Here is a 115343-nt window from a genome sequence, read left to right as displayed (position 1 = left end):
GATCGTATTCCAACGTAGTCACGGACAAGACCTCTGTTGGTTCTAACGATTTGACAATTTCCATATTCGGTGTCATCGGATTCCCAACCTTCGTCACCCCGTCATACCGCTTGGGCAGCACTTTTGAACTTGTCGGTACGCCAACCAAATCTAAATCCAGTACATCAGTGAACTGGGTAGCAGCAACGGTTGTTGAAACAAGTCGATGTGAAACAGCGTTCGATTGTTCAACTGTTGGCGTGATTGAGGGAGTAAGAACTTCTTCGTTTGCAGCATCGGTGCATCCGGTTACCAGCAAAGCAGTGAAAATCATTAGAGAAATACGCATCCATATATCCTTACGCATCAGCAGGCTATTTCTCCTTTCGCAGGGCCATAATCAAACTTACAGCTTCTGCCCTCGTTGCACTGGCATGTGGAGCAAATAAATCGTTATCCCGCCCGCTGATAAGACCAGCTTTCGAAGCAGCAGCTACTTCTGCGCTCGCCCACTTAGGAATAGTTGCTGAATCTGCAAATGTTGGCGATGCATCGGGATCTACTTTCAGATGTAACGCTCTGACGATCATGACTGCGAGCTCCGCTCGACTTATCTTCCGATCAGCTCGAAACGTCCCGTCTTCGTAACCGCCAATAATTCCTGACCCGACTACCGATGCTAGATGCGGCTTTACCCATTCAGGTATTTCATCCCCGTCCGTAAAAGTAATAGCTTCCTTGCCAGGCTCGAGCTTCAAAGCCCGGTTAAGCAGCACCGTAAACTCGGCACGATTAATCTCATCGTCAGGGTGAAAAGAACCATCTTCATACCCATTTGCAATTTTCACTTGCACAGCCTGCTTGATAGCATCTCGAGCCCAGTGATGATCAACATCAGGCATGTGCCCGCTGAGTTTAACCTCCTGAACTGGCGGTGTGATGGGTATTGCAGGTTCTTGCTTGATGGTTAATTTATCGAAGGTCAAATCAATATCATATTCGTGATCATAGAGAAATGAATCGTTGACCTGCCAATAGATTTTCACCCATCCCGTAACTTTAGCCGTAAGGTCCTTCACTTCAAACTGAACGGTTCGCGTATTATTCTGCTCGTCTGTCGCCACAATTTCTGGAGACACCAGGCTTCCTGCGACGTTTAGCTTGAATTGCTTGATTTCATTACTCTGTTTCAGAGTAATCTGAACCAACGCTTTCCCATCCTTAATGAGTAATCGGCCTGGCTTCTCCACATAATCCTGCATGACAGATACTTGATCTGTATTGAACTTATGAAATTTGAACGCAAGGAGATAATTTCCATCCGAAATACCGTTAGGGTTTGCCTGTACAACATTGGATGCATTCATAGGATTCTCAGTTGCAGCAGGCTGAATAGCATGAGCTACTGGACTATGCACAGCGACCAACAACGTTAGAATAAACGCTGATGCTGATATAACATTGGTTAAACGTCTTTTCAACGTCTTCACTTCCTTTACTTACGTATGATTATTGGACCCTACGACGTTTAGATATTAGTAGCGCAGCAATACTCGCCCCTGATACAATCAGGACGCCAACTAACAGCTTCATTGGTGTGTCGTCTCCTGTCTGCGGATTAACAACAATCTTCTCTTGTTGCGCTACGCCAATCTTGCTAGAAACACTAGTACTGCTACTAACAAGCGCTTTACTCGTCGTATCTACTTTGGCGGCAGATTCCGTAAGTTTCAGCGTGTTGGTGTCAAACAGGAACCGAATCGTATAATCATGGTCATAATCGATATCCTTTACCGTAACATGGATTTTGGAAAGCAGCGGTTTGCTGATATCCTCAATGGCAAATTGAACGACTCGCGTATCTTCAACCTGATTACTCTTAATGACTTCCGCACTAGGAAAATCAGTTCCCTTCGCCGTTTTGAACACCGTAATCCACTTGCTATGATTCATTTGAATCTGTGCTGTTATTTCACCATTTTTCACTTTCAATATGGCTGGTTTTTCAAAGTAATCATTCGCCATAGACGCAGAATCATTCTCCGCTTTGGTAATCACATAATCAATGCTGTAGGTGCCATCCGACACATTCGACGCCGCCAAGGCGATGGATGAGATTGCGGATTGTATGATCCATATCAGCATCAGAACACAAACTGTTGTACTCACTCTCTTCTTCATACTCAGGTTCTTCCTCCTATTCAAACCCTAAACGTAAATGATTATCATTCTCAATTGAATGTCATTGCGTTGATAATAGCTCACATATTAGGTCATGTCAACTTTATTTTTTCCCAACATTTAGGATGACCCCCTCCATTCCGTCTTCGTATTATGTAAACTGTTGACTGGGGGATTATACCAAAAAAATGTATTGACAGTGATAACAGTTCTCAACTACCATTGTAATTGAGAACCATTATCACAGGAGGATCTACATAAATGAGAAAAACTTTCCTGCTCGTTCCGTTTGCTATCCTTACGTTGCTCGCAGGCTGTAATCCCCCACTAAATGAGGTCAATTCAACTTCAGCCGACGCCTCTCCAGTTGTATCCGTCAAGGATTTTGCTGGAAGAAATATCTCCTTTAAGCAAGTGCCACGCACGATTGCTGCGCTCAGCAATGGTGAATTAGATCTTGTATACGCGTTGGGAGGCGAAGTCGTAGGTAGACCTACCTCTACCACGCCTGCCTGGATAAAAGAAGCAGAGAAAGCCCAGCAAATCGGATCTGCACACGGTATTGATCTGGAGAAAATTGCATTGCTAAGCCCCGATGTAGTACTTGGAAACAATCCAATGAACCAAAAGGATATTCCATCTATAGAAGCCCTAGGTTCCAAATTGGTGCTCTCGTCTGCGAACTCCATCGATGATATAAAAAAACAGCTATCGCTGATTGGCGAGTTAATGCAGAAAGAACCAAAAGCAAAAGAACTCATCCAAGTCATTGAGCAGAAACTGCAGGCCTTTGGTACCAAAACAGATGCTCCCAAACCTAGGGTCTTGCTTGTTTATGGTGCACCTGGCACTTATATGGCAGCACTCAACAACTCACTCAGTGGCGATATTCTGACGAAGGCTGGCGGAATCAATATTGCAGCAGATTACCCCCGATTAGAGAGCTATCCGCAATACGCACAGTTGAATACGGAGAAAATCATCAAATCCAATCCACAGCTTATTTTGTTGATGAGTCATACTAATCCTGATCAAGTTAAAGAGGGATTCCTGAAGGAAATGTCGCAGAATGCCGCTTGGAGCTCTCTTGATGCTGTCCAAGACAATCAGGTTGAGGTGCTTCCTGCAGACCTCTTCGGCTCAAACCCAGGTACACGCGTTATCGAATCGCTGGATATGATGAACCTACTTCTGCGTAAGGTTACAAATCCATGAATGTAAACCAGCGTAGTTTTCGTCGTAAATGGGGACTTCTTCTCGCTCCTCTATTATTGCTTGCAGTAACTTTCTATGGATTGACCTACGGTTCAGTTCCCATCTCACTTAGAGACATCTGGGAGGTGTTTACTTCAAACGGTGAACCTCTCGCTTACAAAATAATTATGAATCTACGTCTTCCTCGTGTCCTCATCGGGTTGCTGGTTGGCGCCTGCTTAGCAGCATCCGGCGCCTTACTACAAGGCGTTATGAAAAATCCACTTGCCGATCCGGGTATCATCGGCGTTTCCGCAGGCGGAGGCTTAGCTGCCATTATGGCGATGATTGTGTTTCCGCAGTTGAGCTATCTGCTTCCTGTGCTCGCTTTTGCTGGCGCGCTCGCTGCTTCAGTATTCATTTATGCCATAGCGTGGAGTAAAGGCTCCTCCCCCATCAAGATTGTGCTGGCAGGCGTCGCGATTAACGCGTTAATAGGAGCCATTACCAATGGCTTCATGGTTATTTATAGCGATCGAGTTCAAGCTGTTCTTCCTTGGTTAGCCGGTGGGCTTAGCGGTAAAAGCTGGCATCACTTATCCTTCATGGCACCTTATGCCATCGTCGGATTAGTGTTATCTCTCTTCGCTATTAAGCCTGCCAACCTGCTGCTTCTAGGGGACGATGCTTCCAAACTACTTGGCCAGAAAGTAGAAGTGCAACGTTTCTTTCTGATACTGCTCTCTTCCCTTCTGGCAGGAGCAGCCGTTAGTGTGGCTGGCTTGGTCGGCTTTGTTGGGCTGGTTGTACCTCACGCTGTAAGACTGCTCGTCGGAGGCGACTATCGCTTTATGCTTCCCTTATCCATCGTAGGTGGCGCAGTCTTGGTAGTGTTCGCAGATACAGTTGCTCGAACAGTTTTTGACCCCATTGAGTTACCAGTCGGGATTCTGCTTGCCGTAATAGGAGCGCCATTCTTTCTATATTTATTAAAGAAACGGGGAATGACAGGTTGAATGCAATTGAAACGAAGAATATTCATTTGGCTTTCGGCCCCTTCGGACTGCAAGATCTGTCGGTCACCATCCCTTACGGTAAAATGACAGCTATCATTGGCCCTAATGGGTCTGGAAAGTCGACATTGTTGAAAGTGATCACCCGCTTACAGCATCCCGATAGCGGCAACGTTGAAATCTACGGTCATCCTCTTAAATCTTACAGTAATTTGCAGTTTGCCCAAACGGCAGCCATGCTTACCCAAGCGAAGGAACAGGTCCCCGAGCTTACCGTCAAAGAACTTGTTGCATATGGTCGCTCACCGCACAAACGGATGTTTGATCGGATGAATTCGGAAGATCACGATATCGTCAACTGGGCCTTAGAGATCACTGGTACGCAGCGAAATGAACATCGTATGTTTCATACGTTATCTGGAGGGGAGCAGCAGAAAGTACGGATTGCCATGGCTTTGGCCCAAAAAACAAAGATTCTACTGCTGGATGAACCGACAACTTTCTTGGATATCGCCCATCAGCTCGATGTTATGGAGATGCTGCAAAAGATTAATGAAACATACAAGCTTACGATTGTGATGGTACTTCATGATCTTCAGCAAGCAGCCGCTTACTGTCATTATATGATTGCTATGAAACTCGGCAAGGTTGTACATCGGGGTGAACCCAGGTCTTTGTTGTCCAGCCGTTTTTTACAAGACGTCTACGACATCCACGCCAAAGTTACATTTGAAGACGACTACCCTGTCATTATTCCTATAAAACCTAAACCACCATCCAAGGAGGAATTATCCATGATTATCGTAACCAACACTTCACAAATTACCAAAGGTGAGGCCCACAAATTAATTGAGCGCTTTGACAAAGTAGGAAAGGTCGAATATATGGCTGGCTTTCTTGGCCTTGAAGTCCATTTGACCGAAAATCTCAAGGAATATGACGAAGTAAGCGTCGTGACTCGTTGGCGTTCCAAAGAGGATTTCACAGGGTGGACAACAAGCGACGCTTTCCGGGAATCACATTCCCATCGAGAAAAGCCTGATTACATCCTATCGAACAAAATTTCCTTCCATGAGGTTAAAATCGTACGTCAACCCATTCAGTTAGACGATGCTTCTGTTACCGCAAGTTAGTTTCACTCATTCCATTTATTCCTTATTTTTACATATAAACAAACAAAACGTAGACCCACAGCTCTATGCTTGAGGGTCTACGTTTTGTTTGTAACGATATTTACTCACCCTACTTGTCTGACTGAAACCCGTACAACCGCCAAGGTTTGTGTCCGCCATAGTATCGTACAACCTTGTCCTTTTCTCCGACCGGACGTACACAGAAATCAGGAACCTCATTACTTGGATAAAGTACAGCCTCTTCACCTTTCTCCAACGCCAATGATAGTTCATCCTTAATAACCGTTTCTCCAGACACTCGCACCGCGCCGTCCACGCCAATGATGTCCCAACGAGTGTTTCCCTGCCAGCCCGTCTTAATTAGACAAGGTTCTCCTGCTAAACTCTTCACCCTTATCCACTGTGTAGCGGCATCCTTGCGGACTGCGCTGACTAAGAAGGCGCCTTCCCCACGCAAGTCATGGAAGGCTAGCTCTGTCCATGCTTCGGGCACAGCTGGAAACACCCGCAGTTTGCCGCCCCAGCTCTGGAGCAGCATATCCTGTATCGATTCCGCACCGGCTAGCGGCGTTTCGATCACCGGTCCCGCTTCCTTGTACATCGTATTCGGTTTGATGATGAGCAGCAGCGATTGCAGGAGTCGAAGCGCCTCATCCCCCTGTCCTAGAACAGCGGCAATAGACGCTGCTCCAGTCATACTGAAACCGCGCAGGTCGCCTTCTTTGGCCAGCCAATGTCGCAGAGAAGTTGCGATTAAGGCCCGCTCTTCCTCCGTTTCACCGCTAATCAGATGGAGCGGGAAAATCGCCAGCAAGTGACTAAAGTGACGATGCCCATAAGCAAGCGGCATGTCGCGACCAACCATAAAGCCAGTCTCATCGACCGGCAGCGGAACCAATCTGGTTAGAATGTCCTGCCACTTCGAACTTAGCGGATCGCTAACGTTCAGCCTGTTGCCTATCGCAAGCAGCGTCTCACAGCCCCAGCGCAACAAGGAAAGATCATAATGGCAATCCGGTACCGTTGTTCGCATGAACGAGCCATACTCCGGAGATATCGTCGGAGGCAGATGCAAGCAGCCGTCCTCTCCCTCCTCAAGCAGATGGATGTAATAATTCACACTCCGTTTGAGAATAGGAAATAACACTTCCTCCAACATCCCATCATCCATGGTATAGCGGTAGTGACGCCACACGTTATGACAGATCCACGTTAAATTGCCAACTTCGTCGTCTACACTCGCCTGCAAATCGAAGCTGCAGCTGCGTCCTAAACCAGCTGAATCGTGTTGGAAGGGTTCAGGCACATTACGAATCAGTTGCTGCCTATTTGCATGCAAGGACCGAATAAGTGATTCTCCCATCTCCAAACGATTGGCCGTATAAACCGGAGAATAACTCATCTGTACATTCATGTTGAACCAGACACCTGGCCATGGTGTCGATGTAAGCCAAGGACCTTGATTATCGATCAAAGGTTTGTCTACTCTTGTAGCGGACGCCAGTTTATACATCTGTATCCAGTAAAAGCTTTCCAAACGGCCATCCGGCAACGATACGAAGCTTTGCTGGTAATAACGGTGCCACCATGCTCGGTGAGCTTGCACCCACACTTCGAAATTCGTTGCCGAAGCCTGCGCTACCGCCTCCACTGCCTCAGCCTTTGCCGTTTCACAATGTCCCCTAGCAATGGACAGCCAGCAGATTCGGCGATTCGGCGAAACCTGCACGTCTTTCCAAGCAGTTACGCAGCCATCTTCGCCCGAATACCGCTGTGTACACACCCGAATGCCATCCTCATCTTCCGAATAAACGACTTCCGTCTGAGGCACATATTGATTTAAATTCACGCCGTCTGCGTTTTTCAGTACTGGATCGACGTCCGGGAAAGGATACCACGCAAAGCGTGCGCCACTTTCACCCTCTGTCGTCTCAATCTCTACGGCGATCACCGGATCGAGACTATGAACGATTGAGCGAAGCTTCACCTCTCCGCTTGTTGTCGTCAGCGTAGCTTGTAATTCGGCGTTCCACAGACTGATTCGCATCTGCGTGGGATGATAAATCTTCCCTTCCAGTTCCAGATCTAGTTCGCCAAGCTGAACACGAGGTGGGAATCCTGGCTTATCCATTCGGACTGCCGTCACATCCGTGCGCCCAGTTACCATACGAAGGACATGCCGCTTACTCGCATGCTCTTCACCGTAAACCATCGTGCCTAGCAAGCCATTGCCGAGGAAGGCTCCTTCATCCCAGCTAACCGGCTTGACGACCCATTCCATATCGTTGTCAGCCATATAACGTTCCCAATCGACAACTACTTGCACAGCCGAGTTGCTGCTTTCTTTCACGGCTAACTTCCTCCTTTAGCCTTTGACGGCTCCGATCAGTGCGCCCTTGACGAAATATTTTTGCAAAAACGGATATACGAACAAAATGGGAACCGTAGCGACGATAATCGTCGCATATTTCAAGGTGGCGGCAAGCATGGCAGCATCTTCGTCGGAAGCGCCTGAATTGCTACTAGCCTCTCCTTGGAGCAAAATTCCCCGCAACACGAGTTGCAACGGATAAAGCGAACGCTCCTGCAAGAAAATCATCGCATTAAACCAAGAATTCCAATGACCTACGCCGTAATACAACAGCATAACAGCGACAACGGGCATCGAGAGTGGAAGCACAATCCGAAATAGAATGACGAAGTCGTTTGCTCCATCTATTTTGGCCGATTCCTCTAGCGCATCTGGGATCGCTTCGAATGCCGTCTTCATCAGAATCAGATTAAACGTATTAATGGCAGTCGGAATAATAAGCGACCATAGGGAATCGATTAATCCCACACCTTTGACCGTCAAGTAAAGGGGGATCAACCCACCGCTAAAGAACATGGTGAAAATAATAAATAACATAAGCGGCTTGCGATAGAGCAAGCTCTTGCGCGAAAGAGCGTAAGCTCCGAACGCAGTGAGCGTAATGTTCAGCACTAGGCCCATCAATACGACAAACAGTGTATTGCCGTAACCTTTCACAATCATCGGATTGCGGAATACATTCGTATAAGCATCAAGCGAGAAACCGAGAGGACGCCATAACATGCCCTTGTAGCCCATTAGGCTTCCTGCGTCACTAACAGAAGCAAACAGCACATAAATAAGTGGATATACAGTAAGCAGCATCATTAAAATCAGCAGAAAAACATTAATCGTATCAAAACATATTTCTGAAAAGCTCCTCTTGTTTACCATCCTCATGCACACTCCTTTACCACAAGCTTGTATCGTTGAATTTGCGGCTCAACCAGTTGGAGGAAATGAGCAAGGCAAAGTTGATGACCGAGTTAAACAAGCCCACCGCTGAACTGTAACTATAATTGAAATCCTGCAGACCAACGCGGTACACATAGGAAGAAATGACATCTGCCGTTTCATAAGTACCCGGGTTATACAGCAAAATGATTTTCTCAAAACCGACATTCATCATTTTGCCAATGTCGAGAATAAGCAAAATAATGATGATGGGCATAATCCCTGGCAACGTGACGTGCGTCATCTGTTTCCAGCGGCCAGCGCCATCGATTCGAGCTGCCTCGTACTGTTCTTGATCAATTCCGGTTAAAGCCGCCAAGAAAATAATCGTTCCCCATCCGATATTTTGCCAGATCCCAGAAGACACATAGACAGAACGGAACAGACTTGGTTCTAGCAAGAACGTCGAGCGTTCCCCTCCGAAAAAGGCAATGATATCATTGATGACGCCATCGCTGGTTGTAAAATCTTTCAGTATACCGCAAATAACAATCAATGAAATAAAATGCGGCATGTAAGTTACGGTCTGTACCAATCTTTTAAACATAGCATGTCTTAATTCGTTCAGTAATAGGGCCAAAATAATAGGTGCCGGGAACCCGAACAACAACTGGTAGAAGCTGATCAGAACCGTATTCTTAATCGTTCGCCAGAAATAGGCTCCGTTGAAGAAATTAGCAAAATGCTCGAATCCGACCCAATCACTCCCCCAAATACCGATTCTTGGTGAGTAATCCTTGAAAGCGATCAGGGCGCCATACATTGGCGCATAATGGAAGACGACATAATACAGCAGAACAGGCAGCAACATCACATATAGCAGTTTGTTTTTACGTATATCCAGCAATAGCCCGAAACGGAATACTTTCCGTTTGTCTTCAACGGCTGAAACTGGCTTCGTTTTGGAAATCATGGTGTTCATCGCATCACCTTCTCCTGCCACGGCCATATTCTTGCGGAAGGAAAGGAACGGTTCGTTCCTCCTCCGCAAGATATGCCGTAAACTAATTATCGCTTATTGTAACGATCCAGCGCTTTTTGATAGATTTGAGTCACCTTGTCGATGCCCATTTCATTAATTCGTTTGACATAGTCATCGAATTTGTCGATTGGCTCTTTGCCCATAACAAACTTAACGAACATTTCTTCTTTATAACTCGTAATTGCTGTACTCAATTTAGCCAACTCTTTGCTTTCTTCCGTTGTCGGCGTCAAGAAAGGCGGCATTACGTGTTTGATAGCGTCTGTTTGTTCCCAAATCCCGACAGCATCGTCCTGCTCTTTGTACGTATTGAAACTCTTCCGGCTGTCGCCTAGGAATGGACCGTTCGGCTTGGTATATTGGGAAATCATTTGCTGCAGGCTCAATTTCGGATCTTTGGTGATTTTATCTGTAAACTTAGGCACGCCATTGTCTAACGTGTAGCTTTCGCCAACAATTCCGAAGTTGAAGAGCATGCTGCCCTTCTCGCCAAACGCATAATCCATCCATTTAACAGCAAGTTCCGCATGTTTGGAATCACCTGCAACTGCTTTACTTACGGCTGGGTTGTATTTAAAGTCACGTTGACCGATGAAAGCGCGTTCGCCTTTCTTCAACGTTGGGTATGGTGCAGGTACAAGCTGGAATTTTGGATTTTTCTTCTTACCCGTATCCATCCATTTGCCTACAGCGCTAAGTAAGCCGACTGTCGCACCGGATTCATCGCTTAGTAATCTCGTATCCTGTGATTTGGAATCCGTATTCAATGCGAAATCCTTATCTAGCAATCCTTCTGCATACCATTTGTGAAGCAACGTCAGTGCATCTTTGAATTGCGGATCAATCGGCCCGTATTTCACTTTACCTTGATTGTCAACATAGAAACGGTTAGCTGTTTGATAAGCGCCAATGAATGCATCTTGAATATTCAATTCATTGCTATACTGAGCGGTCAAAGCTGCGGATGCACCTTTTTTCTCTTTGAATGCTTTCAAAACGGTGTACCATTCATCAATTGTCGTTGGCACTGGGAGGTTCAGTTCATCCAGCCAATCTTTGCGAAGCATCGGTCCGCGGAATACCAAGCCATTGTCCGGACGAATCATTGGAAACGCATAGTAGGTGCCGTTGTCCGTTTTAATCATTTTGTCCAGCTCTTTATCCTGCTGAAGCAGTTTCTTTAAATTAGGCGCATTTTTATCGATCAAGTCGTTGAGAGGAAGAATCACCTTGTCAGCAATCGCTTTCTCTGGACCACCTGGATACGCAGCCGTTCCACCGCCGCCCCAATTGTATTCAATCACATCCGGCAGATTGTTCGAAGCGATTAGCAAGTTGAATTGTTCTTTTGATTGACCGTCTGCAGGATGCGTATACTTGACTTTAACACCGGTATCGATCTCCAACTGCTTGCCAAAAGGGGAATCGCCTATATTTGGAAACACCGTTGTCAAGTTCGGATTAATCTGCTCCCAAGAGGTTAGTGTTTCTTGCGTAGCAATTGGATATTTGCCTGCTGCGGCAGTTGGCGCTGTTGTTGAAGCACTTCCTGTTTCACTTGGAGACTTCGTTGCCTCTTTGGAACATGCGGCGAACATACTGGAAGCTACCACAACGCTTAGTGCCAGGCTAATGGATTTTCTTTTTGAACGACTGCTCATGTGAATCCCCCTCATATCGATTAGTGCGATTGTTTTCGTTGCAGCACTGTAGCTTCAGTATGGATGGTTAAGCACTCTTTTGAATATCGTCAAAACTGCAAATCCCTATTTAAAATCCATAGAAAGCAATCATCAGAATCCAAAATCACTGTGCAAAAAATGAAAAGTCGCGCAAGCAAGCTTGTACGACTCCAAAATACCCGGTACTGAATCACTTTAATTCTTTGTATTTCCCTGGCGTAATGCCTTCAAACTTCTTAAAAGTCCGATTGAACGTATTGATATCCGCATATCCAACCTTACGCGCAATCTCCATAATGGAGAGCGATTGTTCACTTAGCAGCTTTTTGGCCTCTTCCAACCGTGTTCGACTGATAAAATCAAGCAGTGCATCGCCGGTTTGCGCCTTAAATTGTTTGGATAAATAGGATGGCGTGATTCCGAACTTCTCTCCGATCATGGAAATGTTCAAATTATCTTCCGCATAGTTGGCTTTCACAAATGAACTTACAAGTTCTCCAAGTGGACTGTGCTCCTGTTTGCGCTCAGCTTGGATCGATTGGCAGACCTGCTCAAGAATCGAGAGAATCTCCCCTTTCATTTCTTTCATCGTTTCACATCCGAATAGTCGTTCAACAGGATGAAACTGTTCAGTTAAGGACGTTTTATTGCCTTGCGAGCCGATTTCATTCATCGTTTTCAACATCGTACTGGCTAGGTCAAACATGAGACACTTGCCGAGAGGTACGGATAAAACCGCATTGGAGGCGTTCGTTTCTATAATCTGCTCAATAATTGAGCTCGACTTCTCATAATCGCCTGTTTTAACAAAATTAATCAATTGCTGCTCTACATGCAAAGGATAATAGTAATTCCCGGCCTGATGAGCAGCCTCGGAACTCGGTAATTGGTCGTATCGGATGATTGCCCCGCCCCCTACTACAAGACGATAGGCCATTGCAGATAACGCTTCTTGATAAGCCCCGGCAATTCCGAACAACTCGGTATGAATCCCGCTGATCGACACCGTCAAATGGACATGGAAATGGTCAAGCAGAAACAATTTTACCTGATCAGCAACTTGCTGCAGCTCCTCTGGGTCCTGCCCCGTGCCGAAATTAAAAATACATGCCTGCATATCATCCATTTCCGTTACGAAGCCCCGATGCTGACTGCCGATCACTTCTTCCACCACATTCATCAGGATAAACTGCATCAACTTCACCTTCTGCGGATCTACCGTGACATCATCCTGGAATTTGCCAAAATGATCGATATGGAACAAGAGTACAGCAAAATGAGACGAGGACAGGCGTATATCATGCGCTGAGAGTGATTCATGGACAGGAATGTCCTGCTCCAGATTTCCCTTAAGCAGCCCTTGCAGAAAATGCGAGCGAATGGCATCGCGGTGCTGATGCAAACGGCGATCAACCTGCTCTTTCTCCGCGAATGTATTGTTCAGCGCATCTTGCAGGAAGCCATACTCATTCGTTCCCTCGGCAAATGAAATCCCTGCTTTTGTCGAGAAGCTACGAATGAGGAGATTAATCGGATTGTAATTTTTGCGAAGGAATAGGAAAGTGACCACCCCGCCTAGCAGAAGGCTGAGCAAAATACTAGCATACACGAGCCTTTTCATGTACTTCATCTTGTCATCAAAACGCTCGGCAGGAATCATCGACATGTATTTCCAGCCTGTCCTGCCTGAAGTGGTATAGGATACAGCGACCTGCTCCCCAGCTACATCTCCATAAAAGAGTCCATTTTCACCAGTAAACTTGTCATATGTCAGAAATTGCGGCCTTTGCTCTAGACCACTAGAAGCGACTAGTCTGTTTTCATTATCCAGCAACGCAACAGATGTCGCTTCGGATGGCGGAAGATTGGCAAGCAGTTTCGTATCTTTTATCACAAACAGGAGCACTGCTCCTGGCTGATCGCGATTCGCCAAAGAAACGGATTTGGCAAATAAAACAGCTTTGTACGAATTGTCAGCCTCTTTCATCGTCACTGGCATATAGGAATGGACATAGCGATTATCCAGAAACGACTTCCACGCATCATTGCCTTTCAGCGTTTGTCCGTCCAACATCTGAAACAATTGGCGGCTGTCTGTCCGATTACGTGTGGATATGACGGTATCGCTATTTTTATAATATAGATAAATTTGTTCTATGAACTCATTCGCCGTCTGATACACCCGCAAATCATTCGAAATGCTGACTAAATCGTAATAATCGTTATCCGTAAGCGGCTGTGCGGTGTTGATAAATGCATTCACTTGTTTATTCAGGGAAATTTCTAGACTTAACCGCTCAATGCCTCCCAAACTGTTGTCGATGGCCAATTCCATCTGCTTCAGTGCATTCGTGTTGGCACGATTGACTTCCGATTCGACCACATGCCAAGAAGCCGCATATAGAATTCCACTAATGATGATCGGGACGAGCAGCACGGAGATATAAGAAGTAAACCAAGTAAACATTACGCTGCGTTTATTAAATCGGATCCGATTAAACTTCATTAGCACTAACCCCTTATCGCCATTTGTAACTGCTTTCATATATTATAACGAAATTAGAGGAAACCGTCTCGGATTTAAGTCCATTATATCCAAAGCAACGGCTGCCTAATGGCCATATTCCGTCGCAGTTCATCTTCTTTCGGCTTGTGATCTAATTTGTGCCATAAAGTAAGCAGCCTTTCAGAATGATAAGACAAGCCTGCAAGCAGTAAGAATGACATAGCTACTGGCCATTGCGCATCATATTCGACATCTCGGCCATAAGGCCAAGATTTCTTATTTTCTATGTAGGGAAGCAAGAATGATATCCCTTTCTCAATACCTCTGCCATCTGACAGTTCAAATTCCCATAAGTTATCGTCGGGGGTGGTAAGAAGATGCGTAAGCGTAACGAAATTATCGAGTGTAAAAAGGGAATACGCATAGGGCTTCGTACGGGACAGCTCCCGCGGAAAGCTGCCATCTATGGCCATCTGTTCTACCAGTAGTTTGGTTTTGTATTGTTCTCTGCACCAATCCAGCATCGCCTGTTGGCCGGTCAACCGCGCGAATGCGGCCGCCTGCACATACCAACACACCCCATGATTGTTCGGTTCGTTTCTTTCTTCCACGCCTTGTGGGTGCTCATTCATCCATTGCAAGTAATCCGCGAACCATGCGGAAACACGCTGTAGAACGATCGAATCTGCTTGGGACATGTGACTGCCCTGTAGTATCTGAACAGCTGCAGCCACATCAATTAAATGCAGGGTATCAATAATACCGATCCCCCGCCCCTCACATACACCAGGCACTGCCTGCGCATAGAGCAAATGCGGGTTCATTCGTGTGTGCTCATTGACAAAAAATGCGTCTAGCAGCCGAACTGCATGGGAGGCATATTGTTGCTCACCTGTTATACGGTGTGCGGCAGTCAGACAAGCGACCCGAGATCGCATTCGGCGAAGTAGTATCCGATGTGCATGGAAGTTACCTGGATTACTCTCGCCATCACGGCGCACATAGGGCAGTCCATTCAACGTATCGGGATTTGGCCACCAATAATCACCATTCGAGTAGTAATCATGAGCATTGCCCGGGCTCTGCGGGGCTATTTCATCCGTTATTTGAACAGGAAGTGTTGTTAGGTAGGCATCCGCCTGTTGGATTATCGCAGTCAGATCGACATATAAGCTCCATTGATCTTTATTTAGAGGGTTAACATGATTCATATGGTTACTCTCCCTTCAATTATGCAAACATAGATACAAACAAATATGCAAACAAATGTGTAAACAAAGCACTAAATGCAGCAGGCCAGATCCCGAAAAAAACGGGATGCTAAGCCTGCTGCATAGTCGTGGGAAATGATGCTATCGATCCAATAACCGCATAATAATCGTTACTGCTTCCGCCCTCGTTGCCTCAGCTAATGGCTCGAACGTGTTTTGCTCACGTCCGGTTACTAGCCCTAAGGAAACAGCTTGCGAAATGGCTGGCAATGCCCAAGCTGGAATTTGGGAACTGTCGCTAAATGCGACTTGGGAAGAAGCTCCCCCTTGTTGGGAATAAGCCCTAATTAGCATAGCAACCATTTCTGTGCGGTTAATCGATTTATTGGGCCGCAAGGAATCGTCTTCATAACCTTGAAGAATACCCGCTTTCAGCGCTGCCCCCAATTCGCCGACAGCCCAAGCAGGAATATCTGCTCCATCGGCAAACTTCGTCGTTGACGTTTCAGCCTTCAAACCAAGAGCTCGAACCAGCATAGCTGCAAATTGGATTCTTGTCATAGGCTCGTCAGGTTTAAAACTGCCATCCCCGTAACCGTTCACGATGCCTTTGGCAGTGGCGCGAGAGATAACATCGGACGCCCAATGATTCGGCACATCGGCGAATGATCTCTGCGGCGGTACAGATGTGGACGGATCTGTCGGTACGACAGGTGGTTTGCTTGGATCCGGTGTCGGCTTCGGCGTTGGCGTTGGTACAGGAGCTGGAGTATAACCCGATGACGAATCCGATGAAGACGAACCACTTGCCGCTGGACGCTGTGCCCGTATCGTGTACGTTTTATGTACACCGGAAGGCATTGTCACATCCAGTAGAATCACACTGCCGCTAGCGGCAATGGCGAGCGGTCTGCTCTCGCTGCCACTGAGAACAGTTTGCTGCGCACCACCGTCTACGCTCACTTGAATTGCAGCCCCCTGACCGATTGAAGTTGGCGTCAATGTCAAGCTGTTAATTCCCGTTGGGACCGTCACCGTGTAGTAAGTGATTTCCGAACTGAATGCCGGTGTGATTGTCAGATTCGAGCCGATTTGAAGGCTGCTTAAGGCAGGCTTCTCCTCTTCAACCGGCACATTCCGTCCTGCAGTTGGCCCAACATCGGCCGATGTTAGCGGCCGTTGCGTCAGCACGCTCGCAGGCACATATTCATCTGCTCCGACGTCAACTGTATTCGTCCGTCTTTGGCCGTCCATATCATCTGCCGGCAGGTACGGGCCTTGTGCTGCATCGACCGCTGGGCTTAACGGTGATAACCGGATTAATCCGTCGATGCCGCGAACTAGCTTCAAGTCACCTTTGTACGTGGCGTTTACAACACTCGCAGTCGCTGACACAGCTGCAAGGCCATCGGCCATGTTGCCGACATAATTAGGTCTGCCATCAGTAATATCTTTTTCATTAAATATCGTTCCCGCATTGCTAAAGATCACGTTGTTATACACTTGCGTACCTGTTGGCTCAAACGTCCGTTTAGCCATTTTGATTGCCGAGGCTTTGCTAGCTAAATTAACGATCGTATTGTTAAAAATTTGTACATTATATTGCCGCCAATGCCCGCGCAGCAATTCCGTCTGTCTTACCTCTGACAAGCTCCGCAGCGGAGCAACTTCATTCACGCCGGTCCCCCAGTGGATCATTGGATTCGCGCTGCCATCCGGTCCCGCATCCTCCGTGCCGCCATCAACTGTAATGGCATCGTCGGTCAAGCCTTCCATGTAATTGTTATAGATTTGATGATCATTCCCATAAATACGGAAGCCACTAGTGCCTTCTTTTTTCCCGTCTGCAATAATAAAGTTACCATAGAAGCTGTTACGATGACCATGACGAGCCACCATGCCTCCGAAGGAATTTAGAATCGTGTTGTACCGAATCGTATTATCGCTGCTTTTCACCGACACAATCTCATCTTCGCCGTTCAAGCCATCGAACAGGTTGTATTGCACGGTCACATGGCCGGGCACCAGAGACAATCCTGAAAGTCCGAGACGAATAGCTTCCATCCCATTGGAGACCCGTGGACCCATATCGTGAAAATAATTGTACTCAATCACATCGTATTGCGAAACCATATCTTTGCCATCGTACGTAATTGCAGCGCCAAAGCCGGTTTTCGGTCCAATATCGTTGTAAGCAATCCGGTTATGACTGCCGTTGCCCTCTACTCGGATATAGTGCCGATCCGTCCCACCATCCGTTTGCAGCGTAGAGCCTGGTGTATGCGACGTTTCCCCAGTATAGACGGGGCCATTAGGCTCATAGGTACTGCCATAACGGCAGCTATTTTCTACGCCGATGACGCACCAGATGATCTGCTCATCTTTTTTGAACCTGTATTTCTGCCCCGTTTCATCTAAGGCAAACGTGTTACGCAGAATGGAGACATTGTTGGTGTCATACAGTTCTACACCAGGGTGCAACCCTGTCAAAGTGTCTAAAAAATTAGTGTCAACAATACCTCGACTTTTCAACGAATCTTCGCTATTCGCCGACCCGCCGCCGGAATGGAACGTAAGTCCTTCCACGCTGACGTAGCTGGCATTGTGAATATACATATAGCTGTCCCCAGCGATAATCGCCTTTCCTTGCTCCGCTGCTATCACCCGAATCGGTTGCGCAGCCGTTCCTTTCTTGTCTTTGATGATGAATGCCCCTTGCTGCTCATAGGTGCCATTTTGCAATTCAATTGTCGTTCCTGGCGTAGCTTGATCGAGTGCTGTCTGCAACTCGCTTGCTGTATGGACACGGACAACTTGAACTGGTGGCAGCGGTTCTACCGGTTTATCCCCCGCTTGCGGCGGACCAGTTGGCCCTGTCGGCTCAGTCACTTCTGGTGGTGTTCCCGTATACAGCTCAACTTCGGTAATACTATTCCAACTGCTTGAGCTCCCTGACGCAGTGTTGCCATACCCAACCAACCGTATGTAGCGATAAGCTGCTGGTTGATTCCATACATAAGGCTGTAAAATGCTGTCGCCTGCTCGCAGTGACCGGCTAAGTCGCTTGGGCAACAGAACCGTCGATTGCTGGAAATCCGCCTGATTCGACCCTATAATTTCAAAGGAAGACTGACGATCGACCGCATTCAAAAAAGCAATGTTCAAATACGATACTGTCTCCGGCTGCCCGAGATCAAATTGCAGCCACTCCCCTTGTCCGGAAGCTGACCAACGCACATCGTTATCCCAGATTCCGTCCACGACATTGGCCGGAATATTCGTTGTGTTCGGTTGGTACGAACTGGCGGTCACCGTAGTAGCGTTCATCGGAATGCGGCCGTTCGTTCCTTTAGCCGACAACCGATACGCTTGCAAGGCATATGTATTCATCGAGCTGCCGCTGGATGCGTTCACCTTCAGTTTGTTAATCCCAGGTGTCATGGCAATCTGGTTCATATCGCTAACTGGCTGGTTCGCCACTGCGTTGTTTGTCAGCGTAGCATCCACTGAAATACCTGCGTCCGCCTGCCAATCTAAACGGATCGTGTCCGCATCTGCAGGGACCGTCACCTCATAGGCGTCTAGCTTGGCTGGCAAGAAAGATGGCGTTATAGCCAGATGCTGATTACCCGCTAAAACGTCCAAAGCGGAAAGCTGAATGTCCGGCAATTTCTCTGCAAAAGTAAAATACGAACCATTGGCAAGCGTTGCATCCGCTGCATAGTAAGTCTCCCCATGCAGGTTAACTTGGGTTAAAGGCAGAGACACGGCATCGTTGAAATCACCGCTGCTGCTCGTTAACAACAGTCCGCCTGACGGAAGCAGCCCTTGCGGAAATGCGACCTGCACAGCGCCAACATGACCACTGTTCTGAGCCTTCCAAGTTCGCGACAAGCGCTTGAAGCCCGACCCGTATGGTGTCGAAGGAGCGGTGCTGCCGTTATCTCCCCAGAGTAAATACTGTTTATCGGCCATCGTTTGTTTGGTGCTTATGATAACTTGTGAAGATGCAGGACCTTCACTGCTTCGGCTCGTGTCCAGCGCCAACGCACCTTCCTCATCCTTAGCAATGCCTGCTACATTATTATTGAATGCCGCGTTAATCGTAGACGGCCACACCACTTGCGAAGATCCCCCTGCTGAGATGTAATCCTTCCCTTTCAACGGCGTCCCGAATTTGAGAGCCATGTATGTTTGTACTTGATTGTGCTGCGTCGCGGTCAGTGCATCGTTGAATACAATTAATTCGCCCAGTTGTCCGTCGTATCCAGAGCCTCCGCTGATTGCAGAACCTAGTGACATCGGATTGCTCCCGATTCCTTTCATAGGAAGACGTGATGCTGTTGAAGTCGCATACGATTGACCGTCGAGAGTAACGGATTGGTAGACGTTGCCTGTCACTGGCTGCGAATCGAATTGAAATCCCCAACTGTTATATTGACGAAGTGGGACGCTATACCCGGTTGTAAGACGTGGATTGCCGGAAGCGACATCCCCCGAATCCCAAAGAATTTGGGAGTTAGGACTAGAGTAAAAAGGAATGTACGCCCCGAATCTCCCTTTTCCTTGTAATGTTTCATAAAAAATTTGTGAAGACTTATTCGTTTCCGACAATCCGCCAGCCGTCACATACACATTTGCACGATCTACGACTTCATCTTGTGCGAACAGCCCGTCCCCATCTACTAAGATACTGCCAGTGCCTGCGCGAATAAATTGCACAGCAGGTTGGAAATTCAGGGAAGGATTTGATGCCACATATTTGGGCTTCGTCCGCGGACTAGAAGTTCCTACGGTCCCATCATTAATAAAATCATTCCCATTCGGACTGCTGTCCTTCCAAACGGTCACTTCTCCGCTCCCATTCACGGTCATACTGGCCGGATCGGCTTTTAACCATAATTTGAGCAAACTCTCATCTACGCCCCCTGGCGTTCCTGCCACTGCACTATCGGCATGGGCTTTGGAGAATCCTGCAGGCAGTCCCGCTAAAGTTAAAGCGCTTGCAAGCAGCAAGCTGATGATCCGTTTCGCATTTCCCTTCTTCAATTCAACATCACCTCTTCATAATGATTGCGCTCTTCAGCAACACCGCTGACTAGCGTACAAGCAATTACACTCATCATATGGAAACCCTTACAATTAGGAAATCGTCAAAACCCAAACTCATCATCAAAAACTGGAATGATACTGATCAATATGTAGAATGAACGTGCAAATTAGGGAATCGGTCCGTGCAAGACCATCCTCCGCCTATAAAGTGACGATAGCCTTCAAAGCTAATGCCATCCGCATCGAGTGATAGCTCGGTCGGGATCTAAACTTTCCTCTTCGTGCGGAGGGACATTCATCGGAGAGTTTATAGATTTGAAAATCACTTGCGCGCTACACTACCTATTTCAACTGGAAAATATACAGCTATTTACGTGAATTTCCCTCAAAAACTCGATCTAAATGGAAATGATGTAGTTATTTGTATAAAATCCATCTATCTGCCCCGGAAGCATAGAAGATCACCCATCTGCATGTGAAAAAAAGGCACGCCATCTTTGGCGCACCCTCTCTCAATCATTTTAGACCGAACATAGCTAGGATTAGTGATCGTGATCTTTGCATTTGCATTTGCAATGGCGATATGGATCAGGTATTGGCTTAAACTTAAGATTTAAATTGTCAGGACCAATTTCCTTAATCAGTTTCGTTATTTCTTTATTAATTTTTTTAACTTTCTCAGACTCATACGGAGGAACTGGTCTGTCACAGCATGGGCAAGCTGGTACTTTTTCACACGAAGGATATGTTCTGCCACTGCCACCAGCCAATGAACCAGATGCGCTTAGACTTACCGTTGCCATTGCACCGCTGAAATTGTTCTCCAGAATTAATTTGCTCTGATTAGCTACATTCCCCTGCGCTTCATTAATGAAGGGATTGCTCGACGGAACAAAACCGTTCATGAGATTCTGTGGATTGTCATTATGATCATTCCCAGGGTTGGAAGGATCGTTGATTGTGAAACTATTGGAGCTATTGCTTGTAAAACGGCCGAATAACACGTGTCCAGCTTCATGCGCCAACAAATAAGAATCAGCCGCATTATCTGTCAGAACAACTTGTCCAAAAACACCATAATCAGTCGTGCTATTAAAAAACGTAGTCTGTGGTCCACCATTTCCAACTGCACCTGAGGTTAGGGATGGCCCACTTAAATAAACGACATAGATCGCTGTCGCATTGTTGTTAACCGTCCGAGCTTGCATAATTAGCGATTGAACTCTCGCATCATTCACATTAGAAACCGTATTCGCAATAATCGTCACATCTGAAATGTAATACTCTCTCAAGGAAACAAAATTAATATTACCGCGGACACCAGGAAAAAAACCACTCCCCCATGCTTCGGTTGCACGAGTAAGATCCCCTTGCACTCTAGCTCGACGCATCTCAGGCGTATCGCTAGATCTTGCTCCTCTAGTAAAAATGCTAACTACGGAAACCGTTGCCATTTGCTATCTCCTCCTATAACTCTAGTAGTTCTTTCTACTATAGGAGATGCAAAATAATAGAGAATGGTGTGGACCATTTAAGCAGGGAAAATGTTTAATTTACTTATCAAGGTTTCTTATTTTGGGTTTTTTCATGTTAAAAAGCCTTACGATTAATCGTAAGGCTTTTCTACTATCAAGTACCGCAAAAGGTACGATAGGCACATGCTGTTAGATCAGCTGGACTGACATAATCAACCTGTTCAGGAGAATATGCGAAGGGGGTGGAAAGTACCTCGAGCAGCCGCTCCATCACCGTATAGTCTTCTTGGTTGACTGCAGATGCTAAAGCTTCCTCTACCCGATGGTTACGGGGAATGATTGCTGGGTTATGACTCCTCATTAATTGTTGCGAATCCGCTTTGGTTTCTTGCTGCCTACTTAATCTAGCCTGCCATCGTTCATACCACTGCCTGAAATCCAATTTGTCATACATCAACGTATCCTCAGGCTTATCCAACGTTAACGCCCGAAACGTATTCGTATAATCCGCTCGATACGTATGCATCAAATGGAGTAGCCCTTGAATCAGTGATTCATCCTCTGATTCTTCCTTCCATATCCCCAGTTTGGACCTCATACCGGCTAGCCAATTAGCATGATACTGCTTGGAAAAGTGTGCGATCGCATTCGCGATCAGTTGGGCACCCTGCTTTTCATCGTCATGCAGTAAGGGTAGGAGTGCTTCGGCAAATCTAGCGAGATTCCATGCAGCTATTTCCGGCTGTTTACCAAAGGCATAGCGGCCCTCCGTGTCTCTGGTGCTAAATACCGTCTCTGGATCATAGACATCCAAAAAGGCACAAGGACCATAATCAATGGTTTCTCCACTGACTGCTATGTTATCCGTATTCATCACGCCATGAACAAACCCCACAAGCTGCCATTTGGCAATTAATTGCGCTTGCCGCTGAATCACTTCTTCAAGTAACGCTAGATAGCGGTTCTCAGCACCCAAAGCCTCAGGAAAATGTCTTCGTATTGTGTAATCAGCTAACGCTCGAAGCTCATCTACCGTGCCAAATTCCGAAGCATATTGAAAAGTTGCAAAACGAATATGACTGGCGGCGATACGGGTTAGAATGGCTCCAGATTGTTCCGTTTCGCGAAGGAAAGTTTCACCTGTTGAAACGACAGTTAAACTTCGGGTAGTTGGAATTCCTAGCGCATACATAGCTTCACTAATGATATACTCGCGCAGCATCGGTCCAAGTCCCGCTCTTCCGTCCAAATAGCGAGAGTACGGCGTCTTACCTGATCCCTTCAGCTGAATATCCACTCGTTCTCCATAGGGAGTTAACTGCTCACCAAGGAGGTGTGCTCTTCCATCCCCTAACCTATTAAACTGTCCAAATTGATGACCAGCATAAGCTTGCGCAATGGACAGCCCGCCATCAGGTATCTGGTTTCCTGCGAATATCGCTAAGCTATCACGACTTCGCAACGCACCTTCATTCAAACCTAAGGATGCTGCCAATGGAGTATTCAATAGGATTAACTTCGGAGAGCTCACAGGAGTTGGATTGATCTTGGTATAAAAGAAATGAGGCAACCGCGAATAGCTGTTGTCGAAGTTCCATCCCGCATCGTTCTTTGCTTGTTTCTCTGACATCATATCTCCTTCTTATGCAGCTTTACTTCTACGATTTACAATGGGTAATGGCAGGCCGTCCAGTGCCCTTCCCTGATTGGCAATAAGGCAGGCTGCTCTTCTTTGCACTTAGCGGTTGCCGCTGGGCAGCGCGTATGGAATCTGCAGCCAGACGGTGGATTCGCAGGAGAAGGGATCTCCCCTTCGATCTCGATCCACGCTCTTTTTTGTGAGGGATCCGTCGATGGTATAGAAGAAAGTAATCCCTTCGTGTAGGGATGGGAAGGATGGAGAAACAACTCTTCACTAGGTGCAATTTCAACCAATTTCCCTAAATACATAACTCCGATACGATCAGATAGATGGCGTACAATGTTTAAGCCATGGGCGATAAATAAATAGGTTAATCCCAGTTTTTTCTGCAGATCCTGCATTAAATTTACGATCTGAGCCTGTACGGACACGTCCAATGCAGATACAGCCTCATCAGCAAGGATAAACTTAGGATTGAGTGCGATGGCTCTAGCAATACCAATGCGCTGTCGTTGCCCGCCCGAAAACTCGTGAGGGAACCGATCATACACAGAACGATTCAGCCCTACTAATTCCAATAAGTCCTCTACTTTGGCCCGTTTCTCTGCCTTACTTAACGATTCATGGATATCAAAAGGTTCGCCAATAATATCGCCAACCTTCCAACGCGGGTTCACCGAACCGTATGGATCTTGGAAAATGACCTGCATGTCTCGGCGTACGTCCTGCAGACCTTTGCTCGAAATTTTAGACAAATCTTCTCCTTCGAACAGAACCTCTCCCGCAGTTGCCTTCTCCAACTGCAGCAACACCCGACCTAAGGTAGACTTGCCGCTGCCAGACTCCCCAACTAAACCAAAAGTCTCGCCCTTCTTAATCGAAAAGGATACATCTTCAACCGCGCGAATATAAGACTTCGAACGACTGAATGTTCCTTTCCCTATGGGGTAAAATTTACTTAACCCTTTCACCTCGAAGAGCGTCTCGCTAGTTAAACCTTGTTCGCCAACAACATCAGAAGATCCGTGATCTATCTTTGTATCTAACCTCGTATCTATCTTCGAATCTATCTTTGTATCAACAGCGCCTGCAAATTGCTGCCAGTCTGCACGCTCAACTAATTCCTCTGAGTACCAACAAGCCGTAAGACGTTCATTCACTAACCGTAAAGAAGGACTATCCTTCACACAGCGTTCGGTCGCAAAAGGGCACCTTGGATGAAATCGGCAACCCGATGGCAGATCCGATAGATGGGGAATCGTCCCCTCGATAGAGAACAATCGGGATGAACGATTGCTATCCATCGTCGTAATGGATCGAAGTAACCCTCTCGTATACGGATGATGGGGCTTAGCGAACAATTGCCTGACACTTGCTTGCTCAACGATTTGTCCCGCATACATCACGATGATTTTGTCTGCCATCTCAGCAGCAATCCCCAAATCATGTGTAATAAGCAGGATGGACATATTGAATTCTTCTTTAAGCTCCTGCAGCAAATGAAGGATCTGCGCCTGAATCGTTACATCAAGCGCAGTTGTTGGTTCATCTGCAATAAGCAGTTGAGGACTGCAAGTTAGCGCCATGGCAATCATCGCTCGTTGCAGCATCCCGCCAGAAAGCTCGCCAGGATATTGGTTCATACGAATTTCTGGTTCTGGAATGCCGACCCGCTTTAATAAATAAACAGCTCGCTCCCAGGCTTGTTCCCGATTACCCTGTTTATGCTGGATAATGACTTCGGTAATTTGACTGCCTATGGTAAAAACCGGATCGAAAGCAGCCATGGGTTCTTGAAAGACCATAGCCATCTTTTTCCCTCGTAATGCCCGAAGATCTTTCTGTGACAACGTCGTTAAATCATCGCCATCGAGTACGATTTGACCACCAGATATATGACCATTTTCATAATCGATTAAGCGCATGACGGATTTCGATGTAACCGATTTACCACTGCCTGATTCTCCGACTAGACAGATAGTTTCACCTACGCCAATTGTCAAAGAAACGTCTTGAATGGCCGTGAACGACCCCTTGTTCGTTGTGAATTGTACACTTAAGTTGTCAATTTCAAGCAGTTGCTTCAACTTGCGCCGCCTCCTAGCTATGCCCTTCTTTGCTTTGGATCTAGCGAGTCACGTAGTTTATCTCCGATTAAATTAACGGATATGACGAATAACGTGATCGCGAGGCCTGGAAATGTACAGATCCACCAAGCCACTGTCAGGTAACCTCGTCCCTGCGAGAGAAGCGATCCCCAGTCAGGAATCTCTTTGAGCACACCTAATCCAAGGAAGCTTAGCCCGCTACTAACCAGAATGGATGCACCTAAACCGATCGTGGACATAACCAAGAGTGGCGACCAAGCATTCGTTAAGACATGGCGAAAAAATATACGGAATTTAGAAGCGCCTATTGACCTAGATGCAGTAATGAAGGAGCGATTCTTTATGCTCAGAATCTGACCTCGCATGACCCTTGCATATTGTGGAATGGAGGCAGCTGCAACTGCAAAAATCAGATTAAATAAATGAGGGCCAAGAGCAGCAGCGATGGCTAGTGCCAATAGAATGCCTGGAATCGTCATTAACACATCAATAATACGCATGAAGATCGTGTCAATAACGCCCCCAATGTATCCAGACAGCGCTCCAATACTTCCTCCAATGATGCCTCCTGCAAGTACAGAGGAGAAACCAATAATGAGAGAATCACGACTGCCATACACGACAAGACTGAACACATCTCTGCCAAAATAGTCCGTTCCAAACAAATGAGATGTACTTGGCGCATGCATAATTTGATCACCGAGCATCTCTGTAGGTGCATAAGGAGCAATCCATTGCGGGAAAAGCGCGCAGCCAATAATAAACAACGCCATGATTGCAGCTAGATAAACAAGAATCTCTGAAACATTCCAAGTGCCGGGTATCTTTGTAATTCGAAGAGGCCACTTATGCCTTAGCCCAATCGTTCTCGCAGAAAGAACATCTTTCATCGTCACCTTTCTCCTCTCCACCATGCTTACATATCCGAATTATTGAGTTCGACGAACCCGTGGGTCAATAAATACATACGAAATATCAACTAGTAAATTAACAATGACATATATGATTGCTGAGAAAAATACGACACCTTGCACAACAGGCAAGTCTTTGGACATAATAGCATCCGCGAGAATTCGGCCAATCCCTTGTCTGGAGAAGACAGTTTCAATGACTACGGTCCCCGCCATCAAATCCCCAATATGAATGCCAATAATCGTGATTGCCGGAATTAAAGCGTTGCGAAACGCATGTCGATACATCACTAATCGTTCAGATAATCCTTTGGCACGCAGTGTCACAATGAAGTGCTCATTGATGACTTCGAGCATCGAGTTTCGCACCATCCGAACGATAAATCCTGCTCCGACGAATCCGAGTGTGAGTGAAGGAAGGACAAGTGTGATAAATCCCTTTGATCCCATAGCTGGAAACCAGCCCAAAGATACGGAAAAGATAAGAATCAACAGGATTCCCGACCAGAACGTCGGCATGGATATTCCGAACAACCCGACTATACGAGCTACTACATCGATCCACCGATTGCGGTGTACGGCCGAAAGAACACCGAGCCCTACACCGATAATCGTGGAAATGAGTGTACTCGCTAAAGTAAGTGCCAAAGTTGCTGGGAGATGTTTAAGAATTTTGGACAACACTGGTTCACTGTTTAGTAATGATTTACCGAAATCTCCATGAATCATAGCCATGAAATAGTGTCCAAACTGGACATAGAAGGGTTCATTCAGGCCAAGTTGATGCCTTAAATTTGCAATTGCCTCCGGTGACATGGAAGAAGGATCAATCATGGAAAGCACAGGATCTCCCGGCAGCACATATAAAATACAGAAAACAAGGATTAAGGAACCAAGAATGACCAGCAATGAAACTAGTAGCCGTTCCGTTAATATCCTGCTCATATCAATTAGCTCCCTATAACATTATTTTTGAATAAACGTATCATTAAAGAGTGGGTAACCTAACGGGTCAAATTTTAACCCTTTCACGGTCTTCGAAGCGGCTACCGTATAAGGGAACACATAAATAGGAATGATGACTGCATTATCGATAATGGATTTCTGCACTTGCTTATACAGTTCTGCCCGCTTCTTATCATCGGGTTCGATAGCCCCTTCTTCCAACCATTTATCTACTTGTGGATCTGCAAGCCCTGGAAGACTTGGTCGTGCTTTAGGATCGCTTGTATGATAGAAAGCATACAGCGCATTGGGATCCGAGTTCACTTGACTGTTCCCATAGAAATCATAGTCACCTTTGGTATAAACAACATTGGCTGTATCCTTCGTAATTTCGACTTCAACAACAATTCCAACTTGTTTCAATTGCTGCTGAATAATGACGGCAATATCATTTCGTTTCTCACGGTTAGGTGATCCATCAACATAATGCAGAGTAAGCTTCTTGCCATCTTTTACACGAATGCCATCTGCTCCTTTGAGCCAGCCAAGTTCATCCAATAATTTGTTCGCTTTAGCCAGATCAGGCTTAACCCCATTTTCTAGGGAGGCATCATAACCGAATACTCCAGGAGATAAAGGTGACCAAGCGCGTGGATACGTACCCAAATAAAGTGTTTTGACAATTGCATCTACATCAATCGCTGCTTGAAGCGCTTGTCTGGCTTTGACCTCGCCCCAAGGCGCTTTGCGTTGATTAATAAATAACGTATACGGCAATCCATTCGTATTGACTTGGTGAACTTGAACGCTGGAATCCGACTTCAACGAAACAATATTTTGTGGGGGAATCGTCTCACCCGCAAGAACTTGCTTACTTTGAACACTTCCGATCCGAGTCGCTTCTTCCGGAACAATGCTAAAGGTAATTTGATCCAAGTAGGACTTCCCTTTGTTTTCAACAATCTCCGGCGCCCAGTTATAATCAGGGCTGCGCTTAACTTGAATGGACGCATTCTCTTCCCATTTCACAAATGAAAATGGACCTGATCCGACTGGATTTTTACCAAATTGATCTCCATATTTCTTGGCTGCTGTTGGTGAAACAATCCCCAGTAACGCTTGACTCAGGTTACCTAAGAACGCTCTGGAAGGTGTCTCTAAATTGATTTTCACAGTGAACTCATCAATGACTTCCGCAGATTTATAGGGTTTAAGCAACGCTACGGAATTGGCCGCTTTCGTTGCCGGATCGAGAATCCGATCATAATTGAATTTTACAGCTTCTGCATTAAATGGCGTCCCATCTTGGAACTTGACGTCTTTACGTAATTTGAACGTGTAACTAAGCCCATCAGGAGAAACTGTCCATTCCGTTGCCAACCACGGTTTAATCGAACCATCAGGTAATTGAACAACCAGACTATCATAAATGGTGCGAAGGACTCTTACTGCTACGGCAAGGCCGCTGCGATGCGGATCTAGGGAATCAGGAGACGTTGCCAACGCATAAGTAAGCTCTCCACCCACTACCGCCGTTTGTTTGGCCTCTTGCTTAGGACTCGCAGATTGCGAGGCATCCGAACTTCCATTGTCTTTTGAACCGCACCCTGTCAACACGAGGGCAATGGCTAAAGATAATGCACTAAACTTGATCCAACCTTTTGATCTATTCATTTGTAACGCTCCCCCTTGATTCGTAAATCAGATTAGTTATTCACTGTCTCTTTCACATAGCGATTGGCTGGAAAAGGTAGCCCCAAATTCCCTCTAAGCGTATCGGACTCATATTCCGTTCGATAAATGCCGCGTTCCTGTAGAATAGGAATGACCAGATCTACAAAATCGCTCAAACCATTTGGAACACCTGATCCAACTATAAATCCGTCTGCTGCACCGCTCTCGTACCATTCTTGAATGCGATCTGCAACTTGTACCGGAGTACCTATAAATAACGGTCTTGGTGTAGCGGATTGAAGAGCAACTTGACGAAGAGTGAGCCCTTCTTCCTGGGCATTTTGTTTAATGCGATCCGTCGTGCTTTGGAAGCTGTTTTTACCCAACTCACCTAAGTCTGGGAATGGGGCATCCAAGTCGTATTGTGTAAAGTCATGATGTTCGAAGAAACGGCCTAGATACGCAAGTGCTTCCCCAATTGTCACCAAATTGGCAACATCCTGATATTTCCGCTCAGCTTCTTCTTCTGTAACACCAATGATCGGACCAATACCAGGCATAACGACAATCTCATCGGGATTTCTACCGAAATGTGCAGCTCTTCCTTTTACATCTTCATAAAACCGCCTTGCATCCTCCACAGTCGGTTGACCTGTAAAGATCGCATCCGCCTCTCTGGCGGCTAAATTTTTCCCATCCTCCGATGATCCTGCTTGGAAAATAACTGGCCGTCCTTGCTTCGATCTTCCGATATTCAGTGGTCCCTGTATGGAGAAAAATTCGCCCTTATGATCTAAACGGTGGAGTTTATCGGGATCGAAGAATTGCCCTGATTGTTTATCCCTTGTAAATGCATCATCTTCCCATGAATCCCATAATCCTTTGGACACCTGTAGATATTCAGATGCAATTCGATATCGCTTAGGATGATCTGGATGATCCTCCAACTTCTTATTGTAGTTCAGTGCTGATCCCTCCAGCGGGGAAGTGACCACATTCCAACCTGCTCTGCCATCACTGATATGATCGAGTGAGGAGAATTGTCTCGACACCGTGAAGGGTTCGCTGTAAGACGTAGATAGCGTTCCTACCAGACCGATCTTGGAAGTTACGGAAGCGAGCGCGGAAAGAATAGTAATCGGCTCAAACCGATTCAAGAAATGGGGGATCGACTTCTCATTAATGAATAGTCCATCAGCGATAAATAGTAAGTCGAATTTACCAGCTTCCGCTTTCTGTGCTTGCTCTTTGTAATACTTGAAATTCACACTGGCATCAACAATCGCATCTGGATGTTTCCATGATGACATATTGCCACCAACTCCATGAATGATAGCCCCAAGTTTTAGTTGTTTTTGTTTTGGCATCCTAAATCCTCCCTTTTCAATCAACAATAATTCCTATTGGTTTAATTGGTTTTAGCTTTCTACTTACTGTATCACCGCCAAAAGGGACGGTCAATCGTAGATAAAGATGTTCTATTGATGAATAGAATTCTTCTATATAGTGGCTTTTTTCCAGTCAAACTCTTTCAATGCATCCAGAAATAAATTGGAAAAATCGAGGCTGGATTCTTTTAATGTAATGAGAATTGTACGTAAAGAGAGACCTCCCAATGCCTGAATATCAATGGGCACAAGCAGCCCTTCTTTTACTTCTTGACGTACACATAGCTCCGGCAGAAAGGAAATACCCAAGCCTTTAACCACAAGCTTCTTGGCTGTTTCCAGGTTATCGATTTGGTACTCGATTTGTGGAGGATGATCCAGTGTTGCAAAAAGCCGATGAATCTTCACCCAATCCAGTGACCCGCACTCAAAAAAGACTAGTGATTCGCGGCCTATATCCTGAATCGTCAAAGGTTTCTTACTTACAAAAGGATGGTTAGGATGGACGAAAAGGCGAATTGGATCCTCGTAAAAACCCAGAATATCGATATGGGGATGCGTCACATTTCGGACAAAGCCAATATCGATTTCTTTATTCAGAAGCATTTCCAGAATAACCTCGGTCGGTGCCGTCGTCACTTTAATTTGAAGATGAGTATGCTTATTCTTAATCCATGGAAGAATTTCGGGGATCATATAATTGGAAACAGATACGGTACAACCGACTCTGAGCTCATTATAATCCTTATTGACATGTTGAAGCTGTTGCTTCCCCTTTTTATAACTTTGGAGTATTTGCCCTGCGAAGGGAAGAAACTGCTTTCCTTTATCTGTCAGTGTGAAATTTCTACCCTCTCTCTCGAAGAGTAAAGTGTTCAAATCACGCTCCAACGATTGGATTCGGGCCGTTACGGAAGGCTGTGACAAGAACAAAGCATCCGCAGCTTTATTAAAACTGTTATAATGAATCACGTAGACGAAAGCTTCGATATTTTCAATATTCATATGATCATGACTTCCTCTCCGACTTCCCCCTCATCAAGAACTTCGAGAGTACGTTGTATGTAAAGCCTCTTCTTGATTTTGTAAGTAGGTAGATACACCCTCGAACGCTTCCTGTGCATCGACACCATCAAGTTGAAGGGCAATGGTTGATTGTTCGCGAAGTGACATACTCCAGGATACGATGCCTAATAGGCCTTTCGCATTCAACTTTTCCCCTTGTGCGCCTAAATAAATTTGACTCGTATATTGATTCGCCACGGTCACAAAATTCAGAACGCGATCCAGAGTCCAAGGTTGATCCAACGTAAATGTCCAATCTATTTTCATAAGAACTCCTCCTCTAAGCTAGTATTCAAAAAAAAGAGACACAATCATCCCCGTTAGTTAGGATGAAGCATCTCCAGTTATCTGGTTGATTCCGATAATTCCGATTAATTTACTTGTATTTAAATTATAGTAACTCAGACAACCTTTTGTCAACGGTTGACATCATAAATTTTCAAGTTTTCTTTGATGAACATGACGCTCATCCAAACAACTTCTGGTCCTTATGCTTAGCATACCCCACCTTCCTCTTCCATGCAGCTCCAAGAAGCGTTACACCTGTCAGGAGGAATACGAATTGAATGCCCAGCCATCCCCCCATAAACCCACCTAGTAAGGGGCCAACGACAATTCCGAATTGACTTGACGATTGGTTCAGGCTCACGGCTCTTCCGCGGAAATCCGCATCAGTATATTTAACGATAAGCACATTGAGCGCTGGAAACACAGCAGCAAAAAACAAGCCATAACTAAAGCGAAGAATGCCAAAGCCAATAAGGTTATGAACACCAAGCTGCAGCAGATTGCCAATTCCACCGCCTATCAACCCAATGAATAATACCTTCTCATAACCGATTCTCCCGCCAATGATTCCCCACCGAGGACCCATAATGACCGTGGCTACGCCCACTGCTGAGAAAACAATTCCCGAGCTCAGAGTCGCTTTATCGACACTTCCGCCGATTTGAACGACATAGAGTGTCAGCAGCGGCTCCATAATCATAACGGAAGTAGAGACTAGCAAAGTTAGCCCAAATATCCCCATCAGTTTGGTGTTACGAGCCGCAAGTTTAAGATCCTTGAAGACACTTATACGAGTTTCATCTTGTTGCCTATGAACTTCTTTCACACCCACAAGTACGATCAAAGCAGAAATCAACGTAATAACGCCCGATGCAACGAAGCATGCTCGCAGTCCCATCCAATGACTTAACACACCTCCGACAAGCGGTCCAATAATTCCTCCGGCTGCCGTTGATGTTGATATCACACCGAGCGCGTATCCGACGTGCTTCTCCGGTGTATTCGTGCCAACCAAAGCGATGGAAGCAGGACCAAAGCCTGCCATAAGTCCCTGAAATATTCGAACAAGAATGAAGGTGAACAAATCAACTACAAAATAATTGGCAAAATGAGCCAAGGCTAAGCCAATCCCTGAACGAATTAACATCGGTTTCTTCCCAAACTTATCCGCTAGCGATCCCCAAAATGGCGCACACAACCCACTAATCAAGAAACTAATAGAAATGGAAATACCTGACCACATTTCAAGCCTATTCTGAATACCTAAATCATTTTGCAAGAAGATTGGAAAAAAAGGTACAGATAGGGTATATGCGATATGGCTAATAAATAAACCCAGCCATAGAATATGTAGATTGCGTTTCCAATAGCGTTCCATTTGTCACCCCTTATGTAACTTCCAAGCATGAAAAGAACCTCACAGCAGATGCTGTAAGGAGATTGGGTAGCTATGCTTAACTCACTAGCCTAGTATGGAACGGACAACTTGGATGATGGCCGTCTTTTCCAACTCACGCGCTTGAGGGCGCTGTTCCTTCAAATAATCAAATAATGCTTTCCTCACGTCCTCATCGACCTCGGAAAGAGCCTTACCTTCGCCTTCCCACTCGGGGTGGGATTCCCAAAACTCATCGATCCAATCCCGGTTTAAATACGTAATTTGGTCGGGACGTTCAGAGAAGAACCCTAATTCCTCGCCCGCACCGTTGAAAAACACATAGGTTGGAATATGATTACGCCCATCTGCGTGCAGGTAAGCGGCAGCAATATCTTGATTGTCTGGGTCACGTGGTAAAATATGCAATTTCAATTTACCTGTCACATGTTCGATTTTGCCGAATAGCGGTAAATTCGCCACAACATCTCCACACCAGTCATGCGCAAGTACCAGAACATCTATGTGCTCGGTAAGCCCTTCAAAATAAGCCAATTCCTGCCCGGTCAATTCATAACGTGCGAAATTCTCATGCAACCTCTCCACATTTACTTTGGCGCCGCTAACGAATTGCTCATAAGTTAAGGCCTCTTGGAAGGCCTTCTCCCTTCTTTCCTTCGAAATCCCTTCTGCTTTCTGAATGCTCATTGTGACATCCCTCCAGAAATGGTTTTCATACCGTTAATCCCACCGGTGAATGGTTCCATACTGTACTTGGAATCTCTCGTCGCAAAACAGGTGCAACCTCGGTGGCAAATCGCTCAATCTGTTCGCGCTGCTCCGTTTCGGTCAAGCCATCTACACTGATACTGACCACTTGATGCCCGTAGGCTTCATAATAATTCAGGATCTTCTCGATGACTTGATCTGGACTGCCAATCAGGACGGGCCCATTCTTCACATTGTCCTCCAGATCTTTGAATGGCGAATTGTTGACCTGAGAGGCTGCTGTTGCATGGAACGCATCGTAATAGGGCCGAAAGCGCCCAATCGCTTCTTCCGTGGTGTTCGCCAAATACAAACTACCAAAACCAGAACCAACAATAGCTTGTTGCGGATCATGGCCATAATAAGCCAATCGTTCGCGATAGTGATCGATTAACGCCTTATATTTAGCCTGTGGATGGAACGTATTCGAAGAGAAAATCGGTTCCCCATATTTCGCAGCCAACTCCGTTGACAATGTACTTGAAGCGCTGCCATGCCATACGGGGATGGCAGGTTGAAAGGGTCTCGGCTGTGTCGTCACATTATCCAATGGTGAACGATAACGGCCCTGCCAAGTAACGTTTTCTTCATTCCACAAGCGTTTCAGGAGTGCATATCGCTCCGCAAGGGATTCCCACTGTTCCTCTTCCGTAATGCCGAAAAGCGGGTAGTGGCGAGGGTCATTCCCTTTGCCAATGATCAGCTCAATTCTTCCCCCTGAGAGATGATCGAGTGTCGCATAGTCCTCAGCAACACGTATCGGATCGAGGACACTGAGTACAGTAACCGTTGTTAACAATCGTATACGTGAGGTTCTAGCAGCAATTGCGGTTAGAACAACGGGTGGCGAAGACGAGATAAACGGTGCGCCATGCCGCTCCCCCACACCATAAGCATCAAAGCCCAGTTCTTCAGCAAGGACAGCTTGTTTCAGCACATTCTCGAATTTCTGGTAGGTTGTTAGGGTTTCTCCGCTTACCGCATTCGGTATATTCATCATTAGACTAAATAAGGCAAATTTCAAGGTCTACATTCCCTTCTCTTCAGCAGGATCAAAACAACGGCACCCTGTATTTATCCCCTTTTTCTGAATAGAGAATAGCTTCTGAGCTATATAAATCAACTTCCTTCAGAGGAGTTTGAATGTTCCCTAACGTGAGTTTATTCGTCTTCAGTGCTTGGAGCAACGAGGGGATGTGTTTATGATCCGTACCGATTAAATTCACATTTACCGTTTCTTGATTAAATAAAATATTGGTTTTATGATAATCACCCCAACGATCCACTTTATTTAAGCTTGTAAGTTTTAAAGAATCCAATAATACGCCCATTACATACTCACTCCTTTTTATAAAATAAAATAAAAAAATAGCATGGATTCAATAATCCATGCTTCCGGATGACCAGTCAGCTTTTTAATTCCGATTAATTCAATGTGTTTTATAAGTTTTAAAATATCACTGTTTTATCGTATTGTCAACAGGAAACCGTATTAGAATCGTAGTTCCCATCCCTAAATAACTATGAACATGAACGCCATACTTTGAACCATACTGAAGTTTAATTCGTTCGTCCACATTGCGGATGCCGTAACCTAGCGCTTCTTCTCCCAAATTAGATAATTGTTCGGTGGTGTGTTTATCCATTCCAATTCCATCATCAATAACCTTAAACTCAATGATATCGTTCGTTAGACTCCCTGTAATTCGCACATTTAAGTTATTATTTTTGTACCAAGCATGCTCTAGTGCGTTCTCAACAAACGGCTGAAGAATTAATTTGACGGTCTGCATGGGCAATAGAATGGGATCTACCTCATAGCTAAAACTTAGCTTCGCATCGTATTTTATTTTTTGAATCTCGATATATAAGTGAACTTGCTCTAATTCTTTGGCTATCGTAATTAATGATTTACCGTTATTTAGCGTCAACCGGTAGAACTGGCTCAATTGGATAATCATTTGATGCATGCGATCGGTTTGTCCTAACTTTCCGAGTGTACTAATTGCTGATAAAGTGTTATAGAGGAAATGGGGATTAATCTGAGCCTGCAGCGCGGATAATTCGGCCGAGGCACTTCTAAGCTTCGTCTCGTACACCTCTTGAATTAAATGATTAATGGTTCCAGCCATCTTGTTAAATGAATGTGAGATTTTGCCGAATTCATCTTTGTCGGTAACGTGAATTTGCTCTAAATAATGGCCCTGATGGAAGCTGTCCAGCGCATTCACGATCTTCGTGACCCTTCTCGAAAAATATTGCGAAATGAACGCCCCAAGAATAAGTAAAACAACCATGCTAATTAAGCAAGCCACGAGTGTAGCAACCTTTAACTTTCTCGCTTCCGCTTGCATTTCATGCATGGGCACATATAAAACCATCTTCCCTTGTATTTCCGGAAGCTCCTTTTCAACTTTCAAATAGGAATGATCATTCTGCAGGTTATCTAACGAGAGGGTTCCCTCGCCCGCCGGTTCGCTTTTGTAGACGATATTCCCTGTACGGTCAAGAATGAGCATCACACTCTTATTGCCCGGCTTCTCTATATTCGCCGTATCGAATAACTCATCAATCGGAATTTGAATACGGAGCACACCTAAGTTTTCAAGCGGAATTCTGGTGATGTTCAAAAGTGGACGAACGACAGAAAAGGTATGGTACTCTGAATCATCAAAAACCTGTCCCCACTGCGATTGATCCTGGGATAGGTTGAGCTGGTTATACCAAGGTTTGTCCTTAACTCTTGAACTATAATAGATGCTGTATTCTTTGGCACCTAAACCTAAAGGTCTGGTTGTGGAATAGACTTCAGGCAACGTTTCATTATTTATATATAGAGCAATTTGAATCGTATGTGTGGATAGCTGCAAGGCGGATGCTAGTTTGGGCTGCAAATACTTCGTATATTCCTCCCATCCCGTCAGCGGAGACTGTTTCGTATGAAGCAACTGTTGTGTTCTTGCATCCCAGAATAGGAAATCAGAAACCCTCTTAATATCGGCTATTCGAAATTCAAGGTTACTCCGCAGTTGTTCGATGACGAGTCCCGTGTTTTCTTCTGTTTGCTTGGTCAAACTATTCAGCGATACACGATAGGAGAAATTACCGATCGCCAAGATAGAAATTAAGACAAGGGTAGAAAAGGCGAAGATTAGTTTATTGCGGAAGCTCACATTTTACCCCTTCTTTCGATAGTCCCCTGGCGAGATATTAAACCTTTTTTTGAATAACCGATAGAAATGAGTCATATTCTTAAACCCTAATCGGTCCGCTGCCTCATAAATTTTCATTGTAGGGTCATCTAATAGCAATTTAACCTTATCTAACCTCTGATTCAACATATAGTCTGAAAAGTGAATTGAGGTTTCTTCCTTGAATAATTGTCCTAAGTGATTGGGCGAATACAAGAAGTGTTTAGCTAAATCTTTGAGTGTGATCCCTTCCTCTAAATGTTCAAGGATATACAACTCTACTTTTTCGATCAACTTTTTATTTCGTTTGGCCAATTTGTTCTGGAGCAATTCGGATATTTCAAACATCTTTTTCCGCAGCCAATCCCGAAGATCCTGCACTGTTTCAAATTGATAAATGATATCAAGATGGTGGAAATCCCACTGCAGCAGATCATAGACATCTTCATTCTTCTCGTGCAAGAAATCGTTCGCTTTACCTACAACATAGATCGTGAAATGGTAGACCGAATTTCGGCTCTCTAATTTTAGAATGAGGGTACCCAATTGCTCCATAATGTCGTAAATATCAACCAACTGGTAGTTCTGTATCGCGCCAAAAAGCTGTGATAGCAGCCCATCTGCGTCGCTTAGAATTTGTTGAGAGGATTCAAGATTCAACTGGGCTGTGGCATAAGGTAAAACTCTTCCTTTTCCATTGAACATTTTCTGTCCCAGTGCTTGCGTGGCCTCTTCAAATGATTTATAGATGACATCTATATCGATAACCGGGTTGCCCAATCCAATGGTAATGGTAAAGGAAGAATGCTGAGTAACGTCTTGAATCAGATTCTCCAGCCATTCCAGCGTTTCCCCGTAGGATTTCTCCGGAATGACTATGCCCAGTCTCTTGTTTTCAAGTTCCGCAAATAAATAATTGTCCTTCAGAAGCCTTGCTGTCAGATAGGATAAAGCATTTTTGATCCGCTGCTGATGCACTTCCGAGTCCAGCATCGTGAGACTTCGATCGACATCATCCAGCTCCAGAACTGCACTTCGCCAACACATGGCCTCTTGGTTTGGAAAGTGAGTTATCATGTCATTTCTAAAACTCTCATCGGAATTGCCATGGAGAAGCTGTTTCACGGCATTATTTTTGACAATATGTTCAGATGTACTCCATTGCGACTTTAATTGTTTAAAATCTCGTGCTTGTTCAATTCGTTGAACAGCGTTCCCTATGGCCTCCAGCAGCTCGTTATAATCAATTGGTTTAAGAATATATCCTTCCACGCCAAACTGGATAGCCTTCTTGGCATATTCAAAATCCTCATAACCACTAATGAGAATAAAAATAATCGAGGGTTTAATCAGTTTCGCTCGCCTAACCAATTCTAAGCCTGACATAATAGGCATCTTAATATCTGTAATTACAATATCTAGAGGGAGTTCATTTATATAATCCAACGCGGTAAACCCATCATTTGCCTCAGCTGCTAGCTTTAAATTCAGTTTATCCCATGGGATAAACGTGCGTATTCCAATAATTTCTAATGGTTGATCATCGACGATTAAGACATTCAGCATTTTACATCACCCTATCGAAATATCTCATCCAATTCAAATGGAGGATATACCAAGTATACCCTCCTATTTTGCCATTTGCACAAAAAAACTTACTTATCCTTTCATTTTCTTAAGGTTTTCCTGCCATTTGTCCGTCATGTATTTTAATACTTTATCATACCCAGCTGCTTCTGCATTGCTTTGCGCTTTATTGATAATTTGAAGCGCCTCGTCACTATTTTTCGCAAAAACAGCACGCGCATATGCCTCTTTCATTAGATCTTTCACTTGAACATAGATGATACCAAGGTCCGAATCTGGCAAAGGTTGAATGCCTTCGAATTCAGTTGTATCCGTTGAGCTTGCTTTCAGAATCTTGACAGCAGACGCACCATCAAATTGATCAGGCTTTTTATCTCCATAGCGTTCTTCGTTCAGATTGATTAGATTTTGACGTAAATTCGAGTTGGCAAAATAGTTGCCTCCACCAATCTTCAATTTATCTTTGTCAGCCTTTGGTATGGTCTTGGCTTTATCATTGGGAATCGGTACGCCATCTTTATCGACTTCATCCCACAGCAAACCTTTCGGTCCGAAGGTCAACAACTGTTGTCCTTCCAGTCCAGTAGCCCAATCCATGTAAGCGAATAGTTTCTCGGGATCTTTCGCTTTCTTCGTAATGACATTGACATTCCAACCCAATGTAGAGAAATTAGCCGGTTTGATTTTGGATGCGTTCAACCCTTTATCATGAATGGGGGGAATAACCATGTAGCCATTCTCATTATTTTTCTCAGCTAAAATACGATGCCCTTCCTCTACCTGAAAGATGTTATTCAATCCAACAACAGCCACTCGGCCTGTTTTTAGCTTTTCTTTAAGCTGATCACTTTTTTGGGTAAAAGCATCCTGTGTGATCAATTTCTCGTTAAACAATTTATTGCTCTCTACGACCGATTTCAACAATGCAGGATCTTTGAAAATGGATTGGAATTGATTTTTGTCAGGATAAGCTTTTAAGACGTCGAGGAAATAAATGTTCCTGTCTTCGCTATATCCGGAATAAATAAGATTACCTGCCTGAAGGACGCCTCCGCCAGAAAGCTCCCCAGTTTCCATTGGAATGACATTCGGATAGGCTTCTTTCACTTTCCTCAAGTAAGCTTCAAGATCTTCAAATGTCTCTAGCTTCGGTGAACCCAACGCCTTGTAAATTTCCTTATTTACAGCCCAGCCCGTATTGCCGTTTTCTCCCCCATAATAATCTGGAAAGCCGTACAATTTACCATCTGAGGATTTCAACATGCCTAACGTTTTATCTCCAGCCCATTTCTTTAAGTTCGGATACTTGTTAATGTAGGCATCAATAGGCGCCAATTGTCCAGCCTGTACTAATTTCTCCAAATCAGCGGCTCGGTCTAATGTAATTAAATCTGGCAGTTCGTTCGATACGATCATCGAATTAAACTTCTGAGTTGCTGCTCCTCCAGATTGAATGAAGGTGACATTAACCCCTTTTTGATCCTTAATCCACTGTGTCGGCGGATCCTGCCCCCATGGACTCGAAACTGCCCAATCATAATGAATATACCAGCTAAAATTCAAACCCTTAAAATCTACGGCAGGAGATGATGTCGTATTAACCACATTGGTGGCCGTAGCGGCGGGTTGCTCTGTTTGACTTGACTTGCTGCAGCCTGTCGCCGCCACTAGACTAATTGCCGTTAATGCTACCGCTGGTAAAAGATACTTACGATTCAATCTTCTCATTTCTAATTGTCCCCTCTCAATCTCACTCTCAATTATATATGAAAAAGGCATAGCCTTTGTTGACCACATAGAAAATGCTAAGTTTTCGTGGTCTATTCTTTTAACGAACCGATCAAAACACCTTTTACAAAAAAACGCTGCAGGAACGGATACACCATGATAATCGGTAACGTTGTCACAATCATAGTCGCCATCACAAGCGATTTGGTAGAAACCCCTTGCAATTGACGTACAAACTCACTCGCAGCTCCCCCTGCTGAAGACAGCTGTTCAGACAAGGCATTGGAATTGATAATTTGATTCAGCAAGGTCTGTATGGGAATTAACTTGGGATTATTAATATAAATAGATGCTGTAAACCAATCATTCCACAGCCCAACCGCTGTAAATAGAGACAACGTCGCGATGACGGGACCCGAAATGGGAAGGATAATGGAGAAGAATGTGCGCATATGGTTGCAACCATCCATCTTCGCCGATTCCTCCAGCCCTGCGGGTAGTTCCATAAAGAATGTGCGGAAAATAATCACATTCCAAACCACGATGATTCCCGGTACTACAAGCACCCAAAATGTATCAATCATGTGCAAACTTCTTATCAAGATATACGATGGAATTAATCCGCCACTAAAAAACAAGGTGACAATGCACATAATCATAAAAAGTTTGCGGCCAATCAGGTATTTCTTAGTCAACCCGTATGCGAACATTGAAGTAAAGAAAATAGATAAGCATGTCCCTACCGTTGTCCGGAGAATGGAAACCCCGAAAGCCTGAACGAGCCGATCGTCTTTAAACACAACTTGATAGTTCTCCCAAGTAAAAGCTCGCGGCCAGAACGTAATACCACCTAGTGCCGTGTCCGTTCCAACATTGAAAGAGATCACTAGGCTGTTCCAGAATGGATACAATGTTAGGAAAGAAAGAAGAACAAGGATGACGATCACAGCCGTATCATAAGATTTATCTAGTAATTTCAACAAAAGCACCTCCTACCATAAGCTTGCACGCCCCATACGACGCGCCAAGAAGTTTGCAAGTACAAGCAGCACAACACTGATCACTGATTTAAACAATCCCACAGCAGTTGCGTAGGAGTACCGCTGTCCCAATATCCCGACTCGGTAAACATAAGTGTCAATAACGTCCGCCACAGGTCGCAATAAGGTATTGCCCCCATTGTTGGTCAGATTCAGAATATCATCAAAACCAGCGTTCAGAATGCCTCCAATATTCAAAATCAAGAAAATCATAATCACAGGTGTAATACCCGGGAGTGTAATATACATAATCTGGCGAAGTCTTCCCGCTCCATCCATGGCAGATGCTTCGTACAGATGGGGATCAATTCCCGCTATGGCAGCGAGATAAATAATAGCCCCAAAACCAATATCCTTCCACACCCCGGTTGAAACCAAGATTCCCCAGAAATACTCGGATTGCGACAGCCAGTTTATGGGTTCCTTGATGATTCCCATCTGCCCTAAAGCGATATTAATACTTCCATTGTCGATGGAAAGCATGGAAATGACAAAGCTCGATACGATAACCCATGACATGAAATGGGGCAGATAAGAAACCGTTTGAACAAATCGTTTAAAACCGAGGCTTTTGACTTCATTGAGAATTAATGCCAGTGCAATAGGTGCTGGAAAGCCGAAAACCAGCTTTAGCAGGGAAATCGCAAGCGTATTGCGCATGATGCGATAAAAATCAGGTGAGTGTATGAACATTTCAAAATGCTTAAGTCCCACCCAATCACTATGAAAAAATCCCGAAAATAAATTATAATTTTGGAACCCAATCAAGACGCCCCACATCGGCACATAACTGAAAATGAGAACCAATAGTACACCTGGGAGCACCATTACTTGCAAATCTATTTGAGCAATGAAGGATTGGAACCAGCCTTTACTTTTTGTTTTTGAGGCATGGTACGTTTTTTTATTTGTTGCGGCTTGCAACTCTGTCTGCATCATGTTCTCTCCTAACTCCTTTTGTTATTTTCATTATATCCCCAGTCAATTTGTGAAAATATGTTCCCCGCCAACGATAACATATACGAAAAATCGGGAATGAGAATAGACGTTGTATCTTAAAGTTCTTCATTTTTGGAGCTATGAAATGGACTGGGGAGATTTTGAGGATTAACTGGATTTTCTACATTTATTCCGAAGCAAAACTCCTCCTTTGGGAGTTTAACTGGATTTCCTACATCTAATTTCGCTCGAAATGTCCCGTTTTGTGAAATTCACCTGAAATAACGTGAGGAAATCCAGTTAAAATGCGAAACGCCGTGACGGGAGTGTTTATGGGCAGCTGTAAACTATGCTTTCGCTTGTAGTGCACAAAAAGCTGTACCTACGCAACTACCGTAGATACAGCTTCTCTATCCTTAGTGAAACTCTGATACGTAAAAATCTTCACCATACGTAGTGCCCGCATTATTGTAGATATAGATGAGGGCACTCGTGTTACTAGAGCCTGTTGTGAAGGAAATGGTTTGTCCCGTATACGTATTACCCGTGACGGCAGCCTTCTTTTCAACGCCCCCATAATTCTTGACACCTATATAGCCCATATCTCCTGACGTGACTTTGCCCCAGCCAGTCAACGTATACATCGTATTCGGCTTGAGGCCAGTAATGGTTTGCTCACATGCGCCAGTCCAACTAATTTTACAAGAATGCGTACCACCTATTGCGTTGGTGGCTACAATCTGATAACTTCCCCAACCTGACCAGCCATTGGTTCCATTCTCAAAGCCTGAGTTGACCGCCAGATTTGGATATTTGGGTATACGTACCAATTGCACATCATCCATATAACTTGTCGCGGTTGTATCGGCATATAGATAAATACTGGCACCAGTCCAACCGTTTAAAGGTGTAAAACGAAGGGTCTTCAGCGTATAATTCGTATCATACACGTTCTGTTTAACCGTAGTTCCACCAAAGTCCTTAGCGCCAATGGTTACACTGTTGCCTGACGTTGTTTTCACCCAAGCATTCAATTCATATTCTTCTCCGGATTTCAGTCCAGCTACATACTGACTCACCCCACCGAGCCATCCCGTCTTGCCTGCACTTGGTGCTATGTTCCCACCGGTAGCGGACAAACTTCCACCTCCCCATGCTGTCCATGCCGTGCTAGATGACTCCTCAAAACCAGGGTTTGCAATCATATTCGTGATAGCGTTCAAGGTATCCGTACGTTCATTGTTCGTTTCATCGGACTCACTGATCAAATTTTGATTATCAACGAATCCTGTAACCGTCAACTGCTCGGAATCCGCTATCCATCCCTGCGAGGTAAAAGTTCTAGTCTCCCCAGCAGCCATCTGTGTTGTACTACCTGCCCAATCTACACGAGTCCCGTTTATTTTTAAATTTGTACCTAGCCACTGCGTAGGCGTTTGCGTCGATCCCTGATTTTTGACTGTAGCTACAAAATGAATCTTTTCACCCTCTTTGAAATCTCTCTCCGCGACTTCCAATTTAGTGATCACCAAATCATACGTTGGAATAAATCCGCCTGGCGATGTTAAAGAAACGGTACTTTCATTATTAGACTCGTTCACCTCATGGACTGCGCCCCATGTATCAGCTACGCCACGCAATGACAGTTGATTGCGGTCGACCACCCATCCTTTTTTGGCTATTAATGTGATTGTTTCTCCAGGATTTAGCGTAAATGCATCCGGTGTACCAGCCCAGTCTGCCTCAACGGCTGCGCCGTCTATGTAGAACCGGGCACCGAACCATTCATTATTGATGGGGACATTGCCTTGATTCTTCACATTCATAACAAAATGTATGGTGGATCCAATCCCCCAATTTGGTTCCTGGACGCTGAGCGACACTGGTACTAGATCTTTGCCAACAATGAGGTTGATATATTGAGATATGGTATTATTGTTTTCTTGAACCTCAGCAATCTGATTTGACGCATCTGTCACAGCCTTCAATAAAAAACCTGATTTGGTTGCGTTCCAAGCAGACGAAGTCCATGTTACAGACTGCCCAGGGCCCAAATCAATAGAAAATGACTCATTTTTCACAAGTTGTCCATCCACCATAAATTGGTTTGTAATCGTTTGACTTCCAGTTGCAATGGTTCCATTATTACGAACGGTTAGTTGAAAATGAATCGGATCTCCCGTAGAGAAGCTCGCTTCTTGCACGCTTAGTGCTGAAACCTGTAAATCAACCCCTGACAATGACACACCCGCTCCGTTGTATGCGCCGATATTGGGTGACGTAGTCGTCGAGACAAGATTCCCCCAGTAATCTTGACCTCCATGATTTGCAACAACTGTACCTCCTGCTAGCGCAGGTGAGCCATACAACAGCTTGTAACCATCGACCGTGTGGATCCCATTCGCCCCACTTCCTGGGTTCACTAGCAGCGGATCACTCGTTATTTTGTTAGCATCTGTGGGCTCGTTAGCAGGGTGAAAACCATAGAATATATTATGATCCCAAGTAAGATTTGAACTTTGGCCCCACTCATAATTCCCATTACCTAAATTGTAGAAAAGATTGTTCTTAGAGGAGATGTTTGAGGCATATCCACCCCAATTATTAAACTTATAAATAGCCGGGCTGGAATCCCCTTTGACATACACGGTATTGTTGTAAATTTCGCCATTTACTGCTGAACCAAAGAAATTATAAATGGCCGCACCATCATTTTGACTTATATTATACCGAATCTTGAAATTACGGTTGGATTGCGGCGCCCACGTTCCATCCGTGTATATGCCTACTGCACCGCCTTCATTGTCATGTGTGTAATTATACTGAAGAATGGCGCCATCCTGTAAGTAATCCACGCCTAACCCAAGGCCATCCTTGGTTGTTCTAGTTAAATAAGCTTCATTGTATTGAATCTTGGCGTTCGTAGCGTTATACGTCCATATTGCGTTATTGTAGTCACCTGAACGAGCATTGGCATCATGCACCACATTATATTCGACGATTGGGGATGCCGTATCCCGAATGCTGATGCCATCTCCCCCAACGCTGTATACATAATTATTGCTTACTACAACTTTCGTGGAGGGATAATAAGCCGGTCGGGTAGTACCGCATGTGACAAGATCTGGATTACACCACCAGTCCGAGGTGACTACGATGCCTGCACGGTCCGTATCATACACCGTATTATTCATAATTTGGATGTCATTGAATTTAGACTGGACCTGATTGCCGTAGGTGTGAACCCAAATGCCACCATTTTGCTTATCGGTTTGAAGACCATTTACGTCATGTATGACCAAGTTTTTCATATAAATATGATTCAGAGTGCCAATATCTTTAGCCTCAATGGAAATCCCCATCTTTTGACCAGAGGCGGTGCCTTTGTTCGTAATTTCTAGGTTGTTAATTTCCCAATATTGTTGGTTATATAAAAACACAGCACCCGTATTCAAAATACCTCCTCCATTGATAATTGGTTTATTCCCCGTCCCGTACTGATCAATAATAATTGGACTTCCATCAGTACCAGAACCTAATGGATGCAATTGTCCTGACCATGAACCTCCGGATTTAAACAAAATGTGATCACCTGGCTGGAACGTCGTCCCGTTGACCTTAGCTAACGTTTTCCAAGCCGTTTGCTCACTTGTACCCTCGTAGGTGTTATTACCGTTAATATCATCGACATAATAGTTCGTTCCTGCTGCATAAGTGGTATCTGTCGTCAATAAAACAAACAAGCAACAGCTCAGCATAAAACTACAACAACAAATAACAAGTATCTTCATTCCTTTCACCATATACGTCACTTCTCTTTCCTTGTTGTATTTTCAAGCTTTTTCAAGCCTCAAACGGATAATGACTTGTAGATTTTTTGATTTATTATTATCTGAGCTTGCTCCACTCTTTCTCGAATCAGTAAACCCAGTTGCTGCTCAATGTATTGATTTCTGACAGCATTCCTCACCTTGTTATAATCCAGATATTGACCTGGCTGTCGTTCCTTAACATGGAACAGCACCCAAGTAGACCGTTCATCCACTATCTTGCTGGTCTCACCCACCTTTAACTCTTTGATGGCATTCCAAATGGAAGGATACTTCGATTCAGCGGAATCCTGTCCTTGGGTATACGTGATCTCTTCATAATGAGCTTGAGATTGATTGGACAGCATTAATGAGAACTCACTACAATTCTTGAGCGAATTCACTACTTGTTCTAATTGATACAAGGACGAATCTCTATTACTTTCGTTGTAAGGAAGCGATATAATTTCCAAGCGAAAATGATCCGGCTCTCGATATCGCGCCTCCTTCGTTGCCTCATATTCTTCTCGCAGCAGCTCCTCTTTGATCTGCTTGGTATTGGCCCAAGCATCTTTCAATTCAATCTTCATTTTGGAATGGCTATATTCGAAATATTGCCCTTCGTCAAATTGTGCCGGTCCATAAATGACCCCACCCTTGGCGACCGTCTCTTTCCTGCGCTTATTTTCGAGTAACCACGCCGTTAGGAAGCTTTTATAGTCCAAGGTATTGTTTAGATGTTCATCATTGGCAAGCTTATCTTCAACTTTAATACGTATGAGCGTATCCAGCGCTTTTTTCTTCAATAGCTCCTTCGGAACCTCTCCACCAATTCTTCCTTCCCAGAAACTTGGACTGTTCTCCGCTCCGTATTTGTCATGAAAATAATTAAATACGTAACTTCGATTTTGGTTCATTACCCTCAACATCTCCCCTTTCTCAATCGGAATGCCGTCTACCCAAGCCACTGTGGATGACTGAGAAGAATTTCCGCAAGATGTCATGAGCAGGCATAACAAACTAATAAAGAAGAACAGCAACCTCCATGTTGTAATTCCCCCGTTCGTTACCCTAATCTTCATTTGATTCTCATCTCCTCACCCATAAAGTATGCGCTTTCATAATAGCTTGAACGGCTCATAACAATTCTATAAGACATGTAGCTAGATATCTATGTTCGCCAACAATGAAAAGATATTCCTGTACATGGCCGCTCTTATTTATTCTGGATATTCCGCAGCAATAAAAGGGGTCCTATTGACTTTAATAGCCATAGCACCCCATAAAATTAACTTATTTGTGAACCTCGCTTATTCCTTCACAGAACCAAGCGTTGCGCCCTTCTCAAAGAACTTCTGGAAAAAGGGGTATGAAGCCACAAGTGGGAACATAGCCAGCAAAATCGCAGCCATTTTCACATTGAGCCCTAAATTCTGAGACATCGCTTCTGTCGAAGCATCTGATCCTGTCTGCGAAGAGCCGACGACAACCATTTGCCTTAGTAGCGCCTGCAGCGGCCATTTGTCTGATTTCAGATAAATGATAGCATGGAAAAATTCATTCCATCTATCCACCATGAAAAAGATGGTAAACGTCGCGATAATAGGTGTCGAGAGGGGAATGACAACTGACCAAAGAATACGGGTCTCTCCAGCACCATCCATCCGTGCCGCTTCATCCAAGCTCGGCGGCAGCCCTTGAAAGAAGGTTTTCATAATGAGAATGGTGAACGCATTCGTTAGTACCGGCAGCATGACAGCCCAATATGACTCCAACAGTCCGAGTGATTTGACTACAAGATAATTGGGAATAATGCCGACTTGGAACACCAAGGTTAAGAAGATGAGCGACATCATGATACCGCGTCCTTTGAGCTCTTTCTTGGATAAGGCATACGCCAATAAGATGGAGACCGCTACACCAAGAAGTGTTCCTACAAACGTAATCAGGACTGTATTACCAACCGACTTCATGAAGACAGGTGTGGAGAATAAATATTTGTAGGCATCAAGCGTCCATCTCGGTGGAAGTAAGAAAAAGGCACCGCTCTCCGAATCCGTAGAAAAACTAAATGAAACGGCCAGCATATACAGAAATGGGATAATGACAAAGGAGCAGAAAATAAAAAGTAAAGCGGAAAGCGCAAGATCGTAAAGTTTGAGTGATTTCATGTTCCGCCTCCTCTTAGAAAATGCCATCCTCGCCGAGTAGCTTAGCCAGATAATTGGCCCCTACGACGAGAATGAGACTAACAACCGATTTGAAGAGTCCGACCGTTGTCGCCATGGAGAAATTCCCTTGCACTAGACCTACTTGATAGACGTATAGATCAAAGACATTGGCAACATTATGAACCAGCGGGTTATCCGCCAAGAATATTTGATGGAAATTGGAATCCAGCGCTGTGCCTAATTGAAGAAGTACAAGCACCACGATAGTGCTCCGTATACCCGGCAGCGTCACATTCCACATACTGCGAAGTTTGCCAGCGCCATCAACATCCGCTGCATCGTACAATTCAGGATTGATACCAGCCAGTGCGGCGAGCAAAATGATAGTTCCCCAACCCATATCACGCCATATATGCTGCAGCACCATCATCGGCCGAAACCAGTGTTCGGAAAGCAGAAAAGGAATATCGTTACCGCCCCATTGATTAAGGGCATGATTGATGACACCGGAAGGACTAAAGAAAATCAACGTGATGCCTGCAATAATGACCCACGACACAAAATGGGGCAAGTAGAGAACAGATTGCACCAGCTTTTTATATAGCTTAAACCGTAAATCATTCAGTAATAGTGCCAGCACGATCACGAAGGGAAAATAAAATACGAGATTATACAAGCTAAGCAGCAATGTATTACGAAGGAGGATTAGAAAATCCGCTTTAGCGAACAGTTCCTTAAAGTTAGCAAGACCTACCCATTCACTTTCGAAAAAACCCCGGAAAGGGCTGTAATCCTGAAAAGCAAGTAACAGCCCCCATACCGGAAAATATTTGAAAACTAGAAAATACAGCATGCCAGGCAGCGCGAACGCATACAACGGCAACGATCGTTTCATCGCATTTCCCATCCGAATTCCACCTATCTGTCTAATTATCTAACCAACTTAGGGATGATCTTTGGTGTACTGTTCCATGTATTCTTTGAGAATAGCTCCGCCAGTCCCCGCAGCCCATGCATCGATTTCCTTCTGAACTAGGCTATAGTCACCTTCACCAAGTACGTATTTTGTGGCTGCGGCTGCTAGTGGCTTGCTATGATCTGGATTTTTACCAGCCGTTGTCGAGACATAAGGAAGGAACGGGTTAGCAATACCAATTTTGGAAATAGCTTCTAGCGTCGCTCTACTTGCTTTGAGCACATCAGGATCGATGATCGTTTTGGCGTAGTAATAAGGATCATAGCGATTTTCCATCACGAACAAATCAATACGGTCACTCGCGAAAGCTTTAGTCTGCTCCGGTGTACGCTCCGTAATCCCATTTTTAAGGCCACTTGAATGAACTCCAACAACTCCAGTTTGGAAGAACACGTCGTTTTCTTCAGAAGCTGTGAAATCCAAGAAATCAACAATTTTGGATACCTTATCTTTGGCCACGCCTTGTGGAACCACCCAAATACCGTAATAACCGGACACAACCGCTGCACCTTTTTTGCCATTTGGTCCTGTGATGGACGGGATGGCTACGATTTTGGCTCCAGGATCAGTTTTCACTAGCTTATTAACGTTGATACCTGCTGGGTCGATATGTTGAACTTGACCTACATAGGCTCCAGCTACGCCTGCATAAAACTTATCTTGTGCCGGAGTCGCCTTTTGTACTGGCGCATCTTTATCGATTAACTTATCTGCGTATGCGGTTCTAAGCCAATCCAGATAGCTTTTGTATTGCGGGTCTTGAAAGCTCGCAATAGCTTTCGTGCCATCCACCTTAAAGCTATTCGGAATGCCGAAAGCGAATGCTATAGGGTTAATCATGCCAAAAGGTGGAATTTGCGTATAAGCATCCGGCTGATTGTTGACGACCATCGGGATCGTTTTACCACTGCCTGCTGGATCCTTTTCCTTAAACACTTTAAGTGCATTCGTCAATTCATCCAAGGTTTGGGGAACAGGCAGATTGTACTTATCCAACCAGTCCTTACGCATAATGACATTCGCTTCCCCGCCTCCATACAAGCCACGAGGTCTTGGAATTCCGAAACGCTTGCCGCCTGACTCCATATTCTTCCACGTTTGTTCAGGAATGAACTCGAGGTTCTTTTTTCCTTTGATGAAAGAACTCAAATCCTGAAATGCGCCGCTTTTGACAAAGCTTTGATATTTGTCAAAGGGATCCGTGAAAAGCACGAGGTCATACTTTGCACCTGAAGTAAGTGCGACACTAAGCTTATCGGAATAGGCATCCGAAGGAACGAAATCAATATCCAGTTTGACGTTACCACGCTTCTCAATGTCAGCCTTTGCAGCATTGTTCTCTGAGTTCGGCAGTTGCCCGAAAATAATAGCAAGTACCTTCAGCGTAGTAGGTGCTGCGGTTGTATTGGAAGCTGTCGCTCCCCCTGGCGTAGCGCTCGGTGTACTGCTTGACGATGAACAACCTGCAGCTATACTGCCAAGCAGCATCGTTGCTGCCAGGATTGTCATTCCTTTTTTAATAATCATGTCGTGATCCCCTCTCGTCTATTCAATTGAACTTGCCTCATTAGTATAGTTGGTATGGAATTGCTTCTAACATGGCGTAATCATCGAACTGTGTACCCGATTTGTGAATCCTGTTAAACAACGCCGATTTCTGCTAGTAAGTAGGTTATAATGAAAATAGCCAGATGCTTACGAAACTATTTTTCTAACGAATACTCTAAAGAGGTGCAACAGCTTGCGTTTTCTAACCTTTGTCCAAAGAAGCTTCTTCGTTCGTGTCCTCTTGCTCATGATTGCCGTGTTATTAATCCCCTTGCTGATTCTGGCTGGAAGTACGCAAAAGGAAGCTGATGCCGCCATTCGAAAGCAGGTTAACCGCATTAATGACCAAGTCGTTAGGCAGATCATGGAGCGAATCGAAATAACCATGTCCCAAATTCAAACTGTAGGCAATCAATACGGATCAACACCATCCGTGCTTGCCGCATTAACATCGACAGGCAGCCTATCCAGCGATGCGATTCGTGTCAATGATGCCAGTGCAACCCTGGATATTGCAGCTTCCCTGCTGCGAAGTAATAATGATCTTGCGCTTTACAGCCAGTGGAACGACAAACTCATCACGACATCTCAGAATGTCGAATATGAGAACAAGCTGCTATTTCACGATACTGCCAAAACATTCCTACAAAGCAATACATCTTGGATATATCAAGACGCCGATGAAGAGCATGTCTATTACCAACGACGTATTCCTTTCGATACTTGGCTGGACGCGAAGGGCAGTCTGCTCATCTCTATTAAGAAAGACTTATTTCATCGTTTAATCGAAAATGTAGAGAAGGACAATAAAGGCTTCTTCACGATTGCTACCAGCCATGGGGCCGTTCTTGCTTCAACACGGCTAGGCTCACAAGATGATATCGCTGCACAAACTGCCTTAGTATTGTTCGAGTGGGCGACTAGGAACAAACCTGCACAGTTTCAGTTCCATCAATCCCTGTACTCCATCCAACAGTCAAACGATTATGATGCTACCCTGCTCATTTCTGAAATTCCACAGGGTGCTTTGACAGAGGATACAGACCGGATCAGGCAATATGTCCGCTATTTAGTCATTCTGCTTGGGGTGATAGGTTTCATCTTTGTACTTGGTTTCGCTTATTATTTATACCGCCCGCTTTATGCGGTGCGTCGCCATATTGATCGTATTAAGCAAGGTGATTTCCGAATCGTCACTACGATTCCCACCTCGAATGAAATCGGTGAGCTCAGTCATGTCCTCAATACGATGTCATCTAGGTTGCAAACGCTTGTTGAAGAGTTAAAAGAAACAGCTGACTTGAAGAGGCGGACTGAAATAAAAGCGCTGCAATCGCAAATTAATCCCCACTTCCTTTACAATAGCTTAAACACAATTCTGATGTTTGCACATCTAGGCGAGAATGGGAAAATTAAGTCCCTCATGGGCAGCTTAATTTCGCTGTTGCGTTATTCGATGGAAAATTTTGAAGGGCTCGTCCCCTTATCGAAAGAAATTGAGTACATACGGGATTACATGCATATGCTTGAACTTCGTTATGAGCGACCACTTACCTTACAAACGCAAATTGGGGAAGGTTTGATGGATATGCCCACTCCTAAATTGCTTCTTCAGCCTTTAATTGAAAATGCCTTGTTTCATGGCGTACTTCCATTGAAGCATATTCTTGGTCTCTTATGTATCCGTGTCTATGCGACTGAAGATCGCGAAGCTGTTATCCTCGAAGTTTCCGACAATGGCAAAGGCATGGACGAAGGTAGTGTTAACCAACTTCGATTACTACTAACCAACGAACAGGGTGTCGAGAATATTGGACTTCGCAATGTGTGGGAACGTATCGGACTCGTTTACGGTCATCCAACGTCTTACCATATCGAGAGTTCTCCAGGGGAAGGAACTTTATTTCGCTTCCAATTTCCATACAAAACTTGAAGGAGGATACCCCTATGTCCAAAATCAGCGTCGTCTTAATAGAAGATGAACCGCCAGCCCGTCAAGTTTTCCGGCAAATGATTCAGAAGCGCAGCGATCTATTTGAACTCGTCGGGGAAGCTGAAAATGGTGAAGAAGGTTATCTGCTTATCCAAGATAAGCGTCCTGCCCTTCTTGTTACGGATATTACAATGCCAGTGAAAGACGGATTAGAGATGCTTCGTGAAGTGAACCGCTCACTCGTAAGTCCACCCTATGCCATTATTCTAACGTGTCACGAGGATTTTCATTATGCACAGCAAGCGATTGAACTGGGGGCATCCTCCTATCTCCTCAAGGAACGCTGCCTCCTCGATGAAGATTTGCTGACACGTACCATGGAGAATGTGATCCCTGCCATATTGAACGAAACAGAAGCGCGAGCGGCTAGAGCAGAAATGGAAAAAAGGTTGCGTATACACGAGTTGGATATTGAGCGAAACCATTTTCTAGACATGCTGCTTGGACATGAGCAGGAGTGGCTTCATCATCTTGAGAGATCTGGTTATGAGACGCAAGCTGGCCCACATTCTCTCTTCTGGATTGAATTCGATCGCAGCTCACTTCGATTCTCCTTGCACATGTCAGAGGAGCTTAAGCTGTGGCAATTCGCCGCTGTAAATGTGTTGAGAGAATTTGTTAGCCTATGGGGCCCCAACCGAATTATCGCATTCGATAAGGGGCGCTTTCTCGTGATGTGCTGTGGCGAGCGAAGTTTGGAAGCCGACGCCGGCCAACAAATCTCCGACATCCTGAATCGCTTTCTTAAGATGGGAAGTTATGTACTTCATTTGCATACGTCAAAGCCGTCTGAACTGATCAGCCTATTACCGTGGATCAAACGAACGTACCGGGAGCGCGATTTGTATTTCTATGAGGAGCAGCGAGTTGCCATGACTTCCTTCTCCTCCATTGATTCCTTATTTCACTTTACACAATTGCCAACCGAAACCCGCACACTCTGGAAGGACAAATTGCTTGAAGGGTTACTTCGTGGAGCATCATCCTCGACTAGCGACAGCCCCGCTGCACGCTTCTTTCAAGTAGCTGCAGCGCATAAATGGTCCCCTCACCAAGTTCGAGATTTATTCGCTGAAGTAATGGCTGATCTTCGGACATTTACTCGTATGAAAGAGCTTCCTCCCCATCATAGTGGAGAGTCCGACACCTTACTCATAGAGGCTCTGAAAGATCGTCAAACACTTCGCTCCTTGTATCAGACATGCTCGTCATATACAAACTCGTTTACCGATAGGATGGGATCGGGCCCCTCCATCGATCGAACGGTTGCAACCATTGTTCAAACCATTAAGGAGCATCCCGAACATAACTATCTCTTAGATGAACTGGCGGAGAGTATTAACTATAGCGCAAATTACTTTGGTCAGGTTTTCAAAAAAATAACGGGCGAGTCGCTAACGTCGTTCGTTACGCATCAACGGATAGAACGTGCCAAGCTGCTCCTCCTTACCTCGGATCGAAAGACATTTGAAATTGCTCAAGATGTTGGTTTTCCTAACTATCGCCATTTCAATCGATTGTTCAAACGTATCGTCGGCTGCTCGCCTACTGAATTTCGAGACAACGATTCTTCCCTTCCTAGGGAATCGACAAGGTAACCTATGACAAAGCAAACAAGCTGGCATGAGATAATCATAAGCGCCAGCTTGTTGCCTAGTTTGGAGATTTCACCACTAATTAACTACTTTCGTTCCGATACATCACTGGATTAAGATTACTGGCAATGGGATCGCCAACCTTCAATCCAGGCATCCATTTATGCAGATCTGTTTTGCGCGCATTCGTATCTGGTTCGAGAACACACGCCCCATCCGCTACATAAATGATCGTCATAACCTCTCGAGTGAGTGCCGTTGGGTTACCAGGAGCACTATGCAACGTCCATCCAGCATGAAATGTCGCATCCCCTGCCGACATCGCACCATAATTGACTTGTAACAGTTCTTCACTTTCAATGTAATCACTTAATGTCTTATGGGATTGATCTGAAATTTCTAATCGGCTTATATAGCCTCTTTCCTGAGATCCAGAAGCAAATGTCATGGATCCAACATCCTGCGGAATGTCCACTAATGGCATCCAGAGTGTGATTGTTTTGTCCGTATCCACTGGCCAGTAGATCTGATCTTGATGCCAAGGTGTATGACCGCCTCCGGGCTCCTTGAAAAGGGCTTGATCATGGTACATGCGAACGCCATTAACCCCCATCAACTCAGCAGCAACTTTGGCAAAACGCCGACCAAATACAAATCGACGAATCATTTCATCCTGTTCCCATATATTTTGTATCTGAAGAAAAGCTTTTCCATACGTGTCTCTTTCCCCAAGAGGACGAGACTCCCGGTTCAGTCTCTTCACAACTTCCTGAATCTTAGGGCGAATTTCATTAATCATACTCGGGCTTGCTAAGCCCCGAATCAAGGTATGCCCCTCTCTCGTATAGGATTCGATTACATCCTCCGCAAGGGTATAACATGCTAAGAACTCATCACTCACTTGAACTTTTTCGCTCATTCTCACTCACTCCATTTATTCATTTGAACATCCAATAAACCAATGATATCATGGAGTAATCACAATTGATTTGCAGAAAGGAGTTTTCTTTTTGGACTTTTCCGATATGATATTCCCACTCCAACTCCATGCTGAGTTTAAAGATATCTCATCTAGTGTCCATTGGGCCAAACTTCATACTACACGCAATGGCTATGAGTATGCCGAGCGACGGATCTATGATTTTGAACTCCTTTATGTCAAAACAGGAAGCATCGTCGCTTATCTTGGCAAACATCGTTATCCGTTAAAGAAAGGTCAGATGCTGTTTATCTCATCTGGTATTTCGCATTATATCCAAGTAGAAACCCAGCCAGAAGCTGAGTTTTTGGGCATTCATTTTGATTTTTTTGACGAGCTTGAAATTTTGATCGATCAGGATATTATCGTTGATAACGAAACCGTAGATCCTCAACTCTTCTGTAAGGAACCACTAATTCAAGGTTTTGAACCTCTCAGCCTTCAGCCTGTTATTGTGCCATCCCCACAGATGATCGAACTCATGGAAGTCATCGTTGATGAGTTTAACGAACGTAATCCAGGTTATGACGTTATTTGCAAAGGACTCATGGGGCAAATCATCGTTGCACTTTTTCGAGCCCAGTTCAATATGACACAAGCTGCCCATACGTTGTACGGGGAAAGTATCATAGAGTTAACCAAGTGGCTATCCATTCACTATGGGGAAAATTGCTCTAATTCGTCTCTTGCTGCCCGCGTGAATCTAAATGAAGATTACTTGGCCAAACAATTCAAAGCCGTCACAGGCACTTCTCCCAATAAATATGTTCAAATGCTTCGTCATCGCGAAGCCAAACGTCTTCTCCGTGAATCCGATTATACAGTCGAATACATTGGACAGATCGTTGGCTACGACGACCTTCATTATTTCAGTCGGATCTTTCATAAATGGGAAGGCATTTCACCACGAGAGTACCGGAAATTGTCATTTATTTATTAATTGGACAATGGCGGGAAACAGAGCACGACTTCTAGTTCTGAATCCACTAAGGCAGTCCATGTTACTTTCCCCACCGATGCCGGAATAAATAAGAAATCTCCTTGGGCAATCGACTGCACACGACACTCTTTTCCTACGTTCCCGTCATCTCCAGTCGTTATAACCCCTGCCCCAGAGACAACGATTGCGATGATAAAAGTCTTATGCTCCTTAGGTGAATAGGTGGTTCGTACGCGTAGTCGATTCATCCCGAAAAGTCTTGTAGCATCTTCGCCAATTAGAATAGATTCCTCTGCATCCACACTCGCATGAATGAGCTGAGGTTCCTTACGCCATTGGCGAAGCATGTCCTCCTCCGAGTAATCATCATAATGAAAGCAATCAAAAAGCGCGTCAAACCCTGCACCTTGATGAATAAGCAAATCTGGTATGACACGCCCTTCAGGTGTTGTCCGCTCCGTACGCAGCGTGTAATCCGTAGGTTCCTGTACCTCGATCAAGAAACATCCCGCCCCAATCGCATGCGGAACACCTCCTTCAATGAAAAACACATCACCTGGTTGTACTTCGATTTTGTGAAGCGCCTCCAGCATACCTGTGATGTTCTGCTCATAAAACAGCCTTTCCCAATGCTCCCTCGTCACGCCTGGCTTAAAGCCGAAGAACACATGCGGCGGATCCCCATCTACCGTGCGGCCGCCTAGGATATACCACGATTCGGTTTTGCCAAAATCGGAGTCTAGGATATCTTTAGCGAATTGTTTATCCGGATGTACTTGAATCGTCAGGCGGCTGAGCGAATCAATCATTTTGACTAGAACGCCGGTTTGATTGCCAAATTTCGCTGCATGCCCCTCTCCAAGATACAAAGCTGGGTCACTTGCTATTAAATCCCTCAACAGCATAGGTTCTTCGTTATCTAACTGTATATAACTAAGACCTTCGTCCATGATGGACTCACGTCCTGGGTTACGCGCCTTGACCGTAGAGGCGATCCAATCTTCTGGAAGCTCACCATCTTGTGGATCGCTTTTGCCCTGCCAACTCTCCAGCTCTTTACCTCCGAGATACGTCCTCCACACTCTGGAAGAGAATAGCTTAAGCACCCTATCGTGTAACGCCTTTCGGTTATCTAGTCCCATCGCTCCATTAAAGCTCCTTCCTGCACCTACTCAAATCGAACCTTAAAGACACTCACATCATGACTTCCTACCGTGACAGGAAACATTAAATCACCATGCTTGGCAGCTACTCGGCATGTGGTGACCGCATACAAATCCGTAATCTCACAATTTCCATCTGGAATTTCTACCAATCTTACTTCGGAAGACAAAGCCTCTGCGCCATAATTCATTATGAATACCAATAGGCCATCTTCTCCCCGCAATGTTGAAATCTTCAGTCCAAATGTATCGGTACGATGAAGCCTTAGCCCATGCTCGCTCACAAGCTCCCTCACGAAAGCTCTAACGCTGTCTTGCTTCTCCATGAAGTACCCGTACCACAGGAATGTGGCAATCGTAACAATCTGACCCTTACCACGTGGCGTACGGAGTATTGCCGGGTCTCCGTTTGTAAAAGTGCCAACTACTTCAACAGCCTCATCATAAACCTGTAGAATCTGTCTTTCATAATAGCCGTGGAGATAGTTGTCCCTCTCACCATAATGTATATCCAGTCCTTCAGGGTCGATATCCTCAAATGTATAACCCAACACCTCATTCATCTGCCCAAATGGCATAACGCGATGTACCATGCCTGTATTGTCCACAGCTCCGAAACGTCCATCGCACACGACAATTCCGCCCTGTTCCGCATACGTCTGAATCGCTGCAGCTAATTCATGGCTTACGTTCACTTGACTAGAAATAAACAATGCTTTATACATGTTCACCGTGCCATCGATGATCTCTTCTGGAATGACATAGTCCGCTGGAATACCTTCCTCCCATAATACATCATACATCCCAGCCAATGAATCTAGATAGATGGAATCCGACAGTTTCTGACCATGGTTGCGCGAGTAGGCTTTGGTGAAATCATGATTGAGCTTATCGTACAGGATCGCTACTTTAGGAAGTTCACGGTCATACGTAGTAAATTCCCTCTCGTGATTATGTATGACCTTAGCAATTGAACCCGCTTCAAGTGCCCGAACGGTGTAGTTCCCTCGCGTGTCTACAAGGCCGCGTCCCATTGTCTGCACTCCCTTGGTGAAAGGGTCCCATTTCCAATAGATGATCCCTTTGGCTCCGTGGGATATCGCCTCCCAGCACCACCACCGCAGATGATGCGGGTGAACGACAGAGAATGGATTAAACATCGCAACATTATGGCTTTGCAGCTCCGAAATCCAGAATCTCCCCTCACGAGAAGCTGAATGTACACCCGAGAGCGTTTGCCAACGCTGTGATGGTGACAGTCCGACTGCATCATTCTTCGGATACAAGGATATGCCGAATTCATCCACACTTTCTGCGACGTTCCAATCATCCTGCGGGAGTGAATAGTGTTCATCCTTCGAAACGGACGCATACACATTATCCGCGATGGTCGGGTGATGTGGATCGACCGCTTTGACCACGGCAGCCCAATCTTTTAGAATCATGCCCATGTATGCCTTTTTAAACTGATTATAGTCCACAACGGGCATGACGCTTGCCCACATCCAATTCGAGAACTGAATTTGGGACCAGTCGTAGTACGTTTTCTCCCAAATATCATTCAGCTTTCCAATTGTGCCGTATTTCTCCTTCAACCATTCCCGGAAAGCCTGCAGCGTGAAGCTATCATAGGACTCAAACCTTGTTTCATTGTAAATGTCGTAGCCATATAACGAAGAGTAATCTTTATAGTTGGCGGCCGCTTCTGAAAATGTCTTGTGAATCAGCATCCGTACTTCGGGATGGCTATAATTGACAACACCATAGTTTGGCCCTTTATTCGTGAAATGACCATCAGGATCCACTGCGAAATACTCAGGCCGCATCACGAAATCCGGCATATATTCGAGGAACGTAACCTGTCCTTCCAGCTCCATGATAATCTTCATATCCAGATCTTCCGCTATTTCTAGAATTTTACGTCCCGTATGGAAAGGATAATGCGGCAGCATGCGATCCTCCCACCAATAAATCGCTGGCCATATGACAACTGTATTCATACCCATTTCTTTCATACTCTCAAGCGAATGGCGGATATCCTCAAGTGTAAATTCCCTTTGTATCTTCAACACCGTGCCATATGAAAATTTAGACATCTTATTATGTCCCTCCTAGGTTGTCTTCATATCTGTTAATCATCCTAACTATACGCCAACCGCCCGGCTTCCCCTATCCCGATTTTTCAGAAAAAAGTAGACTTTCTTCCGTTTTTGGCTGATGATAATAGCAACTTAAAGGAAAGTGAGCCCGCCCCATGCGCTATTTCACATTGGAACAAAATATGAGCCCCGATTTCCCCTTTAACCTAACCGTGAAAAATAAATCGCAGTTACTGCAAGTCGGGCTGCATGCCCACGATTACTTCCAAATCTGTTATGTCCAGATGGGCAGCTGTATACATGTTGTTGAAAATCAAAAAGCCACCCTTGTAAAGGGTGACCTCTTTTCGATTCCGCCACATTATGAACACGACTTTGAGCTATTTGCGGATAAAGATATTGAGCTTGTCCACATCGATTTCATGCCTTATTTGCTCGATAGCTCCTTACTAGGTCTTAGCGATATGGAGAGCTTCGTGAAATTCGCTTTCATTCACCCTTTTGTGCAATTGAATGACTCTCTGCTTCCAAAGTTGAATCTCTCTTTTCAAGGTCAGCAAATCATCGAGGCACTCATCCGTGAGATGCAAACTGAATGGCAAGGACGTCAGGAAGGCTTTGCACTCATCATCAAATCCCTTATTCAGAAACTACTCGTTGTCGCAGGGCGTGAGTATGCGGCCTTCATGGCACATCGGGAAGATAAACGGCATGTGCAGGCTAACCGTAGTCATTTTGATAGGGCAATTGCATTCATTGAAATGAACTATCACCGGGACATCAAGCTTAGCGATGCAGCCGCAGAAGCTACCATGGCGGTTAATTATTTCTCAACCATGTTTAAACTGCTTACAGGACGTTCCTTCGTGGAATATGTGACTGATTTGCGTTTGAATGAAGCGCTCCGACTACTTCTTGAAACTAGCGAGAGTATGGAGCAAATCGCTTTTCGTGCTGGCTTTAACCATATGACGCATTTCTACCGTGTGTTCAAAAAAAAGACTGGGATTACGCCCAGCCAGTATCGAAAAATGAAGCATATTTCTCTTTCATAATCCAGGTATATAGCCTATTTATTTCCAAGTAAATTGTATAACGCTTGAGCCGTTTCCATTCGTAAAGCCGTGGAAGAGGGAGAGAAAAGCTCGTTCGAGATGCCTGAAAGAATGCCTAATTCGATAGCCTTATTCACATCTTCTACTGCCCATGTGGAAATTTCGCTTTGATCTGTAAAGCCATCCAGTTTACGATTAATTAGCGAATAGCTGCCATTCAAATATTCATAAGCTCTAACTAATAGGATCGCCATCTGTTCTCGTGTCATTTCCGCTTTCGGATCAAATGTCCGTTCCGTAACACCCGAGACCAACCCGGCTCGACTTGCTGCAACAACATCTTGGGCATACCAGGCATTCTCCTGAACATCTTCGAAGTCCGAAGTCAATGTTGATTGCTTCTTCAAATGTAAGGAGCGAACCAACAACGCAGTAAACTGTGCTCTCGTCGTTTTCCCATTAGGATTAAATTCACCCGAAGTCATACCTTCAATGATATGTTTCGCAGACAATACCTGCACAGCTCGTGAGGCCCAATGTGATTCAGGCATATCATCAAACTTCTTATCATACGCCAGTACAGCGTAAATGCCCGGTTGATCCGGCGAGAATATAGCTTTTTTAGCCGCTACATCAATAGTACCACCGACATATTCCCATTTCCCGCTGGTTTTATTATAACTATAGACGCCTAGTAGCGCAGTATCCTTGCCTGTAGAATCAAACGGCAGCACAATTTCAACACCGGATTGGAGCTCATTCGCTGACCACGTTGTACCAGCCTCAGATCGTATGCTTAGTGCAAATTCAATAGCTTGACCTGCTAAATTGACACGAACGGTAGGATCCGTTACACCTGCTTGCAAAATAGAAGACTCCATAACGGGCCGCGCCATGATATCCAGTGTAGTTTGACTTTCATCGCCAACTATTTTGTCCTTGAGTGCCTTTAAAATTTCGGGCTGAACAGTCATCTGAGCTGTCACTCCAAGAACTTTTAGCAGAACATTCGGAATCTGCTTAGTTGGCACGGAGACTGTATCCTTATCAGATCCCATTTCTACCATAGCTTTGTCATCTTTTACTATGACGATATCTGGCCGTACTGTTGGTCCATTAGGCTCGGTCGATTCAGGATCTGTTGGTTCTGGATCTGTTGGTTCTGGATCTGTTGTGCCTGTTCCTGTTTCTTCTTCAGGTTCAGGTACCAGTTGCAAGGAGACATGCTGCGATTTCCCCATCGTATCCTTTACATTCACTTTGAATTTCAGCGTAGGACTCAGTTGTTGAATCTCAATTCGATTATCTTTGCTAATCACATGTTGAACAGGCTTATCAAGCTCAATTTCAATGAACCCATTATTCTCTAGCGTTGGATCAGCAACAGCAATCTCATATTCCCCTGTATGTGTATTCCCTTTCAGCATAACCGATGCTTGGCTATTTGAGGTTATACCACCAACAGAAGTTACTTTATCCTTCCAGAAATTGAAGCCAGTCATCCCCAGCTTATTCTCACGAACCGCTTGCACGTCTTGTGAATTGGCCAAAACCGTATAATCCGGCGACGAAGCATACGCTGAGGTTTCGTTCTTGCTAGCATTAGGCAGAATAGCATATTGATAGCTATCATGAGTTGGATTCGAACCGTGATCAAACCACATGGTCAAATAATTATTTTTTAAGAGCTCCGTAGGTATCGTTGCTTCAGGCGGATTGCTCAGGCTCGTATCGGAATATCGGCCTTCTTGTTCCGCACGCATCAGTTTAAGTGATTGCGTACCCGGAAAGACATAGCCAATATCAGCACCAGCTACGTTGCCTTGCAAATGAACCCATTCCGGATGCTCCAACGTTTCTTCTCCAAAGAATCCATTCTTTGGCTCCCCATTGACATAGAGTTCATTCGTATTCGTTGAAGACAGCTTACGCTGTTCGACAATCGTTTCTACGCTCTTATTATCTGTACTTGAAATATCTGAGCCTAAGGCAATAATTTCATTGTCAAAAGTAAACCACGACTTATTCGCCTTCAACTGTGTGCCATTCTGGATTAGATTCATGCCAGTAACCCCATATCCGCCTAATACCGCGCCACCAGCCCAAGAGTTCGCAGGAGATGATTCCCCATCGCCATATTGGTACTGGTCTGACGTTCTAGGTCTCACAACGACAGTCGTACCTGGTAGGCGATACCAATTAAGGGTTGCCCAATAATGATTCGTATACTGCGATAAATCATTGTTGTACAAATAGGTCATGCCATCACCGGTATACCAGCCTTTCGCATTTTCACCATTCGTCAACTCATAAGTCACGATTCGCTTAGAACTCTTACTCACTCCGAAAAGATAGCCATTGCCCACATGTACGCTGCGAGCCATCGCATTCATTTCAAAATGTTCGGGTAGTTCAACGATGGGTTGAATAGCCGGGTCTTCGATCCACTCTTTGATCGTATCAGCCAAATCTAGAGGAAGTTGACTGTAAGTCAGCCCTCTAGCCAAAAGAAACTGGAAATGATATTTAATGAAACTTTTTAAATAGGCGGCCCTCTCCTCTGAAGCCGTTTGTGCGATCCGGGACATACCAAGCAATATATTTTTGGCCGATCCATAGGCATCTAAGCCTTCCCTAACGATCGCGCGTCCACGTGTCATATCCAGAATCTGTCCTTTGTACATAACTGGAGCATATCCTTCTCGGATCCATCGATACACATGCTCTATCTCAGGAACTACGGGCTGCCAAGTACTCCCATTCAATAACAGCAGTAAATTCCCCATGCCACTAATCAACACTTCACCATAACTGCCTGTATACGCGACCTTGCTATGCTGAATAAATGAACCATCCTCATAGAAACCATCGCCCGTTGTCACATAATCAAAAAGAGGCGTCAATCCATCACGTGCCTGAATAAGACGATCATAATTTTTCTCAACAAGACCCATTCTCGTTTCAATCAACATAATATCCGAACGATTAGCCCCCACCTGCGTAAACGTAGGTAAACTAACATCGCCAATGTAATGATCGATACTTGCTGTGTTCCTAGCAATCTGCTCTGGCGTCAAATCGTCATACATGAGAATGAGAATATCCGCTAACCGAGTGGGTATACCGATATCCCAGTTCCACCAATTACCAAACTCCACGCCTGTGTTCGTATATAAATGATCTAACATCCAATCCATAGCTTGAAGAATGTCTGACTTTAACGCAGGGTTGTTAGTAAGCAGTGCTCCTTTCGTTGCATATGACTGTGCCATCGTTTTCAATCGTGTATAGTGATCGAGGACAAACGTTGAATCCGAAGTGGATGGTACTACATCTGTCCAAAGTGTTGTACTTGCCCCGTTTAATTGTAAGCTATCCCAATACAATTGGGCTTTCGCTGCATTATCATCAATTCTGCTTTTGATCTCACTGTTCGTCACGTCTAAAGAGTCTTTCCCCGTAATCGTTTCTTTCCAGCGAATTCTAAGTTTATCGTACTCTTGCGGATCCTTCAGCACGGGAGCTTTTACTTCAATCGTCGCAATTGCTTGTTTACCATTGGACGAAGTTGCCGTTATGGTGGCTGTGCCTACTTTCAATGCCCTTATATGCCCATTCTCATCAACACGAATCATACTGGGATTATTTGATTGCCATGTCAGCAGCCTATCGGTCGCGTTTACTGGCGCAACAACGGTTTCCAATTGAAAGGTATCATAGTTGGTTATTTGTAAGGGCGCATTCGTAAAACTTACACTTACAAGGGGAATGAACGGCGTTACGGTTACTGAAGTATGGCTTGTAATAGCACTATTTAATTCTGATGTAGCTGTAATCGTTGCATTTCCTGCAGCAATTCCAGTGACTACCCCATTCGTATCAACCGATGCAACACTCGAATCGGATGACTGCCAGATCAGTTTCTTGTTCGTTGCGTTATCAGGTTGAAATACGACCTGTAATGGATGTGTTTTTCCTTCAACCAAGGAGGCCTGGTTGGGTAAGGCAATGTTGGTCAATAGTATCGGTTTACTGACCGTTATCGGAATCGTTTTCATGAACGCACCCTCATAGGTGCTCACAGTAACGGTCGTGTTGCCCTCTTTTATCGCGCTAATGAAGCCATAAGTGACGGTAGCCACTGTTGGATCATCCACGTGCCATAAGAAACGTTGATCTGACGCATCTGCGGGTAGGGTAGTTGCCGTAATGGTGGAACTGGTCGTCTCTGATAGTTCAAGTGCATCAAGTGAGGTAGATAGACCTGTCACGGGTACATAATCCGAGAGTTTGAGATCATCCACATACCACTCCCCCTCAACCCCACTTTTAAAATATTGATATAAATAAATGTGTCTGATATTCAACCACGCTGCTGGAAGAGAGGCTTCTCCTAGAAATTGATCATTGGCAAAATAGCTTACCTTCCTGGCAGCGTTATCCACGAATAGTTTCAAACGATACCACGTATTCGCCTCATAATTGGCCAATGCAACATTACTCGCATCCCTTATTTTTCCTGTGTTATCAAATGTAAGGACAGACACATTCGTAGTTGTCGTAGCGGGAACAGGTGCGTTCAAGCTCCTGAACTGAATGTCCCTGCGATGCTGGGTACTGTTCATATAGACGTTAGCTTCGAACACGAGATTGCCCGAAATTCCTGAATTTCCAGCAATGGCTCCACCTAAATTGTTTCTACCCGTATTCAGGTTTGTTGTATTGGAGACCATCTTGAGACTGTAATTATTACGCAAGGGGGCTTGTGCCATCATGACATAATCTGTATTTGCTGCCGAATTATAAGTACCCCAGGCGCCTCCAATCGTACCCGTGTAGGTGGTCCCATTGTAAATCTTCGTGTTCTTAGGTGTTGCACTTTCGTCATAATTCACGCTAACATGTACGGTTGTTGCCGCTTTTGCGGGTGGCAATCCGCCAAGCCCCGGATTTATCCACAATGAGAAGGAGATCACAAGAACCAGTATACTAGCCATACATTTTTTGCCCGAAAGTCTCATACTACGCCCCCATTTTTTATCATTTCATCTGCAAAACAAACTCCCGTGGCATTGCGTCCTTACACGCAATTTCGATTACTGTCGTATGCTCATCTCCATTTCTTGCGGCGAGTCGACAACCCAGATACTCACCTTTCATAATCCAATTCCCTCTTAGAATGAGCCGCATCGTGGACGGAATGCTTTCAGCACGAACCCATTGTCGAGAATAGACGCTAACTTCTATTCGGTTACCCTCTTCATCATATTGATCAGATTCGTTGCCCTCATATAAACGTAAATCAGGATCGACTGCGCTTATGATCAGTTCATCGCCTGACTCCCGAATCATAACCATCGCCGGTGTGTCGATATCACGAAGCCATCCCTCGTCAATGCCTGTATTTGCTTCAAATAACGCATAAGCCGTGGTTTCGTTCGCATGATCCTTAACGATGTGTGCGTTGCGATCTTTGCGCAGCACGCTATACGCCGCTGATGCGACTCTTTGCATGCTATTGCAAAAGGCTTCGAGATCATCCCGATCCGTTTTCACAAGTATCGTATATTCGTAGCTGCCTTGTTGAGGTGCACAGCCATGCGCCAACCAAGCGGCAGCAAAACTCCCCTGTGTATCCGCATCGGTAGCTTGATGTTTGGAATACTGCACGCTTCTGGACACCGACACACTTTGACCTGCTGGAATGTAATAACCATTCTCCAAATGATCCATAAGCCATATGGATTCCTCCAGAACATGCTCATACGCATATGGAAACTCACTAATCGGGCTATGGTTATTCACCCAGATTGGACTCTCCTGATCAGCGAGATGATTCTGAAACAGTGTCGTTTCAGTTGGACAGGTCGTATTCGTGTTCACGATATCGGAGCCTAGACAAATGATCCGATTATCGAAGAAGAAGACCGATTTGCGAGCACGGTGACTGCCTTCATATTTCGGATGCTCGTGCAGCTTCATCGCAAACATACCGTTCCGTCCTTCCAAATTCAATCCTCCAGCATATGTTTCGTCTGAAAGCAGCATCTCTTCGAATCCGCTGAACGTATCCACGTTTCGTACATCCGAACGCAATTCTGGGATCGGTTTGTGCACAGTCGTTGTCCCTGGCCAACGGTTCCAATCCCAACCGTCATGATGATAGCCGCTAGCCTCATTATTGATCGGCTGGCCTTGACTCATGATCTGCACATGGCCATGCGATATGTAGCGACCATAGAGGTTGGCGCTGACATACGATTCGTTCGCCCACAAATAGCGACTATGACCTCTTGCGCCTACTAGCCACGAGCCTCTGCGATGTATCGCTAACGCTGCAAAATTCATCGTCCAATGTCCATTGGGGTCCTCTTCTGGTCTCATCCCCATCTCTAAAAACCGTTCAGCGACTTCTGATTTCTCCTCGTGATGATGCAGCCGTAAATAAGCAGCAGCCACCTCTTTATCAACCGACTGTAACCCATCAGGAGTTCCAGCTAACGCCATATATTTGAACGGCTCAACCTCCAATTTCCCTTTCCCCGTAGGATGTCGTGATGACAGACTTACCAGCCACTCGTATTTATTGGTGTACAATCGCATGGCTAGAAGCGCTTTGCGAACAGAGGCTTGAGCTTGTTCAGCCACTCGGTACGGAGTACCACTTAGCAGATAGATGACAGGCGTAACGCCGAGGAAGCCGCCTATTGCGTATGCGGGGTAATGGTTAACATGATGGTAGGCAGAACCGTCTAATTTGTAGGCCGATCTTAGTCCTGGTGCTGGTAGTAGTGATTGACTGAGCCATTCACTGAACGAAATCAGCTCATGTACTTTCGTTGGGGAATCGGGCATAATCAACAGGCTTGCCAATATGCCATGAAGAGTCGTGTTGAAAATATCGATATTCCCTTCAATGTCTTCAAACGATGAGTGAATGCGCCCTGCGCCGCTAAACCAATACATCGTTTGCTGTGTTCGTTCAAGCCGCCCTGCTTGCGCCAATTCCTCCCGCATCAGATATACAGCCGGATAATAATTTCGATAATTGTAACCGAAATGATGGACAGTCCCTTGGGAGCTGCCATACGTCCAGCCTTGCTCATCCATATGGTCCAGTGTATCGACAAACATTGCGCACAAATCTTGCTTCCAACTCACATGTTCTGTGGACCGAAAGCAGACGGCGATGTCCAACATGAAATCTGTATACGCAGATAGCTGTACACAGTTCGCAAGTTCCTTCCATCGTTCTTTCTCTTCCTTTGGAAAATGGTCGAAGAAAGGAAGGTCAATCGACCTTCCTGAAATTACATCCCCCTTGTGTGAAATTCCGAAGCTGGAGAAAACTTCCTTTATTCGCATCACATCTTCTTGCGTCACATCACGTTCTTGAAAGACCAATTGCTCAAACCGCTTATGGATAATTCCATGCGCCCTTTGCTGTTCGGAGGATACAACCTTAGGCGCTGGCTGTCTCCCCTTCAGTTCATCAAAAGCAAGCAAACTAAGCCAATGAGCATTCGCTTTCTGATCTGCCTCCAGATTAACGAACGGTACTTGTTTGTCGCGTGTGTGAAATCGAGGATCGATGCGCGTGTTCAGCATTAACTGATTGATGTACAACGTCCCCGTGGCGATTGACCTCGGTGCGTGAATCGTCAGCGTGTCCATTTCCGGGTGAGGATTCCCTTGCATATCTCGCTCATAAGCAACCCAAGCCGTACGCCACCCGCGGAAATTGAGGTGAAACTCAAACCGGCAATCCGCCTTATCGTTCCGTCCAAATTGAAAGGTAAGTACATCGGATATTGGCTCACCGTTATAGATCCATACTACGAATGAATCGCGTTCCTGACTGCTCGAGCCCTCTTGATAGGGACGATAGCAAATAGGTTCATTCACTTTCAGATAGGAATCCGCGCTGTAATCCCATTGCAGACTATGCCTTCCGTATTTGTAATACTGGTCGGTTATTTCTAAGCGTGCGTTGTTATCACAACCAAATTGCGATGGGATTTCATTGTCAAAAGAAAATATCTTCATGCTTACTACTCCCCTATCACCGTACCGTTATTTCGTTGCCTGATAGCGGTCATACACCGTTTGATAAATCTTCATCATTTTATCCAGACCCATTTCGTTCAACTTCTTCACATAGTCGTCCCACTCTTTGTCAATGCCGCCAGACATCATCCATTTCGCATACATCTTGCTAACATAGGCATCTACATCCGTCAAATAACGTGAAATCTGATCGTTTTCTTCGGCAGTAAAATAGGCTTTCGGGAAAGAATCATTCACAAGAAATGGCGCGTACACGGCATCAATGTCGATTTTGGTCCGTTTTCCTGAAGAAGCAGCTACAGCCATGTCACTTGCCGCCTTAGTGGTTGCCCAAACGGAATAAGCAGTTGGAGGTACTTGTTTGAAATCATCCTCATTAGCCCCTGTTGGAAGATTCACAACTTCGTACTTGCCATCGGAGCGTTCTTTCAAGCTCTGGCCACCAATTACGCCTTTGCTAAGCTGCATAGAATTTTTCGCGTCATACATGTTATCAATCCAACGAATGGTTGCTTCGGGATTCTTATTCACATTCGTAATCGCGAATGAACCTCTCAGTAGAATTCCCGCTGGGTACTCCGCCCACACTGGCTTCTGTCCAGCTGGCCCTTTCAGTGGCGGAAGCGAAACGTAATCTTGATTAGCCGGGTTCCAGTCAAATGCTACGCCTACAATCCCTTTAGCGGTTTTGGCATTGAACACCTTGGCATCCTGCGTAAAGCTTTCCTGATCGACCAAGCCTTCCGAAATCAACTTGTTGACATATTGGATAGCTGCCTTGTACTCCGGTTGAACAGCCGTATAAATTACTTTGTTATTCTCAACGGACAGGTGATTGTTACCTGCTTTGTGAACATCACGATCGATACGACCGAAAGCACCGAACAAGGAGTTCACATCATTATTCCAATTTTGAAAAAAAGACATAGGAATCTGATCCTTCTTGTTATTACCTCCAAGATCGTTTTCTTTGAAAGCTTTCAAGGTTTGATACAATTCATCGGTTGTCGTCGGCATAGGCAGCTTCAGCTCATCTAACCATTTCTTGTTGATAAACATCGTTGATTTCGTTCTAGAATACGTTTCATCAATAGTCGGCAGTGAATAGATATGTCCGTCCGGTGCCGTTAACTGCTTTTTGTACACGGGATTATCCTGCAGCAACTTCTTTACATTTGGTGCGTAGGTATCGATATAGCCTTCCAATGGAATAAGAATGCCCTGAGAACCATATTTCACTACATCCGTATCTTCACTCAAAATACCATGCGCATAGAAGGCGTCCGGCAGCTCGCCGCCGGCAAACAGCAGGTTTTTCTTTTCCTGCCAACTGCTTCCCGGTGTCAGGTTCCAATTGATATGGATGTTTGTTTTCGTTTCGATATCTTGAAAAAACTTATAATCGTTCAAATCTTTGCCTGATGGCGGTTTGAAAGCAGCAATGTTTAACGTCAGCTTTTCTTTGGCAATTGGAAAATCGGTTACGTTAAGATTGCTCGGTACTTGCGCTGTCGTCGTTTTTTGGTCGTCTACGGTTGCAGCCTGCTTATCTCCGCAACCTGCAAGTCCAACAGCCATACTTAATGTGAGTGCAACTGTACCTAATCCCCATTTATGATTCATATGCCAGCACCATACCTTCCGAATAGTTATTATCTTGCATGATCAAACATGAAATCCGTGACTACCCTTTTAATGAACCAACTAACGCGCCTTTAACAAAGTATCTCTGAAGAAACGGGTACAAGATCATCATTGGTAGACTGGAAACGATAATAATCGCGTATTTCATCAACTCGAGCTTTTTTTGCTGCTCTTGTGAGCCGTCCATTAAATTCTGCAGGTCAGAACCTTCGTTCATAATGAGGATGTTCCGCAGTATAATTTGCAGCGGCTGCAAGCCGTTGCTTTTCAAATAAATCAACGCTTGGAAATAGGAATTCCAATGCCCTACGGCATAAAAGAGCACCATCACCGCGACAATCGGCATCGCCAACGGAATTGCGATTTTCACAAAAAACTTAATGTTCGAGCATCCATCAATCATGGCCGATTCGAGCACCTCCGTTGGCACGTTGGACTGAAAAAATGTGCGAACAATGATGACATTAAAGACCGAAACCGCATTCGGAAGGATCATCGCCCATGTTGTATTTAAAATGCCGAGATCTTTGACTAGCAAGTAGGTTGGAATCAGCCCGCCACCAAAAAACATTGTAAATACAAGCAGGAACATGAAAGCATTTCTTCCAACAAGGTCTGTCCTAGAGAGCGCGTAGCCGGCCATAACTGTCAGCACGACATTTAACGTTGTTCCGGTAACCGTGTACCATAATGAATTTTTAAAACCAACCCAAATGGTCGCATCGGAAAACAGCCTTTTATAACCATCCCATGTCACTTCTTGAGGAAAAAATAACAGTTTTCCAGAGTAAACTAAATCTGGATTTGTCACAGAAGCGGTAACAACAAAATAAAGCGGATAGAGAACAAGTAGGAGCAGCACGACAATCAACGAATAGTTGATAACATCGAAGGTCATGTCCGTCCTATTTTTAGCCAGCTTCATACATTTCCCTCCACCCTTTTACCATAAGCTCGTTTGTTTTAACGATTTGGCAATTTGGTTCACACTTATTAATAAAATGAAGTTAATGACGGTATTAAACAACCCAATCGCAGAAGAATAGCTGTACTGTGCTTGTACAAGTCCTGCTTTATACACGTAAGTTTGAATCGTCTCGGATGAATCAATATTGAGTTGATTTTGCATCAAATATACCTTCTCGAAGCTTACACTCATCATATGACCCATATTCATGATCAGCATAATGATAACAGTCGGCAGGATCGCTGGGATATCGATGTGAAAGACACGCTGCAGTTTCGTTGCTCCATCGACAACCGCTGCCTCATGATACTCTGGATTCACAGACGTCAGTGCTGCCAGATAGATGATCGTTCCCCAACCTATATTTTGCCAAATGCCGGAGAAGACAAACACAGTCTTGAACCAGTCTGCACTGCCCATAAAGAAGATAGGCTCGATGTTGAATACACCCAATAGGCTGTTTACAGCACCTGTTTTGGGAGACAAAAGTAAGTACACAATCCCGACGACAACAACCGTGGAGATGAAATGCGGCGCGTATGTAATCGTTTGCACAAGTCGCTTAAAACGCTCATTGGTCAGTTGGTTAATCATAAGCGCTAAGAGGATTGGAGCAGGGAATGCCACGAGAAGCTCAAATATACTGATCCCCAGCGTATTTCTAATAATGGTTCCTAGTTGATAAGATTGAAAGAACCGTTCAAAATTATCGAAGCCCACCCACGGACTACCCATGATCCCTTTAATCGGATTGAAATTTTTAAAAGCAATCTGCACACCATACATCGGGACATAATGAAAAATAATAAAATAGGCAAGCGTCGGCAGTAGAAGCAAGTACAAATCATAGTTACGAATGATTCTTTTAATCGTGAATGACATTTTGTTTTCACCTCCACTGGATCTTATTTGTTATTGAAGCATTTCCTCGTATTGAATCCGCCTTCATAGTTGTAATCTAACCATCTACACGACATCGGGTAAATAAGTGAGATCGCCAATCCACCTATGCGAGATTTATGATCCCCATGAATTTCAATCTGATATGCCAAATATGAACCGTATATGTGCTGTTTATAGCGTTTCTCCACCTATTTAACTTGCTTTCGGTATTCGCCAGGCGTTAGACCCACTTGCCCTTTGAACGTACGGATAAAGCTAGACGCATCGTAGTAACCAATCTGTTGCACAATCTCCTTAACAGACATGTTAGGGTCTCGAAGCAACTGTTTGGCCTGTTCGATCCTTATCTCTTTCAAATATTCCATGACCGTTCGACCGGTCTGTTCTTTGTAATAACGGCTCAAATAGGATAGGGAGAGAGCAAAGTGTTCGGCAATCTTTTGTACAGAGAAATCATATTCACGATAGTTTTGCCGCATATATTGGTTTATTTGGTCAATCATTACGGCAGGGGATGCCGACTTGGGCAGGTCAAGGAAATGACATAATGTTGTGCAAGCGGTTGTGAGTACATCAGCAATTTCATCGAATGTCGTATAATCGGTCAATGCTAAAATGTCTGGTAAGCTATCCATTGCGCTTCCTGGTCTGCGCTTCTCCATGCAGGTACTAAATTTATGAATCATGTCATAACAAAGTTCTTTGGCGATAAACAGCGTCATTCCGCTTTGTTTCATTTTCAAGGTGATTTGTTGGACGCACATGGTAATCCGAGCTGCTTCACCACTCTGCAGCACGATCTCCAATTCGTCCAGAACACGTCTGGGATTTAATAATTCGGCATGATCATGTGCCATAAGGTCATCGAAGAAGATCACGCGCTGGTTGCCTTTGATCATCTTATAATCAATCGCGGTTGATGCCTCCAAATAGGAACGTCCCACTTGCGAAAGTTCCCGATATCCGTTTCCGATCCCCAGTGTAATCGGGATATCAAACGTCATACTCAAATGATCATGTAAATCGTTCATCCACAGCTTTCGTTCCGCTGGACTGCCTCCCCAAGACACAATAAAAATAGCTCTTCGTTCTTCTAAGCTGATCTTTCCATGTCCGATGGCATATCCCCCGAACTGCCGCTCCACTTCTGCAATCAATTGCTCCCTGTAGAACAATTGGGAAAAGGGGAGCTCTAGGATCATCACCGTGATATCTGGAAAAGGGAACGTAACACCAACCTCTTCACCCCGTTCATTCACATCGTCCAGTGTTTGAAATTCTCCCTTCAGAAGACTGCCAAGAAAATGGTCTCTAACCGCTGAGCGATTTTCTTCCAACTTGCGGCCTAAGGTTCGATTAGAATCGGCAATATCGTTGATCATAGCGCCAATTGCTTCAAATACGTTCGATTTGTGAATCGATTGACCTCGAATTGTTTCTACGAGAACAGCTAACTTTTTAACCGGGTTGTAATTCAATACCATAACAACGTAAACGAATGCCCCGCCAATGATTAAAATGACTAGCAAGTAGCTAATCCACTTCAAGATAGCTTGATTTACGGGTGCAACAACGGATGCATAAGGCAGCATAATGACGTAGGTCAGACCACTTTGCGTTGATTTCTGCAAGGAAACAACAAACTTTTGATGTTGAAACTCTTGAATATGCCGTTTGTCCACCCCATTCACAATTTGCTTATAAAAGTCGACAGATTTCAAGAAATCCTCTTGTTTATACGCGGATATTACCCTGCCTAATTGATCGAAAACGATCGCATTCCCATTCGGCAACAGCTGATCGGGATTAAGTCCTTTCAGTAAGGTATCTTCTTTTAATTCAAACAATACGGTACCATACGGTTTTTGGTTCCTTATTGGAATCGGTACGAGATACGTAATTAAACGTTGAAGAGGTAACCCCTCCATCCTAACGTCCTCTGCAGGCCGAAGTATGGTGGTGTTCACATGATTTAAATCAGCCTTAAACTGATCTTCGCTCCATTCGGTAAACTGATAAAATTTACTGGCAAAATCATTAACTTTATAGGTACTTAACGAAGTGTATAACTTCTCAGATCCGCGGATATGGAGAACAATTTCACGTATACTGTCATCGAGAATCTTACTTTCTAATATCTTTTTTCCTTGATAGGCACTAAACATGTCCTCCTGTGCAAGTAAATAAGGTGACAGCTCCGGAGCTTCCGTAATCTGATTGGCAATTTTATTCATCAGAATGAGTTTGTTATCAACTTCGCGCTGGAGGCTATTCAAAAGCGACTGATTGTTTCTCTCAACTTCGTCCCCCACAATCGTTGATAATTGAAAATACCCTGTAATTCCCAAAAATAGCATAGGCAACAGAAGAAGCAAAGTAAAAGAAAACAAATAACGGTTAAAAACCGTCATAACCCTGCGTCTATATCTCGTAAAGTTCATCACCATTGCTAACGTTCATCCTTTGGGCTGTGACATCAACTTATGCTTATCATTATGCCTAGTTTCACCAGAATCCAATAGGTGAATGTTTTATACCCCTGTACAGGATGAAAAAACAGTTAGGATCCGATTTTGCGGATGCTAACTGTTTTTTTAAGGGGGCTGGTAGATCCCATTGCCACATAGGGAGTTGGGTCAAGCTATACTAACTGGAAATATGCAGACTACTTTACCTTTACCTTTACCTTTACCTTTACCTTTACTTCTACTTCTACCTCTTACTTCTACACACTAACCTTCCTCCACCACCACAAACAAATTAGATGGATTTCATGTTGTTATTTCTGCTGATTTTCGCCCTTTTGGAGCATTAGATGGATTTTCTACAGTTAATTCCGTCTACAAACCACCAATTCGCCATTCTATCTTAAATTAGATGTGCTTTTTCCATTTAATTACTAAATTCCCGTCTAAATGGCTAGATTAGCTGTACTTTTTACATCTATTTGAAAGCTATCTACTCAATTGAGCACTACTCCTACTCCAACTCCCCCACCACTTCTACCAACCAGGAATTCACACATTTAACTATCTTACTTCGCCTTCCGTTCATACCAGTAACCTGGAATGCCACGCTCCAACCGCATTAAGGCTTCCAGATAGTAATAGTCGCCCCAAATCATATAGTCGTCCAGGCCATTATTGCCTCTTACATGATAGGAACCGTGTTTCAGCAAGCCTTCCGCTTCTTCACCAATCGTTGCATACTTGTTTACAAGGGAATGCATCGTGTGATCCAATCCCTGCTGGATCCAGCCTCGATCTCCATCCTCTTCTGGCAGGAGATCCAACAACTCCAGCATTCCGCAGGCCGTAATAGCCGATGCCGAGCTGTCGCGACTTGTATTCGCTTCAATCGGCACGTTGAAATCCCAATAAGCAACATGATCTTCTGGTAAATGATCAATGAAATAACGTAACAACCGTTTTGCCGTTTGCAGGAAGGCAGGATCCTTCGTGTAGCGGTACGAAAGTGCAAAGCCGTAAATGCCCCACGCCTGACCACGCGTCCAAGTGGAGCCATCCGTATAGCCTTGATGTGTACCGCCACCAAGTGGATCTCCTGTCTCCTTATTAAAATAAAACGTATGATACGAAGAATCATCGCCCCGTACCAGATACCGTCTGGACAGCTCAGCCTGTTTGTAGGCGACTTCGGCATATTTCGAAAGTCCTGTTATTTCCGAAGCCCAATACAGCAAGGGCAAATTCAGCAAGCAGTCGATAATAATCCGACCACCATTCTTCTCATCATGTTCCGAACCCCATGCTTGCAAGTAGCCACCTTGCTCCCGCCATCTGCCTAACAAATGATCCGCCGCTTGCAGCGCGAGATCACGAGTACTTTCGTCCTTTTCTACGATCCATCCTGCTAATGCCGATAATCCATACAGGAAGCCGATGTCGTGATGTTCTAAGCATACTTTCGCCGCCAACCGCTGTTTAAAATCTGCAATTTGCTGCTTCGCTTGATCTCGAAAAAATGTCTCTTGACTATACTCATAGCTTAGCCAAGTAAGCCCTGTATGAAACCCTTCGATCCACTCCTCATTCGCAGACCAAGCATATCGATTTTCATTGGTGATATGTGGAAAAGTCCCTGGATGTCCCTCCAAGTTCCGGCGAATTTTGCCGATGGCATCTTCAATTGCTCCACGCCACATCGCTGTCATCCTCCCTGTTTTTCCGTTTCATCTTCGGTATTTCAATCCTCACGCCAGTTCAAACTTATCATTTGTACGAATTAACCAGCTTTGCAGCTCTTCCTCTAATGACATCAGAAGATCCGTATGTGGCCGCTCGCTAAACACAATAGGGTTGAGCTGATAAGGGTCCTTTTCATGTTCATATAATAATCGCTGCACTTCTGCGCCAGGCGCATAACCTTTATGGACGACATAGGTGTACTGACTTGTGCGAATCCCCCGCCAGCCAAATCTCCGATTGTCTAACCCAGCAGCGGCGAAGAGTTCCATTGCATCCTTCCTTCCAGGGAAGGCACAAATGAAGGCAGAAACAACATCCGTATGACTCCTTCCGAGAAAATCGCCGGACAGGTCAAGTCCTTCAACGGACACAGGCACGGGCACACCGACTAGTCCGAGCAGCGTAGGCATAATATCCACACTGTTAAAAAGCACATCCGTGCTCCCCTGCTCAATTGTCCCTCTCCAGCTCATCACACAAGGAATCGCGATGGATTCCTCGTGCCAGGAATGCTTCGCCATGAGGCCGTGCGAGCCCATGAGCTCTCCATGATCCGACGTGAGCACGATCAGCGTATTTTCTGCAAGTCCAAGCTCCTGAACTTCCCGCCAGATTCGACCGAACTGCTCATCCATGCCTGATACCGCTGCGAAATAATCCCGCGTGTACCGGAGCAGGGCCTCATCTCCGCTCTCAAATGGCTCCCCTGTATGCGCAGCCAACTGCTCCGCGTTCACATTGGGACGCAAGCTCAGCTCCCGACCACGATAGAGCTCCTTGTAGCGTTCAGGTACAAGCTCGAAGGGGCTGTGCGGCGGATTCCAAGAGACAAATAAAGCAAAGGGTTCCCCCGTTTGCGCTTTCCCTTTTGCCCGAATAAAGTCCAGTGCCACATCCGTCTCATGCTCCAATGACCATTGATCCACTTGAATCATTTCCGGTGTGTCTTTCCAATAATGAGGCTTCAGATGATGATCATACGCACCGTAGGAATACCAGAAATCAAAGCCGTGCCGCTTCGGACCTGGCGGTGTATACGCATCCCACTCACGCGCACCGGATACAGGCTCTGGACACACATTCTGCTCAGGTAAATCCAAATGCCATTTACCGATATAACCCGTTTGATACCCCGCACCCTTCAACGCATCTCCGATACCTACCTCGTCGGGACTCAGCATAACGTCCGCACCGATTTTACAGTTCGTATAGACCCCCGTCGACTGCGGATATTTACCTGTCATGAGCGCTGCCCGGTGCGGCGAGCATAGTGGCGTACAAGAGAGCGCATGGTTAAATACCAGACTCTCCTGTGCGAATTGATCGATATTCGGGGTGATAACCGGATCTTCGCCGGTAAACCCAACAGCTTGCTTTCGCCATTGATCTGCAAAAATATAAATGATATTAGGCTTCATGTCAGGCTCACCCTTTTACCGCGCCTGCGGAAATCCCTTCGACGAAATGGTCTTGGGCCATAAAGTAAATCAGAATCGTTGGAATAATGGCGCATACCGCAGCTGCCATCAAAGGCCCATACTCCGTCGCATGCTCTGATTGGAAATGCTGCATGCCGAGCTGGAGCGTAAACAAGCTATCCGAATTCAAGTAGATTAAAGGCCCGAGGAAATCGTTCCACGCATGCATGAAAGTAAAAATCGTTAAGCTGGCAATCGCCGGGCGCATCAAGGGAAGAATAACCCGCGAATAAATACCGAACTCGCTCAGTCCGTCAATTCTCGCTGCTTCTGAAAGTTCTTCCGGAATGGCCATAAAGAACTGTCTGAACAAGAACACTCCAAATGGACTAAATGCTCCAAGAAGAATCAACGCCCAGTGTGAATCCATGAGCCCAATTTTCTTCATTAACATGAACTGGGGAATCATCATCACTTGGTAAGGTACCATCATCGTCGCCACATATAAGAAGAACAATTTATCCCGTTCAGGAAATTTCACTTTAGCAAATGCGTAAGCTGCCGTGGAACACGTAATAATTTGCAGCAGCGTGGTAAGTACGGCAATTTTGATCGTATTTAAGTAATAGGTGAAAAATGGAAGCTCCGTCCATACCTTGCTATAATTCGACCAGTAAAAGTGACTCGGTATCCACTGAATCGGGAAGCTGAATATTTCTGCCTCGGACTTCACGGATGCGGATAGCATCCAAAGGAAAGGAACAACCATGGACAAGGCAACAGCAGTAACGACGAGATATAACACTGCTTTTCTCACTACTGCGCCAAGCTGTGGACGCTTCGACAGCCTCATGGTGAACTGACTTGATTCTAATTGCATACTCATGCTGGCTTCTCCTTTCTCTCAAGCAATCCGCTCGTTAGGAATAGTTCACCCAACGTTTTTGTCCTCTAAATTGAATCAATGTAATAATGAGAATAATCGTGAATAGCACGTAAGCCATTGCTGAGGCATAGCCATATTCAAAACGTTGGAAAGCCGTGTAATAAATGTCGTAAACCAACATGTGCGTTGAACGACCCGGTCCTCCTTTGGTCAAGACGAACACCAGATCGAATACTTTGAATGAATTGATGATGCCCATAATTACCGTAAAGAAAATGACAGGAGACAGCATCGGTATCGTAATTTTGCGGAATTGTGCGACTTTACCTGCACCATCGATTTCAGCTGCTTCATATAGATCTTTAGGAATCCCCTGCAACCCTGCTAAGTAAAGAACCATGTAGTAACCGATGGAATGCCAGATACTGACGATAATGACCGAGGCAAGTGCCCATTGTGTCGAAGCCAGCCACATAGGCGGATTATCGATTCCGATGCTTCTGAGTATTCCGTTAATGGGACCCATGGTCGGGTTATAAAGCAGCTGCCACACGACGGCTACAGCAATCGTTGCCGTAATATGCGGCAGAAAAATCGCCGTTCGGAATATTTTAACGCCTCTCAAACCTTTATTGAGGGCGACTGCTGCCAAAATTGCAAGGAACAATGTCACCGGTACGGAAACAGCTGTCATAATTAAACTGTTAAGCAGTGAGATACGGAACGTTTCATCCTGCCATAAGTGCGTATAATTCGATATTCCAGCCCACTTAATTTCGCCAAATCCATTCCATTCTGTAAAGCTCATAAGGAAGGAAGCACAAACCGGCAAGCAAATGAAAATTAAAAATCCAAGTATATTGGGAAGCAAAAATGTATACCCTGTCAACCGATTACGTCGTAATGCTTTGCTTGTGACCTTCATATACTCCACCCCTATTGAAGCAATCGAGCTCCACCTTCATTCAGCGAAGCCCGACTGTTTCTGTTCTATAACTTATTTCTTGCCTGCTTTGAAATCCTTCGCATATTTATCTGCCCATTCAGATGCTACACGTTGACCGATCTTTTGAATCGCTTGATCGACGGTTTGAGCACCTGTTAGCGCCATTTCGCCTTCTTGTTTGTAGACGCTGTTCACTAAAATGTTTTTCACACCAGGGAGCAACGGATATTCTGGATATTCCTTTTGTTCCACGAAATAATGGATGTTTTTAGGTTTCAAGCTGCCATCGCCAATATAAGTCTTACGAATATCATCGTTGATATAGCCTGTGAGGAAGCCTTTGGCTGCAAATTGCTTTGCGCCCTTCACACCCGTCATGAATTCAACCACTTTGAACGCTTCTTCTTTGTGCTTGGAGTTTTTACTGACCATCAAAGATACCGGAGTCGCCAAGCTTGTGTTAGCAGCTACGCCATCTGGATGCGGAACCGGCACAACGTCCCAATCGAAGCTAATTTTCTTCTCTGTTTCTGCTTGTCTGAGCTGTGCCACATGCCAATCTCCGATAAGGTTCATCGCGATATTCCCCTTTTGGAAAGCGGCGTTGTAATGAGCGGACGTTGTGATTTGTTCAGCCCAGCCCATGATGGAGCCGTCTTTTTCCATGTCCATTCGGAATTGAAGCCCCTTTTTGAACGCGGATAAATCTTTATCAATGATCGAAGCACCAGCTTGAACGCCTTGCATATACCACGTTTGTGCCCATGGATGGACGAATGCCCCATAAACCTTATTCGTGCCATCGCCTTTTGTCATCTTCTTCGCTAGTTCACGGAAATCGTTCCATGTCATATCGGCTTTCGGGTAAGCAACACCCGCTTGGTCGAACAATGTTTTGTTGTAGAACAACATCCAATTGGATTTCCGATAGGGAAGTCCGAACACTTTATCGTTTACTTTTAACGAATCGTATAAAGGACCGAAACCAGATACATCTACGTTCGCTTTTTTGACATAATCATCTAAGGGCTCTAAGATACCAGTATCCAAGAACAGTTCCATCGTCCCACCGAACAAATCCATATCCTCACCTGAGGACAGCTGCATGCGAAGCTTCTCGTAATACTGCGCTTGTGGAATGGTATCAAATTGCACCCCAATATTCGGGTTCTCTTTGCTAAATTCGGCATAAGCCGTTTTAAACGTTTCCAAATCATCCGGAAGTACCGTTGCTTTCAAATTGACTTGTGCCGCTTTGGCATCCGGGGAAGTCGTATTTTTATCTCCCGTCGTTGTCCCAGCGGAGCCGCATCCTGCTAGCAATCCCAATAACAATGTGCCTGTCACGCTAAGCTTCAAACTTTTTTTCATTGGACACTCACCCTTTTTTTGATATGATTTGTTTGCGTTTTCTTAATTTGAATTATACGTAGATGCCAAGGAGTCTGACAGATGAATGTTTTATTCCCCCTTTTGGCAGAAGAGAAGGATGTGATCCGATGCTGTTCGTTACGTTAGTCCTGCTTATTTTTACCATTCTATTCACATACAAAAAGCTAAATCATGCGTCAACCCGCTTCATGTACGGCATCATCATCGGCTGGGTGCTTTCTTTCGTATCGTTCACGTTATACCTGAGTAAATTCAATTATTACTTCAATGTCATTCACAGCTTCTTTGATTTTAGCCCTGGCACATGGAATTACTTGGTTCTTACCAAGTTTAACCCTAATTGGCTTATTCGGATGTTGAACGTCGGCGTTGGATTGTTCTACTGCTCGCTGCTCGGCTTTGCCATTGCCTTTACTCGTTCTCTTAGCCTTTCAAAGCAACGATTCGTTTATGGCGGTATCTCCCTCTTTTTTATTATCGAAACGGCTTACTATGATCCCGCTTTTCACATTGTGCTAAGTAATTGGATTAACAACCTGCTGTTCCTGAACACGATCGAAATTGCCTTAATGAGTCTTCGCTATCTCATACTTTTTGTTGCTTTTGGCGTGCTCATCAACTATTATTTGAATTATCCGAAAATTAGGTTTATCAAAAATTTAACCCTGTATCATGTTCTGCTCTTTATTCCACTCGTCGTGATCCATCTGTTCATTTTCTCATGGGCCCCGAAAGTATTGGTCAAAGAAACGTATTTGAAAGGATATTTCAACTATCTTCAGCCACCCCTTGGCTATCAGTCGATCTTACTTCCTGTATTTCCATTTGCCATTTATTTAACGCTTATCTTAATGATTTATCTCGTGTACAAATTTAACTCCATTGAGAATTACCGCAAAAACCGCGATATTCAAATCAATAAAAGCATTGACACGGCTACGCTCGGAACGCGAGCTTTTACACATGCCCTCAAAAACCATTTGATCGGCATACAATCCGAAGCGACCTATCTGAAAGAGCGCCACCAAGCGGACAGCGAATCCTTGTATAGTCTTGACCTCATTTTACAATCGTCGCAGTCGGCACTCACCAGTATTAACGAAGCCGCAGATAAGCTTAAAAATATGAACTTGAATCTTCAGCCGATGTCCGTCGATATTCCCGTGGGACAGGCTATTGCTCGGTTAAGCGAACAAGTTATTAGCTGCCAAATCGACTATTCGCCTGGCACATTGCCCGCTACCAGCTATATTGATTCCGGTCATTTGACCGAAGCCATCTATAACCTGCTTCTCAATGCCAGCGAGTCCCTGCAGTTCCGAGAGGACGGCCGCATTGTGGTTGAACGGAGTCAGCAGAACGGTTGGGCGCTCATTCGGATTGCCGATAATGGACCTGGCGTTCCTGAGGAGCATTTGGAGGCGATTTTCGATCCTTTTTTCACCACAAAAGCTTCGGTAAACAACTGGGGGATCGGCTTGTCCTACTGTCATAAAATCATCTTAGGCCATGATGGCAAGATTGTCGTAGAAAGCAAGGAAGACGTTGGAACGACCTTTACGGTGTTCCTGCCGATTATTTAAAGCGTTGGACAGCCGACGAAAGGGGATTCTGCAAAATGACACAACAACCTATCCGTATTCTCATCGCCGATGACATGGAAGCCCACCTCAGAAGGCTGGAACGGACATTTGCCAAACATGATGATTTTGCTTGTGTGGCGCGTGCTTCATCGGGTCACGATGCCGTTATTCAAGCAGCGCTGCATCAACCGGATGTCATTCTTATGGATATTGAGATGGAATCCCAGTTTGCAGGTATTCAAGCGGCCAAAGTAATTAACGAGAAATACCCGCAGATGAAAATCATCGTACTGACCGTTCACAAGGATGAGAACTTCATTTTTGCAGCTTTCCAGACAGGCATCACTGATTATTTGCTTAAAAATGCTGCTGATGTCGAGATCATGGAAGCGGTACGCTCCGCCTTCGTGAATGCATCGCCTATCCGCCCGATGATTGCGGAGAAGATACGCGAAGAATTTGCACGCGTGAAACGAGCAGAAAGCTCCCTGCTGAATATTATTCAAATTATTTCAGAGCTTACACCCAGCGAATTGCAGGTGCTAAGACTGCTGTGCGAAGGAAAGAAACGAAAGCAAATCGCCGAAGAACGCTGCGTCGAGTATGAAACGATCAAGAAGCAGATCAATTCCATTCTGAAGAAATTCCAAATGCCCGATTCGGCGATGGTGATTCAAACGATTAACGATTTGCGCATTTTTGAGGTTATGAAAAAGCTTTAGGTGAACGGAGCGGCTTGAGGCGCTTTCTATGAGAGTAAACCGCTAACAGCGGATTGTCGATCGTGTCGGACATTGCATTAAATGGAAAAAGTGCATCTATTTACTAGATTTTCCCTAAAAAAGTCGATTTAGATGGTAAATATGTAGTTATTCCCGCCTCTTTTGTTCAGATGGGCTAATATGGTTAAAAATAACTGTAGGTTATCCATCTATCCTGCGATTGCTCAGGAAATCGAAAGATTTAACTGTAGAAAATCCATTTATTTTCCAGAAGTAAAGAAGATCATCAAATAACAAAAAAGAAGACCTAGCAGCTAGGTCTTCTTTCTTTCCTCTCTCAGTTCCCCCAAATCGAGTTTAAATACGTATCCGTTGGCATAGGCGGCATGGTCGGATTGGTGGCGGACAAGGTCGTATCCACTGTCCATGAACCGCTGGCCGGCTGCTGGGATGCCTGATAGGCATAGCTGGTTTTCGTGTTGCTTGCCGATGTCCAAGATGCCGAGCCCATTCCACCGATGATAACGGAGTCCAGCGCTACAAAGTTCGTGCCGTTGCCATTAAATGCTGCTGTCCCGGCTTCCGTAGATCCTCCGGCAAGGAAAGGATAGCGGCTTCGGGCTACGCTCCCCGCTGCAAGATAACTATGCTCGAGCACCAGCCCGTTCAAGCTGCCTGTCTGAATTGAACAATTATTACTGGAGAAGATCGCGGAATCGCGGATTGTCATATTGGAATATGCACCCGAACCAGCGAATTGCATCGTATCCGTATGCGGCTTCGGTGTGGTAGCAGGATTAAAGAAGTGCGGTGCAAGATAGATGCCATCGAAGCGCCACCCGTCAATAGGGCCAGACGACACGGAATAGAAATCTGAGGCATCACCGTCGACCACTTGAGAATCCGGCATGACAACTTCGCTGAATTCTACCATGGATGTTGTCTGATTTGCGATACCGTAGCCTGCCAACCATCGGGTCACTTTGGTCCAAGCCAAGGCTGAGCGGTCGCAGCCTTCCAGCTTGATCTGGTCAGCGATCAGTCCCGCGAAAGCGACGCCACGCACATTCTTGATCAAAGCTCCTCCTGTAATGACCACCGTTCCATAACCATCACGAGGAGCCACTGTAATTCGCTTCGTCCACGAGGAAGACCCTAAATTTTGCAGCACCGGCGTATTACCTGAACCAGCCCCGTTGCCCGTCAGGGTGCCGGGCGCAACCCGAATCAACACACCTGCTTCTGCCTGTGCAGACGTCACGCCGGCGATCGCCGTGTTGATCGCCGACCAGGAGTTGCTCACTTCGATAATGTTGGCAACGTTGGTGTCGTACATAAATGGCGTAGGAATCAGCGACGGCCAGTGCGTACCGTTAGGTCCAAATGAAGCATCGCGATCAGGCTCATCTCCTGGGTCTGGACCAGGATCCGTCGTTCCCGACGGTGCATACACCTCTAATTCATAGATGGAATAGCCATACGTCGTTGCAGGGGTGATCCCCTGTACGCGCACATATCTGGCTGTGGCTGCTGCTGCAAGCGTAATGGCGTCAACGCCGCCATCACCACTCGTAGTTGCATACACATCCGTCCAAGTGGAGGCATTACTGGAAAGCTGGATCTTATAAGCTGTTGCATAGGCGACTCCCCACTGGATCGTCACGCTGCCTACATTTTGCGACGATCCCAGATCCACATACATCCATTCGCTGCTTGTGTAGTTTGAGCCCCAGCGGGTAGTGGTGCTGTCACCGTCTGTAGCTTTACTGGCGGCTAAGGCACTATTCTTCACCGAACTCGCGACAGCGGTTTTACCTAGAGCCAAGTTACTGGACGCATAAGCAGGTGTTTCCCATCCTGGAAGTAAACAAGCCAGTGTAAACAGAACAACCAGACAGAAAGCGAACATAGACATATTCTTCTTCATCAAGTCATCTCCTCATACGCCGTCCTTTACGGACTAGCGTGTTTATCCTAATAGATGATTATGACATAGCCTTCAGTGCTCTTCAGTTCCTTCACTTCGTTACTTTGACAGTCATCGTATCACTGGATGTCGCACCCGCATAATTCACAAGTTCACCACGATACTCATACGTACCTTTTACTTTATTTGTTATATTTGCCACAACGGATTGAGCATTTGGCGTATTCACAGCCAATGCTTGCGAATAAATAAGTACGCCATTTTCATACAGATTATAGGTCGTACCATTGGTTCCCCACCACATGTTCATGTTAACATTGAAATTTCCGTCACCATCCCAATTATCGTTAGCAAGAACGGGTTTAGCAGGAGTTGCCTGTTTGACGATCACGGTTAAATCTTGGCTTTTGCTCGTACCAAACGTATTCGAAAGCTCCGCGTGGTACTTATAGGTACCATTCCGTTTATTGGTAATCGAAGTTACCGCAGATTGCGCGTTAGGCGATTGGTCCGTAAGAACCTGTGTATCAATTAACACATCATTCTCATAGAGTTTGTAACGTGTGCCGTTATCGCCATACCACATATGCATGGTAACTTTGTAATGACCATCCAGCAGACCCGTATCCTGCCCATTGTCGTCTGATAGTACGACCGAACCAGGTTTACCAACGGCTAAGACAGGAAGTACAGGCTCCACATTCCGCACCGGAATCCGGGCAGGCTGGCTAATCACATTCTCCCAAAGCTCCTTCAGCCAATCGTAACCCACATTAGCATCTGCGGTGAATTCATCCCGAATGCCAAGCGACTTCCCTTTCGCATAACCGGAATACCCATTGACCGCTTTATAGATGAGATCTGTACTGCCAATTGCATATCGCGATTGGATCAACGCCAGATCCTCTGGAGAACCCGATGTCGCAACACCATAATAATAGGCCTCCAGCAAACTAAGAATGCTGTTATTCCACCCCCTTGTCACATAATCGAGATCACTTCGAATGCCATTCGCATCCACCGAATCGAATTCTTGAGCCATTCCCATCATGCCGACATTCGGTAATCCTTCCGGGTTAATGACAAATGCCCGCAGCGTATCGTTGCTGTATAGCTGAGCTTTCACCGTTTTGTTGTACATAATCAACGCGCGGTCTTTCATCCATTCGAATGGCTGAGCCAACGTGTGACCTCTAAACGTAAATTCATTCTTCACCGCTGCCTCGAGCGCGGACTTGCCGGTTTGACGGAAGGTCCAGGCAATACTGGAAAGCCCCGCTGCTTGAAGCTTGCTCATAAAGCTGTCATAGTCAAAACTGATCAGGAAGGCATTAGCCTTATCGGCACCCCCGAGATAGCGGACCGTAGCTAGCGCACTGGCAATAGCGCCTTCCACATAATTGGGATTCCAGCCTTTGTTGAAATTACCCAACTGATCGATTCCCGTCGAAAAATTGTTGTCATCGTCATGTCCCCAATGCGCAGTTACCAAATGCGCTTGCATAATGAGGGTTATTTTGGCTTTCTCCTCCGGAGTTAGCTCATTCCAGACGGCAGGAATCGTCGATGCGAGATCAAGTGCTTGGATTGCGAGAGATGTCGCCGAAGTATCCAATGAACCAGAGGCACCAGGCTCCCGCTTACTTCCGGGTACTAGCATATTGCGAATATGCGCCAGAATCCGGCTTTTAATCATCGTACCGTCGCTGCCCTTATACGAAGGGTCATACAAAGCTGCTGTCGTCAGATACATCAACACCGTGCCGCTTCGCAAGCTGTGCGACGTCCACTCCAGACTTAGCTGATATTGCAGCAAGGGCTCGCGGAGCGCGCTGTCGATCAAGCTGTGACTGAACGGGAAGGGATGCAGATCCTGCCCCAGGGTGGTTGCCGTCACGATTGTGTTTGGCTCCGAAACTTTATTGGCTACATCGGTTGCCGTCACATAATAGCGGTATGCGGTCAGCGGTGTCAGTCCCTCATCTACATAAGCCGTGAGGTTCGTCGTGCCGAGCAGCTCGCCATCCCGATAGACGGAATATAGCTTAATGCCCGAATCGTCCGTGGAAGCTGTCCACGATAATCGAATAGCTTTGGAGGATTGTGCCTCCGCTGTAAACTGTCGCGGCAATTCTGGCGGCAGCAGATCAATCAACTCTGTTCCGTATACGTTCATTTCGGAAAGCGTGACCCGATCGTTCGCGCTCGCGAAACCTACACGACCAATTGCATACTGAGATTCCTCCGCCTCACCGATATAATCACCGTCCAGATACACACGGATAATCGACCCTAGTCGGTCAATTCTCAGCTCCTGCGCCGTGCCAGGCTTCAGCAGGCCAATGTCGAAATCCTTGAGTTGAACAAGCGAATTGTTCACGACACGGAAAATACCGTTGGTCGCATCGTCATTGCTTTTATTCAAAGAAACAAAGCAGTAGTTCTTCTCATCCACATAGTTGAACACGACAGCTAGATCGTCCCAATCGCTTCGCGGTGTCACCATCACCTTGCCGGTCCAGACAAAATCACCAATATACGGTGTCTGATGAACAATCACGTTGCGAAGCGGATCAGACCCTGCGCTCGCATAGGTCGTTAAAGCGAGATTGCCGCTTGGCGCTTCCCATACCCCTTTGCCGTCGGAATTCACAGCCACCGTCCAAGCAGCCAGATCAAATGTACCGCTCGCAATCGCAGTTACTTGCGGCAACACCGGCGGACTCAATACAGTCAGTACGTCCAACTCCGGACCTGGCGTCCAATTGCCCTCGCTATCACCAGCTTCAATACGGAAGTGATACGATGTCGATGGTGTTAATCCTGTGAGCGGGAGCGAGAAAGTATCACTGCTTAATGTACGCATGAGGTTCTCCCCGTTAAACAATCGGTAGCCTGTAACATCTTCATTATCCAACGCTTGAGGCCAAGCCAGAATTGTCTTCGTCTTGGATGTGCCGGTTGCCGTCAGCGTACTCCCGACCGGCCACGTAGGAACATTCACCCCAGATGGCGGACGAACCTCCACGTGGAAATGGGTTGTTTGACCTTCGACGGATATGGTAATCGTCTGCACTGCGGCTGGCGTGCTGCTGTCAAAGCCACTCACTGAGTAAGCCGTCAATGGCGTCACTGAGCCATCTTCATAATGACCATTGACGAGCAGACCCGTCAGATCCAGCTTATCGCCTGGATAATAGACAGTCTTCAGCGGCGGATTGACGACTTCGATGGAGGTTAGAGGCGTCTGAGTAGTCCTCAGTACGAGTCGAGGCTCTCTTCCCACTCCTGCCGCATTCTGCTCCTTGGAGGCAAAGGTAATCTGCTGATTATGCACCTGTCCTAAGAGGGCAAAGGACAAGGCTTCATCCTGCCAATGGGACAACACATAGTCTGTCACATCGAATTCGTAGAACTTGGTTGCCGGTCCTACCGTGACGACGGCTAGCGGATCTGCGACATTGGCGGGCGCGTTATTCCAAGTAATGCCCAATTCCTGCCAGGCATTGTCATTAACCGGGTACACCCCTACGCCTCCCGTTGTGCCGGAAGTATCGGTTCGATAAACTTGGAGTGTGACGCTGACAACCTTCTGAGGATCACGAATACCCATGTCTGCCAACGCGAACCTCGTATAAACTTTCCGAGTTGTATTACTGCTGTTATCCCTCTTCAGAACAAGTACATCCCACGAACCGTAATTGGTGTCTGCCCTAGAGTTCAAAGTATAGGCGTCAGCTGAGGGTTTCACTACCACTTCTTTGTACACGCTTTCATTTACGCTAGTAAGGATACTGCTGTTCGGATTAACATCGCCAGCGCTTGCAGCATACGATATGAACTCGAGCCCAGGTGAAAGCAATCCAAGTATCATAACCCATACAAGGCCCATTCCAAGTGTCCTTCTCATCCTCATTTCCCCCCCATGCTTATTTTTGGTGGCGATCCTCATACAAGCCGGGCTGTCGCAAGATGCACAGCCCGGAAACATGTAAAGTAGATCAGCCTTTCTTATAACGCGCATAAGCCTCGTTCTTAATCTTCAACACTTCATCAATGCCTAGTGTTTTCAGTTGTTTGACGAAATCGTCGTATTTGGCTTCAACGGATTCTGCACCTAACAACCACTTCTGCCCTGTCTCCACGCGGTACGTTTCAATCTGCCCTTCCAACTCTTTCAAGCGCTCTTGCTCTTTCACCGTAAAGTTCAGATTCGGCACGCTGACTTTCTTAATATACTTAGCGTTATACTCATCGATGGAAGCCAATACACCCTCTGGCGTAAATTGCTTCTCATAATCAAAATTCTGATAGAAGCCGATCTCTTGTTGCGCGCCCATCTTCTGCAAATTGAGCAGCACGTTGCCCGTATCCAGCAGCGACTTCTTGAAGACCGGTTTGCCGCTTACCATGTCATAGGTTTGACCTTCCAAACCGTAGTTGGCAAGTCGACGCCCTTCATCGCTGAACCAGAAATCCATGTATTTGATTGTTTCGACTTGATTCTTGTTAGAGCTGGCAATACCCCAGCCGGATGGACTCACAGTGGCACGGTAATCGAACCACGAGGTATCTCCTGTCATGCTGGCCACAGGTGGGATTGGCGCCAGATTCACATTCGGCACTTTATCTTTGGCTTTCACATTGTAGCCATACGTACTAGCGAACCAGTCATGCGTGGAGCCGCCGAGGTTATCCGATAGCATAACCAGCCTAGTGTCACCTTTGCGGGTGAAAATTTCTTTGTCGATCAGCCCTTCTCCATACCACTTGGCTAGGTTCGTCATCCCCGTTTTGTAGGTAGGATTGATCGGATCGTAGACAACGGTGTCTGTTTTCGGATCTACTTTATAGCCCGTACCGGCATCCCATAGGTTAAGCAGCGAGTAGACCCCGAAGGATTGACGGTTAAAATAAGGGATCTCATCTTTCTTGCCGTTTCCATTCGGATCGTTGTCCCGGAAAGCCTTCAAGACACTGTAATACTCATCCGCCGTCGTTGGCTTTTTGAGTCCCAGTTTATCGAGCCAATCCTGGCGTATAAACCATCCCGTGGAGGCAGCTCCATCTGGAACAAAGGAGACATAATAGATTTTGCCATCTGCGGAAGTCAAATACTTGCGTACGTCCGGGCGGCTGTCTAAAAACTTCTTAATATTGGGCGCATTTTTATCAATTAAATCGTTTAGCGCAACGAGGCCTCCCTCGCCTCCTAGCTTGTTGGCATCTTCCTTCTTGCCGAAATGAATAATATCGGATAAAGTCCCTGACGCCAGCATCAAATTGTATGCTTCAGCGCTATTAGTCAGCGTTTTGGAAGCAGTACCCTTTAAAGTCACATTGGTTAGCTCAGCTGCCTTTTTGAAGACGGGCCATTCGTCATTGAATACTTTATCCCCGCCACCCCCATTTCCGTAGTGCATATGAATACTTAACGTAATCGGTTTGGAGCTGGCTTGTGAGGATTGTGGACTTGCCGGGGCAGCTGAAGCGGATTGCGGCGAAGCCTGTGCAGATGGAGAAGCTGTGGTCTGTTCTTTATCCGATGAGCAACCTGTGATCATACTGACAGATAATGCAGCAGCTGCAGCTGCGGTCTTCCATGCTTTGCGTTTCATTGACATGCAACCTCCCTAGGTATGTGCAAAATGATAGTGATTCATTTTCTCTACTTATAGTGCCTATCGAGGAGGCACCACCTCCCTTAAGATGCAAATTGCCTTCTTTTCACCCCTTAACGGAGCCCACCATAGCACCGGCGGTAAAATATTTTTGAATAAAAGGGTAGACCACAATCACTGGAATAATCGCGATAACAATCGTTGCGTAAATAACGGTTTCCTGAGAGAACAGCACGGTTGAATCCGTCGTTGCCATCATGCCTTCCGTAGGATTCATAGATACGACTAGTCTGCGTAAAAGCACTTGCAAAGGAACCTTACTCTCATCTTGAATCAGCACCATGGCCCAAAAATAGGAATTCCAAGTGCCCACGGCATAGAACAGTGAAATGGTGGCCAGCGCAGGTTTGGATACCGGTAAATAGATACGGGTCAGAATTTGAAAGTCTGACGCACCGTCCACCTTGGCGGCCTCTTCCATCTCTTCCGGTATGGACTGGAAGTTCGTGCGGAGCAGGATGACCAGAAAAGTGGTTACAGCAAAAGGAATCAATAACGCCCATCTGGTGTTCAACATGCCAAGCTCTTTGATTGTCAAATAGAAAGGAATCATACCTGCATTGAATAGCATCGTAAATGCGATAAAGAAACTGATTGGGGTTCTACCCATGAATCTTTTCTTGGATAACGGATACGCTCCCATAATGGTGAAGACGATCTGCAGACAGGTTGCAGCTATCGTGTAGAATACGGTATTCCCATAGGCCCGCCAAATGCCAGCCTCCGTCAATACTTGCCGGAATGCCTGCAGCGTCAATTCTTTAGGAAACAGCACCACATCTCCGGATAAAACGGCATTCGAGGAACTTAAGGAAGCTGAGACGACATACAGGAATGGATACAAAGTCGCTGCAGCCAAAAGGGCAAGAAATAGATAGTTGCACCATGTAAAAATCTTTTCTCCAGGTGTCAGGAATTTCATAGGTCATCTCCTACCATAAACCGCTTTCGGTATATTTTTTGCTTAATTTGTTGGCACATATCACCAACACAAGACCGACAACAGAATTGAACAATCCTACGGCGGTGCCGATATCATAACGACCATCTTGTAGTCCCGTCCGGTACACATACGTGCTGATCACATCAGAAACCTCATACGTAGAAGGCTGATACAATAAAATGATGGCCTCATATCCGACATCCAACAGGTTGCCTATTTTTAGAATCAACATAATCATAATCGTAGGCATGATCCCTGGCAGGGTTACGTGCAGCACTCGCTTCCATTTGTTCGCCCCGTCAATGACAGCGGCTTCATGAAGTTCAGGATGAATGGCGGAGAGAGCAGCAATGAAAATAATGGATCCGAACCCGACTTCCCGCCATATATTCATGGAGATGAAGATGGTTCGAAAATATTCCGGGACCACCAGAAAATACAGTTTTTCAAGACCCAACTTTGCTAACAGCAAGTTGATAATGCCATTCGTTGGAGATAAGAAGTTAGTAACAAACCCCGCTACGATGACAATGGATATAAAATGCGGCAAGTAGGTGAGTGTCTGAACGGTTCGTTTGAACAGCATGTTCTTCACTTCATTCAGCAGTAAAGCCAATATAATCGGCGCCGGAAAAGCAAAAATTAGGCTATATACGCTGATCAAGATCGTATTTTTCAACGTTCTTAAGAAGTAGGGACCTTTGAAAAAAGTTACAAAATTATCAAACCCTACCCAAGGACTTCCAGATAGTCCCTTGTATATACTGTATTTTTTGAAAGCCATTTGCAACCCCAGCATCGGATAATACTGGAAGATAAGGTACCAGGCGATAAATGGAACAATAAGCAAGTAAAGAAAGCGGTCTCTTTTTAAATTGTGCAAAATCCTGTGCCGTGTGCTCGCTCTTGCATGTGCGCCTGGTTCCCATATAGCCGTTTTCATACTCATAGACAATTCCCACTCCTTCTCTTACTCTCGCTGCTTGGTTCTCACGGTTGAAGTGTAGCATCGGCTTCCAATATCCGTAAATCCTCATTATTTTACTACATCTCGATAATTTTGATTGGTGCGAAATCTTGATTATTTTAATGGTCTCGATTATATTGTTAACGCTTACATAACAATGAGCGTCCAAGTGTTAATAATACAAAAGCCCACGGCATGTGCCGGGGCTTTGCTTCCATAATTTTTTCCAATTAGGTTCATTCATTTCGCTTGGCATACTGGCCAGGAGATACACCTTCGTATTTTTTGAAAATGCGGATGAACGTATTGACGTTGTTGCAGCCTACTTTTCCTGCTACATCATTGATGCTGTATACTTCGTCAGCATTCAGATATTCCTTCGCCTTGGTTACTCGGTATTGGTTTAAATATTCCTTAAAATTCTCCCCTGTGAACTTTTTGAACAACAGACTGATGTAGCCCAATGATAGGTTGAATTGCTCCGCAATGTCAGACAGCGAGATATCCTCATTGAAATGCGCATGAATGTGCGCTAGAAGCTGCTCTGCTACGGTATGGTCTTGCTTCTCACTGCGATTCGCCATACTCGCCATAATGACGGCGAACACGTCATAGATTCTTTCCCGTACCCGTTTGCGGTTCCCAGCCTGCTTCAGCTCGTCATAGAGTGAGTCTTGGCCAAATAGCTCCCTATAACTCTTGTTCATCTGGTTCAGAATACGATGCACCGTTACATCGACAGCAAGCACCAAGCGGGCTAGCTTCTCCCCGCCGGTATACCGTTCCTCCAAGTTCTCATCCAGAATACGAGATAGAATCGCTTGTACCTGGTCTGTCTTCCCTTGTAGGACAAAGGTAATCAGTTCACGCTCGAGTTCTAGTGGATAGGTGTACATATCTGAACTTTGCAGCACGACATCATTCACGGTGATAACCGTATTCTTTTCCAGCGCAAACCGTCGCTCCAATAAACGTACTGCATCCTGGTATGACTCGGCGCTGTGGCTTAAGGAAACCACCGGACGACCGATGGCAGCGACTACGCGAATCTCCGTGTCGGCTTCAATGCCGGATAGAATATGGGTAAAAATCCGTTTCATCCGATCGATCTGCTGCTCTTTGACGATAAGAACATGCCGCTTGTGCTCCAGTTCTACCTGTTCGTAATCAAATTCTTTCTTCACAGCCTCCAGAATCATCCGGAATATCCTCGCTTTGATCTCTACCACGGTCTCAACCGGGAACTGCGCCTCCAAGTCTTGCGCGTCCACGAGCTCCATCACGACAACGGTAACGTCATGCTGCACGTGCTCTAGTCCATATTTATCCGCATTGTTCTTGACTTCTGCCTCGCCGGTTATCCCATAAAGCATGTTGCGTAAAAAATGATCACGCAGAGACAACCGATTGTTCTGGATCGTTTCCTTCAGGCTGTCATTCATGCGGGAGATGTTAACAGCAGTTGCCGTAATAAAGGACATATCATCGGTGCTCTCCAGCGCTTCATCCCCGACACCTCTCCTGCCTTGATCCAATCCCTTGAAAATCGTCAGTACATTATGAATAGGCCGGTAAATATTCCGTGAAGCCAGGAAAGCGACCCCAGCACCGATCACAAGCAGCAACCCAAACAACAATAACGAATGAAACAACAAGCCAGACAACTGCGGCTGCCAAGCGTACCCCGACAGCATAAACAGATATCTGACATTCGGCAGCACAGAAGAACTCACGAGATGCGCCTGATCATCGCCATATTGTTCCACATAAGGAGCTCTTCGCTCCTTCATCTGAGCCAGCACCTCATCTGGAATTCCACTGTTGGCTTCATTTTCTTTGAGATCTTCTTTGACATCCACCAATTGATCACCAGATAGTACACCGATACGGTTCACCTGGGTATCTAATTTGAGTAAGTCCGGGTAAAACCCACCCTTGAAAAAGGAGATAACGAACATGAGATCATTCCTGCCCGTAAGCTCTTTCTTTACAAAAGAGATCGTATCGTACCCGTAATTCTCCGTTTCGGACAATCGTTGTTGTACCAGCACGACATTGGAGTACTTCGAATCTTTGATATACCCGTCGATCTGCTCAATGTCTGTGGCTTTCAACGCCATTTCCTTATAGTACTTGTCCTTATCAATGGTCCCAAAAGTCGTAATGACCAAATTGTCATCGGGTTTCATCACATCGATCCGGTAGCCATAGTTCTCGAAAGCTTCCCTATTTTTCTTTAACTGTTCCAGCACCAACGTAATGTTGGCATAATTGCGCGTTGCATCATTGCTATAATTCAGAAAATACTCCGTTCGCTTCAATTGGTACACCAAATTAAAAGCTACTTGCAGCCGAATATCCATCTGTTCCCGCATTTGTTCCACGGATCTTGTGGCATTGGCATCCCACTTCTGGTTGAGGGACTCCATATTCTTATAGATCAGGAAGCCAACAGCAATACTGGCATATAAAAACACAATCAAGATGCAGACCAGATACACTTTGGTGAAAAACTTCTTTTTTTGCACATCTGCCGTTCTTAACATCCCCTGAATCCCTCCCCTGCTGGATGTTACTTCCAAGTAACCGCTATCATTTCACTATTCTCTACATCCTAAGCTAACTCCGAGCGGCTGTAAAGAGTATCTTCCTATTTCGCTTCAGATTTGGAAAAAGTAGGACTGCCTCTTCCTCTTACTTACATCCGAAAGGAATATCGATGCCAAACTCATCACTAACTGGAAAACCTCCAGTTATTTTCCTAATTTAGTTTGGATTTTGATGATTAACTGGAAAATACGTAGGTAATTTAAGCATTCCTGCTGTATTTGGGGCAATACTTAGAAATTAAATGTATAATTTCCATTTATTATTAAAAATAAAAGGAGTCTCTCAAAATTAGCTGTATGTTCTCCCGTTATTACGTTTAATCTAAAAATGACCCAGCCAACGGCTGGGTCATTTTTAAACGATTACAAAAATTTTCGCCTTAGCTCAATGCCCCATAAATGGCATTCCGCAGTCGCGGATGTATGAAGGGCTCCTGGCTCGGCAGCATCTGCTGCATGTACACGACGGACAGCTCTTCCTTCGGATCGATCAACATGTACGACCCGGCTAAACCAGCCCAACCAAATTCACCGATAGAGCTGTTAATGCCACCGGCAGTTGGATCCATCATGACACGAACGCCTAATCCATAGCCATAACCCCGCAATTGTTGCCAATTGAAGTCCTTGAGCTGTTGCGGATTCAAATGATTGGTCGCCATCAATTGAATCCTCTTCGAACTAAGAAGCCGCCCCCCTTCATGCTCCCCACCTTTCGCGAGCAGCTGTGCAAACTGGCTGTAATCCCCAATCGTCGAGAGCAACCCAGCTCCGCCGCTTTCATAGCGACTTTTAGGTTGATAACTGGCGTCCGTTTTAGTATTAGGTGTCAGCAGGCCCCCTTCTGGTCGATCGTAGATGGTGCAAAGACGATCCCGTTTGTCTTCCGTTATCCGGAATGAGGTGTCGATCATTCCTAACGGATCGAAAATTTCCTTCTGGAGAAATGCTCCAAATGTTTGTCCCGTCAGCACTTCGATCAACGCGGTCAGAACATCGTGGCTGAATCCATATTTCCAGCGCGTACCGGGATCGAATTCCAGCGGAATGGTCGCCAATCCGTTAGATAACGCCTGCATGTCCAACGTTTCTCTTTTAACATTCTCCAACATTGTACGGGTTTGTCTTTCGGTTTCCGTGCCTTCACCAGCGTAGGTAAGACCAGAGGTCATCGTGAACAAATCCTTGATCAGGATCGGACTGTTAACGGGAGATAAATACTTTGTACCATTTTCGTTATCTCGGAATGTCTGTTGATTCTTGAACGCGGGCAAGTATTCCTCCAATGGATCGTTAAGCAGATAAAGTCCTTTCTCATACAGCATCAGTGCCGCTACGCAAGTAATGACCTTCGTCATTGAATAGATCCGGTAGATGGTATCTGGTGTAATCTCCTTCTTCATCTCCAAATCCGCATAACCCAGGGTTTCCTTATAAATGACTTCTCCTCGCTGCACAACGGTACAGGCACAGCCCGCAGGTCCCTTTTCAATCATACTTTGAAGAAGTGGCGTCAACCGTTCATTAAGTCGCTTACTTGGGTTCATATTACTATGACCTCCTAGGGATGTTTTACATTGAAATTACCATATTTTTCATTCTATCTTTTTTTAGTTTTTGCGACAATTCTAAATTTTAGTATCCGGCTTTCCTATGTTTATAAAAAATAGCCCTACGATTTCTCATAAGGCCCTATCTCGGAACTAATTACACTACTCTTTTGGCAATAAACGTCAGATCGTACATATCAATAACGCCGTTCTTATCAATATCGGCTTTACTTACCTCCGCCCAGTTGGCGTTTGTCGAAGATGTACCAAAATGATAAGCCACAAATCCCAAATCAGCGACGCTGATTTTACCGTCAGGCAGTCCGCCTGCTCCCGCAATATCTCCCGTGCTAGCCGTGATTAGCTTACTTGTGAACAGGGCAACAGCCTGATTGACTTGCACCACGGCTTGATCCAATTCCTCCTGTGTAACATCCGCTTTGACGAAAGTTGCCCCTGCAACTCCAATCACCGCTTGCAACGCTGCTTTCGCTCCCGTCATATACTGGCCGTTGGCGTAACCCTCCACAGCTCCAGCAAACAAACTTTGAGCATGCTGCAAAGCAGCCTGCAGCACCGTCTTATTAAGTATGGCCGCAACAATGACTGCTTTTTCTACAGCTGCTGCATGTAGTTCGTTCCCGCTGCCATCCGCTAATAGAACAGGACCAACCCCAAGTATCGAACCACTCGTCGTTTTCTTCGCTGTGAAAGTAAATCGAAGCACAGGTACATCGCCGTTGAGTGCGTGACTTGCGTCGGTTGTCGCCAACACGAATCTCTCAGTACCCGCAGGGTTGCTCGAAGTCTGGTTCAAAATTACGGTATTGGCTGCAAGTGGCTGCGCGCCAATTAACTCGAATACCTGACTATCATAAGTCAGTGTAACATCCTGCGCTGAGACATTGCGTGCTGCTTTTAAACCATAGTCAAGCGTATATGTTTCGCCAATCTTCACCTGCTCGTCACCTGTCAGAGCAACTTCTGTCCCAGCAAGGACTGCACCGTCAACTAGTCGGATTACGCCAAAGCCAGAAGTGTCCACCCAACCGGAATCCGTTAAGTTGTTCCACATAGCCACACTATTTCTTGTTCCAATCCCAGGATCATCATTGACTTGAACGTCAAATCCCATAACATGACCTGGCACAGGGGTAATCTTATTCCAGCGGATCGCAGCTTCCACCCGATAACCAAGGACGCTATTGTTTGCCCCGTATACCGTCTTGGTAACCGATTGCAGCTGATCCCTGAGGAATGTTCCTCGAGAACTGATTTGATTCAAGTAATTGAAGCGAATTTGTGCATCATCGTTCTCATACAGACTACTTTTATGATTATTCTCATCCATAAATAATTCGACGGAATCCTGCAAGTGGGTCTGGGCATTCGTTGCGCTCAATAACGGGTCATCCACTTCAACCAAGACGTATAAATACTGGTCATCCCACTGGGTGCGGAATTTCCCTTTGGCCCCTTGCGCTGTTGATGTTGTTGAGTACCGCTCGGTCGTATGGATACTGCTTTCATCCCAGCTTGCGTCTATCTCTCCGTCAATGATAGGTGTGCCTCTTCTTGCTTCCGCATACAAGGAGGCCGGGGTAAATTTCAACAAACCCACATTAGCCATCGTGACAGCTTGCTGGCCAGACGTATCATTCCAATGAATCGTTTCTGCCCCATTCGTTATGCTAACATCAAATCCTATGTTTTTACCTACAGCTGTTAGGGTACTATCTAACGGCAAACGGAAAATGCCTTTATAACCGTTCGCTCCATCCTGCAAATAGCTGCTGGCACTCCCTTGAACCTGCAATCTGCTATACGTATACGCATGATCGTCCTGATCATAAACCGTCGTTCTGCGGTTATTTCCATCCACAAACAACTTTACTGCGTCCGTGGCGTCCAAGGTGCTATCAACCACTTCTACTTTGACATACAAGGCGTTGTCATGCCATAGCGTCTTGAAGGAAGCGTTCGTGTATGTGCTGCCTGCAACCGTTACTGGGGTCATATAATCCCACACAGGATTCTCTAATCCGGCAGCATCCATCGTCAAATCCCCACTCTGTTCAGCATGTATCGTTTGAATAAGCACTGGAAGCTTACTTGGGTCTACCAACGCCCAATAAGCAGACTTAGCCTTTAATGATTCATCAAAAAGTAGGGGAAGATCCTTTCTACCGCCCGGTGTGCTGTCTAGCCATGTGCGATCATCCGCCAATCCCCAAAACGTAACGCCTGTAATATTGGCTTTATACTTATTGAAAACTTCGAACATGTCTTTAAATTGATAAGCTTGCTGAACTAACAGAGAGTCCACAATTTGCTTATCGGCAATGGCGTCATACTTTTCAGTGGCATTTTTGTAGATGGACATATCCATCTCCGTAATCTGAATATCGATGCCAAGTGCCGCTAGCTTCGCCATCGTACGATCCACCGTATCTTTATCCGGAATATAGATCGTATTGTGCGTTTGCACGCCGATTCCATGAATAGGTACTCCCTTGGCAAGGAGGTTCTGAATCATGCTAATGGTGAAGTCCAGCTTGGCAGTTGATTCGAATATGCCGAATTCATTGTAGAAAAGCTTCGCATCCGGATCTGCTTCATGCGCATATTGGAACGCTTTTTCTATAAACTCCGGCCCCGCTATACTGTACCAATTGGTTCTACGGAAGCCATCCGATTGACTGGCATCAATCGCTTCGTTGACGACATCCCAGGCATAAATCTTGCCTTTATACCGCTCAACGATCGTTTTGATATGGTTTTCCAATCGCGCATACAGCAATTCTTTGGTCGCTGGTTGACCTTGTGCATTCACAAACATCCAATTGCCTACGCCTTGATGCCAGACCAACGTATGACCACGTACTTTCATCCCGTTCGCTTGGGCGAAATTCACATAGGCATCGGCCGTATCAAAAGTGAATACACCTTCCGTTGGCTGCAGATAAGACGGCTTCATGGAATTCTCGGCCGTGATGCTATTAAAATGCTTCTTAACTAGATCACTGTGCACATCCCCATTCAAATAATCGGGCGGCAATGCAACCCCGATGGGGAAATCAGCGGCGAAAACATCCTTCAACGAAGGGATATCGGTTTGGACAACCTTCGTAGGAATCACCTTCTCCACCACACTGACATCATCCAAGTAAAAATCGGTTCCTGTGCTTGCCGTCTCGAAATAAAGATCCAACGATGTCAATGTACCTGTATATTCCAACGTAAATGCACCCGAGATCTGCTTCCATTCCTGCCCATTTGCAGTGACTGAAGCAACACCCTGATAAGAGGTTACGCCACCTATGACCTTCTGGAGACTTAAACTAACCTTTTCTTCCTTCCCCTCCGGAAGTCTTACCCAAGCCGATACGATGTAGGTCTTTCCCTTCACTAACTTAGTTATCATCGGCTGCATGACGCCTTTCCAGTTCGCGCTGCGTCCTGAAACCAACAAGCTTTTGGTTCCATTATATACAGGCTGTGGCGCATAGACGGCTTGGAGTACGACTCCGCTGCCTCGGATTTGCCAAGGACTGACTCCCAGCTCCATACCCGAATTACTGACTAGTTCATTTGGTTTCTCCAGCAGAACTGCATCATCCACATAGATATCGAAGGCATCTGTAGCGGATTCCAAATATAGAGTCAAGTTCGTAATCGCTCCTGAAGTTTCCTCTGTTACTTTGTACGTTGCTTGAATTTGGGTCCATTGTCCGGCTACCAAATTCTTGGCAGATCCAACACCCTTGAACACGCTGGGCTTCGTTCCCCCATCGATACTCTTATCCAGCGTAAGACGGATCTCCTTCCCGGCACCAGCTGCATCCACCTTGACCCATAAACTAATGTCATATTCACTGCCTACCTTCATCTTGCCGTAAACGGACTGCTGCACACCGCGAAATGCGGCTGTACGTACTACCTTCATGCTGTATGCACCCGTATGAGCATCACTATTGACCGTAAGTGTTGAGTTACCACGCGCTGTCCAGCCATTCACTGTTCCTGTCTCGAAGTCAGGGTTTGCAAACAGGTTAGACGCAATCTGCCCGGAAGGCACCGTTGAATCTATCGCCGCATTTCCAGTCAAAGGATGTAGAAGCGACAACACCATCATGAATGTAATAAACAAGATGAGCTGGAAACCTTTCATTTTTACTGAAAACATTATTATCCCTCCTTTATTCCTAGTCAAAAAAGCAAGAAATCTATCCTTTCACACCGCCAAGCGTTAAGCCTTTGACAAAATAGCGCTGTAAGAAAGGATACACGAGAATGATTGGCAAACTGGATACAACGGTCATCGTTGCACGGATAGATCCTGGTGTAACCGCATGTTCGGTTTGCCCAGCAGATGCATCCTGTAAGGCTTGCTCCATGGTTCCCGTCACTTGTTGATTCGCTGATTGTAAAATCTTCATGAGCTCATATTGAAGCGTGCTTAAATTCGAATTATTAGATGCGTACAGGAACGTATCGAACCATGCGTTCCATTGCGAAACGGCAATGAATAGCGCGATGGTAGCAAGTACAGGCATACACAATGGAAATATGATTTGTACAAAGATGCGAAAGTCACCAGCTCCATCTATTTTGGCCGATTCATTCAAACTCTCCGGCAAGGAATGAATATACGTCCTGATTACTAACAGATTAAAGGCTGTTACGATACCAGGAAGCACATAAACCGCAAAGTTATTGACCAATCCAACATCCCGGATTAGAAAGTAAGTGGGAATGAGTCCGCCATCAATATACATGGTGAATACATAAGCCATCGTAATGAAACTTCGCAACACATAATCCTTCCGACTGATTGTGTACGCCACCATCGCCGTTAGAAACACACCTGAAACAACGGCAATCACTGTACGGAGGAGAGAAATCATACCCGCATGCCAAATATGGGAATCTCGAATCAAATCCTGATAATTAAATAACGTAAACTTTCTGGGCAACAGATAAATGCCACCCTTCATACTGTCCGTTGCATCATTAAGTGAAAGCGCTATTACATTGAGAAAAGGGTATAACGTAAATACTAACAATAAGCTCAATAGAATCGTATTCATGATGTCAAACAGATTACTGCCTGTTAATAGCTGTTTTGTACGGTACATGCCCAGTCCCCACCTTATATAATTCTTTCTTCACCCATTTTACCCGCAATGTAGTTGGCCATTAATAGCATGGCGATACTGACGACACTGTTGAATATACCTGCTGCTGCTGCAAAGGAATAGCGTGATAGGCGTATACCGTACTCCAATACAAAGATATCGAAGACCATCGATTTATCCTTAACTAAACTGTTGCCTAGCAAGTACTGCTGTTCAAAACCAGCCTGCATCACGTGACCAATACTCATGATGAGCAAAATCACGATCGTTGGTTTTATACCTGGAAGGGTGATATGACGGATCTTTTGCAACCGGTTGGCTCCATCGATATCCGCCGACTCATAGAGATGTGGCTCGATAGCGGAGATTGCCGCCAGATAGATGATGGCGTTCCACCCTACATTTTTCCACACATTCGCGATCCCGATAATCCACCAAAACAGGTCCGGTTTCCCCAGCCACATTTGAGAAGAATCGATGACTCCCAGCTTTAGCAACAGAATATTAACGATCCCATTGTCAGAGGAGAGCATAACCATAATGATATTGGCAGCAACTACCCATGAGATAAAATAAGGCAAATAGGAGATCGTCTGTACCGTTCTCTTAAACCAAGTCACTCTCACTTCATTTAATAAAATCGCCAACCCGATTGCCGTAATGAAGCTAAACGTAATATTGATGGCGCTCATGGCAAGCGTATTGCGAAGAACATGATAGAACAACTCATCTGTAAAAATACGTTTAAATTGCTCAAGTCCAACCCACTTTTGATGTAAAAAGCTCTTGCCTGGCACATACTCTTGGAAAGCCATCGACCATCCCCATAAGGGCATATACTTAAAAATGAATAGATGGATCAAAAGCGGGACAGACATAAGCACCAAGACTCTTTGCTGCCATAGTCGCTGAGTAAATGTTTTTTGCAGTATGATGAACCTCTCCCATCCGCTTGTTCATTACTTTCTCTTTATCTATAAAAAGCCAGCTGGCATGAAGGTGAGGATAACTCTTCTGGAGTCCCCCTTCACCGCCAAATTTTTACCAGTTCTTCATGCGGAAATCAACCGATTTCTGAAGTTCGTCGATATACGATTTCGTATCCAAAGCCTTAAACTTCCCTGTATACTCTTCCCACACTTTGTTGTAGTCAGCTGGATTCGACAGAACTAGTTTCGGAATGTAGGAAGTCAATAGATCATCGATCTTCTGCTTGGTCAGCTCTCCTTTTCCACCCTTTTCCAACACAATATCAAACAGCGGGAAATACTTGCGTACTTCTGGTTTTGCAAATAAATCATTGTAAGACGAAATGCCATATGCCTTTATGATTTCTTTATCGATGTCATTATAAGTGGCCGTTAGCAGTTCTGCTTGATTGTCGGCGCGTGCTGCATTTCCGTCTGCCCAGTATCCGACCGAAATTGGCAGCCCTAGGAAATAATCCCCGCCCCACTGCTTTTTGTACTCGGGATTCTTAAAGTTTGCGATCATCTCAGGAGTTCTATAGAATCGGCCCTTCTCGTTAACTTTATAATCAACGTCCTTCACGCCCCAAGAAATCAAATTCTGCGTATCTTGTTTCGCTAGGTAATCCAAATACTTGATAATGGCAACAGGATCTTTGGCATCCTTCGAAATACCCATGCCGGCTGATGTTGACATACCTAGTGGTGGGGTATATTGCTCTTTGATGCTGCTATCGTAGACAAGTGGCAACGGTACGAAAGAACGCTCTGGTTTCTCCTTGTCCAGAATATCAATGGCTTTGCCGATCTGGAAACGCTGATCGTGTAAACCAAGTACTCTACCAGAAGTAAGCTTCGCAATGTATTGGTCGTAGTTCATGATGAACATCTCTTGATCCAACAATTTCTTGGCGTTGATCTCATTCAATTTTTGATAATAACGCTTCGACATGTCTTTATCTTGGAAAGTATCAACCTTAAAGCCGCCATCTACTTTGTCGGCAATCCCGGCACCGTCATTCGGATAACCTGCGAGGAAGAACGACGGATTAACCAAATCATGTTTACGTGAGCCCTCCATGATTCCTTCAAAGCCAATCGTTTTGCCGCCTTCAATTTCCGGATACTTCTTGGCATACTTTTCAATCACATCAAAATATTCATCAAGCGTCTTAATCTTCGGGTAGTTAAACTCCTTCAATACAGCTTTCTGAATCCAAAAGCCAGTTTGAGGTGTTCCCAGCAACGGTGCTTTATCTCCCTCTTCATATGGCACCCATCCTGGGAGGAAATAGACCTTACCATCCGGCTGTTTCAGCTTATTCCAGCGCGCATTGTATAATTTTTTTAAATTCGGAGCGTATTTATCCACTAACTCATCAAGTGGAATGTACGCGCCGGCGCTAAGCAACTTGGAGGTTGATGGCCCTCCATCCATGAGATCCGGATAATGGCCGGAAGCGATCATGACGCCAATTTTGGTATCCAAATCACCCACTAGATATTCCCGCTTTAGCTTGACATTTGTCTCTTTGTCAATCATGTCACCTACGCGAGTAGACCCTGGATAATCAGGTAAGGAACGATTAATAAATACACTAAATTCTTTTGGTTCCGCTTTCGTATTGCCCCCTGAATCCGTACTGCTTGTGCTTGGTTTCGATTCCCCGCTGCTGCATGCTGCAGCAGTCAGGGCTAATGCAGCGACTAACGTTACGGAAGCCGCTTTTCTGAAAACCTTCATTAGGACTCACTCCTTGTGGTTTTATCTTGCAGGTCATTAACCTAAACCTATTATAAGTAGGAATATCTTACCATTCCTATATGACAGAATATAGAATTCGTTCGAAATAATATAGCATTTCATTTGTAAGCCCGCAGAGACCTTCCCTTGGCATGGTTCCCTCTTTATAATGAAGGAATCAATACATGATGGAGGATTACCGATGCCCGCATTCTTTGGCTTAGCCAGATTAAATAACATGAAAATCCATAAGAAACTGCTGCTCATCTACATTTTCTGTGTATTCCTGCCGATCACACTGAGTAACTATTTGTTCTACGCCAAAATAACCCAAAGCGTGAAAAAGGAAGAGCAACGAAATATCGAGCTTTCCCTTGAGCGTCTATATAATCAACTGACTCGTTCCTTCAAGGAAGCCGCAGCGTTAAGCAATAATATTTATTTTTCCCGGAGTTTCTACGAGGGTTTGGATACAACCTATCAAGACAATCTAGACTATACCCTCAATTATGGGAGCTATTTCCGCACTCCCCTTATGGGAGTCACCCCTTATTTCCAATATCATTTCACCATTAATTTCTATACAGATAATCCGACCGTTCTGAATGCTGGAAGCGTTCTCAGAATTTCGCCATCCATAGAAAACAGCCCTTGGTATACACAATCTTTCAATACCAATAACAGCCATCGGGACATGTTCTATTTTGGACAGGAAGTGACTGGCGATGGAGAGCGACTGTTCAGCGTCATTCGGAAAATGAACTACTATACGTCTTATGCCCAATATCAAAAAATACTAAAAGTTGATATCCGATACAATGTCCTCGCAGACATTTTTAATAGTGAAGGTACCTTAGGTAAGTTTTCTCTTGTCGACGACAATAACAGAGTTATTTATTCAAGTTTGCCGCAGCAACAATACTTAGCCCCCTTTAATGCAGCTACTGTTCCAGATAAACAATTTACAATGACCAAGAATCTCACTACGTTTGATTCCATGACAGGGTATCGAATTATTGGGGTTTACGAGGAATCCGTCTTCCATAAGGCGTTAGAGCAGCCTAAGAAATACGTTTTGCTCATAGCGTTAGCTACGCTGTTGTTTGCAACCATCCTTATTCTTTTGATTTCCAGATCTTTATATTTCCGAACCCGATTGCTCTCCCGTCATATGGATAAAGTGGATAACCAGCATTTCACGTTAATTGAGTATCCGCATGTTGGAAAAGATGAGATCGGTCTCTTGTTCCACAGTTTTAATCGCATGATTCGGAAGGTCAAACAACTAATTAACGATGTCTATGAGGCAGAACTTCGGCAGAAAAATTATGAACTGGAAAGTAGACAAGCGGAGCTAACAGCTCTGCAAAGTCAGGTCAATCCCCATTACCTATTCAACGTGCTGGAAACCATTCGGATGAAATCTGTGATCAAAGGAGAGTTGGAAACAGCCGATATTATAAGCTACATGTCAAAGTCATACAGAAGGTTCCTCACTTCCAGTCGGGAATGGGTAACCGTAGAGGAAGAACTGGCTATGATTCAAGAATTTCTGTCCATCCAAAAGTACCGGTTTGAAGATGAAATCGAGTATTCGCTTGAAGTCGAGAAGAACACGCTCCCCTTATTCATTCCCTCCATGGTCTTCCAGCCCTTTGTGGAGAATGCGTTTAAGCACGGCATACAGGGATTAGATGAGAAAGGACTCGTGTCCATACGCGTGTATGAGGAAAAGGATTTTCTGGTCTTCTATATTGAAGACAATGGCATTGGAATCAAACCAGAGAAGCTGGGTCAATTACTGGAGGAAGTTCGAGCCAAAGAACCACAACTTAACCGGATCGGCATGCAAAATGTATTTCGTCGGATCACCTTTTTCTTTCATGACCAATTTGAATTTAACATCAACAGCAAAGAACATGAATTTACATCCATTGAGCTGAAAATCCCCCTTTGCCGGAAGCATCCAACAGATGGCTTTGATAACAAATAAAGGAGCTGTACGAACATGCTGAAAGTTCTCCTTGTAGACGATGAACCCGTTATTCGCGCGGGCTTAGCCCAACTTATCCATTGGGAGAAATACGGTTTCACCATTGTTGCCAAAGCCAAAAACGGTGAACAGGCCTTGCAGCTCATGCTGGAGGATACGCCAGATTTGATCGTTACCGACATCCGCATGCCGAAGATGGATGGCCTACAATTGATTCAAGCTGTGAGGGAAGAACGCAACCTACAGACGCCGGTTATCATATTAACCGGTTTTAATGAGTTTGATTATGCTCGTCAAGCCATCCGCTATCAAGTCCGGGATTATTTACTTAAACCTGTGGACAAAGAAGAACTGATTGCCGCACTGACTCGTATTCGTGCCAGCCTAAGAATCGATAATGCTTTACCGGTCGACAGCCAATCCGGGAATGCCATTAAATTATTGCTTCGCAGCACCACCAGTCATGACAACAAAATTCATCTATGTCAAACCTTAAAAGCTCACTATCCTGTTTTACTTATGGTTATCACGCTGCAGAAACATACCCAAACGACATTCCCCCTAATCCACCAACTTCTGCTGCCGGTATGGGAAGCCTTTCGCTTATCCGAAGCATCTGTACGCATTTACATTGATGCAGATGGGTTTATTGCGCTTGTAATCCAACCGGAGTCTGCTCACCTAAGTAAAACAGAGGAAAAACAGCTTGCCTTTGCCATGCTTCATGCGATTCACGACACCCTCGATCAGGAAGCATTCCTTTCCGTTGGTCCCCTCGTACACTCACCAGAGCTGCTAGCCGATTCGTTTCAAGCAGCTTGCTCCGCTAGTATTTATTCCTTATATCTGGACCGGCCAACTGTTCTTGCCTATGAAGATATCAAGCTTCTTTCACCGTTCAAGAGCCAATATGAATATCTCGCTTCCTTTCAACTATTGAAAGAGTCGATTGAAAATAATAGTCCACAAGATATGGAAAGAATCGTCTTGGACATATTTGATTTCTTCGTGGAACAATTTATTTCTCCCGATACCATCAAGGTACACTTATATCGTTTTTTACTCGAGATCGAGAAATATGTAGCCGAAATGAACGGCGATATTCAGCCTATTATCAAAGCCGCCAATCACATTGACCTCACCTGCACAACCACCCCGATCCGTATTCAGAGGAAGACGTTTCTGGAGACCTGCCGGCAAATAGGCTTGGAAATAGCTTTCCTCCGGGTACAACAGAATTTCGGGATTATTGATCAAATTGAGCAATATGTGAATAGCCATTTCCACGAGAATATGACACTAAAGGACGTGGCGGCCAAATTTTATATGAATCACGCTTATTTAGGACAGCTCTTCCGTAGAAAGAAGGAAATTCACTTCAATGAGTACCTCCATCAAGTTCGCATCGAGGAGGCTAAAGGTCTGCTGCGCCGAACCGATTTGAAAATTGCTGAGGTTGCCAAAAAAGTTGGCTATAACGATCCTACCTATTTCAGTGGCAAGTTCGAAAAACATGTAGGCGTTACCCCAACTGTTTATAAATTAGGGTTGCAGCCACACAATCATCCTCTTTCGAAGAAGGAGTGAGATTTCAAGTCATCGAGCCTGTTAGGGGCGCCGCGGCGATGCTCGATTAGACACGTCTTCATAATCTCGTAACCCTACTATACAACTGGCGTCCGAAATTCGAATAGCCGAATAATAAGGAATTCATTTTCAACTAGAGCAATATAATGAAGTAAGACAACCATTATTAATACATAAATGACTTGGGTTTGTACAAAAAATCGTTGATTTTTGCCCAAAGTTCATTGTATATTAATTATAATAATTATTATTAAGAAATTAATTTAATTTGATTGGAGAGGTAGAAATGAACCCAATGGATACTGCTAACTCAGGAAAATGCCCGTTCCCTCATGGAAATGGAAGCGCTACTAGTCACAAATCTAGTGGTACGACGAATAAAAACTGGTGGCCGAATCAGTTGAATTTGAACATTCTCCATCAACATGACCGCAAATCAAACCCTCTTGGCGACGATTTTGACTATGCTGAAGAATTCGGAAAATTAGACTACCCCGCACTTAAACAGGATCTTCGTGATCTCATGACGAACAGCCAAGATTGGTGGCCAGCCGACTTCGGACATTATGGTCCTTTCTTTATTCGAATGGCTTGGCACTCAGCCGGGACTTATCGAACAGGCGATGGGCGCGGAGGAGCTGGTACAGGCACACAGCGCTTTGCTCCACTGAACAGCTGGCCCGATAACGGCAACCTAGATAAAGCTCGTCGACTCCTGTGGCCGATTAAGCAAAAATATGGTAACAAAATCTCATGGGCGGACTTGTTCATTCTAACCGGTAATGTTGCTATTGAATCGATGGGCGGCAAAACATTTGGTTTCGGCGGCGGCCGTGCGGACGTTTGGCACCCCGAAGAAGATATCTATTGGGGTGTAGAAACAGAGTGGCTAGGAGATAAGCGTTATACAGGCGATCGCGAGCTTGAGAATCCGCTCGCTGCAGTTCAGATGGGACTTATCTATGTGAATCCAGAAGGTCCGAACGGCAAGCCAGATCCTCTTGCCAGTGCTCGAGACATTCGTGATACGTTTAAACGCATGGGCATGAACGATGAAGAAACAGTTGCCCTCGTTGCAGGTGGACACACATTCGGCAAAGCGCACGGTGCTGGAGATGCAGCGCATGTAGGTGCAGAACCTGAAGCCGCTGCAATTGAAACTTTAGGCTTAGGTTGGATCAGCACGCATGGTTCTGGTAAAGGTCGAGATACCATTACAAGTGGTATTGAAGGAGCTTGGACAGCGAATCCGACACAGTGGGATAATGGTTTCTTCGAACTCCTTTTCGGATATGAATGGACACTGACGAAGAGCCCTGCAGGTGCACATCAGTGGACGCCAACCAGTCCTGCTGAAGAGCATCTCGCACCAGACGCTGAAGATGCATCTATTCGTGTAAAGACAATCATGACTACTGCGGACATGGCTTTGCGTGTGGATCCCGCTTATGAGAAAATATCTCGTCGTTATTATGAAAATCCTGAAGAATTTGCAGATGCGTTTGCTCGTGCATGGTTTAAGCTCACCCACCGGGATATGGGGCCACTTGCCAGATATCTAGGACCGGAAGTTCCCGAAGAAGTTCTGATCTGGCAAGACGCAGTGCCAGCTGTTGCCTACGCATTAACAGACGCAAATGTTGAAGATATTAAAACAAAGATTCTAGCATCTGGCCTTACAGTCAGTGAACTCGTATCTACAGCTTGGGCTTCAGCCAGCACCTTCCGTGGTACGGATATGCGTGGCGGCGCCAACGGTGCTCGCATTCGGCTTACGCCACAGAATGAATGGGAAGTGAATCAACCAGATCAACTGACAAGAGTGCTTACCATTCTTGAAGGTATTCAAGAAGACTTAGATGTCGAGGTGAGTCTCGCTGATTTGATCGTACTTGGTGGCAGCGCTGCGGTGGAAAAAGCGGCGCGTGATGCAGGCTTCCAAGTAAATGTTCCATTTACTCCTGGTCGCGGTGATGCAACCGAAGAACAAACTGATGCAGAAAGCTTCGCCGTTCTGGAGCCAATTGCTGATGGTTTCCGCAATTATCAGAAGAAGCAATATCGGGTAAGCTCAGCGGAGCTTCTAGTCGATAAGGCACACCTGCTTAACCTGACTGCTCCGGAAATGACAGCTCTTGTTGGCGGCATGCGTGTTCTTGGTACGAACTTCGGCGGCACCAAACATGGTGTATTCACCGATCGTGTAGGTACACTCACAAACGACTTCTTTGTTAACTTGCTCGATATGGGCATACACTGGAACCCTATTGGTGATGATGTATTTGAAGGACGCGATCGCAAGACAGGTAAAGTCGTTCGCTCAGCAACGACAGTTGACCTCGTCTTCGGCTCCAATTCCATTCTTCGGGCCATAGCAGAAGTTTATGCGCAAGACGATAATAAAGAAAAGTTCGTGCGTGACTTCATAGCTGGTTGGGTCAAGGTAATGAATGCCGATCGATACGATCTAAATAAATAACGTACTATTGCCGTACACAAAAGGGGCTGCCTACTGGCAGCCCCTTTTGTATGATTTTGATTGTTGCCGAAATCCTTATGAAGGCACGTTATGACTAGACAAGAAGAATTCAAACTCCATCTCTTGATCCGCTGGAATCTGATATTCCTCATGGACAGGTGCTCCCCAACTATCATCTCCGCCAACACCCATTTGTTTGCCGGCAACCGTAACAACCGTATAATGAACATCTGGCAGTTCAAAGGCATGATCCGCATGCTCTAGTTCAAATGCCGTATACGGGGACAAGTTGCACTCTACAGGTGCTAGTGGATCGGACTGAATCGAGAGACCAATACCAGACACATCCGTCACATTCACACGGCGGACGCCAGTTCGGTTGCCAGATTCCTGTGGAACCAGATAAGGCGTAGGCAATTGGTTCACTTGGCGGCTAAATACGCCCAAACGAGCACCGAAATTACGGTCGATATAATTTTCTTCAGGTCCCATCGCATACCATTCGGATTGATTATAATCGGCAGACATCTTAAACGATACAGCAAGTATCGGCAAATTCGGCAGACCCGCGGCACCCTTGTATTGCGTTTTCACACGAATCGTTCCATTCGCTAATACCGTATACGCGATCCGAACAGTAACTTCCGTGCTAATGCTGAATTTGTAATCAAAAATGACTGTCGCAGAACCCTTTTCTTGCCGTATTTCCCAATTGACGCATTTGCGCGCCAGACTGGCAGCATACCAAGCCCCGGCCGTAAAGCTCATTGCAGTACCTTTGTCATTATCCGTGGTAGCACGCCAGAATAAAGGTGCAGGCGGCATAGCGATCATTTCGCGACCCTCGTATTGAAGTGAAACGAGTGAACCTACTTGTTTCGAGAATATCGCGATAAATCCTTTACCTGTCACACTCATATTGACATCGCCCTCAACGACGACAACGTCACCAGTAGGCTTCTCAATCTGACGGCTTGCTTGTATGACAAACGTCTTTTGACCGAACGTCGTTTCAAATCCTGCATCCGCCCATAACGTAGCTTCTCTCAGAACCAAAGATGCCTGAATGCAGTACTCCCCTGGTGCTCCTTCTATATTTGGCAGCTCGATCGGGAGACTGAATTCAGTCTGTGCCTCGACCTCGATATTTGCTTGCCCCGCACCAATTTCTTTTCCCTCATGGAACAAACGGTACACTAGCACTAGATCATCTGTATTTGCAAATAAATTCCCATTCACGATGTTAATATGAGTTCGAGTTGGTTCCAATTTGATATTCTGATATAGGAATTTCACTTCCTGCATTTTAGGTGTGATTTGACGATCAGCAAACACGAGTCCATTGCCGCAGAAACTGTAATCGGTCGGACGATCTTTGAAATCCCCGCCATACGCCAAAAATTCGCGGCCATTTCGGTCTTTTTTTACAATCGCCTGATCAATATAATCCCAAATAAAGCCACCTTGATACATCGGATATTTGTTCTCAAGCTCGGTATATTTATGAAGACCTCCGACAGAATTCCCCATCGCGTGCATATATTCGCAGCTTAAGTACGGTTTATCCGGTTGACTATTGAGGTATGCCTCAATATCCGCTGGCTTCGCGTACATGCGGCTTTCCATATCGCTAGTCGCTCCATAATTACGATCGTAGAAAACTCCTTCGTAGTGAACCAATCGCGTAGGGTCGGTTTCGCGGAAATAGTTAGACACATTGAGAATAACTTGCCCCGCATACGACTCATTCCCACAAGACCAAATGAGAATCGACGGATGATTCTTATCCCGCTCCACCATCGAAATTGCACGATCCATGACGATATCTTGCCACTGCATATCGTTACCTGGGATATTCCAAGAAGGTTCGATAGCGCCCATCTTTTGCCATGAACCGTGTGTCTCTAAATTCATCTCATCTATGACATAGACACCGTACTCATCACAAAGCTCATACCATAGCGTCTGGTTGGGATAGTGCGACGTGCGGACTGAATTAATGTTGCTGCGCTTCAGGGTTTGAATATCCCACAGCATATCCTGCTTCGTAATCGCACGCCCACTGCGGCTGTTAAATTCATGTCGGTTGACACCTTTGAAAACTATACGTTTCCCATTGATGCACATCAGCTTGTCCTTCATTTCAAAACGACGGAACCCCGTCTTCTGCACGATGGCTTCAACTACATGTCCGCTCTCATCGTAAATCGAGATACATGCGTTATATAAATACGGGCTTTCCGCACTCCACGGCTGTACAGTTCCTGCTGAAAGCTTGAACGATAAGTTGCCACCGCGGAATTCACCTTCTTCGGTGAGACAAATCTGCCCTTCCGCATCTTTTAATTCGAGCTTAGCACGAACGGATTCCTTATGCTCATTGCGAAGCTTGAGCTCAATCTCAAGCAACCCTTGCTCATACGCATCATCCAAATCTGCCTTTACGCGCATATCCCACACATGCACGTTAGGTACAGTGTACAAATACACCTCGCGGAAAATACCCGACATCCGCCAGAAATCCTGATCTTCCAGCCAACTTCCTGTGCTCCGCTGATACACTTCAACTGCCAATTTATTCTCACCTTCACGAATATGTGGCGTTAAGTCAAACTCGGCAGGCGTAAAGCTATCTTCGCTGTAACCGATAAATTCGCCGTTAAGCCAGACATAGAAAGCCGATTCAACACCTTGGAAGGAAATATAGACGGGCTTACCAATCATCGTATTCGGCAGTTCAAAATGTTTCACATAGGAGCCCACTGGATTATGCTCTTGCGAAATATGTGGAGGACGAAGCGCCTCTACGCCATCCCACGGATACATTGTGTTGACATATTGCGGCTGGCCCCAGCCTTGGAGTTGGATATGACCGGGTACTTGGATATGTTCCCAGCTACTGCAGTTGTAATCCATTTGATAAAAGGACTGCACACGACTTGCAGGGTTAACCGCATAGTTGAATTGCCAGCGCCCATTCAAACTATGCCGCATATCCATTGATGCGCCTGCCTCCGCAGAAGCCATTGAATGATAATAACGATGATCCGAATGTGCTTCCAGTCGGTTCACTTTGAATACCCTCACATCTTGAAGCCAATCAAGGCTTGGTACAGAATGTTTCATTTATCTATGCCTCCCGAGAAATAAGACCCACGAAGGGGTCTTGTTTTACCTACTATTTTACAGAACCAACCATACCTGCAACGAATTGTTTTTGCATCAAGAAAAATACGAGCGCTGTCGGCAGTGTTGAAATGACAATGGCGGTCATGATCACCCCGAAATCCGGCGAGTAACTAGAACCCAAATTGGAAATCAACAAAGGAATTGTTCGTTTCTCTGGTGTTTGCAAGACGATAAGCGGCCACAAGTAATTGTTCCAGCTTGACATAAAGGTAATGATTGCCGCTGCTGAATACGTCGTTTTCATTGTCGGCATATACACACGGAAAAACAATCCTAACTCCGTTAATCCATCAATACGTCCAGCTTCCAGAAGCTCCTTCGCGAACATTTTCGTGCTTTGACGGAAGAAGAAAATGAGAAACGCCGTCGTAAATGTCGGAAGGACGACCGCGTTCATTGTGTTGATCCCGATAAGTGGAACCGTACGCGATAGGCTGGAAAACATTTGGTAAAGGGGTACCATCAACGCGGCGAACGGAATCATCATGGAAACAAGCAGTAAATTGAACACGATATCCTTGGCTTTGCTCTGATAAATTTCAAAGGCATATCCAGCCAGTGAAGCAACCAATAAGGCTAAAATGGTTGTAGTTAACGAGATCTTCAAGGAATTCCAAAGTGCAGGTGCAAGATTAATTGAATCTGTTAATTTATGGAAGTTATCCATGAAATGTGTGCCTGGCAACATTCTGCCCTGCGTAACATCCACAGACAGATTCGTGGAACTAATCACCATCCACAGGAATGGAAATATGGATATAACAGCCACAGCAAAAAGGAAGACATAGACGATTGTACGTCTTAAGACTATCATTTTTTATCACCTGCCAATTTGATTTGAAGGACAGATAACACAATGATCATAGCTACAACCGAATAGGAAACTGTTGCTGCATAGCCAAAATCAGGTGTGTATTTAAAGGAAAGATTGTAGATGTATTGAGATATAGAGAGGGTAGAATTACCTGGGCCACCCTTCGTAATATTCATAATCTCATCGAACAATTGCAGCGTACCAATCGTCGAGGTAATGGACGTGAAGAGAACAATTGGCTTCAGCATTGGGAACGTGATGAAGAAAAATTGTTTGATCGGAGAAGCTCCGTCAATACGAGCTGCTTCATAAATAGAGCTATCAATATT

73 protein-coding genes (2 of these 73 running past the window's edge) are annotated in these 115343 nt (G+C 45.2%); 12 read left to right on the top strand and 61 right to left on the bottom strand.

Annotated elements, in window-relative coordinates; all coding sequences use genetic code 11:
- The 3 genes in view from isdE to isdC are tightly spaced (at most 28 nt apart) and all read right to left on the bottom strand, a layout consistent with a single transcriptional unit that may run on beyond the window.
- On the bottom strand, positions 1–346 hold the beginning of the coding sequence (gene isdE, locus HQN88_RS13110; protein ID WP_420794184.1) for a heme ABC transporter substrate-binding protein IsdE. The gene continues 560 nt to the left of window position 1, outside the view; the window shows 346 of its 906 coding nt (coding positions 1–346); the start codon lies at positions 344–346; its stop codon lies beyond the left edge, outside the window.
- A 7-nt stretch (positions 347–353) separates the two neighbouring features.
- Positions 354–1460: an S-layer homology domain-containing protein gene (locus tag HQN88_RS13105; protein WP_173112175.1), complete on the bottom strand. Its 1107-nt coding sequence runs from the start codon at positions 1458–1460 to the stop codon at positions 354–356.
- A 28-nt stretch (positions 1461–1488) separates the two neighbouring features.
- Positions 1489–2160, bottom strand: coding sequence for a heme uptake protein IsdC (gene isdC, locus HQN88_RS13100; RefSeq protein WP_173112172.1), 672 nt, complete (start codon positions 2158–2160; stop codon positions 1489–1491).
- A gap of 261 nt (positions 2161–2421) precedes the next feature.
- Between isdC and HQN88_RS13095 the strand changes: the two genes are divergently transcribed.
- The 3 genes from HQN88_RS13095 to isdG are packed head-to-tail and all read left to right on the top strand — an operon-like array spanning position 2422 to position 5500.
- Positions 2422–3375, top strand: coding sequence for an ABC transporter substrate-binding protein (locus tag HQN88_RS13095; RefSeq protein WP_173112169.1), 954 nt, complete (start codon positions 2422–2424; stop codon positions 3373–3375).
- Positions 3372–4370 carry a FecCD family ABC transporter permease gene (locus tag HQN88_RS13090; protein WP_173112166.1) on the top strand — a complete coding sequence of 333 codons (999 nt, stop codon included), beginning with the start codon at positions 3372–3374 and terminating at the stop codon, positions 4368–4370. Before HQN88_RS13095 ends, HQN88_RS13090 begins: the two co-directional genes overlap by 4 nt.
- Positions 4367–5500 carry a heme oxygenase gene (gene isdG / locus HQN88_RS38065; protein WP_173112163.1) on the top strand — a complete coding sequence of 378 codons (1134 nt, stop codon included), beginning with the start codon at positions 4367–4369 and terminating at the stop codon, positions 5498–5500. The genes HQN88_RS13090 and isdG overlap by 4 nt, the downstream gene beginning before the upstream one ends.
- Positions 5501–5609: 109 nt before the next feature.
- Here the strand turns inward: isdG and HQN88_RS13080 are convergent, their stop codons facing one another.
- The 30 genes from HQN88_RS13080 to HQN88_RS12935 form a co-directional block, all read right to left on the bottom strand.
- Positions 5610–7850 carry a glycosyl hydrolase family 95 catalytic domain-containing protein gene (locus HQN88_RS13080; RefSeq protein ID WP_274319543.1) on the bottom strand — a complete coding sequence of 747 codons (2241 nt, stop codon included), beginning with the start codon at positions 7848–7850 and terminating at the stop codon, positions 5610–5612.
- A gap of 15 nt (positions 7851–7865) precedes the next feature.
- On the bottom strand, positions 7866–8744 hold the full coding sequence (locus HQN88_RS13075) for a carbohydrate ABC transporter permease (protein ID WP_173112159.1): 879 nt from the start codon (positions 8742–8744) through the stop codon (positions 7866–7868).
- A 16-nt stretch (positions 8745–8760) separates the two neighbouring features.
- A complete protein-coding gene (locus HQN88_RS13070) occupies positions 8761–9726 on the bottom strand; it encodes an ABC transporter permease (RefSeq protein ID WP_420794183.1) in 966 nt (321 codons plus the stop codon).
- Between the two features lie 86 nt (positions 9727–9812).
- Positions 9813–11447: an extracellular solute-binding protein gene (locus tag HQN88_RS13065; protein WP_173112156.1), complete on the bottom strand. Its 1635-nt coding sequence runs from the start codon at positions 11445–11447 to the stop codon at positions 9813–9815.
- Positions 11448–11658: 211 nt separating this feature from the next.
- Positions 11659–13974 carry a helix-turn-helix domain-containing protein gene (locus HQN88_RS13060; protein ID WP_173112153.1) on the bottom strand — a complete coding sequence of 772 codons (2316 nt, stop codon included), beginning with the start codon at positions 13972–13974 and terminating at the stop codon, positions 11659–11661.
- Positions 13975–14057: 83 nt separating this feature from the next.
- Positions 14058–15185: an alginate lyase family protein gene (locus HQN88_RS13055; RefSeq protein WP_173112150.1), complete on the bottom strand. Its 1128-nt coding sequence runs from the start codon at positions 15183–15185 to the stop codon at positions 14058–14060.
- Positions 15186–15326: 141 nt separating this feature from the next.
- Positions 15327–20234, bottom strand: coding sequence for a chondroitinase-B domain-containing protein (locus HQN88_RS13050; protein WP_173112147.1), 4908 nt, complete (start codon positions 20232–20234; stop codon positions 15327–15329).
- 545 nt (positions 20235–20779) lie between these two features.
- Complete coding sequence (locus HQN88_RS13045) at positions 20780–21691, bottom strand: zinc metalloprotease (RefSeq protein ID WP_173112144.1); 912 nt, start codon at positions 21689–21691, stop codon at positions 20780–20782.
- A 175-nt stretch (positions 21692–21866) separates the two neighbouring features.
- The gene (locus HQN88_RS13040) at positions 21867–23345 is read right to left on the bottom strand and encodes a protein adenylyltransferase SelO (protein WP_173112141.1); all 1479 of its coding nucleotides are present in this window, start codon (positions 23343–23345) and stop codon (positions 21867–21869) included.
- Between the two features lie 32 nt (positions 23346–23377).
- Positions 23378–25441 (bottom strand): dipeptide ABC transporter ATP-binding protein, encoded by a 2064-nt coding sequence (locus HQN88_RS13035; protein ID WP_173112138.1) that lies wholly within the window; start codon positions 25439–25441, stop codon positions 23378–23380.
- Positions 25442–25458: 17 nt separating this feature from the next.
- Entirely contained in the window at positions 25459–26352 is an 894-nt protein-coding gene (locus HQN88_RS13030; RefSeq protein WP_173112135.1) for an ABC transporter permease, read from the bottom strand.
- 39 nt (positions 26353–26391) lie between these two features.
- Positions 26392–27318: an ABC transporter permease gene (locus HQN88_RS13025; RefSeq protein ID WP_173112132.1), complete on the bottom strand. Its 927-nt coding sequence runs from the start codon at positions 27316–27318 to the stop codon at positions 26392–26394.
- A gap of 21 nt (positions 27319–27339) precedes the next feature.
- Positions 27340–28992 carry an ABC transporter substrate-binding protein gene (locus tag HQN88_RS13020; protein ID WP_173112129.1) on the bottom strand — a complete coding sequence of 551 codons (1653 nt, stop codon included), beginning with the start codon at positions 28990–28992 and terminating at the stop codon, positions 27340–27342.
- 32 nt (positions 28993–29024) lie between these two features.
- Positions 29025–30359 carry an LLM class flavin-dependent oxidoreductase gene (locus HQN88_RS13015; RefSeq protein WP_173112126.1) on the bottom strand — a complete coding sequence of 445 codons (1335 nt, stop codon included), beginning with the start codon at positions 30357–30359 and terminating at the stop codon, positions 29025–29027.
- A gap of 132 nt (positions 30360–30491) precedes the next feature.
- Positions 30492–31385 carry a LysR family transcriptional regulator gene (locus HQN88_RS13010; RefSeq protein WP_173112123.1) on the bottom strand — a complete coding sequence of 298 codons (894 nt, stop codon included), beginning with the start codon at positions 31383–31385 and terminating at the stop codon, positions 30492–30494.
- 33 nt (positions 31386–31418) lie between these two features.
- Positions 31419–31712 carry an HPr family phosphocarrier protein gene (locus HQN88_RS13005; protein ID WP_173112120.1) on the bottom strand — a complete coding sequence of 98 codons (294 nt, stop codon included), beginning with the start codon at positions 31710–31712 and terminating at the stop codon, positions 31419–31421.
- 199 nt (positions 31713–31911) lie between these two features.
- Positions 31912–33111, bottom strand: coding sequence for an MFS transporter (locus HQN88_RS13000; protein ID WP_173112117.1), 1200 nt, complete (start codon positions 33109–33111; stop codon positions 31912–31914).
- Between the two features lie 84 nt (positions 33112–33195).
- Positions 33196–33816, bottom strand: coding sequence for a thioredoxin family protein (locus tag HQN88_RS12995; RefSeq protein WP_173112114.1), 621 nt, complete (start codon positions 33814–33816; stop codon positions 33196–33198).
- Positions 33817–33841: 25 nt separating this feature from the next.
- Positions 33842–34900 (bottom strand): LLM class flavin-dependent oxidoreductase, encoded by a 1059-nt coding sequence (locus tag HQN88_RS12990; protein ID WP_173112111.1) that lies wholly within the window; start codon positions 34898–34900, stop codon positions 33842–33844.
- Between the two features lie 28 nt (positions 34901–34928).
- Positions 34929–35207, bottom strand: a complete 279-nt coding sequence (locus HQN88_RS12985) for a hypothetical protein (RefSeq protein ID WP_246320211.1) — start codon at positions 35205–35207, stop codon at positions 34929–34931.
- A 126-nt stretch (positions 35208–35333) separates the two neighbouring features.
- Positions 35334–37049, bottom strand: coding sequence for a cache domain-containing sensor histidine kinase (locus HQN88_RS12980; RefSeq protein WP_173112108.1), 1716 nt, complete (start codon positions 37047–37049; stop codon positions 35334–35336).
- 3 nt (positions 37050–37052) lie between these two features.
- A complete protein-coding gene (locus HQN88_RS12975; RefSeq protein ID WP_173112105.1) occupies positions 37053–38633 on the bottom strand; it encodes a response regulator in 1581 nt (526 codons plus the stop codon).
- Between the two features lie 93 nt (positions 38634–38726).
- Positions 38727–40382, bottom strand: a complete 1656-nt coding sequence (locus HQN88_RS12970) for an extracellular solute-binding protein (RefSeq protein ID WP_173112103.1) — start codon at positions 40380–40382, stop codon at positions 38727–38729.
- A gap of 92 nt (positions 40383–40474) precedes the next feature.
- Positions 40475–41371 (bottom strand): carbohydrate ABC transporter permease, encoded by an 897-nt coding sequence (locus HQN88_RS12965; RefSeq protein ID WP_420794182.1) that lies wholly within the window; start codon positions 41369–41371, stop codon positions 40475–40477.
- 3 nt (positions 41372–41374) lie between these two features.
- A complete protein-coding gene (locus tag HQN88_RS12960; protein WP_246320226.1) occupies positions 41375–42250 on the bottom strand; it encodes an ABC transporter permease in 876 nt (291 codons plus the stop codon).
- Between the two features lie 527 nt (positions 42251–42777).
- Entirely contained in the window at positions 42778–46164 is a 3387-nt protein-coding gene (locus HQN88_RS12955; protein ID WP_173112098.1) for a CARDB domain-containing protein, read from the bottom strand.
- 47 nt (positions 46165–46211) lie between these two features.
- Positions 46212–47252 (bottom strand): peptidyl-prolyl cis-trans isomerase, encoded by a 1041-nt coding sequence (locus HQN88_RS12950; protein WP_173112095.1) that lies wholly within the window; start codon positions 47250–47252, stop codon positions 46212–46214.
- Positions 47253–47480: 228 nt separating this feature from the next.
- Complete coding sequence (locus HQN88_RS12945) at positions 47481–48341, bottom strand: carbohydrate ABC transporter permease (RefSeq protein WP_173112092.1); 861 nt, start codon at positions 48339–48341, stop codon at positions 47481–47483.
- Positions 48342–48354: 13 nt separating this feature from the next.
- A complete protein-coding gene (locus HQN88_RS12940) occupies positions 48355–49248 on the bottom strand; it encodes an ABC transporter permease (RefSeq protein WP_246320209.1) in 894 nt (297 codons plus the stop codon).
- Positions 49249–49284: 36 nt separating this feature from the next.
- On the bottom strand, positions 49285–50844 hold the full coding sequence (locus HQN88_RS12935; protein ID WP_173112089.1) for an extracellular solute-binding protein: 1560 nt from the start codon (positions 50842–50844) through the stop codon (positions 49285–49287).
- Between the two features lie 214 nt (positions 50845–51058).
- On the opposite strand from HQN88_RS12935, the gene HQN88_RS12930 reads away from it, so the two are divergent.
- The gene (locus HQN88_RS12930) at positions 51059–52798 is read left to right on the top strand and encodes a sensor histidine kinase (protein WP_173112086.1); all 1740 of its coding nucleotides are present in this window, start codon (positions 51059–51061) and stop codon (positions 52796–52798) included.
- 14 nt (positions 52799–52812) lie between these two features.
- Positions 52813–54456: a response regulator transcription factor gene (locus tag HQN88_RS12925; RefSeq protein WP_173112083.1), complete on the top strand. Its 1644-nt coding sequence runs from the start codon at positions 52813–52815 to the stop codon at positions 54454–54456.
- Positions 54457–54535: 79 nt separating this feature from the next.
- On the opposite strand, the gene HQN88_RS12920 is transcribed toward HQN88_RS12925, so the two are convergent.
- A complete protein-coding gene (locus HQN88_RS12920) occupies positions 54536–55372 on the bottom strand; it encodes a phytanoyl-CoA dioxygenase family protein (protein ID WP_173112080.1) in 837 nt (278 codons plus the stop codon).
- A 91-nt stretch (positions 55373–55463) separates the two neighbouring features.
- Here HQN88_RS12920 and HQN88_RS12915 point away from each other — a divergent pair, with 91 nt between their 5' ends.
- A complete protein-coding gene (locus HQN88_RS12915; RefSeq protein ID WP_173112077.1) occupies positions 55464–56372 on the top strand; it encodes a helix-turn-helix domain-containing protein in 909 nt (302 codons plus the stop codon).
- Here the strand turns inward: HQN88_RS12915 and HQN88_RS12910 are convergent.
- Together HQN88_RS12910 and HQN88_RS12905 are read right to left on the bottom strand one after the other, a co-directional pair.
- Entirely contained in the window at positions 56369–57514 is a 1146-nt protein-coding gene (locus tag HQN88_RS12910; RefSeq protein WP_173112074.1) for a type I phosphomannose isomerase catalytic subunit, read from the bottom strand. The genes HQN88_RS12915 and HQN88_RS12910 overlap by 4 nt on opposite strands.
- A 26-nt stretch (positions 57515–57540) precedes the next feature.
- Positions 57541–59631 (bottom strand): beta-galactosidase, encoded by a 2091-nt coding sequence (locus HQN88_RS12905; protein WP_173112071.1) that lies wholly within the window; start codon positions 59629–59631, stop codon positions 57541–57543.
- Between the two features lie 158 nt (positions 59632–59789).
- Here HQN88_RS12905 and HQN88_RS12900 point away from each other — a divergent pair, with 158 nt between their 5' ends.
- Entirely contained in the window at positions 59790–60689 is a 900-nt protein-coding gene (locus HQN88_RS12900; RefSeq protein WP_173112068.1) for an AraC family transcriptional regulator, read from the top strand.
- Positions 60690–60703: 14 nt separating this feature from the next.
- Here the strand turns inward: HQN88_RS12900 and HQN88_RS12895 are convergent, their stop codons facing one another.
- The 11 genes from HQN88_RS12895 to HQN88_RS12845 form a co-directional block, all read right to left on the bottom strand.
- Entirely contained in the window at positions 60704–65686 is a 4983-nt protein-coding gene (locus HQN88_RS12895; protein ID WP_173112064.1) for a polysaccharide lyase family 8 super-sandwich domain-containing protein, read from the bottom strand.
- 43 nt (positions 65687–65729) lie between these two features.
- Positions 65730–68735, bottom strand: coding sequence for a chondroitinase family polysaccharide lyase (locus HQN88_RS12890; protein ID WP_173112061.1), 3006 nt, complete (start codon positions 68733–68735; stop codon positions 65730–65732).
- A gap of 27 nt (positions 68736–68762) precedes the next feature.
- Complete coding sequence (locus HQN88_RS12885) at positions 68763–70379, bottom strand: type 2 periplasmic-binding domain-containing protein (protein ID WP_173112059.1); 1617 nt, start codon at positions 70377–70379, stop codon at positions 68763–68765.
- Between the two features lie 61 nt (positions 70380–70440).
- Positions 70441–71325, bottom strand: a complete 885-nt coding sequence (locus HQN88_RS12880; protein WP_173112055.1) for a carbohydrate ABC transporter permease — start codon at positions 71323–71325, stop codon at positions 70441–70443.
- Between the two features lie 18 nt (positions 71326–71343).
- Positions 71344–72249, bottom strand: coding sequence for an ABC transporter permease (locus HQN88_RS12875; protein ID WP_173112052.1), 906 nt, complete (start codon positions 72247–72249; stop codon positions 71344–71346).
- A 209-nt stretch (positions 72250–72458) separates the two neighbouring features.
- Positions 72459–74717: a helix-turn-helix domain-containing protein gene (locus HQN88_RS12870; RefSeq protein WP_173112049.1), complete on the bottom strand. Its 2259-nt coding sequence runs from the start codon at positions 74715–74717 to the stop codon at positions 72459–72461.
- A gap of 587 nt (positions 74718–75304) precedes the next feature.
- Positions 75305–76435 carry a glycoside hydrolase family 88 protein gene (locus HQN88_RS12865; RefSeq protein ID WP_173112046.1) on the bottom strand — a complete coding sequence of 377 codons (1131 nt, stop codon included), beginning with the start codon at positions 76433–76435 and terminating at the stop codon, positions 75305–75307.
- A gap of 48 nt (positions 76436–76483) precedes the next feature.
- Positions 76484–77896, bottom strand: coding sequence for a sulfatase family protein (locus HQN88_RS12860; RefSeq protein ID WP_173112043.1), 1413 nt, complete (start codon positions 77894–77896; stop codon positions 76484–76486).
- 7 nt (positions 77897–77903) lie between these two features.
- Positions 77904–78782, bottom strand: coding sequence for a carbohydrate ABC transporter permease (locus HQN88_RS12855; RefSeq protein WP_173112040.1), 879 nt, complete (start codon positions 78780–78782; stop codon positions 77904–77906).
- Between the two features lie 34 nt (positions 78783–78816).
- Entirely contained in the window at positions 78817–79707 is an 891-nt protein-coding gene (locus HQN88_RS12850) for a carbohydrate ABC transporter permease (RefSeq protein ID WP_173112037.1), read from the bottom strand.
- Positions 79708–79779: 72 nt separating this feature from the next.
- On the bottom strand, positions 79780–81099 hold the full coding sequence (locus tag HQN88_RS12845) for an ABC transporter substrate-binding protein (protein ID WP_246320208.1): 1320 nt from the start codon (positions 81097–81099) through the stop codon (positions 79780–79782).
- A gap of 128 nt (positions 81100–81227) precedes the next feature.
- On the opposite strand from HQN88_RS12845, the gene HQN88_RS12840 reads away from it, so the two are divergent.
- Together HQN88_RS12840 and HQN88_RS12835 are read left to right on the top strand one after the other, a co-directional pair.
- Positions 81228–82703, top strand: coding sequence for a sensor histidine kinase (locus HQN88_RS12840; protein ID WP_173112034.1), 1476 nt, complete (start codon positions 81228–81230; stop codon positions 82701–82703).
- Between the two features lie 35 nt (positions 82704–82738).
- Positions 82739–83425, top strand: coding sequence for a response regulator transcription factor (locus HQN88_RS12835; protein WP_173112031.1), 687 nt, complete (start codon positions 82739–82741; stop codon positions 83423–83425).
- 337 nt (positions 83426–83762) lie between these two features.
- Here the strand turns inward: HQN88_RS12835 and HQN88_RS12830 are convergent, their stop codons facing one another.
- The 11 genes from HQN88_RS12830 to HQN88_RS12780 all read right to left on the bottom strand — a co-directional run bounded on the left by HQN88_RS12830 (position 83763) and on the right by HQN88_RS12780 (position 104952).
- The gene (locus HQN88_RS12830) at positions 83763–85352 is read right to left on the bottom strand and encodes a discoidin domain-containing protein (protein ID WP_173112028.1); all 1590 of its coding nucleotides are present in this window, start codon (positions 85350–85352) and stop codon (positions 83763–83765) included.
- 91 nt (positions 85353–85443) lie between these two features.
- Positions 85444–89262: a CBM96 family carbohydrate-binding protein gene (locus HQN88_RS12825; RefSeq protein ID WP_173112025.1), complete on the bottom strand. Its 3819-nt coding sequence runs from the start codon at positions 89260–89262 to the stop codon at positions 85444–85446.
- Positions 89263–89353: 91 nt separating this feature from the next.
- Positions 89354–90970 carry a type 2 periplasmic-binding domain-containing protein gene (locus HQN88_RS12820; protein ID WP_173112022.1) on the bottom strand — a complete coding sequence of 539 codons (1617 nt, stop codon included), beginning with the start codon at positions 90968–90970 and terminating at the stop codon, positions 89354–89356.
- Positions 90971–91079: 109 nt separating this feature from the next.
- The gene (locus HQN88_RS12815; RefSeq protein ID WP_173112019.1) at positions 91080–91955 is read right to left on the bottom strand and encodes a carbohydrate ABC transporter permease; all 876 of its coding nucleotides are present in this window, start codon (positions 91953–91955) and stop codon (positions 91080–91082) included.
- Between the two features lie 10 nt (positions 91956–91965).
- Positions 91966–92925, bottom strand: coding sequence for an ABC transporter permease (locus tag HQN88_RS12810; protein WP_246320207.1), 960 nt, complete (start codon positions 92923–92925; stop codon positions 91966–91968).
- A gap of 254 nt (positions 92926–93179) precedes the next feature.
- Positions 93180–95489, bottom strand: a complete 2310-nt coding sequence (locus tag HQN88_RS12805; protein ID WP_173112016.1) for a helix-turn-helix domain-containing protein — start codon at positions 95487–95489, stop codon at positions 93180–93182.
- 443 nt (positions 95490–95932) lie between these two features.
- Positions 95933–97099, bottom strand: a complete 1167-nt coding sequence (locus tag HQN88_RS12800) for a serine hydrolase domain-containing protein (protein WP_173112013.1) — start codon at positions 97097–97099, stop codon at positions 95933–95935.
- A gap of 160 nt (positions 97100–97259) precedes the next feature.
- Complete coding sequence (locus tag HQN88_RS12795; RefSeq protein ID WP_173112010.1) at positions 97260–101288, bottom strand: endo-1,4-beta-xylanase; 4029 nt, start codon at positions 101286–101288, stop codon at positions 97260–97262.
- A 40-nt stretch (positions 101289–101328) separates the two neighbouring features.
- A complete protein-coding gene (locus tag HQN88_RS12790; protein ID WP_173112007.1) occupies positions 101329–102240 on the bottom strand; it encodes a carbohydrate ABC transporter permease in 912 nt (303 codons plus the stop codon).
- A 14-nt stretch (positions 102241–102254) separates the two neighbouring features.
- Entirely contained in the window at positions 102255–103118 is an 864-nt protein-coding gene (locus HQN88_RS12785) for an ABC transporter permease (RefSeq protein ID WP_171637680.1), read from the bottom strand.
- Positions 103119–103281: 163 nt separating this feature from the next.
- Positions 103282–104952 carry an extracellular solute-binding protein gene (locus HQN88_RS12780; RefSeq protein WP_173112004.1) on the bottom strand — a complete coding sequence of 557 codons (1671 nt, stop codon included), beginning with the start codon at positions 104950–104952 and terminating at the stop codon, positions 103282–103284.
- A gap of 202 nt (positions 104953–105154) precedes the next feature.
- Between HQN88_RS12780 and HQN88_RS12775 the strand changes: the two genes are divergently transcribed.
- From HQN88_RS12775 to katG, 3 genes are all read left to right on the top strand, one after another.
- Complete coding sequence (locus tag HQN88_RS12775; protein ID WP_173112001.1) at positions 105155–106945, top strand: sensor histidine kinase; 1791 nt, start codon at positions 105155–105157, stop codon at positions 106943–106945.
- Between the two features lie 15 nt (positions 106946–106960).
- Complete coding sequence (locus HQN88_RS12770) at positions 106961–108532, top strand: response regulator transcription factor (RefSeq protein WP_173111998.1); 1572 nt, start codon at positions 106961–106963, stop codon at positions 108530–108532.
- A 286-nt stretch (positions 108533–108818) separates the two neighbouring features.
- Positions 108819–111011, top strand: coding sequence for a catalase/peroxidase HPI (katG, locus tag HQN88_RS12765; protein WP_173111995.1), 2193 nt, complete (start codon positions 108819–108821; stop codon positions 111009–111011).
- A gap of 75 nt (positions 111012–111086) precedes the next feature.
- Here the strand turns inward: katG and lacZ are convergent, their stop codons facing one another.
- The 3 genes in view from lacZ to HQN88_RS12750 are tightly spaced (at most 52 nt apart) and all read right to left on the bottom strand, a layout consistent with a single transcriptional unit that may run on beyond the window.
- Entirely contained in the window at positions 111087–114137 is a 3051-nt protein-coding gene (gene lacZ, locus HQN88_RS12760) for a beta-galactosidase, LacZ type (RefSeq protein WP_173111992.1), read from the bottom strand.
- A 52-nt stretch (positions 114138–114189) separates the two neighbouring features.
- Positions 114190–115014, bottom strand: a complete 825-nt coding sequence (locus HQN88_RS12755; protein ID WP_173111989.1) for a carbohydrate ABC transporter permease — start codon at positions 115012–115014, stop codon at positions 114190–114192.
- Positions 115011–115343: the end of a carbohydrate ABC transporter permease gene (locus HQN88_RS12750; RefSeq protein ID WP_173111986.1), read on the bottom strand. The gene runs 546 nt beyond the window's last position; the window shows 333 of its 879 coding nt (coding positions 547–879); its start codon lies off the right edge, out of view; the stop codon is at positions 115011–115013. Before HQN88_RS12750 ends, HQN88_RS12755 begins: the two co-directional genes overlap by 4 nt.

The organism is Paenibacillus qinlingensis (assembly GCF_013204845.1).
Lineage (GTDB): Bacteria > Bacillota > Bacilli > Paenibacillales > NBRC-103111 > Paenibacillus_E > Paenibacillus_E qinlingensis.
This window is presented reverse-complemented; position numbering and strand designations above follow the sequence as displayed.

What these genes read in the sequence shown, in the direction of transcription:
- HQN88_RS13025 (WP_173112132.1), bottom strand. Translation starts at nt 27,318, where the DNA reads ATGAGCAGGATATTAACGGAACGGCTACTAGTTTCATTGCTGGTCATT.
- HQN88_RS13075 (WP_173112159.1), bottom strand. Translation starts at nt 8,744, where the DNA reads ATGGTAAACAAGAGGAGCTTTTCAGAAATATGTTTTGATACGATTAAT.
- HQN88_RS12920 (WP_173112080.1), bottom strand. Translation starts at nt 55,372, where the DNA reads ATGAGCGAAAAAGTTCAAGTGAGTGATGAGTTCTTAGCATGTTATACC.
- HQN88_RS12880 (WP_173112055.1), bottom strand. Translation starts at nt 71,325, where the DNA reads ATGAAGCTGGCTAAAAATAGGACGGACATGACCTTCGATGTTATCAAC.
- HQN88_RS12970 (WP_173112103.1), bottom strand. Translation starts at nt 40,382, where the DNA reads ATGAGAAGATTGAATCGTAAGTATCTTTTACCAGCGGTAGCATTAACG.
- lacZ (WP_173111992.1), bottom strand. Translation starts at nt 114,137, where the DNA reads ATGAAACATTCTGTACCAAGCCTTGATTGGCTTCAAGATGTGAGGGTA.
- HQN88_RS12875 (WP_173112052.1), bottom strand. Translation starts at nt 72,249, where the DNA reads ATGTCATTCACGATTAAAAGAATCATTCGTAACTATGATTTGTACTTG.
- HQN88_RS12960 (WP_246320226.1), bottom strand. Translation starts at nt 42,250, where the DNA reads ATGGTGCTCCCAGGTGTACTATTGGTTCTCATTTTCAGTTATGTGCCG.
- HQN88_RS13040 (WP_173112141.1), bottom strand. Translation starts at nt 23,345, where the DNA reads ATGATGTCAGAGAAACAAGCAAAGAACGATGCGGGATGGAACTTCGAC.
- HQN88_RS12885 (WP_173112059.1), bottom strand. Translation starts at nt 70,379, where the DNA reads ATGAATCATAAATGGGGATTAGGTACAGTTGCACTCACATTAAGTATG.
- HQN88_RS12935 (WP_173112089.1), bottom strand. Translation starts at nt 50,844, where the DNA reads ATGATTATTAAAAAAGGAATGACAATCCTGGCAGCAACGATGCTGCTT.
- HQN88_RS13095 (WP_173112169.1), top strand. Translation starts at nt 2,422, where the DNA reads ATGAGAAAAACTTTCCTGCTCGTTCCGTTTGCTATCCTTACGTTGCTC.
- HQN88_RS12775 (WP_173112001.1), top strand. Translation starts at nt 105,155, where the DNA reads ATGCCCGCATTCTTTGGCTTAGCCAGATTAAATAACATGAAAATCCAT.
- HQN88_RS12895 (WP_173112064.1), bottom strand. Translation starts at nt 65,686, where the DNA reads ATGGCTAGTATACTGGTTCTTGTGATCTCCTTCTCATTGTGGATAAAT.
- HQN88_RS13015 (WP_173112126.1), bottom strand. Translation starts at nt 30,359, where the DNA reads ATGCCAAAACAAAAACAACTAAAACTTGGGGCTATCATTCATGGAGTT.
- HQN88_RS12830 (WP_173112028.1), bottom strand. Translation starts at nt 85,352, where the DNA reads ATGAAGAAGAATATGTCTATGTTCGCTTTCTGTCTGGTTGTTCTGTTT.
- HQN88_RS12770 (WP_173111998.1), top strand. Translation starts at nt 106,961, where the DNA reads ATGCTGAAAGTTCTCCTTGTAGACGATGAACCCGTTATTCGCGCGGGC.
- HQN88_RS12950 (WP_173112095.1), bottom strand. Translation starts at nt 47,252, where the DNA reads ATGAAGATTAGGGTAACGAACGGGGGAATTACAACATGGAGGTTGCTG.
- HQN88_RS12820 (WP_173112022.1), bottom strand. Translation starts at nt 90,970, where the DNA reads ATGAAACGCAAAGCATGGAAGACCGCAGCTGCAGCTGCTGCATTATCT.
- HQN88_RS12975 (WP_173112105.1), bottom strand. Translation starts at nt 38,633, where the DNA reads ATGCTGAATGTCTTAATCGTCGATGATCAACCATTAGAAATTATTGGA.
- HQN88_RS13005 (WP_173112120.1), bottom strand. Translation starts at nt 31,712, where the DNA reads ATGAAAATAGATTGGACATTTACGTTGGATCAACCTTGGACTCTGGAT.
- HQN88_RS12940 (WP_246320209.1), bottom strand. Translation starts at nt 49,248, where the DNA reads ATGGGAAATGCGATGAAACGATCGTTGCCGTTGTATGCGTTCGCGCTG.
- HQN88_RS12860 (WP_173112043.1), bottom strand. Translation starts at nt 77,896, where the DNA reads ATGAAGCCTAATATCATTTATATTTTTGCAGATCAATGGCGAAAGCAA.
- HQN88_RS12955 (WP_173112098.1), bottom strand. Translation starts at nt 46,164, where the DNA reads ATGGTGAAAGGAATGAAGATACTTGTTATTTGTTGTTGTAGTTTTATG.
- HQN88_RS13045 (WP_173112144.1), bottom strand. Translation starts at nt 21,691, where the DNA reads ATGGCAACGGTTTCCGTAGTTAGCATTTTTACTAGAGGAGCAAGATCT.
- HQN88_RS12780 (WP_173112004.1), bottom strand. Translation starts at nt 104,952, where the DNA reads ATGAAGGTTTTCAGAAAAGCGGCTTCCGTAACGTTAGTCGCTGCATTA.
- HQN88_RS12840 (WP_173112034.1), top strand. Translation starts at nt 81,228, where the DNA reads ATGCTGTTCGTTACGTTAGTCCTGCTTATTTTTACCATTCTATTCACA.
- HQN88_RS12755 (WP_173111989.1), bottom strand. Translation starts at nt 115,014, where the DNA reads ATGATAGTCTTAAGACGTACAATCGTCTATGTCTTCCTTTTTGCTGTG.
- HQN88_RS12900 (WP_173112068.1), top strand. Translation starts at nt 59,790, where the DNA reads ATGCGCTATTTCACATTGGAACAAAATATGAGCCCCGATTTCCCCTTT.
- HQN88_RS12945 (WP_173112092.1), bottom strand. Translation starts at nt 48,341, where the DNA reads ATGAAATCACTCAAACTTTACGATCTTGCGCTTTCCGCTTTACTTTTT.
- HQN88_RS13010 (WP_173112123.1), bottom strand. Translation starts at nt 31,385, where the DNA reads ATGAATATTGAAAATATCGAAGCTTTCGTCTACGTGATTCATTATAAC.
- HQN88_RS13070 (WP_420794183.1), bottom strand. Translation starts at nt 9,726, where the DNA reads ATGAACACCATGATTTCCAAAACGAAGCCAGTTTCAGCCGTTGAAGAC.
- HQN88_RS13090 (WP_173112166.1), top strand. Translation starts at nt 3,372, where the DNA reads ATGAATGTAAACCAGCGTAGTTTTCGTCGTAAATGGGGACTTCTTCTC.
- HQN88_RS12870 (WP_173112049.1), bottom strand. Translation starts at nt 74,717, where the DNA reads ATGGTGATGAACTTTACGAGATATAGACGCAGGGTTATGACGGTTTTT.
- HQN88_RS12835 (WP_173112031.1), top strand. Translation starts at nt 82,739, where the DNA reads ATGACACAACAACCTATCCGTATTCTCATCGCCGATGACATGGAAGCC.
- HQN88_RS13020 (WP_173112129.1), bottom strand. Translation starts at nt 28,992, where the DNA reads ATGAATAGATCAAAAGGTTGGATCAAGTTTAGTGCATTATCTTTAGCC.
- HQN88_RS12825 (WP_173112025.1), bottom strand. Translation starts at nt 89,262, where the DNA reads ATGAGAAGGACACTTGGAATGGGCCTTGTATGGGTTATGATACTTGGA.
- HQN88_RS12890 (WP_173112061.1), bottom strand. Translation starts at nt 68,735, where the DNA reads ATGAAGATATTTTCTTTTGACAATGAAATCCCATCGCAATTTGGTTGT.
- HQN88_RS12995 (WP_173112114.1), bottom strand. Translation starts at nt 33,816, where the DNA reads ATGAGCATTCAGAAAGCAGAAGGGATTTCGAAGGAAAGAAGGGAGAAG.
- HQN88_RS13030 (WP_173112135.1), bottom strand. Translation starts at nt 26,352, where the DNA reads ATGAAAGATGTTCTTTCTGCGAGAACGATTGGGCTAAGGCATAAGTGG.
- HQN88_RS12925 (WP_173112083.1), top strand. Translation starts at nt 52,813, where the DNA reads ATGTCCAAAATCAGCGTCGTCTTAATAGAAGATGAACCGCCAGCCCGT.
- HQN88_RS12810 (WP_246320207.1), bottom strand. Translation starts at nt 92,925, where the DNA reads ATGAGTATGAAAACGGCTATATGGGAACCAGGCGCACATGCAAGAGCG.
- HQN88_RS12795 (WP_173112010.1), bottom strand. Translation starts at nt 101,288, where the DNA reads ATGTTTTCAGTAAAAATGAAAGGTTTCCAGCTCATCTTGTTTATTACA.
- HQN88_RS12865 (WP_173112046.1), bottom strand. Translation starts at nt 76,435, where the DNA reads ATGTGGCGTGGAGCAATTGAAGATGCCATCGGCAAAATTCGCCGGAAC.
- HQN88_RS12815 (WP_173112019.1), bottom strand. Translation starts at nt 91,955, where the DNA reads ATGAAATTCCTGACACCTGGAGAAAAGATTTTTACATGGTGCAACTAT.
- HQN88_RS12985 (WP_246320211.1), bottom strand. Translation starts at nt 35,207, where the DNA reads ATGGGCGTATTATTGGATTCTTTAAAACTTACAAGCTTAAATAAAGTG.
- HQN88_RS12805 (WP_173112016.1), bottom strand. Translation starts at nt 95,489, where the DNA reads ATGTTAAGAACGGCAGATGTGCAAAAAAAGAAGTTTTTCACCAAAGTG.
- HQN88_RS12850 (WP_173112037.1), bottom strand. Translation starts at nt 79,707, where the DNA reads ATGAAGGTCACAAGCAAAGCATTACGACGTAATCGGTTGACAGGGTAT.
- HQN88_RS12910 (WP_173112074.1), bottom strand. Translation starts at nt 57,514, where the DNA reads ATGGGACTAGATAACCGAAAGGCGTTACACGATAGGGTGCTTAAGCTA.
- HQN88_RS12905 (WP_173112071.1), bottom strand. Translation starts at nt 59,631, where the DNA reads ATGTCTAAATTTTCATATGGCACGGTGTTGAAGATACAAAGGGAATTT.
- katG (WP_173111995.1), top strand. Translation starts at nt 108,819, where the DNA reads ATGAACCCAATGGATACTGCTAACTCAGGAAAATGCCCGTTCCCTCAT.
- HQN88_RS13000 (WP_173112117.1), bottom strand. Translation starts at nt 33,111, where the DNA reads ATGGAACGCTATTGGAAACGCAATCTACATATTCTATGGCTGGGTTTA.
- HQN88_RS13055 (WP_173112150.1), bottom strand. Translation starts at nt 15,185, where the DNA reads ATGAATCATGTTAACCCTCTAAATAAAGATCAATGGAGCTTATATGTC.
- HQN88_RS12855 (WP_173112040.1), bottom strand. Translation starts at nt 78,782, where the DNA reads ATGAGTATGCAATTAGAATCAAGTCAGTTCACCATGAGGCTGTCGAAG.
- HQN88_RS13060 (WP_173112153.1), bottom strand. Translation starts at nt 13,974, where the DNA reads ATGAAGTTTAATCGGATCCGATTTAATAAACGCAGCGTAATGTTTACT.
- HQN88_RS12800 (WP_173112013.1), bottom strand. Translation starts at nt 97,099, where the DNA reads ATGAACCCAAGTAAGCGACTTAATGAACGGTTGACGCCACTTCTTCAA.
- HQN88_RS13065 (WP_173112156.1), bottom strand. Translation starts at nt 11,447, where the DNA reads ATGAGCAGTCGTTCAAAAAGAAAATCCATTAGCCTGGCACTAAGCGTT.
- HQN88_RS12790 (WP_173112007.1), bottom strand. Translation starts at nt 102,240, where the DNA reads ATGTACCGTACAAAACAGCTATTAACAGGCAGTAATCTGTTTGACATC.
- HQN88_RS12845 (WP_246320208.1), bottom strand. Translation starts at nt 81,099, where the DNA reads ATGAAAAAAAGTTTGAAGCTTAGCGTGACAGGCACATTGTTATTGGGA.
- isdC (WP_173112172.1), bottom strand. Translation starts at nt 2,160, where the DNA reads ATGAAGAAGAGAGTGAGTACAACAGTTTGTGTTCTGATGCTGATATGG.
- HQN88_RS12785 (WP_171637680.1), bottom strand. Translation starts at nt 103,118, where the DNA reads ATGTCTGTCCCGCTTTTGATCCATCTATTCATTTTTAAGTATATGCCC.